Annotated in this window: 94 protein-coding genes and 1 pseudogene (2 of these 95 running past the window's edge); 42 read left to right on the top strand and 53 right to left on the bottom strand. The window is 68.5% G+C overall.

Annotation, left to right across the window (positions count from 1 at the left end; translation table 11 throughout):
* The 3 genes from cycA to AC1G9L_RS02555 form a co-directional block, all read right to left on the bottom strand.
* A protein-coding gene (cycA, locus tag AC1G9L_RS02565) for a D-serine/D-alanine/glycine transporter (RefSeq protein WP_019799334.1) crosses the window boundary here: on the bottom strand, positions 1 to 1188 show its 5' portion. The gene continues 183 nt to the left of window position 1, outside the view; only the first 1188 of its 1371 coding nucleotides appear in the window; the start codon lies at positions 1186 to 1188; its stop codon lies off the left edge, out of view.
* Positions 1189 to 1327: 139 nt separating this feature from the next.
* Positions 1328 to 1675, bottom strand: coding sequence for a hypothetical protein (locus tag AC1G9L_RS02560; RefSeq protein ID WP_019799969.1), 348 nt, complete (start codon positions 1673 to 1675; stop codon positions 1328 to 1330).
* Positions 1676 to 1860: 185 nt separating this feature from the next.
* Positions 1861 to 2736, bottom strand: coding sequence for a DMT family transporter (locus AC1G9L_RS02555; protein ID WP_481070992.1), 876 nt, complete (start codon positions 2734 to 2736; stop codon positions 1861 to 1863).
* Positions 2737 to 3028: 292 nt separating this feature from the next.
* Between AC1G9L_RS02555 and AC1G9L_RS02550 the strand changes: the two genes are divergently transcribed.
* The 3 genes from AC1G9L_RS02550 to AC1G9L_RS02540 all read left to right on the top strand — a co-directional run bounded on the left by AC1G9L_RS02550 (position 3029) and on the right by AC1G9L_RS02540 (position 6020).
* A complete protein-coding gene (locus tag AC1G9L_RS02550; RefSeq protein WP_481070217.1) occupies positions 3029 to 3718 on the top strand; it encodes a hypothetical protein in 690 nt (229 codons plus the stop codon).
* A 21-nt stretch (positions 3719 to 3739) separates the two neighbouring features.
* Positions 3740 to 4936 carry a peptidoglycan-binding protein gene (locus AC1G9L_RS02545; protein ID WP_019799972.1) on the top strand — a complete coding sequence of 399 codons (1197 nt, stop codon included), beginning with the start codon at positions 3740 to 3742 and terminating at the stop codon, positions 4934 to 4936.
* 247 nt (positions 4937 to 5183) lie between these two features.
* On the top strand, positions 5184 to 6020 hold the full coding sequence (locus tag AC1G9L_RS02540; RefSeq protein WP_019799973.1) for a methyltransferase: 837 nt from the start codon (positions 5184 to 5186) through the stop codon (positions 6018 to 6020).
* A 24-nt stretch (positions 6021 to 6044) separates the two neighbouring features.
* Here the strand turns inward: AC1G9L_RS02540 and AC1G9L_RS02535 are convergent, their stop codons facing one another.
* On the bottom strand, positions 6045 to 6938 hold the full coding sequence (locus AC1G9L_RS02535) for a LysR family transcriptional regulator (protein WP_481070216.1): 894 nt from the start codon (positions 6936 to 6938) through the stop codon (positions 6045 to 6047).
* Positions 6939 to 7022: 84 nt separating this feature from the next.
* On the opposite strand from AC1G9L_RS02535, the gene AC1G9L_RS02530 reads away from it, so the two are divergent.
* Both AC1G9L_RS02530 and AC1G9L_RS02525 read left to right on the top strand, forming a co-directional pair.
* A complete protein-coding gene (locus AC1G9L_RS02530) occupies positions 7023 to 7856 on the top strand; it encodes an NAD(P)H-dependent oxidoreductase (protein WP_019799321.1) in 834 nt (277 codons plus the stop codon).
* A 65-nt stretch (positions 7857 to 7921) separates the two neighbouring features.
* The gene (locus tag AC1G9L_RS02525; protein ID WP_019799322.1) at positions 7922 to 9013 is read left to right on the top strand and encodes a DUF1615 family protein; all 1092 of its coding nucleotides are present in this window, start codon (positions 7922 to 7924) and stop codon (positions 9011 to 9013) included.
* Positions 9014 to 9040: 27 nt separating this feature from the next.
* Here AC1G9L_RS02525 and AC1G9L_RS02520 read toward each other — a convergent pair whose 3' ends face one another.
* The 3 genes from AC1G9L_RS02520 to AC1G9L_RS02510 all read right to left on the bottom strand — a co-directional run bounded on the left by AC1G9L_RS02520 (position 9041) and on the right by AC1G9L_RS02510 (position 12112).
* Positions 9041 to 9373 (bottom strand): hypothetical protein, encoded by a 333-nt coding sequence (locus AC1G9L_RS02520; protein ID WP_481070215.1) that lies wholly within the window; start codon positions 9371 to 9373, stop codon positions 9041 to 9043.
* 105 nt (positions 9374 to 9478) lie between these two features.
* On the bottom strand, positions 9479 to 9799 hold the full coding sequence (locus AC1G9L_RS02515; RefSeq protein WP_019799324.1) for a DUF3817 domain-containing protein: 321 nt from the start codon (positions 9797 to 9799) through the stop codon (positions 9479 to 9481).
* Between the two features lie 225 nt (positions 9800 to 10024).
* Complete coding sequence (locus AC1G9L_RS02510; RefSeq protein WP_019799325.1) at positions 10025 to 12112, bottom strand: DUF4350 domain-containing protein; 2088 nt, start codon at positions 12110 to 12112, stop codon at positions 10025 to 10027.
* 333 nt (positions 12113 to 12445) lie between these two features.
* Between AC1G9L_RS02510 and AC1G9L_RS02505 the strand changes: the two are divergent.
* Positions 12446 to 13637, top strand: a pseudogene (locus tag AC1G9L_RS02505) (glycoside hydrolase family 30 beta sandwich domain-containing protein).
* A 133-nt stretch (positions 13638 to 13770) separates the two neighbouring features.
* Here AC1G9L_RS02505 and AC1G9L_RS02500 read toward each other — a convergent pair.
* The 4 genes from AC1G9L_RS02500 to AC1G9L_RS02485 all read right to left on the bottom strand — a co-directional run bounded on the left by AC1G9L_RS02500 (position 13771) and on the right by AC1G9L_RS02485 (position 17342).
* On the bottom strand, positions 13771 to 14595 hold the full coding sequence (locus tag AC1G9L_RS02500) for an alpha/beta fold hydrolase (RefSeq protein ID WP_481070214.1): 825 nt from the start codon (positions 14593 to 14595) through the stop codon (positions 13771 to 13773).
* A 101-nt stretch (positions 14596 to 14696) separates the two neighbouring features.
* Entirely contained in the window at positions 14697 to 16073 is a 1377-nt protein-coding gene (yjjJ, locus tag AC1G9L_RS02495) for a type II toxin-antitoxin system HipA family toxin YjjJ (protein ID WP_481070213.1), read from the bottom strand.
* 214 nt (positions 16074 to 16287) lie between these two features.
* The gene (locus AC1G9L_RS02490; RefSeq protein WP_104609599.1) at positions 16288 to 16923 is read right to left on the bottom strand and encodes a DUF2076 family protein; all 636 of its coding nucleotides are present in this window, start codon (positions 16921 to 16923) and stop codon (positions 16288 to 16290) included.
* A gap of 215 nt (positions 16924 to 17138) precedes the next feature.
* Positions 17139 to 17342, bottom strand: coding sequence for a hypothetical protein (locus AC1G9L_RS02485; RefSeq protein ID WP_017907992.1), 204 nt, complete (start codon positions 17340 to 17342; stop codon positions 17139 to 17141).
* A gap of 320 nt (positions 17343 to 17662) precedes the next feature.
* Here AC1G9L_RS02485 and AC1G9L_RS02480 point away from each other — a divergent pair, with 320 nt between their 5' ends.
* The gene (locus tag AC1G9L_RS02480) at positions 17663 to 18208 is read left to right on the top strand and encodes an RNA 2'-phosphotransferase (RefSeq protein ID WP_029561686.1); all 546 of its coding nucleotides are present in this window, start codon (positions 17663 to 17665) and stop codon (positions 18206 to 18208) included.
* Between the two features lie 114 nt (positions 18209 to 18322).
* Here AC1G9L_RS02480 and AC1G9L_RS02475 read toward each other — a convergent pair whose 3' ends face one another.
* From AC1G9L_RS02475 to AC1G9L_RS02450, 6 genes are all read right to left on the bottom strand, one after another.
* Positions 18323 to 19291 carry a polysaccharide deacetylase family protein gene (locus tag AC1G9L_RS02475; protein ID WP_019799101.1) on the bottom strand — a complete coding sequence of 323 codons (969 nt, stop codon included), beginning with the start codon at positions 19289 to 19291 and terminating at the stop codon, positions 18323 to 18325.
* A gap of 88 nt (positions 19292 to 19379) precedes the next feature.
* Entirely contained in the window at positions 19380 to 20279 is a 900-nt protein-coding gene (locus AC1G9L_RS02470; protein WP_019799100.1) for a hypothetical protein, read from the bottom strand.
* Positions 20280 to 20444: 165 nt separating this feature from the next.
* Positions 20445 to 21224 (bottom strand): SPFH domain-containing protein, encoded by a 780-nt coding sequence (locus AC1G9L_RS02465; protein WP_019797028.1) that lies wholly within the window; start codon positions 21222 to 21224, stop codon positions 20445 to 20447.
* Positions 21225 to 21347: 123 nt separating this feature from the next.
* Entirely contained in the window at positions 21348 to 21827 is a 480-nt protein-coding gene (locus AC1G9L_RS02460; protein WP_481070212.1) for a hypothetical protein, read from the bottom strand.
* Between the two features lie 90 nt (positions 21828 to 21917).
* The gene (locus AC1G9L_RS02455) at positions 21918 to 22571 is read right to left on the bottom strand and encodes a hypothetical protein (RefSeq protein ID WP_019799098.1); all 654 of its coding nucleotides are present in this window, start codon (positions 22569 to 22571) and stop codon (positions 21918 to 21920) included.
* A gap of 92 nt (positions 22572 to 22663) precedes the next feature.
* Positions 22664 to 23131: a hypothetical protein gene (locus AC1G9L_RS02450; protein WP_481070211.1), complete on the bottom strand. Its 468-nt coding sequence runs from the start codon at positions 23129 to 23131 to the stop codon at positions 22664 to 22666.
* Positions 23132 to 23346: 215 nt separating this feature from the next.
* On the opposite strand from AC1G9L_RS02450, the gene AC1G9L_RS02445 reads away from it, so the two are divergent.
* Both AC1G9L_RS02445 and AC1G9L_RS02440 read left to right on the top strand, forming a co-directional pair.
* Positions 23347 to 24162, top strand: coding sequence for a hypothetical protein (locus AC1G9L_RS02445; protein ID WP_481070210.1), 816 nt, complete (start codon positions 23347 to 23349; stop codon positions 24160 to 24162).
* Between the two features lie 21 nt (positions 24163 to 24183).
* Entirely contained in the window at positions 24184 to 26265 is a 2082-nt protein-coding gene (locus AC1G9L_RS02440; protein WP_481070209.1) for an XVIPCD domain-containing protein, read from the top strand.
* Positions 26266 to 26514: 249 nt separating this feature from the next.
* On the opposite strand, the gene AC1G9L_RS02435 is transcribed toward AC1G9L_RS02440, so the two are convergent.
* The 3 genes from AC1G9L_RS02435 to AC1G9L_RS02425 all read right to left on the bottom strand — a co-directional run bounded on the left by AC1G9L_RS02435 (position 26515) and on the right by AC1G9L_RS02425 (position 29858).
* Entirely contained in the window at positions 26515 to 27363 is an 849-nt protein-coding gene (locus AC1G9L_RS02435) for a hypothetical protein (protein WP_019799094.1), read from the bottom strand.
* Positions 27342 to 29078 carry a S41 family peptidase gene (locus AC1G9L_RS02430; RefSeq protein ID WP_019799093.1) on the bottom strand — a complete coding sequence of 579 codons (1737 nt, stop codon included), beginning with the start codon at positions 29076 to 29078 and terminating at the stop codon, positions 27342 to 27344. Before AC1G9L_RS02430 ends, AC1G9L_RS02435 begins: the two co-directional genes overlap by 22 nt.
* A 183-nt stretch (positions 29079 to 29261) precedes the next feature.
* The gene (locus AC1G9L_RS02425; RefSeq protein WP_019799092.1) at positions 29262 to 29858 is read right to left on the bottom strand and encodes an XAC0095 family protein; all 597 of its coding nucleotides are present in this window, start codon (positions 29856 to 29858) and stop codon (positions 29262 to 29264) included.
* Positions 29859 to 30231: 373 nt separating this feature from the next.
* On the opposite strand from AC1G9L_RS02425, the gene AC1G9L_RS02420 reads away from it, so the two are divergent.
* A complete protein-coding gene (locus AC1G9L_RS02420; protein ID WP_481070208.1) occupies positions 30232 to 30957 on the top strand; it encodes a hypothetical protein in 726 nt (241 codons plus the stop codon).
* A 7-nt stretch (positions 30958 to 30964) separates the two neighbouring features.
* On the opposite strand, the gene AC1G9L_RS02415 is transcribed toward AC1G9L_RS02420, so the two are convergent.
* The 6 genes from AC1G9L_RS02415 to aceE all read right to left on the bottom strand — a co-directional run bounded on the left by AC1G9L_RS02415 (position 30965) and on the right by aceE (position 39129).
* A complete protein-coding gene (locus AC1G9L_RS02415; protein WP_019799275.1) occupies positions 30965 to 31474 on the bottom strand; it encodes a hypothetical protein in 510 nt (169 codons plus the stop codon).
* Positions 31475 to 31600: 126 nt separating this feature from the next.
* Positions 31601 to 32350: a DUF5131 family protein gene (locus AC1G9L_RS02410; RefSeq protein ID WP_019799276.1), complete on the bottom strand. Its 750-nt coding sequence runs from the start codon at positions 32348 to 32350 to the stop codon at positions 31601 to 31603.
* A gap of 8 nt (positions 32351 to 32358) precedes the next feature.
* A complete protein-coding gene (gene tcmP, locus AC1G9L_RS02405) occupies positions 32359 to 33180 on the bottom strand; it encodes a three-Cys-motif partner protein TcmP (RefSeq protein ID WP_319019892.1) in 822 nt (273 codons plus the stop codon).
* Between the two features lie 258 nt (positions 33181 to 33438).
* Positions 33439 to 34644 (bottom strand): hypothetical protein, encoded by a 1206-nt coding sequence (locus AC1G9L_RS02400; RefSeq protein WP_481070207.1) that lies wholly within the window; start codon positions 34642 to 34644, stop codon positions 33439 to 33441.
* On the bottom strand, positions 34641 to 35909 hold the full coding sequence (locus AC1G9L_RS02395; RefSeq protein ID WP_267082157.1) for a hypothetical protein: 1269 nt from the start codon (positions 35907 to 35909) through the stop codon (positions 34641 to 34643). The genes AC1G9L_RS02400 and AC1G9L_RS02395 overlap by 4 nt, the downstream gene beginning before the upstream one ends.
* A gap of 529 nt (positions 35910 to 36438) precedes the next feature.
* Entirely contained in the window at positions 36439 to 39129 is a 2691-nt protein-coding gene (aceE, locus tag AC1G9L_RS02390) for a pyruvate dehydrogenase (acetyl-transferring), homodimeric type (protein ID WP_019799277.1), read from the bottom strand.
* Between the two features lie 216 nt (positions 39130 to 39345).
* Here aceE and AC1G9L_RS02385 point away from each other — a divergent pair, with 216 nt between their 5' ends.
* From AC1G9L_RS02385 to AC1G9L_RS02365, 5 genes are all read left to right on the top strand, one after another.
* Complete coding sequence (locus AC1G9L_RS02385; protein ID WP_481070990.1) at positions 39346 to 41322, top strand: SpoIIE family protein phosphatase; 1977 nt, start codon at positions 39346 to 39348, stop codon at positions 41320 to 41322.
* Entirely contained in the window at positions 41319 to 41759 is a 441-nt protein-coding gene (locus tag AC1G9L_RS02380; RefSeq protein WP_019801581.1) for an ATP-binding protein, read from the top strand. Before AC1G9L_RS02385 ends, AC1G9L_RS02380 begins: the two co-directional genes overlap by 4 nt.
* Complete coding sequence (locus AC1G9L_RS02375; RefSeq protein ID WP_019801582.1) at positions 41756 to 42142, top strand: anti-sigma factor antagonist; 387 nt, start codon at positions 41756 to 41758, stop codon at positions 42140 to 42142. Before AC1G9L_RS02380 ends, AC1G9L_RS02375 begins: the two co-directional genes overlap by 4 nt.
* A 418-nt stretch (positions 42143 to 42560) precedes the next feature.
* Positions 42561 to 43106, top strand: a complete 546-nt coding sequence (locus AC1G9L_RS02370; protein ID WP_481070206.1) for a PadR family transcriptional regulator — start codon at positions 42561 to 42563, stop codon at positions 43104 to 43106.
* 85 nt (positions 43107 to 43191) lie between these two features.
* Positions 43192 to 43986 (top strand): siderophore-interacting protein, encoded by a 795-nt coding sequence (locus AC1G9L_RS02365; protein WP_019800746.1) that lies wholly within the window; start codon positions 43192 to 43194, stop codon positions 43984 to 43986.
* 344 nt (positions 43987 to 44330) lie between these two features.
* Here the strand turns inward: AC1G9L_RS02365 and AC1G9L_RS02360 are convergent, their stop codons facing one another.
* Both AC1G9L_RS02360 and AC1G9L_RS02355 read right to left on the bottom strand, forming a co-directional pair.
* Positions 44331 to 44969 carry a YceI family protein gene (locus tag AC1G9L_RS02360; protein ID WP_010343091.1) on the bottom strand — a complete coding sequence of 213 codons (639 nt, stop codon included), beginning with the start codon at positions 44967 to 44969 and terminating at the stop codon, positions 44331 to 44333.
* An 83-nt stretch (positions 44970 to 45052) separates the two neighbouring features.
* Positions 45053 to 45643, bottom strand: a complete 591-nt coding sequence (locus AC1G9L_RS02355) for a malonic semialdehyde reductase (RefSeq protein ID WP_010343089.1) — start codon at positions 45641 to 45643, stop codon at positions 45053 to 45055.
* A 126-nt stretch (positions 45644 to 45769) separates the two neighbouring features.
* Between AC1G9L_RS02355 and AC1G9L_RS02350 the strand changes: the two genes are divergently transcribed.
* Complete coding sequence (locus tag AC1G9L_RS02350) at positions 45770 to 46741, top strand: mitochondrial fission ELM1 family protein (protein WP_481070205.1); 972 nt, start codon at positions 45770 to 45772, stop codon at positions 46739 to 46741.
* A gap of 75 nt (positions 46742 to 46816) precedes the next feature.
* On the opposite strand, the gene AC1G9L_RS02345 is transcribed toward AC1G9L_RS02350, so the two are convergent.
* The gene (locus AC1G9L_RS02345; protein WP_481070204.1) at positions 46817 to 48691 is read right to left on the bottom strand and encodes a S53 family peptidase; all 1875 of its coding nucleotides are present in this window, start codon (positions 48689 to 48691) and stop codon (positions 46817 to 46819) included.
* Between the two features lie 1054 nt (positions 48692 to 49745).
* Between AC1G9L_RS02345 and AC1G9L_RS02340 the strand changes: the two genes are divergently transcribed.
* From AC1G9L_RS02340 to AC1G9L_RS02325, 4 genes are all read left to right on the top strand, one after another.
* Positions 49746 to 52043 carry a TonB-dependent receptor domain-containing protein gene (locus AC1G9L_RS02340; protein ID WP_019799595.1) on the top strand — a complete coding sequence of 766 codons (2298 nt, stop codon included), beginning with the start codon at positions 49746 to 49748 and terminating at the stop codon, positions 52041 to 52043.
* An 80-nt stretch (positions 52044 to 52123) separates the two neighbouring features.
* Complete coding sequence (locus tag AC1G9L_RS02335; RefSeq protein ID WP_019799594.1) at positions 52124 to 53194, top strand: glycerophosphodiester phosphodiesterase family protein; 1071 nt, start codon at positions 52124 to 52126, stop codon at positions 53192 to 53194.
* 419 nt (positions 53195 to 53613) lie between these two features.
* Entirely contained in the window at positions 53614 to 54171 is a 558-nt protein-coding gene (locus AC1G9L_RS02330) for a queuosine precursor transporter (protein WP_019799593.1), read from the top strand.
* Positions 54172 to 54277: 106 nt separating this feature from the next.
* On the top strand, positions 54278 to 54805 hold the full coding sequence (locus AC1G9L_RS02325) for a hypothetical protein (RefSeq protein ID WP_481070203.1): 528 nt from the start codon (positions 54278 to 54280) through the stop codon (positions 54803 to 54805).
* A gap of 127 nt (positions 54806 to 54932) precedes the next feature.
* Here AC1G9L_RS02325 and glnE read toward each other — a convergent pair whose 3' ends face one another.
* Complete coding sequence (gene glnE / locus AC1G9L_RS02320) at positions 54933 to 57773, bottom strand: bifunctional [glutamate--ammonia ligase]-adenylyl-L-tyrosine phosphorylase/[glutamate--ammonia-ligase] adenylyltransferase (RefSeq protein ID WP_481070202.1); 2841 nt, start codon at positions 57771 to 57773, stop codon at positions 54933 to 54935.
* Positions 57774 to 58324: 551 nt separating this feature from the next.
* Here glnE and proP point away from each other — a divergent pair.
* Positions 58325 to 59806 carry a glycine betaine/L-proline transporter ProP gene (gene proP / locus AC1G9L_RS02315; RefSeq protein ID WP_481070201.1) on the top strand — a complete coding sequence of 494 codons (1482 nt, stop codon included), beginning with the start codon at positions 58325 to 58327 and terminating at the stop codon, positions 59804 to 59806.
* A 413-nt stretch (positions 59807 to 60219) separates the two neighbouring features.
* On the opposite strand, the gene AC1G9L_RS02310 is transcribed toward proP, so the two are convergent.
* Complete coding sequence (locus AC1G9L_RS02310; protein WP_481070988.1) at positions 60220 to 62412, bottom strand: AsmA family protein; 2193 nt, start codon at positions 62410 to 62412, stop codon at positions 60220 to 60222.
* Positions 62413 to 62783: 371 nt separating this feature from the next.
* On the opposite strand from AC1G9L_RS02310, the gene AC1G9L_RS02305 reads away from it, so the two are divergent.
* Both AC1G9L_RS02305 and AC1G9L_RS02300 read left to right on the top strand, forming a co-directional pair.
* Positions 62784 to 64304, top strand: coding sequence for a succinate CoA transferase (locus AC1G9L_RS02305; protein WP_019800042.1), 1521 nt, complete (start codon positions 62784 to 62786; stop codon positions 64302 to 64304).
* Positions 64305 to 64333: 29 nt separating this feature from the next.
* On the top strand, positions 64334 to 65497 hold the full coding sequence (locus tag AC1G9L_RS02300; RefSeq protein WP_019800041.1) for an AAA family ATPase: 1164 nt from the start codon (positions 64334 to 64336) through the stop codon (positions 65495 to 65497).
* Between the two features lie 396 nt (positions 65498 to 65893).
* Here AC1G9L_RS02300 and AC1G9L_RS02295 read toward each other — a convergent pair whose 3' ends face one another.
* From AC1G9L_RS02295 to AC1G9L_RS02255, 9 genes are all read right to left on the bottom strand, one after another.
* Positions 65894 to 66208 carry a GIY-YIG nuclease family protein gene (locus AC1G9L_RS02295; protein WP_481070200.1) on the bottom strand — a complete coding sequence of 105 codons (315 nt, stop codon included), beginning with the start codon at positions 66206 to 66208 and terminating at the stop codon, positions 65894 to 65896.
* Positions 66209 to 66554: 346 nt separating this feature from the next.
* The gene (locus AC1G9L_RS02290) at positions 66555 to 67628 is read right to left on the bottom strand and encodes a 3-deoxy-7-phosphoheptulonate synthase (RefSeq protein WP_010343076.1); all 1074 of its coding nucleotides are present in this window, start codon (positions 67626 to 67628) and stop codon (positions 66555 to 66557) included.
* A 664-nt stretch (positions 67629 to 68292) separates the two neighbouring features.
* Positions 68293 to 71181, bottom strand: coding sequence for a TonB-dependent receptor plug domain-containing protein (locus tag AC1G9L_RS02285; RefSeq protein WP_481070199.1), 2889 nt, complete (start codon positions 71179 to 71181; stop codon positions 68293 to 68295).
* A 248-nt stretch (positions 71182 to 71429) separates the two neighbouring features.
* A complete protein-coding gene (locus AC1G9L_RS02280; RefSeq protein WP_019799740.1) occupies positions 71430 to 72806 on the bottom strand; it encodes a hypothetical protein in 1377 nt (458 codons plus the stop codon).
* A gap of 84 nt (positions 72807 to 72890) precedes the next feature.
* A complete protein-coding gene (locus AC1G9L_RS02275; protein ID WP_481070198.1) occupies positions 72891 to 75701 on the bottom strand; it encodes a TonB-dependent receptor domain-containing protein in 2811 nt (936 codons plus the stop codon).
* Between the two features lie 335 nt (positions 75702 to 76036).
* A complete protein-coding gene (locus AC1G9L_RS02270; protein WP_481070197.1) occupies positions 76037 to 77077 on the bottom strand; it encodes a FecR family protein in 1041 nt (346 codons plus the stop codon).
* Complete coding sequence (locus tag AC1G9L_RS02265; RefSeq protein WP_481070196.1) at positions 77074 to 77628, bottom strand: RNA polymerase sigma factor; 555 nt, start codon at positions 77626 to 77628, stop codon at positions 77074 to 77076. The genes AC1G9L_RS02270 and AC1G9L_RS02265 overlap by 4 nt, the downstream gene beginning before the upstream one ends.
* Before the next feature lie 169 nt (positions 77629 to 77797).
* Positions 77798 to 79444 (bottom strand): chaperonin GroEL, encoded by a 1647-nt coding sequence (gene groL, locus AC1G9L_RS02260; RefSeq protein ID WP_010340980.1) that lies wholly within the window; start codon positions 79442 to 79444, stop codon positions 77798 to 77800.
* Between the two features lie 136 nt (positions 79445 to 79580).
* Positions 79581 to 79868: a co-chaperone GroES gene (locus AC1G9L_RS02255; RefSeq protein WP_019799992.1), complete on the bottom strand. Its 288-nt coding sequence runs from the start codon at positions 79866 to 79868 to the stop codon at positions 79581 to 79583.
* A 279-nt stretch (positions 79869 to 80147) separates the two neighbouring features.
* Between AC1G9L_RS02255 and AC1G9L_RS02250 the strand changes: the two genes are divergently transcribed.
* The 4 genes from AC1G9L_RS02250 to AC1G9L_RS02235 all read left to right on the top strand — a co-directional run bounded on the left by AC1G9L_RS02250 (position 80148) and on the right by AC1G9L_RS02235 (position 85266).
* Positions 80148 to 81923, top strand: coding sequence for an endonuclease (locus tag AC1G9L_RS02250; protein ID WP_019799993.1), 1776 nt, complete (start codon positions 80148 to 80150; stop codon positions 81921 to 81923).
* Between the two features lie 127 nt (positions 81924 to 82050).
* A complete protein-coding gene (gene cutA / locus AC1G9L_RS02245; RefSeq protein WP_019799994.1) occupies positions 82051 to 82383 on the top strand; it encodes a divalent cation tolerance protein CutA in 333 nt (110 codons plus the stop codon).
* Positions 82384 to 82387: 4 nt separating this feature from the next.
* A complete protein-coding gene (locus AC1G9L_RS02240) occupies positions 82388 to 84676 on the top strand; it encodes a protein-disulfide reductase DsbD family protein (RefSeq protein ID WP_481070195.1) in 2289 nt (762 codons plus the stop codon).
* Positions 84673 to 85266 (top strand): TlpA disulfide reductase family protein, encoded by a 594-nt coding sequence (locus AC1G9L_RS02235; RefSeq protein WP_481070194.1) that lies wholly within the window; start codon positions 84673 to 84675, stop codon positions 85264 to 85266. Before AC1G9L_RS02240 ends, AC1G9L_RS02235 begins: the two co-directional genes overlap by 4 nt.
* A 131-nt stretch (positions 85267 to 85397) precedes the next feature.
* Here the strand turns inward: AC1G9L_RS02235 and AC1G9L_RS02230 are convergent, their stop codons facing one another.
* Both AC1G9L_RS02230 and AC1G9L_RS02225 read right to left on the bottom strand, forming a co-directional pair.
* Complete coding sequence (locus AC1G9L_RS02230; protein ID WP_481070193.1) at positions 85398 to 86798, bottom strand: FAD/NAD(P)-binding protein; 1401 nt, start codon at positions 86796 to 86798, stop codon at positions 85398 to 85400.
* A 183-nt stretch (positions 86799 to 86981) separates the two neighbouring features.
* Positions 86982 to 88937 carry a glycoside hydrolase family 84 protein gene (locus tag AC1G9L_RS02225; RefSeq protein WP_481070192.1) on the bottom strand — a complete coding sequence of 652 codons (1956 nt, stop codon included), beginning with the start codon at positions 88935 to 88937 and terminating at the stop codon, positions 86982 to 86984.
* 311 nt (positions 88938 to 89248) lie between these two features.
* On the opposite strand from AC1G9L_RS02225, the gene aroQ reads away from it, so the two are divergent.
* The 4 genes from aroQ (at position 89249) to accC (ending at position 92088) form a co-directional block, all read left to right on the top strand.
* Positions 89249 to 89695 (top strand): type II 3-dehydroquinate dehydratase, encoded by a 447-nt coding sequence (aroQ, locus tag AC1G9L_RS02220; protein ID WP_019801847.1) that lies wholly within the window; start codon positions 89249 to 89251, stop codon positions 89693 to 89695.
* Positions 89696 to 89788: 93 nt separating this feature from the next.
* Complete coding sequence (accB, locus tag AC1G9L_RS02215) at positions 89789 to 90271, top strand: acetyl-CoA carboxylase biotin carboxyl carrier protein (protein ID WP_148827977.1); 483 nt, start codon at positions 89789 to 89791, stop codon at positions 90269 to 90271.
* A 17-nt stretch (positions 90272 to 90288) separates the two neighbouring features.
* Positions 90289 to 90666, top strand: a complete 378-nt coding sequence (locus tag AC1G9L_RS02210) for a four helix bundle protein (RefSeq protein WP_019800329.1) — start codon at positions 90289 to 90291, stop codon at positions 90664 to 90666.
* Between the two features lie 54 nt (positions 90667 to 90720).
* The gene (gene accC / locus AC1G9L_RS02205; protein WP_019800330.1) at positions 90721 to 92088 is read left to right on the top strand and encodes an acetyl-CoA carboxylase biotin carboxylase subunit; all 1368 of its coding nucleotides are present in this window, start codon (positions 90721 to 90723) and stop codon (positions 92086 to 92088) included.
* Between the two features lie 255 nt (positions 92089 to 92343).
* Here the strand turns inward: accC and AC1G9L_RS02200 are convergent, their stop codons facing one another.
* Together AC1G9L_RS02200 and AC1G9L_RS02195 are read right to left on the bottom strand one after the other, a co-directional pair.
* Positions 92344 to 92700 (bottom strand): hypothetical protein, encoded by a 357-nt coding sequence (locus AC1G9L_RS02200; protein ID WP_019800331.1) that lies wholly within the window; start codon positions 92698 to 92700, stop codon positions 92344 to 92346.
* Entirely contained in the window at positions 92697 to 93623 is a 927-nt protein-coding gene (locus AC1G9L_RS02195) for a hypothetical protein (protein WP_481070191.1), read from the bottom strand. Before AC1G9L_RS02195 ends, AC1G9L_RS02200 begins: the two co-directional genes overlap by 4 nt.
* A 424-nt stretch (positions 93624 to 94047) precedes the next feature.
* Here AC1G9L_RS02195 and prmA point away from each other — a divergent pair, with 424 nt between their 5' ends.
* The 4 genes from prmA to fis all read left to right on the top strand — a co-directional run bounded on the left by prmA (position 94048) and on the right by fis (position 96989).
* Positions 94048 to 94968, top strand: coding sequence for a 50S ribosomal protein L11 methyltransferase (gene prmA / locus AC1G9L_RS02190; RefSeq protein WP_481070190.1), 921 nt, complete (start codon positions 94048 to 94050; stop codon positions 94966 to 94968).
* A 182-nt stretch (positions 94969 to 95150) separates the two neighbouring features.
* A complete protein-coding gene (locus tag AC1G9L_RS02185) occupies positions 95151 to 95528 on the top strand; it encodes a helix-turn-helix domain-containing protein (protein ID WP_019800993.1) in 378 nt (125 codons plus the stop codon).
* A gap of 208 nt (positions 95529 to 95736) precedes the next feature.
* A complete protein-coding gene (locus AC1G9L_RS02180) occupies positions 95737 to 96600 on the top strand; it encodes a DUF3426 domain-containing protein (protein ID WP_481070189.1) in 864 nt (287 codons plus the stop codon).
* Positions 96601 to 96716: 116 nt separating this feature from the next.
* Positions 96717 to 96989 carry a DNA-binding transcriptional regulator Fis gene (fis, locus tag AC1G9L_RS02175; RefSeq protein WP_010343856.1) on the top strand — a complete coding sequence of 91 codons (273 nt, stop codon included), beginning with the start codon at positions 96717 to 96719 and terminating at the stop codon, positions 96987 to 96989.
* Positions 96990 to 97440: 451 nt separating this feature from the next.
* Here the strand turns inward: fis and AC1G9L_RS02170 are convergent, their stop codons facing one another.
* From AC1G9L_RS02170 to AC1G9L_RS02135, 8 genes are all read right to left on the bottom strand, one after another.
* Positions 97441 to 98415: a phosphatidate cytidylyltransferase gene (locus tag AC1G9L_RS02170; RefSeq protein ID WP_010343857.1), complete on the bottom strand. Its 975-nt coding sequence runs from the start codon at positions 98413 to 98415 to the stop codon at positions 97441 to 97443.
* Positions 98412 to 99044, bottom strand: coding sequence for a lysophospholipid acyltransferase family protein (locus tag AC1G9L_RS02165; RefSeq protein ID WP_010343858.1), 633 nt, complete (start codon positions 99042 to 99044; stop codon positions 98412 to 98414). Before AC1G9L_RS02165 ends, AC1G9L_RS02170 begins: the two co-directional genes overlap by 4 nt.
* Positions 99041 to 99694, bottom strand: coding sequence for a CDP-alcohol phosphatidyltransferase family protein (locus AC1G9L_RS02160; RefSeq protein ID WP_481070188.1), 654 nt, complete (start codon positions 99692 to 99694; stop codon positions 99041 to 99043). Before AC1G9L_RS02160 ends, AC1G9L_RS02165 begins: the two co-directional genes overlap by 4 nt.
* Entirely contained in the window at positions 99694 to 101163 is a 1470-nt protein-coding gene (locus AC1G9L_RS02155; RefSeq protein WP_481070187.1) for a TIGR04222 domain-containing membrane protein, read from the bottom strand. Before AC1G9L_RS02155 ends, AC1G9L_RS02160 begins: the two co-directional genes overlap by 1 nt.
* Positions 101160 to 101609 carry a hypothetical protein gene (locus tag AC1G9L_RS02150; RefSeq protein ID WP_481070186.1) on the bottom strand — a complete coding sequence of 150 codons (450 nt, stop codon included), beginning with the start codon at positions 101607 to 101609 and terminating at the stop codon, positions 101160 to 101162. The genes AC1G9L_RS02155 and AC1G9L_RS02150 overlap by 4 nt, the downstream gene beginning before the upstream one ends.
* The gene (locus AC1G9L_RS02145; RefSeq protein WP_481070185.1) at positions 101606 to 102943 is read right to left on the bottom strand and encodes a phosphatase PAP2/dual specificity phosphatase family protein; all 1338 of its coding nucleotides are present in this window, start codon (positions 102941 to 102943) and stop codon (positions 101606 to 101608) included. Before AC1G9L_RS02145 ends, AC1G9L_RS02150 begins: the two co-directional genes overlap by 4 nt.
* Positions 102940 to 104694 (bottom strand): bifunctional alpha/beta hydrolase/class I SAM-dependent methyltransferase, encoded by a 1755-nt coding sequence (locus AC1G9L_RS02140; RefSeq protein WP_481070184.1) that lies wholly within the window; start codon positions 104692 to 104694, stop codon positions 102940 to 102942. The genes AC1G9L_RS02145 and AC1G9L_RS02140 overlap by 4 nt, the downstream gene beginning before the upstream one ends.
* Positions 104695 to 104759: 65 nt before the next feature.
* Entirely contained in the window at positions 104760 to 105374 is a 615-nt protein-coding gene (locus tag AC1G9L_RS02135; protein WP_019800833.1) for a CDP-alcohol phosphatidyltransferase family protein, read from the bottom strand.
* Between the two features lie 245 nt (positions 105375 to 105619).
* Between AC1G9L_RS02135 and purH the strand changes: the two genes are divergently transcribed.
* The 5 genes from purH to yccS all read left to right on the top strand — a co-directional run bounded on the left by purH (position 105620) and on the right by yccS (position 112623).
* The gene (gene purH, locus AC1G9L_RS02130) at positions 105620 to 107203 is read left to right on the top strand and encodes a bifunctional phosphoribosylaminoimidazolecarboxamide formyltransferase/IMP cyclohydrolase (RefSeq protein ID WP_019800760.1); all 1584 of its coding nucleotides are present in this window, start codon (positions 105620 to 105622) and stop codon (positions 107201 to 107203) included.
* Positions 107204 to 107220: 17 nt separating this feature from the next.
* Positions 107221 to 108072 carry a hypothetical protein gene (locus AC1G9L_RS02125; RefSeq protein WP_481070183.1) on the top strand — a complete coding sequence of 284 codons (852 nt, stop codon included), beginning with the start codon at positions 107221 to 107223 and terminating at the stop codon, positions 108070 to 108072.
* Positions 108073 to 108127: 55 nt separating this feature from the next.
* On the top strand, positions 108128 to 109417 hold the full coding sequence (gene purD / locus AC1G9L_RS02120) for a phosphoribosylamine--glycine ligase (RefSeq protein ID WP_481070182.1): 1290 nt from the start codon (positions 108128 to 108130) through the stop codon (positions 109415 to 109417).
* Between the two features lie 252 nt (positions 109418 to 109669).
* A complete protein-coding gene (locus tag AC1G9L_RS02115; protein WP_019801452.1) occupies positions 109670 to 110347 on the top strand; it encodes a uracil-DNA glycosylase family protein in 678 nt (225 codons plus the stop codon).
* Positions 110348 to 110400: 53 nt separating this feature from the next.
* A complete protein-coding gene (gene yccS, locus AC1G9L_RS02110; RefSeq protein WP_481070181.1) occupies positions 110401 to 112623 on the top strand; it encodes a YccS family putative transporter in 2223 nt (740 codons plus the stop codon).
* Here yccS and AC1G9L_RS02105 read toward each other — a convergent pair.
* Complete coding sequence (locus tag AC1G9L_RS02105) at positions 112568 to 113779, bottom strand: MFS transporter (RefSeq protein ID WP_019801925.1); 1212 nt, start codon at positions 113777 to 113779, stop codon at positions 112568 to 112570. The genes yccS and AC1G9L_RS02105 overlap by 56 nt on opposite strands.
* 143 nt (positions 113780 to 113922) lie before the next feature.
* Here AC1G9L_RS02105 and AC1G9L_RS02100 point away from each other — a divergent pair, with 143 nt between their 5' ends.
* Both AC1G9L_RS02100 and AC1G9L_RS02095 read left to right on the top strand, forming a co-directional pair.
* The gene (locus AC1G9L_RS02100; RefSeq protein ID WP_019801926.1) at positions 113923 to 114849 is read left to right on the top strand and encodes a hypothetical protein; all 927 of its coding nucleotides are present in this window, start codon (positions 113923 to 113925) and stop codon (positions 114847 to 114849) included.
* 88 nt (positions 114850 to 114937) lie between these two features.
* Positions 114938 to 115343: the 5' end (the start) of a LysR family transcriptional regulator gene (locus AC1G9L_RS02095; RefSeq protein WP_371180963.1), read on the top strand. Its footprint extends 539 nt past the window's final position; the window shows 406 of its 945 coding nt (coding positions 1–406); the start codon lies at positions 114938 to 114940; the stop codon falls past the right edge of the window.

Raw genomic sequence — 115343 nt, 5'->3', positions numbered from 1 at the left:
CAGTTGCGGGCGCTTGCGCCGGTAGGCGATGTAGGCGCACAGGATCAGCGACCAGACGAACATGAACAGCACCGCGGCCAGGGTGGTGACCAGGGTGAAGGCGGTGACCAGGTTCGGGATCAGGTACATCAGCACGGTGCCGCCGAGCAGGCAGGCGCAGGAGAACAGCAGCCCGCGCGCCGGCACCGCCGCGCGCGAGAGCCGGGCGAAGCCGCGCGGCGCGTGGCGCTCCTCGGCCAGGCCGTAGAGCATGCGGCTGGTGGAGAAGATGCCGCTGTTGGCCGAGGACGTGGCCGAGGTCAGCACCACGAAGTTGATCAGGCTGGCCGCGGCCGGCACGCCGGCCAGCACGAACAGCTCCACGAACGGGCTCTTGCCCGGCACCACCTCGCGCCACGGCGTCACCGCCATGATCGCCACCAGCGCCAGCACGTAGAACACCAGGATGCGCACCGGGATCGAGTTGATCGCCTTGGGCAGGTTGCTGCGCGGGTCGGCGGTCTCGGCGGCGGTGGTGCCGACCAGTTCGATGCCGACGAAGGCGAACACCGCGATCTGGAACCCGGCGAAGAACCCGCCCAGCCCCATCGGGAACATGCCGCCGTCGTTCCACAGGTTGGCCAGCGAGGCCACGTGCCCGGACGGCGACTGGAAGCCCCAGGCGACCAGGCCGGCGCCGGTGAGGATCAGCGCGCAGATGGCGATGATCTTGATGAGCGCGAACCAGAATTCCATTTCGCCGAACAGCTTCACCGTCACCAGGTTCAGCCCCAGCAGCAACAGCACGCACAGCATCGCCGGGATCCACGGCGCCAGCGTCGGGAACCAGAACTGCGCGTAGGCGGCGATCGCGATCACGTCGGCGATGGCGGTGATGATCCAGCAGAACCAGTAGGTCCAGCCGCAGAAGAAGCCGGCCCAGGGCCCCAGCAGGTCGGTGGAGAAGTCGATGAACGACTTGTACTCCAGGTTCGACAGCAGCAGCTCGCCCATCGCGCGCATCACGAAGAACAGCATCACGCCGATGATCAGGTACACGAACAGGATCGATGGCCCGGCCAGGCTGATGGTCTTGCCCGAGCCCATGAACAGGCCGGTGCCGATCGCCCCGCCGATTGCGATCAGCTGCAGGTGGCGGTTGGAGAGGCTGCGCTGCAGGTGGTCGGGCTGGGCGGACGGATCGGTCATGGGCACAGGCCATCGCGGGGGATTAGCCTGCAAACATAGAAGATGGCGGCAGCGCGCGCCAGCCGCGCGTGCGCCGGGTGGCGCCCGCGGCGACGCGGACGGCGCCGCATGCCGTCCGCGCCGCCGCGAGTGCCGTCGCTCAGGCCAGCGCGCCGCCCTGCCCGATCGCCACGAAGCTGAAGTCGCGGTCGGACTGGTTGCCGCCGCCATCGCCGGTCTTCAGCAGCACCTGGCCCGCATCCAGGCGGATGATCACCGCGTTGTCGCAGGTACTGCCGTCGCCCGGATAGATCTGGGTGACCGAGACCCCATCCAGCGCCTGGAACGGCGGCTGGAAGCTCACCAGGTAATGCCCGGTGCTGACGTGCGCCACCGTATACCCCGCGCCGTTGCGGACCGCACCGTCCGCGCCGACCACGCCTGCCACCACCCGCACGCCCGCATGGGTGGCGGCGTCGCGCAATTGTTCCATCGCATTGTTGATCATGCCGTTCTCCGATCTTGATAAGGAAAGTCCGATGGCGCGGCGACCGCTGCACTCCATCGCGGCCACGCGCCGCTGCCCTGCCTCGTCCATGAGCCGGCAGCATCGCCGCGCTGGGTGCGCGGCCGTATCGGCGATGTCCTGATCGGCGCCGGTGCGGCGACCGAGATCGGCTCAGGCGGCCGCGCTCATACCAATTTGGTGCGCCGCCACCACCGCGTGACCTTCTCTTCGCGCACCAGGGTGAACAGCCCGGCGCCCAGGATCAGCGCGATGCCCACCGCCATCGGCCAGTCCAGGTGATCGTGGAACAGCCAGTAGCCGAAGCCGATTGCCCACAGCATCTGGCTGTACTGGGTCGGCGCCACCGCGCTGATCGGCGCCGACCGCGAGGCGTACATCATGAAGATCGCGGCCAGGCCGGCGAGCAGGCCGTAGCCGGCCAGCAGGATCCACTGCTGCCAGGTCGGCCAGACGAAGGTCGGCAGCATCAGCAGGCCGCCCATCAGCAGCGGGCCTAGCACGCCGGCGCCGTACAGGGTCAGGCGCTTCTCGCCGGGCCCGGCCATGCGCAGGCTGATCACCGACACCGCCCCGACCAGGCCGCAGACGATCGCCGCGACATGGCCCTGGCCCAGGTGCCGGAACCCCGGCCGCAGCACCACCAGCACCCCGATGAAGCCGACGATCACCGCCATCCAGCGCCGCCAGCGCACCTCCTCCTTGAGCAGCAGCACCGACAGCACGGTGACGAAGATCGGCATCAGGAAGATCAGCGCGAACGCCTCGGCCATCGGCAGCAGGGTGAACGCAGTGACCGCGGACAGATTGCCGGCCGCGCCGGTGAACGCGCGCAACAACCAGATACTGGGCCGCTGCGCCACCACCACCTCGCGCCAGCGATCGCCCGGCTTCTTCAGGAACGGCAGCGCCGCAAGCATCAGCAGCGCCCCGAAGAACACCACCTCGTAGGCCGGCAGCGACCCCTCCAGCCCCTTCACGAAGGCATCGCTGATCGAATAGGCGGCGTAACAGGCGAAACCGAGCAGCACACCCTTGAGCATCATGAGCCTCTTGCGATCGAACGGCGCCCCATACCGGGCACGCGGGAACTGGCGACCATTATGCGGGGGGAACGGAAGCAGCGACCGCGCGAACTGTCCAGGACACGACAAATTCTTAAGCAATGCGTTGCTATAAGCCTCAGCGCAACCAAGGGTGCGCCCGCGGTTGCATCCAGGGAGCGGGAGTTGCCTCCGTGTCAGGACGACGCGAACCCAAGACCGCCTCGCCGGCCTCCCTGCTGCCTTGAACCCGATCGCAACGCGTCCGTTGCATGCAGCCAGAGACCGCCCGATGCCATCACTGCCACGTTGTCTGCCTTTCCTCCTTGCGGCAAGCCTGATCGGCTGCCAGCCGGCCGCGCAAACCACACCGGCCGACAACGGCGGCACGGACTCGCCCTCCCCTGCTCCAACGACCGACAAGGCGTCCGCTTCGCCGGCGGCGTCGCTTTCAGGGGAGGCATCCCTGCAACCCTTGCTCAAGCCGGGAGACCAGATCCTCGCCTTCAAACAGCACGACCTGACCGGCAACGGCGGGACCGATGCCGTGGCCATCGTCCGCCACGCCAATGCCGATGCGTCAGGCAACACTTGCGAGCTGTTGGTCCTGCAACAGGCGAATGCGGCATGGAGCGTGGCCGACCGTAGCCCGCAAGCGGTCGACTGCCTCTACAACGATGTGGCGCGCAACGCGAAGCGCCTGGACGACAACCTGAGCCTGAAGACGCAGGAAATCGTCTACGTCAACCAGCAGGCGCGCAGCAATGTCACCTACACGCTGAAGTACGACTCGGCCAAGAAAGCCTGGTATCTGGCGGAAGCGAGCAGCACGGCACCTGCAGAGAATCCGCAGAGCGGCGCGATGGAGGTCTTCCGGGGAACCGCCAGTTATCCGGCGGACTTCGCATGGACCCCGATTTCGCAGATCGACCCAGAAAAGCTGCAGGACGCCATGGACAAGCACCGCGCCGTCGTCCAGTAATCCGATTCCAAGGAGAGAACCATGCCCCGTTTCAACGAAAGCTCGGCATTGCTGCTCAAGACTGCGGTCGATTCCGGCATCACCTCGCCGACGGAACTGGCCAACCTGATGGGAAACGCCGCCGTCGAGACCGGCCACTTTCGCCGCATGCACGAGAACCTGGGCTATACCTCGGCCGACAGCGTGATCGCCGCGGTCTCCTCGGCCGATGACCGCTTCACCCGCAAGCAGGTGGAGGACGCCGTCGCCAGCCGCGATCCGCAGCGCATTGCCACCGTGATGTACGAAAACCGCGCCGATCTCGGCAATACCGAACCCGGCGACGGCTGGCGGTTTCATGGCCGCGGCTATCTGCAGTACACCGGCCGCGACAACTACGAGCGCTACGGCCAGCGCTTCAATGTCGATCTCGCCAACAACCCGGACCTGGCGGCCGAACCGCAGACGGCGGCCAATCTCGCGGTGGCCTATTGGCGGGATCGCGTACCGGAGAACCTGCGCGACAACGCCCGTGCAGCGGGCCGCATCATCAATGGTGGCGACAACGGTGCCAACGAACGCGTGCAGGCCGCGAACCAATGGGCCGAGACCATCACGCCAGAGCTGGTCGCCGACATCCGGAGTGGCAAGGTCTCGCTGCAGCAGCTGGCCAGCATGGGTGGAGATGAGCGCAACCAGCAAACCCGGGCACTGCAGGAACAGTTGGCTGAACTGGGCTACCGGGGCGCGGACGGCAAGCCGTTGAAGCCGGATGGCGACTTCGGACGCAATACGCGCCATGCCCTGAAAGAGTTCCAGCGCGCGCATGGCCTGGATGACGATGCCGTCGTCGGACGCGACACACGGGCAGCTCTGGCGGAGGCCAAGCGCTCGCCCCTGCTCTCCGAAGCCACGCATGCCGACCATCCGTTCTTCGACGCGTTGCGCGAACGCATGCCCGGCGCCACCGACGCGCAAGTCGCGCACACCGTGCAAGCGGCCAAGGCCGAGGGCATCCAGGGCCCGCAGCAACTGCAGACGGTCACGGTACAGGACAAGGTCGTATTCGTCGCCGGCATCACGCCAGGATTTCGTGCGCGTGTCGATCTGGACCAGGCGCCGACGCTGCAGGAAAGCACCCGCCAGGTGGATGCGCAGAATCAGCAGCGCGATCAAGCATTGCAGCAGCCGGCCCCACAGCAGGAACCTGCGCAGGCACGCGGTGGCATGGCGCATTGAACGAAGCTGCCTCGCTGCTCGCGCAGCGCGCGGCACCACGGTCCCGATGGGATGTGCACCGGGGAGCAAAGCGCTTCTGCCGGAGTAGCGCGTTGGTCCGGTGCCGCAATCCTGCCGATACGTTTCGCACGTAGCGATGTCACATGCCGCGCTTGCCCGTCGCAGTCACCCCCTCTCGGCGCCGCGTCGGTTACGATGCGCTCCCGCATCCGAGCCCCGCGCCGCGCCCTGCCGCCGGCAGATCCCCGTGACCCGCTATTCCGGCCCCCTGCTCACCCGTCCGCTCGCCACCGCATTGCTTGCCGCGCGCGATGCCGGCGCCGCCACCTGGTCCGGCTCGCTCGACCTGGAGCGCAGCCACGGCCAGGCGCTGCTTGGCGCTGAAGGCTGGCAATGGCAGGGGCACGACTATCCCTATCCGGGCAAGCTCAAGGACCGCACGCTCTACTATTGGGACGGCGAGGACTTCGCCGCGGTGTCGCGCTTCGGCGGTGCGTTGATCAAGCTGGTGCCGACCGAGTGGGGCGCGCCGACCTTCGAGATCGACGGCATCAAGATGCTGCCCAGCGCGCAGCTGTCGCCGTTCGAGGACGCGCGGCGCAAGGTGGCGCTGGTGGAACCGCGCGGCAAGCAGGTGCTGGATACCTGCGGCGGCCTCGGCTATTTCGCCGCCTGCGCGCTGGAGGCCGGCGTGGCGCGCCTGCACTCGTTCGAGAAGAACGCCGACGTGCTGTGGCTGCGCACGCTCAATCCGTGGTCGCCGGATCCGGCCGCCAGCGACGGTCGCCTGCAGCTGACCCATGGCGATGTCGGCGCGGCCATCGGCAGCATCGCCGATGCGTCGATGGACGCGATCCTGCACGACCCGCCACGTTTCGGCATCGCCGGGGAGCTCTACGCGCAAACCTTCTACGACCAGCTCGCGCGGGTTCTGCGCCGCGGCGGCCGGCTGTTCCACTACACCGGCACGCCGAACAAGCTCACCAGCGGCCGCGACGTGCCGCGCGAAGTGGCCAAGCGCCTGGAGAAGGCCGGTTTCGCCGCGCACCTGGCGCTGGACGGGGTGCTGGCCACGCGCCGCTGAGGCGGCAGCGCGCCCAACGCGATATCAGATCGACGCGAGAATGTGCTCGCGCAACCAGCGGTGCGCCGGATCGCGGTGCACGCGCTCGTGCCAGAGCATGGCCATCTCGTAGCCGGGCAGTTCCAGCGGCGGCGCGCACACCCGCAGGCCGGGCTGGTCGCGCACCAGGCGCTCGGGCAGCATCGCCACCAGGTCGCTGCGCTGGAGCGCGGCAACCACGAACTGGAAGTGCGGCACCGACAGCACCACCCGGCGCTGCAGGCCATGCGCGCGCAGCGCGGCATCGGTGACGCCGCTGAAGCCGCCGCCATCGGGCGAGACGATGGCATGCTCGAGTGCGCAGAACTGGGCCAGGCTCGGTCGACGTCGTAACCGCGGATGGCCGGCCCGACCGACCAGCACGTAGTGTTCGGCGAACAGCGTGCGCCGGCGCAGGCCGGGCGGCGCGTCGGCGACGGTGTGCAGGGCCAGGTCGATCTGGCCCTGTTCGGCCTGCTGCGGGATCGTCGGCGGCGCCAACTGCAATACCGCCAACGTTGTCCCCGGCGCCACCCGGCGCAAGGCGTCGATCGCCGGCAGCAGCACGGTGGACGCACCGTAGTCGCTGGCCGCCACCCGCCACAGCGTCTGCGCGCGCGCCGGATCGAACGGCGCGACCGGCGCCACCGCCTGTTGCAGCGCCTGCAAGGCCTCGCGCAACGGGGCGCGCAGCGCTTCGGCGCGGGCGGTGGGGCGCATGCCGCGCGGCCACGGCAGCAGCAACGGATCGCCCAGCGCCTCGCGCAACTTGGCCAGGTGCACGCTGACCGACGGCTGCGACAGATGCAGGCGCGCCGCGGCGCGGGTCACGTTGTGCGTGTCGAGCAGCGTGTCCAGGGTCAGCAGCAGATTGAGGTCCAGGCGCCGCAGATCAACCATGGCAATAGCGACTATCAAGGTAATTCATTTCCACTATAGCGAAGCGCGGCCTAGCGTGGAGACCTTCCCTCACCGAGAACCCGCATGAACGTGCTGCTGGTCTATGCCCACCCCGAACCCGCCTCGCTCAATGGCGCCCTCAAGCAGGTGGCGGTCCAACGCTTGCAGGCCGCCGACCATCGCGTCCAGGTCTCGGATCTATACGCAATGGACTGGAAAACCACCGTCGACGCGCAGGACAGCCTGGACGGTGCCGCGGACGCGCGCTTCGATCCTTCGCGCGACTCGCAGCGCGCCTTTGCCAGCGGCCGCCAGCGCGCGGACATCGCCGCCGAGCAGGACAAGCTGCGTTGGGCCGATGCGCTGCTGCTGCAGTTCCCGCTGTGGTGGTTCTCGATGCCGGCCATCCTCAAGGGCTGGGTGGACCGGGTGTATGCCTGCGGCTTCGCCTACGGCGTCGGCGAACACTCCGACACGCACTGGGGCGACCGCTACGGCGAAGGCACGCTGGCCGGCAAGCGCGCGATGCTGATCGTCACCGCCGGCGGCTGGGAATCGCACTACGCACCGCGCGGCATCAACGGGCCGATCGACGACCTGCTGTTCCCGATCCAGCACGGCATCCTGCATTACCCCGGGTTCGAGGTGCTGCCGCCGTTCGTGGTGTACCGCAGCGGACGCATGGATGCGGTGCGTTTCGCGCAGACCAGCGCGGCGCTCGGCGAACGCCTGGACACGCTGTTCAGCACCACGCCGATCGCGTTCCGCAAGCAGAATGCAGGCGACTACGCGATTCCGGCACTGACGCTGCGAGATGAGTTCGCACCCGGCCGCAGCGGCTTCAGCATCCATATGCTCGACGCGGACACGCAAGCGGCGGCGACCTCCGACAGCACAGCGTCGACGCCGACGACGTAGGCGCGGTGCCGACAGCGCACCTGTAGGATGCAGGCGACCGCCACTCCGTTGGAGCCGCCGCGCCGATGTCCACCGCCGTCTTCGTCCGCCTTGTTGCCGTGTGCAGCGCCGTCTTGCTCGGCGCCTGCGCCACGCAGGCGCCGCGCGTGCCCGAGCGCACGCCCAGCGAGGTCAAGGCCGACATCGCCCGTCGCATCCCGGCGACGGTACCCGATCGCCGCGGCTGGGCCGACGATGTCTACGTGGCCCTGGCTTCGCAGCGTCTGGGCACCAATGCCGAGAACATCTGTGCGGTCCTGGCGGTGATCGAACAGGAATCGACCTACCAGACCAATCCGCCAGTGCCGGGGCTGGGCAAGATCGCCCGGGCGGAACTGCAACGGCGCGCGGCGGCGGTGCATGTGCCGGCGTTCGCGCTGGATGCAGCGCTGCAATTACGCGGGCCGGATGGACGCAGCTATGCCGAGCGTCTGGCCGCCGCACGCACCGAGCAGGATCTCAGCACCATCTTCGAGGACATCGCCGGCAGTGTGCCGCTGGGCCAGCGCCTGTTCGGCGATCTCAACCCGGTGCACACCGCCGGGTCGATGCAGGTGAGCATCGCCTTCGCGCAGGCGCATATCGATGGCTATCCGTATCCGCTGGGCGACGGCGTGCGCCACGCGGTGTTCAGCCGCCGCGGCGGCATCTGGTTCGGCACCCGCCACCTGCTCGGCTACCCGAACGCGGCGGCGATGCTATACCGCTTCGCCGACTTCAATGCCGGCTGGTACGCCAGCCGCAATGCCGCGTTCCAGGCTGCGCTGGCGCGCGCCAGCGGCATCTCGCTCGCCCTCGATGGCGATCTGCTGACGCCAGGCGCCGAGCTCGACGCCCCCGGCGCCACCGAGCGCGCCGCACGCAGCCTGAGCACGCAACTGGGCATGGATGCGCGCACCATCCGCCGCGAACTGCAGCGCGGCAGCGAGGCGGATTTCGCCGACAGCGCGCTGTATCGCCAGGTGTTCGCCCTGGCAGACCGCGATGCCGGCAAGCCACTGCCACGCGCGGTGCTGCCGGGCATCGCCCTGGAAAGCCCGAAGATCACCCGCAAGCTCACCACCGCCTGGTTCGCGCAGCGCGTGACCGAGCGTTGGCAGCGTTGCCTGGCCAAGTGACGGCCGCGGCGATCCGCCGACCCGATGCTATGTCGGCTTGCGCAGCGCCATCATCGACCAGCCAAGGGCGACGGCAAGCGCCAGCAACACGAGGCTGAGCACGCCATCCCAGGCGATCGAGAACCAGTAGTGCCCCGGATCGGTCTGCAGCAGGTAGATCCGTGGCGGGCCGACTCTCGATACGCCGATGTACACGCCGCTCAGCAGCGCCTTCGCCAGCAGGTACAGCTTCACCACGGCGCTCGCGCCGATGATCGCGGCCATCAGCATCGACACCGGCCGTTCCAGACGCGCGACCAGTCGTTGCAAGCGCGTGGGTGTCGGCATTGGCGGGGGCGGTCGTCGTTTGCGTTTGCCCATGGCCTCCTCGCCTGCACTGGGGGCTGCATTCTAGAGCGCTGCCGGAGAATGCCGGCACAACGCGCCGCAGCGCACACCGCGACGTGCCTGCGCCGAAGCGCGGCACTAGGCAGCTGTGCGCTGCCCTGCCGCGCCGAGCAGGCCGATGCGGCGGAACCACAGTTCCAGCGGCACCGTGACCAGCGGCGGCAACGCCGCCAGCAGGCTCAGCGCCCATGCCCACCAGGGCCAACGCAACCGCAGCGCCGCAATCAGGCTGACGACCACGTACAGCAGGAACGCCAAACCATGCAGGCGGCCGAACAGCCACACACCCAGTTCGGTGGTCTGGGTGCCGTACTTGAGCAGCATGCCGAGCAACAGGCCGGCCCAGGTCAGGCCTTCGAACACGGCGGCAGCGGCGAACAGCCGGCCCACCGGCGACAACGGAGCAGAAGCAGAAGAAGACAAGGACACACGCGACTCCAGTGAGGGAACGACGCCGCGACGCGATGGCGGCGGCGACGCCCGCTGGCACCTGCATTGTAGAGCGTGTCCTTACGCGTGGCGCACAGGCGCGACGCGGGCACAGCGAGCGCGGCACAGGTAGACCCATCGCACCGATCCGTCATCGCGTGGCCGGCAGTGCGCCGCAGCGCACCGCGGCAGTCCTCAGCGGCGCTGTTCCAGCACCGCCACGTCGTCCGGCGCCAGCTGCACCGTGTCGTTGCTCGGCGCCGGCCCCAGCAGCGCGCGCATCGACGCCGGCAGCCGCACGGTGTGCGCGGTGGCGCCGTGGTTGATCAGCACCACGATGCGAAGCGCGCCATCGCTGCGCACGCCCACTTCCACATCTTCCGGCACGTCGGCCAGCGGCGCCTGCACCCCGGCGTCGCGCAACCAGTCACCGGTGAGGCGATCCAGCGTGGCGTCGTCGAACCAGCCACCGACATAGCTGATGCGGCCCTTGCCGACGCGCCGGGTCAGCAGCGCCGGCGTGCCATCCAGCCAGCCGTTGGCCGCGCCGTAGCGCAGCGGTGCGGTGGTGTCGGCGGCAGTGGCCTGCAACTGTTCGGCCCAGATTTTGGCGCTGCCGTCGGCGCCCGCACCGGCCAGCGGGATCGGCTTGTCCAGCGCATAGAACTGCTCCACGCGCCCACCGAGCAACGCCGCCAGCGGACCGGGCTGGCGCTGCGGATGCAGGCCGTTGTCGATGTTCTTCATGCCGCTGCGCGGCCCCAGCACCAGATGCCCGCCGTGTTCGACATAGGCCTTCAGCCGCTGCGCCTGTTCCTCGGTCAGCACGTTCAGCGCCGGCGCCACCACCAGCTTGTAGCGCTCCAGCGGCGCCATCGCCGAGACCACATCGACCACCTGCGCCTGCTGCCGCAGCGGCCGGTAGAAGCTCTTCATCTGCACGACCGGATCGAAGTCGGCCGCGTGCTTCTGGAAGCCGATCGCCCAGCGGCTGTCGAAGTCGTTGATCAGCGCCACCTGCGCCTGCGGCGTGGTGGCGGCCAGGGCCGGACCGGCCTTGGCGAACTCCGCGCCGACCTGCTGGATCTCCGCATACACCGGCACCGGTGTGCCGTCGGCGCCGACCAGGGTGCCGTGGTATTCCTCCTGCCCGTTGGGCGCGGCGCGCCACTGCCAGTACGAGACCGCATCGGCGCCATGCGCCACCGCCTGCCACGCCATCGCCCGCACCTGGCCCTTGCGCAGCGCCACGTTGGTCGCGCGCCAGTTGACGAAGCCCGGCTGGGTCTCCATCACCCAGTAGTTGCGCTGCTTGTAGCCGCGGGTCAGATCGTGGCGCGCCGCATTGTCCACCCAGTCGTAGCGCTCGCCGGCGACGTAGTCGTCCCAGGCGGCGATGTCGAGCACGTCGTGCACGGTGTAGGCGTCGAAACCGGCGAACCAGCCCATGGTGTTGGTGGTGATGAACTGGCGCGGATCGGCATGCGGGCGGATCGCGTCGATCTGGTTGCGCGAATAGTCGGCCCACGTGTCGCTGACGAAGCGCTTCCACTCCAGGAGCAGCGCCGGATTCTCCTCGTCGTCGCGCACCGGGATCTGCGCGAAGTCGTTGTAGGTCTGGCTCCAGTAGGCGGTGGCCCAGCGCTGGTTGAGCGCCTCAATGCTGCCGTACTTGCGCTGCAGCCAGGCGTGGAACTGCGCCTTGGCCTCGGGATCGAACGAGGACTGCGCGTACTCGTTGTCCAGCTGCCAGCCGACCACGTGCGGGTTGTGCCCATAGCGCTGCGCCATCTGCTCGGCGATGGCATGCGCGAAGCGCCGGTAGCGGGTGCTGGCGAAGGAGAACTGCTGGCGGTTGCCGTGCTCGTCGCGCACCCCGTCCTGGCTGACCCGCAAGGTGTCCGGATAGGCCTGGGTCAACCAGGCCGGCGGCGCCGCGGTCGGCGTGCCCAGCACCACCACCATGCCGTGGCGCGCGGCCGCGGCGATGGCGCGATCCATCCAGGCGAAGTCGTACTGCCCCTCGCGCGGCTCCATTCGGCTCCAGGCGAACTCGCCGATGCGCACCACGCGCACGTGCGCCGCCTGCATCAGCGCCAGATCGTGCTCCCACTGTGCCTCCGGCCACTGCTCCGGATACCAGGCCACGCCCAGCAACAACGGCGCGACGTCGCGATAGCGGGTGGCCTGCGCCTGCGCCAGCATCGGCAGGCAGAGCAGGATCGACAGCATCGCAGCGAACAGGGCAACGCCGCAGCGTTGCGGAACACGGAACAGTGGCATGCGCAACACCTTCGCAAGAGGAAACGCTGGCACGCCCCCTGCGCTGTGCCAGCGCCTGCATTGTGCGCAGTTTTGCCATGCGCGCACTTGTGCATCTTGCGGCGTTTGCACGCGCAACTGCGCACAATCCGCACGCCGTACCTCACGCCGCAGCCGGTTGGTGCACCGCGCTGCACGCATCATGCAGCGCGACGCATACGCTGATGTGGATTGAGGAGACGTTAGCGCTTGGGGTGCGCCGCCGGTCTCACTTGCCGGCTTTGGACGACCGCGACATTGAAATGGTCATCTGCGCTGGCTAGCGTCACGCCTCCCCCAACCGCTGGAACCACCATGAAGACCCCTCGTTTGCTCGGCACCTTGCTCGCCGCAGCCGCCACGTTGTTCTCGGCCGGCACCGCCCTGGCGCAGACCGTCACCGTGACCCCAAGCGAGGTCCACCAGACCATCCAGGGCTTCGGCGGCATGAACGGCGCCGGCTGGATCGCCGACCTCACCCCGGCCCAGGTCGACCTGGCGTTCGGCAGCGACACGGGGCAGATCGGCCTGTCGATCATGCGCATGCGCGTCGATCCGTCCAGCTCCGGCTGGAGCCAGCAGGTGCCCTCGGCGGTGCGGGCCCGCGCGCACGGCGCGGTGCTGCTGGCCACGCCGTGGTCGGCGCCGGCCTACATGAAGTCCAACAACAGCCTCAACAACGGCGGCAAGCTGTTGTCGCAGTACTACGACGCGTACGCCAAGCACCTGCTGGACTTCACCGCCTACATGGATAGCAAGGGCGCACCGATCTACGCCCTGTCGCTGCAGAACGAGCCGGACTGGCATCCGGATTACGAGTCGGGCGACTGGAACGGTACCGACTTCCTCAACTTCATCAGTTCGCAGGGCGCGAAGTTCGGCAAGTTCAAGCTGCTCGCGGCCGAGTCGCTGGGCTTCAATACCGCGCTGACCGACCCGGTGCTCAACAGCAGCGCCGCCCAGTACCTGTCGATCATCGGCGGCCACCTGTATGGCGTGCAGCAAGGGCAAGCAGCTGTGGATGACCGAGCACTACACCGACAACACCGACGGCAACGCTTGGCCGTCGGCGCTCGGTGTGGGCAGCGAACTGCATAACAGCATGCTCGCCAACTACAGCGGCTACATCTGGTGGTACATCCGCCGCAGCTACGGGCTGATCGCCGAGAACGGCATCGTGAGCAAGCGCGGTTATGTGATGTCGCAGTTCGCGCGGTTCGTGCGTCCGGGCTCGGTGCGCATCGGCGCCACGACCGCGCCGTATAGCGATGTCGCCGTCAGCGCCTACAAAACCCCGAGCGGCAAGCTGGTCCTGGTGGCGGTCAACACCGGCACCCAGCATCGGCAGCTCACCGTGCGCGTGCCCACCGGCAGCGCCACCGCGTTCACCAAGTACAGCACCTCGTCCACCCTCAACGTCGGCTACGGCGGCAAGTACAGCGTCGCCTCGGGCCAGACCGTGGTCTATATCGACCCGCAGAGCGTGTCGACGCTGGTCGGCGAGTGATCGTCGTGATGGTTGAGTTGGTCGGATCGATCCGCGGCAGCCGAGCGCTGCCGCGGGTTGGTTTTACCTGCTGCCTGGTTGTGCCGTCGCGGCACCGCGCCTTGCGCGTCGGCGCCGCGATACGGGCCAGCGATCAGCCCAGCTTGGCCAGGAACCCCAGCAGCGCCTGATTGAACTCCTCGGCATGGCTGGTGTTGCAGCCATGCGGCGCATCCTTCAGCAGCACCACGTCGCTGCCGGCGATGGCGCGATGGGTGCGCTGGCCCGAGCCCTCGTACGGCACGGTCGCGTCGGAGTCGCCGTGCAGCACCAGCGTCGGCACGTCGACCTTCTTGAGATCCTCGCGGAAATCGGTGGTGCCGAATGCCTGCATGCAGCCTAGCGCCGCAGTCTGGTCGCTCTGCAGGCACAGCGCGATCGCTTCCTGGCGCTGCGCCTCGCTCACCTTCAGCGTGCCGTGGGCGCTGAAGAAGCCACGGGTAAAGTCGTCGAAGAAGGTCTCTCGCGAGGCCTTCAGCCCCTGCTCCATCTCCTGCGCCTGTTCCTTGCTCAGCGGCCCTTCCGGGTTGTCCTCGGTCTTGAGCATGTACGGCGGCACCGCGGAGGCGAACACCACGCCGGCCAGCGCCTCGGTGCCATGCCGCGCGACGTAGCGCGCCACCTCGCCACCGCCCATCGAGAACCCGACCAGCACCGCGTCGCGCAGCTGCTTGTCCTCGATGATGCCGGCCAGGTCGTCGGCCAGGGTGTCGTACTCGTAGCCGTCGGCCGGCTTCTCGGAACGGCCGAAGCCGCGGCGATCGTAGGCGATGACCCGGTAGCCCGCCTGCTGCAGCGGACCGACCTGGTCCTTCCACGCCTCGGCCGACAGCGGCCAGCCATGGATCAGGATCACCGGACGACCGGCACCGCCGGTATCTTCGACATGCAGACGGACACGTGTGCTGGTGGTAGCCATGGGCAGGACCTCGTGGTGGGGAGTCGCGGCAGCTTCTCCCGCTCCATGTCCTGCCCGCGTGAGCGCCGTGTGTCGGGTCGTTTAACGCGGTGCGAAAGCGCTCAACCGATCCGCGACATGGCGCGGGTCAACTGCGCCAGCGCGTCCCGCGCAATGCTGTGGAAGGCCGCGGACATGTGCACGTCCTCGATGACGCGCTCCCAGAACGTCACCGCCATGCCGGCCGCTGCGCGCCAGTCGTCGCGCTGGTCCGGTGTCGGCAACGGCACCACATAGGCGCGCTCTACCACCTCGCCGCTGGCCGCAGGACGGAACGCCATCGGCAACATGTCGTAGATCGGTGCCAAGGCCAGCGGCAAGACATCGCCCAGCATCAGGCCCGCGTTGCCCAGATGCATGTCGTTGTTGCCGATCAGTGCGCCGAACCAGCCGCACACACGCAGGCGCTGCGCATCTGCGTCGCTCAGCCAGCCTTCGCGCTGCAGTTGCGGTGCGAACGACCACCAGTCGATGCGCCCATGGCCGAAGTAGGCCGCATCCACCGCGGCCAACGAGACGAAGCCGCGCCGTCCCAGCGCAGGCGTGCGGTCGAATCGCGTGGACTGCAGGAACACGCGACCGTCGCTCTCGAGCAGTTCGCTCTCGGCGGCGGCGATACCGTGCGCACGCAGGATGTCGCTGGCCAGGTGTTCACACCGCAGCAGGTCGCTCCAACGCTGCGCGGCCGGCGTGCCGGCACGCTCGCTGAACTTGACGATGACTGCGGTGTAGCCGCCTTCCGTGTGCAGGATTGCGGTGAACTTCGGTTGTTCGCCTCCTGCCGACGAGCCCACCGCCTCGCCACGCAAGACGGCGTTGGCGCGCTGCGGATAATGCTGGGATCGCTGCGCCTTCTCCAGCGCATCAGCCGGCTGCAGGGCGGCCTGTTGCGCACGCTGCAAGGCGAACTCGCCCAGGACCAGGTCGCCGGGCTGATCTTCGCCATGCCGCAGCAACGACAGGACGACATCGTCAGGCTGCCAGCGCTGCAGATCCTGCGGCGCGCCGATGTCTTCGGCGACGCGCCGTGCGAAGGCACGGCCGAGGAAGCCTTGCGGGCGCTGATCGTCCAGGAACCACGGCAGCCCAGGGAACACGCCATCGGCGAATTCACCATGCATCAGGACCGGTCGCGCGTTCTGCGGAACGAACAGAAATCCATCGCCGTGCATGGCATGGAGATCGCCAAGCGTCTCGGCGCGCCCGTCAGGACGCAGACGGAACAGCGGCCAGCGCCGACCTGCCCGGCCCAGCGTGCGGCTGAGCGCATAGCGCGTGGCACGTGCCTTGCCGATTCGTAGCACCTGATCGCCGGCGGCGCTGAGCAGACGCGAGACCGTCGACTGGCTGACACCGAGCGCCGCTGCAATACGAGGTGCCGTCGCCATCCCCTCATGGCGCAGAATGGCAATCAGATCGCGTAGCCGGGCCTCGCTCATTCCCGGATTGAATAGATTTATGAATAGATAGTCAAGAGAACTAGACTTTTAAGCACCTGTATTACTTAACAAATGCCCAGATACCAGCCCTCTTGTGACTGCTTCCTTGAATAGATACCTGAAGCGATGGATGGCCAGCCTGCCGAACCTAAGGCAAGCGCCCTGGTGGGCGCTCGCCTGACGGCACGATCCGGCAGAAGCGCAAGCGACGAGGCTACGTCCAATTGTCGTTGCCGAAGTCGCCGTCGTCCTGGAAGTCCTGGCCCATGTCCTGCTGGGGCGTGTCGTCGTAGTAGTTGTTGGTGATGTTCTCGACCACCGTCTCCTGCGGCGCGCCGCCGCCGAACAGGCCGCCGCCGTGGTGGCCGCCCAGCAGGCTTTCCACGCCCTCGAACAGGAACATGCCGCCGGCCACGCCGGCCGCCGTGGTGGCCGCGGTGCTGAGGAAGCTGGGGCCACGCGCGGCGGCCGGTGCCGGCGTCGGCTCCGCGGCCGCAGCGCCACCACCGAACCAGCGCTCGCGCCAGCCGGGCGCACCGGCGCCCGCGACGCCTGTGGCGGCGGGCGCCGGGGGCAACGGCGGCGGCGCCGCATTGAAGCCCTGGCCCAGGAAGCTGGCCGGCGGCGGTGGCGGAGCGGCCTGCTGCTGCAACTGCGCGATCTGCGCCTTGGCGGCCTCCAGCGCGTGCTCCAGCAGCAAGGTGCGCTGCACCAACAGATACGCGGCATCGGGTTGATCGGCCAGGCGCGCGTGGATCAGCGCGTCGGCCTGCGGATCTTTGGCCACCCCGCCGGCGCTGCGCAGGCGCGCCAGGAAGTCTTCGAGAAGCTGCTGTTCTTGCGGAGTCATACCCGTACCTGGATGCGATGACCGGCCCAGTGCCGGCACGGCACGGTATGGGCATGGCCCGGCGCAGGCCAAGGGTGCGTCCGAGCTCCGGTGTATCGGCATTCATCAATCACGCGCGCCAGGACAACCAGAACGGCGGCCGCACTGGCGAACTCCGACATTCTTCCGACAACGCGCGCCAGGTACGCCCCCCACTCCAAGCGCAGACGCCCTGATTATTCCTCGTCGATGTCCGAACTGGAGGAGGACGTCGCATGCGGCAGCCGCGCCGCCCACATGTTGTCGACCAGGTTCGGGTACGGGCGGCCATTCTCCTCGGCACGCTGCTTCGCCGCTTCCTTCTGCGACGGCGACAGCGGCTGGCTGCGCTGACCGCGCGGATTCGGCTTCTTCCAAGGAGGCGTCTTGGACGAGGGCATGGGCGTCACGGTGAGCGGAGAGGAACCATCGTGATCCGGCCATGCGTGCGTGCAGGGTGAAGGTGCCAGCGGTCGGCTGTGCCGACACTTAGCCGTTCAACATCTTGCCGGCGGAGGTGCGGCACTCCCCCCTTCGTCATTACATCAAACTCGCCAGACACCGGCTTGCTTGGCGATCCTCGCACTCCACGACGCGTAAGATTGCACCGCGCCAACTCGAGCCCACACTGCATCACCTCCACCATTGCCAGCCAACTGAGCGGAAGCCAGTATCGGCGTCGCCGAGCGATGGTTGGAATTGTTTACCCACCGGAATGTATATGAGCAAGCAACACACAGACATCAGCAAGTTCCTCAGCTTTGTGCTTCGCCACGAGCCACAGGCCGCTGGCATTACCCTCGACAGCGAAGGCTGGGCGGAGGTCGATGCGTTGATCGCAGGTGCTGCGCAAAGCGGCAGGACGCTCGACGCAGACCTCATTCGTGCCGTGGTGGACAGCAGCGACAAAAAACGTTTTGCGCTCTCGGAAGATGGCAGGCGCATCCGTGCCGTACAGGGCCATTCGACCGATAGCGTCGCCATCCAGTACGACGCCAAGGTGCCGCCGGAGTTCCTCTACCACGGCACCGCCACACGGTTTCTGGACGCGATCCTGGCCGAGGGCTTACGCGCGGGCCAACGGCATCATGTGCATCTGTCGCAAGACATCGCGACCGCGACCGCGGTCGGGCAACGTCATGGCAAGCCGGTTGTCCTGAAAGTCGAAGCCCTGCGAATGCACCAGCAGGGCTTTGCCTTCTTTCAGGCGGACAATGGCGTCTGGCTCACCCAGGCAGTTCCGAGCAGCTTTCTTTCGGAAATCTAGTTCCTGTGGCTATCTCGCTTGGACCCCCATACCGCGTGTGCGATTGGGCAGCGACATCCAGGGACTCATAATCCTTTGCTCCGATTTGGCGGGCGTTACGAGAAGATCCCTGCATTACTCCGAATTCACCCCCGCTAGCGCGAACACCCAGCGCGGCACCACCGGTTCGCCGGCATAGAAATCCTTGGGCTTGTCCTCGGCCATCGCCCAGCGGTGCAGCCAGCTGATCCCGCCAGGGCCGGTGTAGCCCTCGGCGTGGGTATAGGCGGGATCGCGCAATGCCTCCTCCAGGCCGATGAAGGCGTAGCCGCGGCGGCGCGTGGCCGCGACCAGCTCGGGGAAAGCAGCGGCGTTGAGTGCGTTGGCGTGCATCAGCCACACCTGCGGGATGCGGCGGCCGAACAGGGCCTGCGATTCGTGCTCGAAGAAATCCAGCTTGTTGAGCATGTACGGCACGTAGCCCTTGCGCAGGCGCAGCAGCATGGCGTCGCGCGCCGGGCCTGCCGGCTCGTCCAACACATGCGCGTAGGCGAACGCCCACACCCACTCGCCGCTGTCCACCGTAACCGGCGCGATGCGGTAGCCATGCGCTGCCAGGAACGCGTTGACCGCCTCGCGGTCGGCAACGCTGCGGCCGGTCGCCAGGTAGGGATGACGGAACCACTGCAGCGACTGGCCACGCTCCGTGAGCAACGGCCGCAAGGTGCGCTCGCCGCGCACGATCGCGTCCTCGTACGCCGGCACGCCGACCTGGTGCAGGTTCACGTGGCCGTAAGTGTGGTTGCCCAGCGCATAGCCGGCACCCAGCCAGTCGCGCAGCATCGCCACGCGTTGCGGCTGCACCTGGCCGTCCTGCTCCAGCTTGTCTTCGTTGACGAAGCCAACAATGGGTACCTGCGCCTGCCGCAGCGAGGCCATCAATTGCGCATGCAGTGCCGGCAATTGCGCCGGCGGTGTCTGCTCGATCCGCTGCCACGGCAGATCGTCGATGGTCACCGCGATGCGGCGCGTGTCGTCCTGGGCCTGGGCGAGTGCAGCAATGCACAGCAGGGCAGGCAGCAACAGGCAGCGAAGCAGTTTCATTGAACGTCCCTGAGATTGGGTGGTCAGTCTATACGGATGGCAGCCGCATCCGGCGTGGCACCTGTACTACACGCGACATCCGGCCCGCTCAATACTTCAGCGCATCCGCCGTCGGTGCCAGCGGCGCGAAGCGCGCGTCGCTGAAGTCATGCAGCAACTGGAAGGCCTGCTCACCCCGCTGCGCCACTTCGCGGAAGTCGCTCTTGCGCAGGCGATAGAGCCTGCCCTCGCGCGCGAACACCATGTCGCCACCGTCCCAGTCGGCCCAGTCGCTGCCCGGCAAATCGACCAGCACGGTGCCGTCGCGGTCCAGCACCCGATGATCCTGGCCATACCAGGCATGGTTTTCCTGGCCGACCGCATGCAGCAGCGACTGCAGGCGGCGGCCATTGGCGCCGAGCTTCTCGCGCACGCGCGGGCGGCTGAAGCGGAACAATGCGTCGCTGCGCAGTCCGCCACGTTCGCCCTCGCCGTCATCGCGCAACTGCCAACCATCGCGTTCGCGCAACACGCCGTCGATCGGCTCGTCCTCGCCGGCGCCCGACGACTTGCCGAACGGACGCACCTGCAGATCGTGCGGCAACTGGAAGCCGGTCGGCATCGGAAAAGGATCCCGCCCCTCGCGTGGCCGGTGGTTCAACAACAAGGTCCGATCGTCCTCGAACATCCCGCCGCCGCCCCAGCAGTCACCCTTCGGCCACAGCGACAGTGCGGTGAAGAACGGCGGCCGCGACAGCGCGGTCCAGGTGCCGAAGTCGCCGCGCTGCTTGGAGGCGAAGTACACCAGCAGCCGCCCCGACGGCGACAGATCGCAGCGCCGTTCGTAGATGCGCCCCTTGAACCACTGGCCGTGCACGAAGGTGTCGTCGCGCAGATCCCAGTGGATCAGTTGCACCTGCTTGCTCGGCCCGCGACGGAAGATCACACCGATGCGGGCGTCTCGCGCCAGCAGGGCGAACAGGCGCGTCGCCGGCGGGCGCTGCGACATTGAAGATTGTGCGGGCTCCATCTGCGGATCTCCTCGCAGGACAGGGCTGTCACAGTGGCAGACCCGCGGCACGGCGACAACCGCCGCCGGCACGCCGCATTCGCGACGCCACCACCGATGTCCGCAAAACGGCGGGCCACCCGGGCCCGCCTCTACCACTTCGCGCTACTTGGCGATCACCGACGTCCCCGACGGCACCATGTAGCAGGCCTGCGCCTTGGCACAGGCCTCGGCGTTGATCTCGGCGATCTGGCTGGCCAGGTACTGCTCCGGGGTCAGGCCCATGCGGTTGCGGTAGGCATTGTCCGCATCGGCCTTGGCCACCTGCTCCTGCTCGCGCTGGCGCTCGGCGGTGGTGGCTTCCACCAGGGTCTTGACCCGCTGCTGCTGCGCGGCGGTCAGGTTCATCTGCTGCAGCACGTCCGGGTTGGGGCGGGCGCGGCCGAGGGTGATGTTCTGGATCTGGATCGGCAGGCCCTGCTCCTTGACCAGAGCGCGCACGTTCTCGGTGACCGAGTCGTCGATCTTCCGCGCCGTATCCGGGTCGCTCATCATCCGCGTCATGTCGTAGCGCTTGACCTGGTCGCGCACGATCGCTGCGTACTGGCTGGCGACGTTGTTCTTGAACCAGTCCTGACCGAAGCCGGACAGCAACCGCGCCGGCGCGGTGATGCGGTATTGGATCTGCGTGGAGAAGTCCAACAGGATGTTGTCGCTGGACGAGAAGTCGTCAAACGCCACCTGCACCGTCTGCGGCGTGGTGTCCACGTACACCGCCGAGGTCGTCATCCACGTGTAGGTGCGGCCGGGATCGCGCACGTCGTCGAGGCGGATGCCGCCCTTGCCGAACAGCAGCGGCTTGTCCACCAGCACCGCCTGCTGCCCCGGATCGGGCGAGACCACGGTACAGCCGCACAGCAAGGCCGCCACGGCGGCGGCCAGCAGGAAATGTTTCATCGATGTCCCCCTGAAGAGACGGCGCCGCGCGCCGTCGTGTGCGGGGGATGCTAGCGCATCATGGGGGACGAGGCATCTGCTTGGGCATGGGCAGATAGGCCGTCCCTGGACCTACATAAGATTCGAATAGTCGCCGATCTGGTTGCAAACCTCTTTCGGCGGATTGCCCAACTTCACTACCCGGCGTTTGCGGGCATCCGTCTCTGCCTTGGGAGACACGATGCGGTACAGCAGGTAAAGACCATCCGTGGTTCTCCATAGGCCGAAGCTCGAGAGGTCCGAGAACTGGTAAGTCCCACCGTTCGACCGGCGAGCGGTGAAGGCGCACTCTGCGTAGCTCCCCCACCCGCAGCGAGCGTCCAGCGTCTGAAGTCCGGCGCTTCCGTCCAGATCGAAATGATAGGTACGGCCTGCATCACTTTCTACGACCATCGGGGTGATCTGTTTTACACCCACCGACGCTCCATCAGTCCAATCGCTGGCTTGGCTGCAAACGAGGTCGCCCCGATCTACTCCGACGGCGCGGGCAGCAGAAACATTCATACCCCCACCCAGGAAGGCCGCGATCAGCCACCATCGCACTTCTGTCATTCTTGCCGCCTTAGTCGATCTGTCATCTGTGAAATTGCCCTTCCAACTAGCCAAAGTCTGACCTGCTGTGACCCATCGCCGGACGCGCTCCTATTTCGCTTTCCCCGTGAATGCAATCAACAGTTCCGATCCGGCTTCCTCCAAGGCACCGACGTTACCCTCGAAGCGGACGGACACCCGGTATTGGCCGGGCGGCGTATCCCGGATAAAAGCCATGTCCAATTCGCGGTAGGTGACATTCGGAGCAATCAACCCCGCGGCTTCCATCGTTGTGACGTCCGCATCTGCCGCGAAGATAAGTGGCACATGCCCATCGCTGTCCAACGCCACGACTCGATACTCGGTACGCCCTATTTCTTCGCTCCGCTGCAATACCACCGGCTGCTCGCCTGCGCCTGTCAATCGATAGAGGTGCAACTGAACGGTCACGCCGGCATCGCGTAGGCGATCGACCTTGGCCGCTGCAGCCTCCCCATCTGCAGCAGCGACCCGCAATCCGATGAAGATCGGCGGCTCAGGATCATCCTCCTGGGGAGGAACAGCGAAATCGAGCGTGATGGCATCAGACAGGAGTTGCGGACTGAGCTTCCTGACCAGCGGCACGGTCGTCCTCGCTACAGGCGACTCCTTGCGATGGAGCCCCTGGCTGGACGCCACTGATTGAGCCGATTCGGGCTGGCATGCTGTCAGTTGCAACGTTGCGGCGATGAAGACAATGCAAAGCGCCTGCTTCGATTTCGCCATGAAATCACCTCAATGCTTATGCCATAGAAGCGCCGAATTGCATTCTCGCGCTAGCGCTCAGGAACGCTGATTGCTTCGGGCGCAAGGAATTGTCAGGGCCGGTCGAGCCCATCGTCTTGATCCATGCATTCTTGATCGAAAGGCAGATCCTTCCCTGCGACACTCGGATGAAGCGCAACGTCGCGCCGATAACCGGAACCATACTTTTGATAGCGAACAAGCAGTCCATTTTGTAGCCGGAACCGATCTTCTGGTCCTGAGAACGCGGGGCATGCGGCGTAGCTTTTTCCTCCATCTTCACTGCAATAGCGGATATACAACGTGCCCCCGCGTACTTCCCCCTGCAATTGCCCGTCATGGCCGTGCGCGTTGGTTCCCTCGCTCCAATCTCCGGTGACGTGATCGCCATGCTGCTGCAGATGCAGGCCCAGATAATGGCCCAAGTCGCATCTCTTGGCGTAACCCCACTCGCCGGAGAATGTGGTGGACTTGCTTGCGTAAGCGGAACCCGCACACGAGGTCATCAACCCCATCGCCACAACTCGCACGACCAGCGACAAGCGCCACCCGCATCGGTGCTGCCTCATCATCGGTAACCCCTTGTACATGGCCTGCAGCTCGTAGGCAGGGAAGATAGCAATCGGTTTCCCTGCGCTCCACCGACCTCCCACCAGATATCCACCCGCAGGCGAGCCTGTGCAGGGGCACACCGACTTGACGCGTAGCCGCATCGCGCGTTAAAGAGCAGCAGAGAAGACAGGATCGGCGAAAGGATATGGCGAAAACACTTCCTCTGAAGATGACCTGGCTGGTCTGCGCTGCGATCGCCACGCTGTGCACAGCCGCCTGTTCGGCACAACCACCGGACGCTGCCCCGAAGCCGGGAGCGCGCAAGGAACAGCCTGCCTTGGCGGCGCCGCATGTTGTGTCCGACAGCACTCCTCCGCCGGGCGAGTACATCACCGACAAGGGATGGGGTCGCCTGCTGATCAAGCAGCAAAACGGCACATTGACCTTCTCCCTGGAAAGCACCACGGGGGAAGACGTGTGCGAGCTGCATGGCGCGATAGAGGGACACACCGGCGTCGCCAAGGGGAACAAGGGCCAACCCACCTGCCAGGTGAAGTTCGCCAGTACGCCGCAGGGCATTGACGTAGCGGCTGCCACGCCCGCCGAATGCAAGACATTCTGCGGCTACAACGGGGATTTCGAGGCGCCCTACCTGCGGGTCAAGGATGGCTGTGGCCGGGACGCGCTGGACCGCACACGGACGACCTTCAAGCGTCTCTATGATGCGAAAGACTACAAGGCGGCGCTCGCTACCTTGTCGCCAGTCGTGCCTAGTTGCCTGCCGACGCTGGAATGGGAAGACGAAGGCGCCATTCGTAACGATCTGGCCATCACCCAATACAAAAATGGCATGTATGCGCAGTGCCTTTCCACACTCGACAAGTATGCGGAGGACGCTGCCAAGGACGACGACGCGGCCGTGGAAGGATGGACGCCAATGCTGGCGGACCGCTACCTGGCGATCGTGCGCGCAGCGAGAACCAACATCGGCCTGTGCCGCAAAGGCGCAACGAAGAAGTAGCCCCCAACGCGAGGGAGTGTCATGGCAGAAGGGAATGAGGGCACCACGCCGCCACCGGCGACCACACTGACGGATTCGGAGCTGCGCGCACTGGCCTACTTTGGCGTGGGCATTGGATCAGAAGGAGGCGACAGCGGGAAGAACGTCTCCTATCAACTCTCCTTCGCCGGCAATGTTCGCAATGGGGTGATGACCCCAGTGGGAAACAGCGGCTATTCCATCGGCACCTTGCAGACGGATTTGGGCCAGCATCCCGAGGTAGCTGCTTCTCTGGTGGAGGCGTATCAGACCTGGGCGGGCAGAGCCCATCCGGACTGGGTGCTCACCGAAGCGCAGCAAACCCAAACAGCCAGCGACCTCGGTCGCAACGGGCGCACGATCACAGCCCAGCAAGGTCGGGCCTTGGACGCGACCGTCAAATCGCACCTGGATACCTTCCTCACTTCGGATGCGGGCCTCACCTACGTCCACGAGCGTGACACTGCCCAGGTCAACTTGTTGATGCGGCCCGGTAGCGGGGTCAACCAGCTCCAAGAGACAGCGCTCTACCAAGGCGCGACACTGGACGAGCAGGCCAAACTGGCCACCATCGTGCTGAAGCTGGAGAACCAAGGCGGGGAGCGCTACTACCCGAGGATCATCGACGGCATCAGCAAAGGAACGATCACCAGCGCGGAAGACGCCCAAACTGTCGTCAACGGATTTCTGCCCAATCGTGGTGGGCGAAGCCGAACCGAACCCGACTATATCGAGACCGGCGCTGCGCACGCCCTTGAAGCGACAGATGTCTTCAACGCCTTGCGCAATGCGGACGCGCGCAGCCCGCTACATCAACCATGGCAGAACGTATTGGCCAATCCACTGGTCAACCCCACGCAGACAGGGCAGGACGCGGCAAGGCCGAATCTCAGCGCGGAATACACGACGGTCAAGAATCTGTTCCTGCAGAAGAGCAATGCCCCTGCGCTGATCGAAGCATTGAACCAGGGCGGAGCCTACGGCTACAACGTCCCTGATCGTCAGGGGCGTCCCCGGCCGCAGTCCACCAGCCTGTATGCCTCGGGCGACGACTTCGTCGTGATGGACGGGAACGGAGCGGGGAAGGCCTACATCGGCGGCGCTTGGAGCGACGTGAATCGCGCCGACCTCACGCGCGTCAATAACCACGACGGCACCGTCGATCTGAACATCAGCCGCGGCGGCACTACCGATCGGCTGCTCCACCTGGATCCGAATGCACCGGTCTTGCGTCCGCCGCAACCAGTAACCGACCCGGTCGATCAGACACCCCCCACACCTATGCAGCAGGCACCGCTCCCCGGGACCGGAGAGCGCGGCGGCCAACGACAAGGCGCCATTGAATCCAACCCAACGCCACTATTGCCGACAGACCTGCGCGATCCCGCGCATCCCGGAAACGCTGCATTTCAGCGCACCCTCGGCGAAGTCCACCGCATGGAGGATGGGCAAGGCATTCCGCATGGACCGCACAGCGAGAAGGTAGCCGCTGCACTGATGGTAGAAGCGGAGCGAAGCAAGCAAGGCATCACCAATGTCGAGATGCGGGCCGATGGCCAGGTTCAGGGTGTCGCGCGCTACAACGCCTTCGAATCCGAAAAGCGTGTGAACGTGGATCCGCAAAGCGCTCAATCGGGAACCATGGAGACCTACGCTGCGCAGTGGTCCCAGGCGCGCTCAGCCCATTACGCCAGCAACGCACCAGCAGCGGAGCGAGTACCCGAACAAAGCCAGGCATTGGCCCTGCTCCCACCCGAGGATCGGCAGATGTTTGACAAGATCCGCGGCGCGACGCCCGGCCATCTCTCGGACGATGTGGTGGCAAAGGCGTTGTATGCAGCGAAGCAGGATGGCATCGCGGACGCGTCCAAGATTGATAGTGTGCACATGCTGGGAGACCGTCTTGTGGTGAGCGGGACGACGCCCGGCTTCCGTGGCGTGGTGGATGTTTCACAACCAACGCCGCCGCTGCAGGAAACCGCGCATCAAACATTGGCACTCAACCAACAACAGGCGATCGCGCAGCAACAGGATGAGACTCAACGGCAGCAGCGGGCGCAGGACACAGCTACCAGAACGGTGTGAGCGGCATACGCTGAGCGCGGTCGCATCGTCGGTAAAGCTCCAATTGCACTGGCGTCCTCTGTAGGCGGCACAGCCGCGGGACCGCCTGGAAACTTGTTCTTCGTGTCCGCGCTCAAACCGGTTCGCATAGTGACGGCCACTCGATTCTGCATGGCCGAACGGCTGGATGACACCCCTGACCAACGCACAAACATTTGAATACGTCGCAGGAGCTACAAGCGACCACAGTATGGCGACTCCACTGCCGCCTCAGCGAAGAGCTTTCAGGCAGAACTGCTGCATCGCGTTGCCTTCTTGCGATGCTTTGGTCACCGCACCATTGCGCAAGAACGGCATCAAATCTCTCGTCACCGAAAGACCCACGGCATTGGATGCCGCGACGCTTTCCGAGACACCTTTGACGTGAGGAGCGAGGGCAATCGAAGGTAGATCCTCGCTCCTCACCCATCCCAGTGCCTGCAGTTGCGCGCATGCACCCATCGTGTAAGCCAGGCGTTCTTCCTTTTGCATCTCGGACGTCGTGCCGCTGAGGCCACGCAGCAGGTGGAATGTTTCGTGGGCCGTCGTGGAGACGACGTTCGCGGCAACCAGATCGCGTTCCTTGTCCAGGGCGAATGCATAGCGCGCGCTAGCCCTTGCCGCCGTTGCCAGCGACGACGTGCGGGCAATGATTTGCCGATCTGGACTGATCAGATCCACAGTCAGCTCCAACTTCACGTCGGGTAAGGTGGACGCGGCGACAGCGTACTGTAGTGATGCCAGCACCGCGGCACAGGCGGGCGCAGCATAGGGCTCTGCACTCTCCTGTCGTCGCAAGGCGACGTGTAGCGCTCCGCTGCGACACTCGTCAGTGACACTGAACTTTTCGGCCGCGCGTGCGCTACCAGGAAACACGCTCACGGTTCTGACGACGAACACCGGCCCGATCTTGGTCACCGCCGTGGCGTGCGCGCCCTCTTTGGCAATCAGGTTGGCAGGTGGCACCTCGATCGAGGCGCAGGCTGGCAACAGCAAAAGCGCCATCGCCAGTGCGATGGCGCAGACGTGCCACCGCACCGCACGCACGGCATCCCGTGTCAGCGTGAGGTCGATGGCCACAACTGGCCCAGCGCCGCCACCGCGCGTTCGAGCACAGGGTCCTTGCCGTCGCGTAGGTCGGTGCGGGTCGGTGCGGCCACAATGTCCGGCAGCACGCCGACGCCGACGAAGTCGGTGCCGTCGGGGTAGCTGTCGCGTTTGACGCAGATCCGCGCCGAGCCGCCGCCGGGCAGGGCCAGCAGCAACGGCTGGCCGGTGCTCCCGCCGGTCGCCTGCCCCAGCAATGGGCCGCGCCGCATCAGCCGGAACACCGCCGCCGTGTCCTCGCCAGCGGAGAACGTCCCCGCGTCCACCAGCATCGCCACTGGGCCGGAATAGGCGTTCGGTTCGGGTGCCACCGGCTCTGTCTGCACCGGCCGCCACTCGATCAGCCTGGCCCCGCGTGCCTGCGCCAGCGACGAGCCGTTGTCGCGCTCGGCCGAGCGTAGCGATGGCAACGGCGCCGCGGCGACGTAGCGCAGAATCTGCAAGCCGAACCACGTGTTGCCGCCACCATTGCCGCGCAGGTCCAGGACCAGTCCGCGCGCGGCACGCACGCGTGGCAGTGCCTGCTTGAGCGCCTGCAGGCTGGCATCGTTCTCCAACTGCGGCACACGCAGCACCGCCACGCCATCGCGGCGAATGCGCAGCAGCGGCGCCTCCGGCACCTTCATCGTGGTATAGCCGCTGCGCGCGGCACGCACCTCGCTGCGGTGCCCGTCGGCGTGCTCCACCGATAGCCGCACCGGGGTGGCGGCATCGCCGGCCAGCAAGGCGTAGGTATACATACGCAGCTGCAAGTTTTGGGGGGTGGAACTGCTGAGCTGCGGACGCACCACCCGCTGCGCGTAGTGCACCACCGGCTCGCCGTCGATCGCAAGGATGCGGTCGCCGCGTGCCACCCCTTGGCGGCGCAGCGCGACATCACTGACCGAGGTCACCACCACCTCCCCGTCCAGCCAGGCCGTCCGCAGCCCGGGACGGGCATACCAATGGTCCTCCAGTTCCTTGGGCGGAAAGATCCCGGTGTGTCCGTCGTGCAACTGCGCCAGGAACCGCGCCAGCACACGGTAGTAGGTGTCGGTATCCGCCGCGCGCTGGACCAGCGGCAGCGTCTCCAGGTACAGGCGGTCCCAGTCCAGGTCGGGCACGTGGTCGAACCAGACGAAGCGATCGCGCGCGGCCATCCACACCTGCGACAACCCGGCCACGCGCTGGGCTTCGGTCAGCTGCACGGCGTAAGGCACCACGATCGAAGGCGCCGTGGCATCGCGCACCGCCAGCGCTTCGTGGCGCCGGACCTCGGCCAGGCGCGGATCGTCCAGCAACGCCGCCGTCGCCGGGTCCTTGTCCACCACGAAGTCGATCAGCCCCTCATGCCAGGACATCGCGTCCAGGGCGCGCCAGGCCGCCATCGCCGCGTCGCGGTCGCCGAGCCACACCTGCACCCGCACCAGATCGCCCAGCAGGTTCAGGCGGCGGAAGCGCAGCGTCTTGCCGCCCTCGGCGAGCGCTGCAACCGTCGGATCGTCCAGATACTGCAATCCCTGCTGCAGGGCATCGCGTGCCTGCAGCAGGTCCTCACGCGTGCTCTTGGCACCGTGCTCGCTGAGCTGACTGGCCCGGTCGCGGAAAGCGGTGGCCCGTGCATAGGCCTGATCGGCCGGCGTTTCCGCCGCCCCCACCGACGGCAACAGCAGCAACCACAACAGCGCACCCCATCCGTAGCTTCGCATCGCACCCTCGCGCTCGAGCGTTTGAATCGTAGGACGCAGTATCAGACATCTGCTGCACGCGAGCATCTGGACGGCGCCGGGCGGCTGCGGTGACCAGTCGGTGTGCGGTGGCCATGGGCCGTACCCTGCGCTCGCCCGGGCCGCCGTCACGGGCCGGCGCGCTGTGCCCCAGTGCTACCAGGCTCAATGAAGCCAGCCACAGTCTGCAGCCGAAGCAGTCGGCTCCAGCGCATAGACTGCCCGCTCCTCGCGCACCGCGTTGGATGCAACGTCGTGTAGCGGCTGGCGTTCGATTTTCTCCACCAGCGCACGCATTGCGTTCGCTGCCTCGCAGAGCGCCTCGCCCGCTTGCGGCAGCGCTTGGCCGGCATGCTCGCTGCCGTCGGCAGCCGTCAGAACCTGGGCATGGGCCAAGACGGTACCGGCCAGCAGCGAGAGGTGGTGGAGTTGTTCCAGCGTGACTCGGAACGCAGCGCCGCCGGTGTCAGACCCGAGCGCGGCAGCGGCATGCCGAGCGTATTGCACGGTGTCGGTCCGTTGCGCGGGATAGGACAGCGCGCCCAGCACCAGATCCACTTGCTCGGCCAACAGTTCCAGACAGAGCGCCAGCTCGCCCATGCGCACCTTGGGTTCGGCGGCGCGCTCCTCGGCCTGCGTGCGTGGCTGTGCCAGCCGGACCAGGAAGCGCACGTGATCGCGCAGCTTCGCCAGCCTGAACTGGCTGTCCTCCGGCAGGAAATAGCCGGGCATGTCGTCGTCGTCCAAACGGTCGTGCGCCATCGTTGCCTCCTCGTTCCATGAAGGGGTCCGGCCGCCACGCATGGCGGACGGGAAGTCGGGAGGTTCGAAACCGTACATAGTCGGCGGGCGTATTTCCCCGAAGGGTATTGTATTAGCCGCCCTCCCGACGCAGGCATCGCGTCGGCTTGCGCCCGAGCTTCGGGCACAAAAAACCCACCGGTTTGTCGGAGGTGGGTACCGCTATGTACGGAGTTTCGACGCTCCTTGAAGAGGAGAGTGCTACTGCACGCCATGGCGTGTCAATAGCGATTTGTAGACCATGCATTGGGCAATCGGATTGCTCTAGCGCGATGTCAGTGGCTACGGAATACTTGCTGCAGACAGCCTCAGCTGGACGCTCGAAGGTAGAGACATGGCGAACGCAATGGAAGAAGTGCCCGCTACGCCTGCCAGGCATTCCGAAGATCGTGCGGCAGCCAACGCGCTCAGCTTTCCTTGGCTCGCCGCGGTGATGAACCACTACTCGCAAGTGACCGAGCAGAACCGCGCTGGCCCAGTGGAGCGGTGGAGTTTCATCATTGGCTTGTTGGGCGCGGGGTTTGGCATGTTGTTCGGCACTGTGCTGGATGGCAAGGCCGGGTTGGTGTGTGCGGCAGTGGGAGTCTCCATCGAACTTATTGGCTTTGCAGTAGCCGCCATTTTGCAGGTCAAACGTGAGCTACCGGGCGTTAGACAACCCTACGCGACTCATGCAGAGCAGATGGAGCAGGAGTTTTTCCAGTACCAAGACATCGTCACGGCACTACGCGCGTTTCCGCTTGAGCAGCGCCGCCAACGCGAAACCTTCATGCGTGACCGCCGGACGAACATGCATGAGCGGCTGGGCTTGTTCACCGGCGGAATGGAGAAGCTCGGGATCATGCCGGTGCTGCTCGCCCTCTATCTGCAGTTCAAGGACTGGCACTGGGGCGACTGGAGCGTCCTGAGCAAGATCACGATCATGCAGAGCGTTCTCGCGTTCCTGCTGCTGTTCGCTTACGCGCTTTCCTGGCATCTGATCCGATTGCGCGTTCGCGTGCAGACATACGAGCAACTGCTTGCTGAAGCGAACCGGCAAGACACTGCCGCAAGTGGTTGAGCACGCGTCACCGCGTAAAGAACCACTCCGTGAACTCCTCGGCGACGTCGGGCGTGAGCTCGAGGACGGCCTCCGCGACCGCGTGCTGCCCCTTCGCCACGGCGACGGCCGCTAGAGCGCAGGCAAGAAAGTCCGGGTCCCAAGCGCGAGAGGAAGTAGCCGCGACCAGTGAGGGGAGTTGAGCGAGGGAGTGAAGGTAAGCAGCCCGAAGATCCTCGGGGATCTCGGTCTGGCTTTTCGCGCGACAGATCTCGACCCAGGCAGGGAACTGGAAGTATCCGTAATCCGCCTTGTCAGGTGCCCATGCCAATGCATGGACGACATGCGGGACGGCCGCGAAGGAAGCCGAATAGACGTCGCCTTGATGCGCAAGCGCGCTCCACAAGGTGAACCATGGCTCCGATCCATCCACGGATGAGGGCACCGTTTGTAGCTGACTCAACAACGCGGGGATGTCGCTCGCCGGGCCATACGCGTGCTGCAGCTCGCACCAGCGCGGATTTTCGAGACTGAGCAAAAGTGCTCCTCCAGTACTCAATTAACTAAGCTTTGAAGAAGTTTAGAACAGTAGCGAAAAGTGCACTTTGAGCCCTTTTTATACACAAACAAGGTGCCGACCCAATTGCCCCCCCTTTCCAAGCCGTTACATGGCCGGCGCGCTGGCTGGCATCTGGTCCCAGCGACGACCATCAAGCTCGCGGCCGTTGGCCTTCTTTGACCGCCGCACGCCGTCGGCTCCATGAGCACCCCACTGCTTGAAAAAGAAGCTAACGCCCGCTGCCCTGCACTGCTCACGGATGTTCCGCGCCCATTCCAGACGCATTGGCCTAGCGCCATGACCCGACTCGCCGCCAACGATGACCCATGCGATGCCAGTCAAGTCCAATTCTCCCAAGTCCTCCAGCAGTGGCTCGGCCGACAGGAACCGCGTCGAAGCAGGGACATTGCGCAGATGATTGATACGCGGGACACCATGGCGGCGGTTCTCAACCGAAGTACCCAGCCAAATGTGCGCAGGCAACGCTCTGCCCTGCAGGTACTCCGCCATGCGCTCCGGCCGTTTGGTCAGCACTTGAAACGTATGCCAGTCAGCAACGGACATCGTGGTGAACACATGGTCGATGAAGGCATCCGGCACTTTCGGGTGGAAAAGGTCACTCATCGAGTTTACAAAGTAGACTGTGGGCTTCTTCCGCTCCAAGGGCTCCGACAGCTTCTCCGTCCGAAGCCGAATTTTTTTGAATCCGTGCTCGTAGCCTGGTACGCCCATCGCCTGTAAGCGCCGAGCCATAACCTCCGCATAGCAGTGCTTGCACCCGGCAGACACCTTAGTGCACCCAATAATTGGGTTCCAAGTCGCCTCAGTCCATTCAATTCGCGAGCCGGACGCCATAGGTCACCTCAGAAACCAAAATCGTTCTGCACCATGCCACCGCGCAGGGTGCTCCAAATGTTCGCACCCAATGGGTGTTTGCTTGCCAGCACTAGCCGATAGATCTCGCGCTGACCAGTGTTGCGGATAGCTTTCGCATGCGGTGACACATGGTAACCAACACCACGTATCAGCGACACCCAATGCTCAAAGAATCGCTGACGGATTACGCTCTTACCGTGGCTTCCAAGGCACACATCCCGCCAGCCGGGCGCCACTTTATCGAAGCTAGGCCACAGGTCCGCACGACTGACCAGATTCCGTGTCATGTCAAGCGAGGCAAAGTGGATCATCAGATCAATCCGCCCGAGCCGCGACAACGATTGGATCACCGAGAACGGCAACGCGTGCAGAGCATACGGATCCAGGTATGCCAGGTGTAAGCCCTTCCGCGGCAACTTAGACGCGATCCGTTGCACTACCTCTTCCGCGGTCCCAACATGTTCGTCGACGGGTGTGGAATACAACACTCCGAGACGCGCCTTGCATGCGGAAACGTTTGCCGACGACACATCGCCGATGAAGATCCGACTGAACGGAAACGCACAGCGGCCCTGCACTGACGCTTCCATTGCAGCCAGTGTGCCACCAGGAACCACAGCATCTCCTGGACCTCTTATCCGAGAGCGGCCGGGACCGCAATACAGATCCAGCAGACACGGCTCTCCCCGCATTTTTCCGCGTGCCATCCGGGATGCACGGACGTATCCTTGCAGGAGTTCGTGTTTGTCTTTGACCCACGATCCCACTACTTCCTGCGGATATCCATCCTTGCCCGATTCGTACTCCATCTAGCACCCCCAATCTTATCCCGTCTACATCCTGACTGCCTACAATTAGGCATACACCCAGCAACTACACATTCCTTCGGCGCCATTCGGCCGCACCTGCTTCCTCAGTGACGGCTAGACCAAAAATAAGGCACTTTCACGCCGTAAGCACAGATGCTGGATGCCTGATAAACCTACCGAAACTGCCCAATCTCGGGGACAGCAATTGTCGCCCCCTACAAGGGTAAACTCGGAGCATATAGATCAAATTCTGCCCCGTCACTTATCTGGTTTAGCAGGAGACCCTACATCCGGATGCTGCACGACATCTTCGTCTTTTACAAACAGCCTAGGCTGCCCCTTGGACGCCAGAGAATTATTTGACGCAAGCTCAGCGTCTCCACTCGCAAAAATATTATTCTGGAGAGATCGGATCCGAGAGAACACAGCTCGATCAACATCAGAGTAATCGAGCAGCGCACCGAGCATCGATTTAGCAGACACGCCAAGCCCATCAAAACCAATAAAATCTGGAGAATAGCAAGCCGCCTCGAACTCCTTAGCCACCGCAAAAAGTTGATCACTTTTGATCAATCGCGTAGCTTGATCTGCGATAACTTCTGCAGGAATCTTATCCAGATCGGATTTGAGAGATCTCTCCACGGCTTGAGCAGCCGCATGACCACCAGGGCTGTATTTAGCTATCAGGGCAAGCGCTAAATGGAGACTGTTTTTTCCCTCTTCAGAAGCAAGCGCTCCCATCCTAATTGCGTTCATTACCATTGTACGACGCTCTTCAAGCGGCTTCAGTGCACTTTGAACGCTTACATAGTCAAGGCTTACACAAAGCACAGATGCAGCCAAATATGCTAGCCGCACGGCTAAACATGCCTGCTCAGAATCTGGCCTTGACTTTACAGCAAGGTCTGCCAAATTCGAAAAAGCCTCCAATGATCTTACAGACGACTTATCTCCGAACCCCTCTGCCAGTGCAGATAAGATGTCTGATCTAGCATCTTGCAAACGCCTCGTCATGGCTGAGGCCTCAACAACTCTTATCTTCTCCAGCAATTGCTCATCAGAAAGTCGAAAAACATCATTTAATGACTGGCTATCCTGTATCCGCTGGATGTCATTCCCATCAATAAGATGCAGATCAAGGTGCCTCGCGAGGCGCTGCAATGCTGGGCGCTTATCCGTTGTTGCAATGTAAGCCCCATCTACGGTGAGTGCTCTCGCAAGCCCGGCAGTCCAAAGAATTCGCTCTACAGCTTTTGGTCGCTGCTTGTACTTAATGTCGCAAATTTGTACTCGCCGCGAGGATCCAGTTGGCCTCTCATAAAGCCAAAGATCGACGTCCGTAGCATCATCTTCTGCAAGTCTAAATGGCACTCCTCGAACCACGTAGAAACCAGATTTCAAGAAATAATTCCGAAGCACCTCTTCAAGAACCGCCCCTTTATTGCCCTTATTTTTTGCATTCATCGTAATGCCCTGCCCCCGCGCACCGCCTCTAGAACGTCACGAGTCTTTTGCCTACTCATCCCATTCTGCCGTTTTCGCACCGATATTCTGCTATCTTCCGGACCAACATAGGAAGACATAGGCGCACTCGCCAATTCAGCGATTGCCACTTCATTTGCGTTCCCTTGGGTCAACACTTGCAGAGCAAGCTCTCCGACTTCACGCTTTATAAGCTTAAGATAAAATCGCCCGGGCCTCGATGAATCTTGCCTTGTTTTTACCACACGAGCGATTTCCAACACGCGATAATCTTCACCAATAGATGTCGTAGGGCCAACCTCAAATCCAGCAATAAGCTTACGTAGGAGAGCGGGCAACGCCTGGATACGCCCCTGTCCAGCTTGGCGAGATGTCATACCATACACCAATGCAGCGACCAATGATTTTGCCATATCGAAGCAATCATCGATCAAAGGATCAACAAACTTATGAAAAGATGATGGCGAAGTAACATATATGTGGCTACCCTCTTCGTTATTAACCTCATTTAGATCAAACAGCCCTGCCGCGATGATTTTCTCAAAAAGAGCTCGCCCAAGAACTTGCTCAACCTCCTTGACGCCAAGGCAGCCCACCGCTTGTAGTTTCGCCTGCACTTCGCCGAGCAGACGCTGTTCACCTTGACTAAGAGAGCCTAGTACGCGCGCGGCCTTCTCGACCGACCCACGCCTAAACAAATTTCCATTAAAAAGCAATGTATCATTCCTATCGCCTTCGTGGTCGACGAAGCCTATATCCATTGCGCGGTTAATGAAATCAGAAACCTGGGCACTACTTAGCCGATGGACATCACCGATCTTTTCCTCAATTTCGTTTCTCCTAACCGGAGATTCCGAGGCCATCTCTGCCAAGGCGATCGCGGCGTCTTCATATACAGACGGATCCGCCGCTTTATATATCTCCGCTGCATGCCCCAAAGCAGCTCTCGTCGTAATACCAAACATAACCACGGAATTTTCGGTGCGCTGAAGAAGCTTCTTTCGCTCTAAAAGATCAAGCAAACCGGCTAACTCATGTCGTGGATTCAATCCAGATGCGGTTGCAATGCCTTTAACTTCTGACATAGGAATTTCCGCATCTTCCGCCTGACTAAATTTAGCCAAGAGCGTAGAAGCCTTTGCGGCCTCGTCGATAGCAGGAAATTCCGCCGCGCCGTTTGCATCAAGCACCAACTTCCTTCCATGGTGCACAATCCAAGCACCAGTTGTTTCCTTATCTTTGAGCATCTAGCTCTCCTTGAGATAGCTCAGTTCAAAAATATAAATCAACCCAACTAGATTTCCTTCTATCCAATAAAGCCCAGGCTGACTTCACTTTTCCGCACTAAGATTACTACTTGATCGTCCAAACAATATTCTTGCCAGCAACCTTTTTCCTTTGGCAGCGCCGCAATCGCGCTGCGCAGCGCGATCCGAAGACGACGGATAGCCAATAACTATTCGCCTCTTCAGACTTACACGCTTAAGGATTATTTGCACAGAATCCACTGATGGTGACATGAGTCACATCATTACTCTGCCTGCAGGCCACTGTCACGCGGCCACGGTAGACAAGATGATGGAATGATATTTTCCGCGACTACTGCCAACTTGCCTGCCAACCTCTGTCCCTGAGTTTGTTGCAGCAAGTTGCGAATTTTCTTGGCATGTTCGCGATCCTTGCGAACGCAGGCCGTCCAGCGGAAGAGCGATCTCTTCCGCTGCGGCGCGCGCTCCCGCGTGGCGGGAGAGCGGCAGATACTACTACTTGGGTCGATTAAACCCCAACCGGATTAGCCTTCTCCGGATCGATCTTGTACTGCTTGATCGCCCGAGCCACATCCTTCCCGGTCATCTTCCCATCCTTCGCCAACGCCGCAATGGCGGCATGCGCGATGTAGTACCGATCGACCTCGAAGAACCGGCGCAGGTTGGCGCGGGTATCCGAACGACCGAAGCCGTCCGTACCGAGTACCGTATACCCCATCGGCACGAAGGCGCGGATCTGGTCGGCGAAGGCGCGCACGTAGTCGGTGGCGGCGATGGCCGGGCCCTGGCGGCCTTCCAGCAGCTGGGTGACGAACGGCTTGCGCTGTTCGCCTTCCGGGTGCAGGCGGTTCCAGCGCTCGGCGTCGAAGCCGTCGCGGCGCAGTTCGTTGAAGCTGGGGCAGGACCAGATGTCGGCGGTGACGCCGAAGTCCTTGTCCAGTAGTTCCGCTGCGGCGATGGCTTCGCGCAGGATGGTGCCCGAACCCAGCAGCTGCACGCGCAGTTCGCCCTTCTTGGGCTTGCCGGCGTCCTTGAGCAGGTACATGCCCTTGATGATGCCGTCTTCCGCGCCCGCCGGCATTTCCGGGTGGGCGTAGTTCTCGTTCATCAGGGTGATGTAGTAGTACTCGTCCACCTGCTCCTGCATCATCCGCTGGATGCCGTACTGCATGACCACGGTGACTTCGTAGCCGAAGGTGGGGTCGTAGCTGCGCACGTTGGGGATGGAGCCGGCGATGACCTGGCTGAAGCCGTCTTCGTGCTGCAGGCCTTCACCGTTCAGGGTGGTGCGGCCGGCGGTGCCGCCGAGCAGGAAGCCGCGGGTGCGCATGTCCGCCGCCTGCCAGGCGATGTCGCCCACGCGCTGGAAGCCGAACATGGAGTAGTAGATGTAGAACGGCAGCATCGGCACGTTGCTGACCGAGTAGCTGGTGCCAGCGGCCATCCACGAGGAGATCGCGCCCGGCTCGCTGATGCCCTGCTGCAGCACCTGGCCGGACTGGTCCTCGCGGTAGAACATCAGCTGGTCGGCGTCCACCGGCTTGTACTTCTGGCCGAACGGGGCGTAGATGCCGATCTGCCGGAACATGCCTTCCATGCCGAAGGTGCGGGCTTCGTCGGCCACGATCGGCACGATGCGCGGGCCCAGTTCCTTGTCGCGCAGGGCGATGTTGAGGCTCTGCACGAAGGCCATGGTGGTGGAGTAGGTGCGCTCGCCACTGTCCTTGAGCAGGCGCTCGAACTTGTCCAGGCCCGGGGCCGGGATGGACAGGTCGGCCTTGCGGCGGCGCTGCGGCAGGTAGCCGCCCATCGCGGCGCGACGCTCCTGCAGGTACTGCACTTCCGGCGAGTCCGGGCCGGGGTGGTAGAACGGCACCTGCTCGGCATCGGCCAGCTGCTTGTCGCTGAGCGGGATGTTGAAGCGGTCGCGGAACGCGCGCACGGCGTCGTCGTCCAGCTTCTTGGTCTGGTGGGTGGGGTTCAGCGCCTCGCCGGCCGAGCCCATGCCGTAGCCCTTGACGGTCTTGGCCAGGATCACGGTGGGCATGCCCTTGGTGTTCACCGCCTGGTGGTAGGCGGCGTAGACCTTGTGCGGATCGTGGCCGCCGCGGTTCAGGCGCCAGATGTCGTCGTCGGACAGGCCGGCGACCATGGCCGCGGTCTCCGGGTACTTGCCGAAGAAGTTGGCGCGGGTATAGGCGCCGCCGAAGGCCTTGCAGTTCTGGTACTCGCCGTCGACGGTTTCCATCATCAGCTTCTTGAGGACGCCGTTGGTGTCCTTGGCCAGCAGGGCGTCCCAGTAGCCGCCCCACAGCAGCTTGATGACGTTCCAGCCGCCGCCGCGGAACACGCCTTCCAGCTCCTGGATGATCTTGCCGTTGCCGCGCACCGGGCCGTCCAGACGCTGCAGGTTGCAGTTGACCACGAAGATCAGGTTGTCCAGGCCTTCGCGGCCGGCCAGGGCGATGGCGCCCAGGGTCTCGGGCTCGTCGCTCTCGCCGTCGCCGATGAAGCACCACACCTTGCGGTCGGACTTCTCGATCAGGCCGCGGTGCTCCAGGTACTTCATGAACTGCGCCTGGTAGATGGCGCTGAGCGGGCCCAGGCCCATCGACACGGTGGGGGTCTGCCAGAAGTCCGGCATCAGCCACGGGTGCGGATAGGAGGAGATGCCCTGCCCGTCCACTTCCATGCGGAAGTTGTTGAGCTGGTCTTCGCTGATGCGGCCTTCCAGGAAGGCGCGGGCGTAGATGCCGGGGGAGCTGTGGCCCTGGATGTACAGCAGGTCGCCGGGGTGCTTGTCCGAGGGCGCGCGCCAGAAGTGGTTGAAGCCCACGTCGTACAGGGTGGCGCTGGAGGCGAAGGAGGCGATGTGGCCGCCCAGGTCGCCCGGCTTGCGGTTGGCGCGGACCACGGTGGCCATGGCGTTCCAGCGGATGATCGAGCGGATCTTCCACTCGATGGCCGCATCGCCCGGGCTCTTGGCCTCGTTGGCGGGGGCGATGGTGTTGACGTACTCGGTGGTCGGCGAGAACGGCAGGTAGGCGCCGGAACGACGGGTCAGCTCGACCATGTCCTCCAGCAGCTGATGCGCGCGCTCGGGGCCTGCGACATCGATGACGGCCTTGAGCGATTCGATCCACTCCTGGGTCTCAGTGGGGTTCGGATCGTTCTGCAGCACCTCGTTCAACCAGTTCATAACGCTCCCGTAGGTCGCACGCACGCGCGCGATGGCATGTGTTTTCTCGAAGCCTGCAAGTGTAGCGCAACCGCCTCGCAGGACCTCGTACGCCAGCGTATGGAACGGACTGTCACATTGGCCCGGGACACGCGGCGGGACAGCCGCCGCGGCCGCTGCGCCGGGCGGCCGCGGCTGCGCTTATGATCGGGCTCCAGGCCCCCGTGGAGCGCCGCCATCGCCCTTGCCTCGTCAGCGCAGGACGCCTCCGCGGTCGCCTGGCGGCACAGCCTGCGCACGCGCCTGCTGCTGTGGGGCAGCCTGCTGCAGGTGGCGCTGCTGCTGGGCCTGGCCCTGCTGTTCTACGTGGGCGCGCGCGAGGTGATGGTGCGCAACGCCCGCGAGGAGGTGGCCGGGCTGACCCAGCAGACCGCGCGCAGCCTGGACGCCACGCTGGGTTCGGTGCAGGTGAGCGGGCGCACCCTGGCCGCCGCCGCGGCAGGGCTGGGCCGGCAACCGTTCAACCTGCGCAACCTGCTGCAGGCCACGCTGCAGGGCGACCCGGACATCGCCGGCGCCCTGCTGGTGATCGAGCCCGGCGCACTGAAGGACGACGGCCGCGGTTTCGCCTGGCACCTGCGGCGCACCGCTACCGGGGTGCTGGAGCAGCCGGTGGAGGCGCTGGGCTTCGACGCGCGCAGCATGCCCTGGTACCGGCGCACCCTGGCCGCGCCGGCGCCGTGGTGGTCCGAGCCGTACAGCGATGCCGGCAGCGGCGGTGCCTTCCTCACTACCTACAACCTGCCGCTGCGCCTGCCCGGCGACGGGCCGCAGGCGCCGGCGATCGGCATGGTGAGCGTGGACGTGCCGCTGCAGCGCCTGCAGGCCATCGTCGCCGAGCTGCCGGCCAACAGCGGGCTGCAGCCGATGCTGTTGTCGCCGGACGGGCTGTTCGTGCTGCATCCGGACCCGGCGCTGCGCTTCCGCCGCACCCTGGAGGCGCACGTGGCACGGGCGCGGCCGGACCTGTCGCCGCTGGCGCAGGCGGCCGACACCCACACCGCGGTGCGCTTCGAGCACACCGCGCCGGACGGCACCCGTTACCTCACCCAGAGCGCGGCGGTGGGCGACACCGGCTGGACCTTCGCGCTGAGCGTGTCGGAGGACTACATCCTGGCCGGGCTGGACCGCATCGTGCTGTGGGGCGCGCTGGCCGGTGCCGCCGCGCTGGCGCTGTGGCTGTGGCTGCTGCACCGCTACACGGTGCGACTGGTGCGGCCGATCGAGGATCTGACCGACTCGGCGCTGCACTTCAGCCAGGGCGCGTTCGACTACCCGCTGCGGCATGTGCAGCGCGCGGACGAAGTGGGGGTGATGGCGCGCGCCTTCGACAGCGCGCGCGGGTCGATCAAGCGCCAACTGGAGGAGATCGCCACGCTGGCGCAGGCGCGGCAACGCATGCAGAGCGAGCTGTCGATCGCGCGCGACATCCAGCAGGCGATGCTGCCGGGCGGGCGCACCTTCGACAGCGCCCACAAGCACTTGGAGACCTATGCGCTGCTGGAACCGGCGGAGATGGTGGGCGGCGATTTCTACCAGTTCTTCGAGACCGAGCCGGGGCTGCTGTGGTTCGTGGTCGGCGACGTGTCCGACAAGGGCGTGCCGGCGGCGCTGTTCATGGCGCGGGCGATGACGGTGCTGGAGATCGCCGCGCGCCGGCACACGCGCCCGGACGCGATCCTGATCGCGGCCTCGCAGCGACTGGTGGAAGGCAATGAGCCGTGCATGTTCGCCACCGTGCTGTGCGGGCTGATCGACGTGCACAGCGGCGATTACTGGCTGTCCAGCGCCGGCCACGAGCCGCCGCTGCTGCTCGACGCCGACGGCCGCGCAGAGCTGCTGCCGCTGGAATCCGGCCCGCCGTTGGGGCTGGAACCGCAATCGCGCTACCCGGTGGTGCATGGGCGCCTGGCCGCCGGCGCCACCCTGCTCAGCTACACCGACGGCATCACCGAGGCGATGGATGCGCAGGACCGGCCCTATGGCGAGGCGCGGCTGCTGGCGGCGCTGCAGCCCGGCGCCGACGCGCAGGCGCAGTGCGCCGCGGTACTGGCCGACGTGCAGGCATTCACCGCACCGGCACCGCAGTCCGACGACATTACGCTCCTGGCGATCCGGCTGCGCCAGGATCCGGCACGGGAGGCGACGCGATGATGCTGCGATGGCAGATGGAACCGGCAATCGACGCACTGGCGCAGTTGAGCGACAGCGTGGAGGCGGCGCTGCGGCGCCACGGCGTGAGCGGCGAGCAGGTCAGCCGCACCCGGCTGATCGTCGAGGAACTGGCCTGCAACACCCTGGAACACGGCCACCTGCGCCGCGCCCCGCTGCCGGTGGACGTGATCGTGCACCTGCAGCCCGACGCGCTGGTGCTGGAGTTCCACGACAGCGGCCCGGCCTTCGACCCGCGCGATGCGCCGGTGCCGGACCTGGACGCGGACATCACCGAACGCCCGATCGGCGGCCTCGGCCTGCACCTGGTGCAGCAACTGGCCGACCGCCTGGACTACCGCCACGACGCCGGCCGTAATGTGGTGCGCATCGTGTTGCTGCAACCTGCCGATCCCCCTCTTCAGGAGTCGCCCGCATGACCACGTTGAGCCTGCAGATCGACCCGGCGCAGGACAAGCGCCAACGCCTCACCCTGAGCGGGCGGCTGGACACGCACACCTACCAAGCCCTCGACGAGGCGCTGGCGCCGCTGCTGGCCACGCCGATCACCACGTTGGTGCTGGACCTGTCGCACCTGGACTACATCAGCAGCGCCGGCATCCGCTCGATCTTCAAGGCGCGCAAGGTGCTGGCCGCGCGCGAGGGGCGGGTGCTGGTGGTCAATCCGCAACCGCAGATCCGCAAGGTGTTCGACGTGGTCAAGGCGGTGCCATTGAACGAGATCTTCACCTCGGTGCAGGAACTGGACGAGTACCTGGACGAGATGCAGCGGCGGGTGTTGGAGCAGGAACAGGGCGGATAAGCCTGCGTCGCCGTGCGCCCAACCCGCCGCGCCGTTCGCGTTCCCGTAGGAGCGGCTTCAGCCGCGACAGGCGTCACCGATAACGCCCGTCGCGGCTGAAGCCGCTCCTACAGGGATGCGCTGGGCATCCTTGTGGGAGGGACTTCAGTCCCGACGACGGAGGGTGTCAGTCAGCGTACGGCTTCGCGCGTCGCGGCTGCATGGCAGTTGATTCCCACACGGGCCACCCTGGCCGATGCAACCCGGACAGCTCACGCCCGCAGAACTCCAACGCGCACCGAACGCACGCGCAGGACGCAAACGCGCGCTGTCGCCCTGACTGAACCAAACCCACCGCGCTCCAGCGCCCACCCTGTCTGGCGCTTGCCGACCACACAACTTCGATATATCGTTTCCGCACCAGATTCGACATATCGAAATGCCACGACCCCACGCCCCCGGCCCGCACCCCGCGCACCGCCTGTTCGAAGACGAGCGGGCCGGGCGCGGCCGTGGCGCGCGCGGACCGCGCCCGCTCGGCCACGGCGACCTGCGGCTGTTGCTGCTGGCGATGATCGAGACCCAGCCACGCCACGGCTACGAGCTGATCCGCGCGGTCGCCGAGCTGTTCCATGGCCTGTACACGCCCAGCGCCGGCACGGTCTACCCAACCCTGGCGCAGCTGGAAGCGCAGGGCCTGGTGCAGGCCGATGCCGACGCCACCCGCAAGCGCTATGCGATCACCGCGGCCGGCCAGGCCTTCGTGCGCGCCGAGCGCGCGCAGGTGGAGGCGGCGCTGCAGCGCACCCACCACAGTGCGCGGGCGCTGGTGCGCGCCAACGTGCCCGCCCCCGTGCGCGAGGCGATGCATCGCATCAAGCACGGCCTGCTGGCGCGGCACGGGCGCTGGGACCCGGACGAGATCGAACGCGTCGCCGCGCTGTTGCATGCCGCCGCCGATGGCATGGATGGCAGCGCCTACTGATTCCCTTCCAGCCAGCGCGCGGGTGCTTGTGAGGTTTCGCCCCGCGTCGCCCGCCAATCCCCTCCCCCACTTTCCGAGGATTCCCATGGCGACCCACGAACACCGCCTGCTGCGCCACCCGCTGCGCCTGCGTCATCTGCAGGTGCTGCGCACGCAACCGCTGACCCCGCACATGCGCCGCATCGTCGTCGGCGGCCCCGAACTGGACGGCTTCGTCAGCGCGGGGCCGGACGACCACGTCAAGCTGTTCTTCCCCAATCCCGAGGGCGCGTTCGTGCTGCCGACGATGACCGAGCACGGCCCGGTGTATCCGGCCGACGCGCTGCCCTCGCCCGCCCGCGACTACACCCCGCGCCACTACGACGCCGACGCCCAGGAACTGACCCTGGACTTCGTGCTGCACGGCGACGGCCCGGCCTGCCGCTGGGCGGCGCAGGCCGACCCGGGCGATGCGCTGGTGGTCGGCGGGCCGCGCGGCTCGTTCGTCGCTGCCGACGATTTCGACGCCTATGTGCTGATCGGCGACGAAACCGCACTGCCGGCGATCGGCCGCTGGCTGGAAACCCTGCCGGCCGACGCGGAAGTGGACGCGCTGATCGAGATTCCCGGCTACGCCGACCGGCAGACGCTGGATTGCGACGCCGAGTTGCGCGTCACCTGGCTGGAGCGCAATGGCGTGGACGCACGCAGCAGCCAGCTGCTGGAAGGCGCGCTGCGCGACTTCGATCCGCCCGATGGCGATGCGTTCTACTGGATCGCCTGCGAATCGGCACGCGCGCGGATGATGCGCAAGTTCGTCGAAGGCCACCTGGGCGTACCCAAGGAGTGGATTCGCGCGACCGGGTATTGGAAGGCGGGTGGGGACGCGGTCGAAGACTAAGCGCGTTTCATAACGGCAGGAAGCACACGCGTAGGAGCGTCGGCGCCAGATCACGGCAACGCGACGCAACAGCCCCTCTCCCACCGGGAGAGGGGTTGGGGTGAGGGTAAGGACGCGCGCCTGGCGCTTCAGGCGCATGCAGCTTCGCCCAGGCCATCACGGTAAGGCCATCGCGGCTGAAGCCGCTCCTACGTGCACCATTCGGCCCTGGTGGGGTCGCCGCGCGCAGTTTCATTGCACGGCACACAGCGAGTCCGAAAACGCAAACGCCCGCCGAATGGCGGGCGTTTGCGTTGCGGCGAACGACGGCGCACGAAGCGCCGTCGCCGCGGCGGCACGCAGGCTTACTTGGCCGCGTTCAAGGTCGCTTCGGTGGTGATGCGGATCTTCACCTCGTCGCTGACGTTCGGCACATAGGCGCCCAGGCCGAAGTCGCTGCGCTTGATCGTGGTGGTGGCGTCGAAACCCAGCGCCGGCACTTTCTTCATCGGGTGCGGACCGGCACCGTTGAGGGTCACCGCCAGCACCACCGGCTTGGTCGTGCCCTTGATGGTCAGGTCGCCGGCAACGGTCAGTTTGTTGCCGCCGGCCGAGGTCACCTTGGTGCTCTTGAAGGTGGCGGTCGGGAACTTGGCGGCGTCGAAGAAGTCGCCGCTCTTCAGGTGCTCGTCGAACTTGGCGGTGAAGCTGTTGAGACCGGACAGCGGCAGGGTCACGTTGACGCTGGACTTGCTCACGTCCTGCGCGTTGTAGACCAGGGTGCCGTCAACGTCGCCGAAGTGCGCGGACGGGTTGGAGAAGCCGAAGTGGCTCCACTGCACCAGCACGTCGGTGTGGGCCGGGTCGAGGGTGTAGGTGCCGGAGACGCCCTTGGCAGCGGCAGCGGCGGCGGCCGGCGCGGCGAAGGCGCTGGTGGCGGGCTGGGCGACGACGACGGCCAGGGCCATGGCGAGCGGGAGCAGCAGTTTGCGGGTCTTGGTCATGGTGGAACTCCTTGGAAGGGTAATGGGACGAAACTGCGGCAGGCGCGGGCCTGCGGTGGGACAGGGAAACGGAACGCGCGCGCTCACTCGATGCGCGCGGCCTCGTCGAAACTCAGCCGCGGCAGGCGCGGGAACAGGCCGCTGGGGTCGCCGTAGCCGAGATTGACCAGGAAGTTGGATTTGATCGCAGTGCCTGCGAAGAACGCGGCATCGACCTTGGCGTTGTCGAAGCCGGACATGGGACCGGCATCCAGGCCCAGCGCACGCGCGGCCAGGATCAGGTAGGCGCCCTGCAGCGAGCCGTTGCGGAACGCGCCTTCGCTGCGGCCTTCGCGCGGGCCGTCGAACCAGCTCTTGGCGTCGGTGTGCGGGAACAGATACGGCAGCTTCTCGTGGAAGTCTTCGTCGTGGGCGACGATCACCGTAACCGGCGCGGCCAGGGTCTTGGCCAGGTTGCCTTCGGACAGCGCCGGCTTGAGCTTTTCCTTGGCCTGCGGCGAGGTGACGAAGACGAAGCGCGCCGGGCTGCCGTTGGCCGCGGTCGGCCCCCACTTCACCAGGTCGTAGAGGGCGCGCAGGGTGGCTTCGTCGACCGGCTTGTCCAGGAACGCGTTCTGGGTGCGCGCGGTGCGGAACAACTGGTCGAGGGCGGCGTCGTGCAAGGCGTCGGACATGGAGGAAGTTCCTTGATCGAGGGAAGCGCCAGGATGCCGGTGGGGCCGTCCCGATGCGAGGCGGCCAGTGTAGAGTGGCGCGATTGTCGCAACACCCGGCCGCGATGCAACGGATTACTACCAAACGTGAAACGATCGGACGCGACCTGGGCGATTAGCGATGGCCGCGCCGGCAACGCCCGCCAGGCCGAGGCGCTGGCCGCCGCGTTGGCGCTTCCGACCGCGGCACCGATCCAGGCGCAGGTGTTGCAGCCGCACATGCCGTGGCGCTGGTTGGCGCCTCGCATGCTGCCAAGCGCGCAGCATGCGTACGGTGCGACGTTCGCCGCAGCATGGCGGCAACCGCCGCCGCTCGCCGTGGGCTGCGGCCGCCAGGCGGCGCTGGCGACGCGGCTGCTGCGCGCGCGCGGCAGCAAGGTGGTGCAGATCCTGGATCCGCGGCTGGATCCGCGGCACTGGGACATCGTGGTGGTGCCGGAACACGATCGCCTGCGCGGCCCCAACGTGCTGACCCTGCTCGGCAGCCTGCATCCGATCGACGACGCCTGGCTGGCCGCAGGACGCGCCGCGTTTCCTGCGCTGGGCGCATTGCCTTCGCCGCGCATCGGTTTGTTGGTGGGTGGCCCGTCCGGGCTGGCACCGTGGAGCGAAGCGCAGGCACACACCGCCTTCGCCGACATCGCCGCGCAGTTGCGCACGCATGGCGGCAGCATTCTCGCCAGCGCATCGCGTCGCACGCCGCCCGCGGTGGCCGCGGCCTTGCGCCGTACGTTCGCCGACGTACCGGGCATGGTGTGGTGCGGCGCGGACGATGGCGCCAATCCCTACGCCGGCCTGCTCGGCTGGGCCGAGCGCCTCGCCTGCACGCCGGATTCGGTGAACCTGCTCTCGGAAGCCTGCGCCACGCGCGTGCCGGTGCAGGTGCTGATACCGGAGACGGCGCGCGACCGCGCCCTGGCGTTCCATCGCGCCTTGCAGGCGCGCGGGCGGCTGCTCCCGGCAGAGAATGCCGGTGACGCACCCGCCACCGGCATTGAACCGCTGCGCGAAACCGCGCGGGTGGCCGCGCTGATCCGCAACTGCCTGGCGCTGGCCTGATCGGCCGCCGCGCCGGCGTCGCTGCCACGACGCCGGCACGGCAACCGGGCCCAACGCTTTACATCACGCTGTGCGTCAGGGATTGCTCGGCGAGCGCGGCACGCCGGCCGGCGCCGCATCCAGCGCGCCGATCAGCAACCGCACCACCGGCGTGCCCACGCCGACCGTGTAGTTGTACTTGCCCTTGATCGGCTGGTTGTTGTCGACCACGCCGTTGTAGCCGGGGATGCCGCGATGCAGCGCCTCCGGGCCATTGGCGGCCAGGCGATACAGGTAGTCGTTGAGATTGCCCTGGCGGCCCTGCTTCTCCACCAGCAGCGCGACCGCGCTGGCGAACTCCGGTGCGGCGACGCTGGTGCCGATCACCGCCGAGAGGTTGCCCTTGAAGTAGGTGGCCACCGAGCTATCGCCGTCGCGGCAGGGCTGGGTCGCGATCGCCGGGCAGCCGCCGACCAGCATGCCGATGTCCGGCAGCGCGCGCATGGACGTGCGCGTGCCGCCGAGCGCGCGCAACTGGTAGGCCGGACGCTGGAACAGCGTGCTGACGCCGCCGCCGGCGCCCCAGTAGCCGCCGGCCAGGTTCGCGCCGATGCCGTAGTAGTCGGCGGTCTCCAGCGGATCGCCGTAGGCGCTTTCGCTCTTGTAGCCCGACTCCAGGCTGCCCTTCTTGTAAGCGGTGAGCAGGTTGCCGCCGCCGACCGCGGTCACGTTCGGGCTGGCCGCCGGGTGTTCGACACCGGGAATGAAGTGGCCGTCCTTGCCGTCGACCAGGTACTGCGTGTCGGCGCAGCCCAGGCCGGCGTTGTCGCCGCTGGAGGCGACGAAGGTGATGCCCTGCGCATTGCCCTGCTTGAACACCGCTTCGTAGGGACGCAGCAGCGGGGTGAAATCCTTGCCGCCGTTGTAGGCCGCGGTGTAGTACAGCTCGCAGACGCCGAACGAGGCGCTGACCACGTCGGCCTGATTGTCCTGCACGATCTGCCGGTAGCCGGCCAGCACGGAGGCGTCGCTCAGGTCGGGGATCACGTACAGCAGCACGTGCGCACCGGGCGCGCCGCCGAGCGCCATCTGCACATCGAGCGCGGCCTCGCCGCCCGCGGCGTCGTTGCCGTCCTGCAGGCCCGGCTTGGCGCCGGCCACGTAGTGGCGCGCGTACAGGGCCGGGTCGGCGTGGTTGGCGGCGTAGCGGCTGAAGTTCTCGTGGTCGAACATCGCCTTGATGTCCGAGTCCAGCACGTCGCTGCTGATCAGGATGGCGATGGTGCTGCCGGTGCCATCGAGCCGGCGTTGCCCGCCCGCCGCGCCGGTGGTGGCCTGGTAGGACGGATAGCCGTAGGCCTGCTTGAGGTCGTTGTACCAGTAGGTGGTACCGCCGGCGCCGTAGCGGTTGGATGGATTCTTGACGGCCGACCGCTGCCAGTTGACGTGCATCGCCGGCGCGCCGCGGGTCAGGCCGGTCACCGTCGCCCCGGTGTCGCGCAGCGCGGCCGGCAACTGCAACGGCGCGGCCGCGGCGAGGCGGGCCTGGGTCCCCTGCTGCACCTCGGCGGTCAACGGCACCGCGAACAGCCGCTCGACGTTGTCCGCGCTCGCGCTGACATGCAGGGTGGCGCCCTGCTCGACGACGTTCATGTGCGCGGCCTGCAACGCGGCGCGTACCTGCGCGATCTGCGCCGGTGCCGGCGCGAAGCGGCGCTGGAACTCGGCCGGCGTCAGCCAGTGGTGGTACTGCGGCGAGACCGGATCCTGGATGTCGGCCAGCAGGGCGTCCAACCCGGCCTGGTCGCGCAACGGCAGGTGCACGTAGAAGGTGACCGGCGCGCTGCGCAGGGTGGCGGTCATCGCCGCGATGGAGGCGTCGGGCGCAGCATTAGCGGTGCCGAGCGCGCACAGCAGGGAAGCGGACAACACGGCAGCCAGCAACGGCCGACGGCGGATGCGATCAAGCATGGGCGTCTCTCCGGGGGTAGAGCGAGTGGGACGAGGCCGTGGCGGCCTCGCGGTGGGAAATCGATGGCCCCTCTTCCCTCGGGAGAGAGGTTGGAGTGCGGGTGTGAAGCGCGAAGTGCGTGTGTGGTTCGTTGCTGCGAGGCTGCGCCCGGACCCTCATCCGCCCCTGCGGGGCACCTTCTCCCGAGGGGAGAAGGGAGAAGCCGTACCGGGAGAGGGGTTGGGGTGAGGGTACGGCGCGCGAAGCGCATGCGTGATGCATTGCTGGCGAGGGTGCGCCCAACCCTCATCCGCCCCTGCGGGGCACCTTCTCCCGGGGGGAGAAGGGAGAAGCCGTGGCTCCTCTCCCACCGGGAGAGGGGTTGGGATGAGGGTACGGCGCGCGAGGCGCACGCGTGGTTTGTGCTGCGAGGCTTCGCCCGTACCCTCATCCGCCCCTGCGGGGCACCTTCTCCCGAGGGGAGAAGGGAGAAGCCGTGGCCCCTCTCCCGCCGGGAGAGGGGTTGGGGTGAGGGTACGGCGCGCGAAGCGCCCGCGCTGCCATCTCCATGCAAGGACCCAGCGCGGCACGAAGACGGCGATCCGATCGATGCGAGTGCACTGTGCTTCCTGCTCATGTCTGCACGCATCGGCATGCCACCGGGCCTGGACGAGGCGTGATGATTGAGGAGGATTGCGCCACAAAACCTTGACGGCGCGCGCCGTTTTTTACTTTGTAAACAGGCCATTTCAGCGCGTTGCCGACACATGCGCGTACATGTGTTCTCTACCCGCGATTCGTGGCACTTGATGTCACGGTGTAATGCTTTGATGTCGATGCACTCGCATGTGGCCGCCGCGATGACGGAGCCGATCGCGCGGCCGTCGACGCACCACCAGTACTCCCAATCACGGTGGCGCTCGTCCATGCCGCGCATGACCACCACTACACATCTGCACCCGCGCCACGACGCACGCCACCGTGCCGTTGCATGACAAACGCAACGCCACTGACGCCAACCTGCAACGTCGCTGTCGCATCGTCTGCGCACTTCCTTTACGAATCCTCCCGCGCATGCCTCTCCATTCCCTGCTGAGCACGGCGATCCTCGCCGCCCTGTTGTCGCCCTTCGCCGCCATCGCCGCAGAACCCGCCGCCGATGGCGCCGCGGCCGACGTGCAGCAACTCGATGCGGTGTCGGTGATCGGCCAGGGCGAAACCCGCCAGGTGCAGCGCATCACCAGCCAGGACGTGGCGGTGCTGCCGCCGGGCACCAGCATCCAGAAGCTGCTCAACCGCATTCCCGGCGTCAACGTGCAGTCCAACGACGCCTTCGGCGCCAACGAGGAATCGCAGACCATCAGCCTGCGCGGCTTCAACGGCGTGCGCCTGGGCTACACCCTCGACGGCCTGCCGCTGGGCGACAACGCCTACGGCAACTACAACGGCCTCAACATCAGTCGCGCGCTGATCGCCGAGAACTTCGGCGGCGTGGAGCTGGCCTCGGGCATCGGCAGCCTGGGCACCGCCTCCACCAGCAACCTCGGCGGCACGGTGCAGTACTACTCCGACGATCCGTCCACCGAAGTCGGCGTGCGCCTGGCGCAGACCGTCGGTTCGGACAACAACCGCCGCACCTTCCTGCGCCTGGATACCGGGGAGCACAACGGCTTCTCCGCCTATCTGTCCGGCATCTACGCCGACGCCGACATGTGGGCCAAGCCGGAATCGCCGACCCACACCGCACAGTTCAACGGCAAGGGCGTGTACCAGTTCGAGGGCGGCAAGATCACCGCCTTCGTCGACACCTCGCGCACCTCGCAGGCCGACTACGCCTACCTGTCCAAGAACGGCCTGCACCGCGGCCTGGGCTGGGACTGGAACCTGTACGCGCCGGACTGGCAGCGCGCGCTGGCCGCGGCCTACTGCGCGCCGGCCACGCGCAACCCCAGCCGCTGCGGCTACAGCGGCGGCGTGGACAACATCGACGACGCCTACTACCAGAGCCGCGCGCTGCGCAACGACGACCTGTATTACCTGGCCGGCGACTTCCAGCCGTCCGACGCGGTGAGCGTGCACACCCAGGTCTACCACCACGAGAACGAAGGCCAGGGCCACTGGTGGTCGCCGGGCCAGCCGTCCTACCCGGGCACGCCGCAGGCGCTGCCGATCTCGATCCGCAGCACCAACTACACCATCAACCGCACCGGCGGCATCGCCTCGCTGGGCTGGGACATCGGCCCGCACCACCTGGAAGCGGGCGTGTGGTACGAGCGCAACAAGCACCACGTGGAGCGCAACTTCTACTGGATCGACGGCCCGATCGACGACGACCTCTTCCTCAGCAACCCGAACCGCCGGCTGTTCTCGCAGGACTACGTCATCACCACCAAGCAGGCCTATGTGCAGGGCACCTTCAAGTTGCTCGACGAGCGCCTGACCCTGGACATCGGCGCCAAGAGCCCGCACACCACGATGACCGCGCGCGAGACGCCCGGGATTGCGGTGGAGTCGCCGGTGGCCAACGGCGAACTGAAGGCCAGCAAGGCGCTGCTGCCGCAGGCCGGCCTGAGCTACCGCCTGGCCGAGGGCCAGGAAGTGTTCGCCTCCTACGCCGAGAACATCGCCGCGTTCCAGGGCGGCGGCGCCGGCGGCCCGCTGCTGGTGACCCAGGCTTCGTTCGATGCCAGCGTCGGTGCGTTGCAGCCGGAGAAGTCCAAGACCTTCGAAGCCGGCTACCGCCTGGTGCGCGACCAGTTCGAGGCCTCGCTGGTCGGCTACGACGTGACCTTCGACAACCGCCTGCTGTCGCTCAACCCGTGCCCGAGCATCCAGCAGGGCACCACCCCGGCGTGCACCACGCGCTTCTTCAACGTTGGTTCGGTGAGCAGCCGCGGCGGCGAGCTGACCTTCATCTGGAAGCCGACCGCGCACCTGCAGTGGTACAACTCGGCCTCGATCAACCGCTCCACCTACGACGACAACTACGTGCAGAACGGCGCGGTCATCCCCACCGCCGGCAAGTACACCGTGGACACGCCCAAGCGCATGTTCGCCAGCGAGCTCAGCTGGACCTGGAACGGCTGGAACGCCAACCTGCGCGGCAAGTACACCGGCCAGCGCTACTACACCTACACCAACGACCAGGGCTTCGGCGGCTACACCTCCTTCGATGCCGGCGCCGGCTACGATTTCGGGGCGGTGTCGTTCCTGCGGGACCTGAAGCTGTCGTTGAACGTCACCAACCTCACCGACAAGCGCTACGCCTCCAACCTCACCGCCTTCAGCAACAGCGACCCCAACGGCCGCTCGCTGGCCTTCCACGCCAGCGCGCCGCGGCAGGCGTTCCTGACCCTGGACGCGCGCTTCTGAGCGCGTCCATCCTGTTCGCCCACCGCCAAACCGGAACGCATGCGATGATCCGATCCACCTCCTGGTTGTTGGGATGCGCGATGGCCGTGTTGGCGATCACCGCGGCGGCCGCACCGGCCGCCGCTCCGGACGAGCACAAGCCGCTGGTGATCGGCCACCGCGGCGCCAGCGCGCTGCGCCCCGAACACACCCTGGCGTCCTACGCCAAGGCCATCGCCGACGGCGCCGATTTCATCGAGCCGGACCTGGTCTCGACCAAGGACGGGGTGCTGGTGGCGCGCCACGAGAACGAGATCGGCGGCACCACCGACGTGGCCGCGCATCCGGAGTTCGCCGCGCGCAAGACCGTCAAGCAGATCGATGGGCAGCGCGTGGAAGGCTGGTTCACCGAAGACTTCACCCTGGCCGAGCTGAAGACCCTGCGCGCGCGCGAGCGCCTGCCGCAACTGCGCGGCACCGCCTTCGACGGGCAGTTCCAGGTGCCGACCATGGACGAGATCATCGACTTCACCGCGGCCGAGTCGGCCACGCGCGGGCGGCCGATCGGGCTGATTCCCGAGATCAAGCACGGCACCTACTTCCGCGGGCTCGGCCTGGCGATGGAAGACAAGCTGGTGGCCACCCTCGACGCGCACGCCTACACGCGCAAGGCGCCGGTGGTGATCCAGTCGTTCGAGATCGGCAACCTGGAATATCTGCACGGCAAGTTGGGCAGCACCCATCCGAACGTGCGCCTGGTGCAGCTGCTGGGCGATCCCAAGGACCGCCCGGGCGACCAGTTGCGCGACGGCCCGACCTACGCGCAGATGGGCAGCGCGCAGGGCCTGCGCGCGATCGCCAAGTACGCGCAACTGGTCAGCCCCAATCTGCGCGCGATCGTGCCGGTGAGCGCCGACGGCGCCCTGGCCGCGCCCACGTCGTTCGTTGCCGATGCGCATGCGGCGGGCCTGCAGGTGATTCCGTACACGTTCCGGCCCGAGAACTATTTCCTGCCCAAGCAGCTTCAGGACGCGCGCGGCCCGGCTGCGGTGAATGCGGCCGGCAGCATCACCGAAATGCGCGCACTGCTCGACGCCGGCATCGATGGCTTCTTCACCGACGACCCGGCCGTGGGCCGTGCGGCGGTGGATGGGATGGCGCTGCCGCGGTGAAGCCGAGAATGGGGAATGGGGAATCGCAAAAGCGGTCCCCAGCGGAGTTTCATTTGTAGGAGCGGCTTCAGCCGCGATGGAGCCGGGATTGGATAATAGGGAATGGGGAATCGCAAAAGCGGTCCCAAGCGCGGAGTTTCATTTGTAGGAGCGGCTTCAGCCGCGATGCGTGGAGCTCGGAAGCACAGTGTGAAGCGGACGCTTCATCGGGTCGGGACTGAAGTCCCTCCCACAGTGCAGCCCTCCGACAATGTCGGTACCGCAAGGGCGGGAGCGGCTTCAGCCGCGACAGGACGTTTCCGATCTCGCGTGGTCGCGGCTGAAGCCGCTCCTACGAAGAGCGGGTCCGCGTCCGCGGCATTGGTCATCGCGCGTCCGGGCCGCGATAATGCGCGCCCGCCGCCCCTGCCCCGATCGCCGTGCCGTCCGTTGCCGCTCCCTCGCCCACTTTCGCCGCGCTGACCCCGCGCGCGCTGCTGCTGTCCGTGCTGGCGATGGGCGCGGTGGTGCTGCTGTCGAACGTGCTGGTGCAGTTCCCGATCAACGATTGGTTGACCTGGGGCGCCTTCAGCTATCCGCTGGCGTTCCTGGTCAGCAACCTGATCAACCGCCGCTTCGGCCCGCGCGCGGCGCGGCGGGTGGCCTGGTGCGGGTTCGCGCTGGCGGTGCTGCTGTCGATCTGGATCGCCACCCCGCGCATCGCCGCGGCCTCGTGCCTGGCCTTCATCGCCGCGCAACTGCTGGACATCACCGTGTTCGACCGGCTGCGCCGCGGCCGCTGGTGGCGCGCGCCGATCGTCGCCACCACCTGCAGCGCGACGCTGGACACCACGATCTTCTGGTCAATCGCCTTCGCCGGCTCGACGCTGCCGTGGCTGAGCTGGGCTGCCGGCGACCTGGCGGTGAAGCTGGGCATCGGCGTGTGCCTGCTGGCGCCGTTCCGTGCGCTGCTGTGGCGGATGGCGCCGGCGCGCTAGCGGCGGACAGGCGGGCGGCGCCGGCTTCACAAACGACTGCGGCCAACGTTGAATGGTGATCGGCGGCGCGCCTCCCGTGCGCCGCGCCTGCGACGAGACCACGCCCATGCCGCACGACGTCACTCCCGCCCTCGCGCTGAGCGCGCTCAACGCCACTTTGGCGCAACTGCAGCCGGCCGGTACGGCGCTGGCCACGCTGACCACGCCCACGGTGTCCTGCCCGGAGTGGTCCTGCAACACCTTCGCCCCGCTGATGCTGGAGATGGTGCTGCTGCGTCGTGACCGGCCCCTGCGCACCCGGCTGTACCTGGCGGACGCGGCGCTGCCGACCTTCGGCGACGGCGACTTCGTCAACCTCGTGCTGCTGGGCGATCCGTCGCAGTTGATCCACAACTTCAACATCCTGGTGGCCGGCGAGCGGGTTTACCTGTTCCAGGCCTACCTCGAGCAGGTCGTGGACGTGGTGCGGGTGTTCGAGTCAGTGACCTTCCATGCGCTGTGGCACGACCTGTGCGCCGGCCGCGCCGGCCTATGGAAGCGCGCCTACCAGGGGCTGTTCGGGGTGGATCCCGACCAGGTGGTGGACACTGATCCCGACGCGGTCTGGTTCCAGACTCAGTACGTCAGCGTGTAGCAATCGCGCCACCGCGGCACGGAACGGCGTGCCGGTGCCCATCGCCGCGGCCAGGCGGCGTGTTTGCGTAACAGCACGGCGGCATGCCCAGGCCCTCCGGCCGATTGCAGCCAGCGCCGACAGCGCGCTAGTGCGCCGCGTCGCCGTCCGCACGGCCATCGACGAACACCAGGTCCAGGGCAACCGCGGCAGCGCGAATCGCCGCACGCGCCGCGGCGATGTCGGCGGTGGGTGCGGTCAGGCGCGGACGCCGGTCCAGCGTGCAGGCCAGGCCCGCTTCCACCAGCGTCGCGTGGGCGGCATGCAGGCGCTCGGCGATGGATGGCAACAGCCAGCCGCTGTGCGCCAGCGCGTCGAGCAGGGCCGGCGTGTCGCGCGGCACCAACAGCGCCGGCTGCTGCGCGGCGCCGAGCAGCACGCCGGCCTGCACCAGGAATTCCAGGTCGACCAGGCCGCCAGCGCCCTGCTTGAGATCGAAACGCGCCGCATCGCTGCGGTCCAGTTCGGCGCGCATGCGCGCACGCATCTTGCGCACTTCCTCGCGCAGTACTGCGGCCTCGCGCGGGCGCGCCAGGGTCTGCGCGCGCACCTGCTCGAACTGCTGCAGCAGCGACGCATCGCCGGCCACGCCGCGGGCGCGCACCAGCGCCTGGTGTTCCCAGGTCCAGGCGCGCTCGCGCTGGTACTCCCGGTAGCTGGCCAGCGACGACACCAGCGCGCCCTTGCCGCCGTCCGGGCGCAGGCGCACGTCGATGTCGTACAGGCGGCCGCCGCCGGTGACCGCGCCGAGCAACGCGATCACCTTCTGCGCCAGCCGCGCGAACCAGCGCCCGCTCTCCAGCGGCCGCGGTCCGGCCGACGCTTCGACGCCCGGCGGGTGGTCGTACAGGAACACCAGGTCCAGGTCCGAGCCGATGCCCAGTTCCACGCCGCCCAGGCTGCCGTAACCAACGATGGCGAAACTGCCGCCGGGCACCTCGCCGTGCGCGGCGACCAGATCGGCACGCGCCAGGCGCAGCACGGTCACCACCACCGCCTCGGCCAGCTGCGCGAGCTGGCGCGCGCTGTCGAGCGCGGGCTGGCGCCGGTCCAGCGTGGCCAGGGCGATGCGGAAACTCAGCGCCTGGCGCGCTTCGTTGAGGCCACGCAGGGCCGCTTCCGGATCGTCGCCGGCGGTGGCGACCGCGGCATCGCACAGCCGCTGCATCGCCGCCAGGTCCGGCATCGGGCCATCGACGCGGCTGTCGAGCAGTTCGTCCAGCAGCAGCGGGTGTGCGGCCAGCCGTTCGGACAGGAAGGCGCTGCGCGCCAGCACGTCGACCAGCCGCGCCAGCGCGCTGGGTTGCTCGTCGAGCAGGGCCAGGTAGCTGGCCCGGCGCAGGATCGCCTGCAGCAGGCCGAGTACCCGGTGCAACGCGGCATCGGCCTGCGCCGAGCGCGCCGCGGCATGCAGCAGCGCCGGCAGCACCCGGTCCAGGCGCGCACGCGCGGCATCGGACAAGGTGCGCACGCCCAGCGACTGCACGAAACCGCGCAAGGCCTGGTCGGCGCCGTCGGCATCGGCGAAGCCGGCGGCGCGCAACACCTGCGCCTGGCCGGCGTCGGGCAGGCCGCGCCAATAGTCGGCCAGCGCATCGGGCGCCAGCGTGCGCTCGCGCGGCGCCAGCAGTTCGGCGAACTCGGCGGCGACGCGATCGCGCTGCACCTGCAGCGCTGCGTGCAGCGCGGCCCAGTCGGCATAGCCGAGGCCGAAGGCGATGCGCGCGCGATCCAGCGGATCCTCCGGCAACGCGTGGGTCTGCGCGTCGCGCAGCATCTGCAGGCGGTTCTCCACCTGGCGCAGGAAGCGATACGCCTGCGCCAGCGCCGCGCCATCCTCGGCGGCGACCTGGCCGGCGGCGACCAGCGCGTGCAGCGCCGGCAACAGGCGGCGTTCGCGCAGTGCGGGTTCGCGGCCGCCGCGGATCAACTGCAGCGACTGCACCAGGAACTCGATCTCGCGGATGCCACCGGCGCCGCGCTTGATGTCGTCCAGGCGGTCGTGGCGCGCGACTTCGGCGGTGATCGCCGCCTTCATCTCGCGCAGGCCGTCCAGCGCGGTGTAGTCGAGATAGCGCCGGTACACGAACGGGCGCAGCGCCTGCAGCCATTCCTCGCCGGCAGCGATGTCGCCGGCCACCGCGCGCGCCTTGAGCCAGGCGTAGCGTTCCCAGTCGCGGCCTTCGCGCTGGAAGTACTGGTCCATGCCGGCGAACGACAGCGCCACCCGGCCGGCCGTGCCGAACGGACGCAGGCGCAGATCCACGCGGTGCACGAAGCCGTCGGCGGTGGTCTCGTCGAGCAGCCGCGCCAGGCGCTGGCCGAGCCGCGCGAAGTATTCCTCTGCGGCCAGCGCGCGCGCGCCGTCGGACTCGCCGCCCTGCGGGTAGGCGTAGACCAGGTCCACGTCGGAAGAGAAATTCAGTTCGCCGCCGCCGAGCTTGCCCAGGCCGAACACCACCAGCCACTGCACGCTGCCGTCGGCGGCGCGGACCACGCCATGGCGCGTCGCGAACTCGCCCTCCAGCGCCTGCAGCGCCAGCGCCAGGCAGTCCTCGGCCAGCTGCGTGCTGCCGGCCAGGGTCGCATCGACCTCGTCCAGGCCCAGCACGTCGCGCCACACCAGCCGCGCCGAGGCGGCCGCGCGGTAGCGGCGCAACTGCGTCGGCCACGCCGCCGGTTGCGCCGGATCCAGTTGCGGCAGCGGCAACGGCGGCGGATCCGGCTGCGCCAGGTGCGCGAGCAGCGACGGCTGCCGGCACAGCGTGTCGAGCAGGAAATCGCTGGCCAGCAGCGCGCGCGCCAGCGCGTCCTCGAAACCGGGATGAGACGGCCAGGGCTGCGCGGCCACGGCCTGGCGCAAGCGTGCCATGCTGCGCGCGAGCGTGGGCTGCAGGGCGGCGGGAACGGCGAAGGAAGCGTTGGACATCGGGCGATTCTGGCATCCTGGGCGTTCGGGCACATCCAACACAGCAAGAATCGCCTGTGCGTTGTAGGAGCGGCTTCAGCCGCGACGGGCATTCCCGGGAACGCCCCATCGCGGCTGAAGCCGCTCCTACAGTTGCCTCTGACATCGCCCTGCAAACGCTCGGCATCGCGCCCCATTGCAACTGCGATCCGCTAGACGCGACACGTCGCCATCCGCCTGCATGCCGTCGCAAACACCACGACGTATGGGCCATGCTTTGCCGCACATCGCCGCAATACGCAGCGTTTCACGCCACGTTCGCCGCGTTTCGCGGACCATGCCGCCCGGCCGAATCGGGCGATGGTGTATCATGCTCCCCTCGACGGAGCCTCGCGTGATCCCGCGCCGCCCGCTCCGTCTCTTCGATCTCGCAGCGCCGTGGTGTCGACGCGGCCATCCGGGATCGTGCCCCCGCAGACCAGTGCGGCGCCTCTTGCGCCATTCCGTCCTGCTTTGCCCTGCCATGTGCGGGCCGGGGGCCATCACCTCACCGTTTCAGGACAGGAGAAGACATGTCGGAGTTCCACGCCCATTTCGGATGGTTCAAGCGCCGCCGCCAACTGCAGGTGGAAGAAGTCACGGTCGTCGACAAACCCATGCTCAAGCGGGCGGTCGGCGCGGCGGCGCTGGGCAACGCGATGGAATGGTTCGACTTCGGCGTGTACGGCTACCTGGCCGTGACCCTGGGCCACGTGTTCTTTCCCAGCACCAACCCGACCGCGCAGCTGATCGCCACGTTCGCGACCTTCACCGTGGCGTTCCTGGTGCGTCCGCTGGGCGGGCTGGTGTTCGGTCCGCTGGGCGACCGCTACGGACGGCAGAAGGTGCTGGCCGCGACCATGATCCTGATGGCGCTGGGCACGTTCTCGATCGGCCTGATCCCCTCCTACGAGCGCATCGGTATCTGGGCGCCGATCCTGTTGCTGGTGGCGCGGCTGGTGCAGGGCTTTTCCACCGGCGGCGAATACGGCGGCGCGGCGACCTTCATCGCCGAGTACTCCACCGATCGCAACCGCGGCTTCATGAGCAGCTGGCTGGAGTTCGGCACGCTGGGCGGCTACATCGCCGGCGCCGCCACGGTGACCGCGCTGCACTTTGCGCTGAGCGATGCGCAGATGCACGACTGGGGCTGGCGCGTGCCGTTCCTGATCGCCGGCCCGCTGGGCCTGCTCGGCCTGTACATGCGCATGAAGCTGGAGGAAACCCCGGCGTTCCAGGCCTATGCCGAAGAGGCGGAAAAGCGCGAGCACGATGCGCCAGGCTTGGGTGCGCTGTTCCGCGTCCACTGGCCGCAGCTGCTCAAGTGCGTGGGCCTGGTGCTGGTGTTCAACGTCACCGACTATATGCTGCTGACCTACATGCCCAGCTACCTCAGCGTCACCATGGGCTATGCCGAGAGCAAGGGCCTGCTGCTGATCATCATCGTGATGCTGGTGATGATGCCGCTCAACGTGCTCGGCGGGTTGTTCAGCGATCGCCTGGGCCGCAAGCCGATGGTGATCGGCGCCTGCATCGCGCTGCTGGTGCTGGCGGTGCCGTGCCTGCGGCTGGTCGGCACCGGCAACGACTGGCTGATCTTCCTCGGCCTGATGCTGCTGGGCGTGGCGCTGGTGTGCTTCACCAGCTCGATGCCGTCCACCTTGCCGGCGCTGTTCTACACCCCGGTGCGCTACAGCGCGCTGTCGATCGCCTTCAACGTGTCGGTGTCGCTGTTCGGCGGCACCACGCCGCTGGTCACCGCGTGGCTGGTCGAACGCACCGGCGATCCGCTGGTGCCGGCCTACTACCTGATGGGGGCGGCGGTGGTCGGCATCGCGACCATGGTCTTCGTGCGCGAAACCGCCGGCCTGCCGCTGCGCGGTTCGCCGCCGGCGGTGGCCAGCGAAGCCGAGGCGCATGCGCTGCTGCGCAGCGACGAGCCGCTGACCGTGGACCCGACCCGCCCCGAACTGCCGCCGTCGCCGCACGCGACGTCGCAGGCGATGCCGACCTGACCCGAGCGCCGGCTGCGCGCGCTGCGGCGCAGACATCCCGGAACGCGATCCGGCAATGTCGCCGTCACGGATGCGTGTTATCGATACCTCACGTCAGGCCATCGCATAGCCCGCAGCGGCAGGCCCGGAAACGGGCAATAAAAAAGCCCGCTGGCAGCGAACTGCTAGCGGGCCTTGCTCCCTCCCCCACGTCGGGATGCAGGGCGATCTTGGGCGCTTTTTTGAGACATTGCACGCTGCAGTGCAAAACGATACTGGGCGGTACATTCTGCGGCGTTGAGGGAATGGGGAAACGGGAACAGGGAAGGGGAAAGCGGGCGGACGTGCACCCTGCGCGTGCCTGCACATTTCCAGCGCCGCGATGCATTGCCTCGCCCTTGCCTACGCAAGAGCACGACGCGTTCGTCATCGCGTCAGGGCGATGCCGCCGGTGCCGGGGCCTCCGGCAGCCACGCCGGTTGCCGGTCGTACCATTCGCGCGCGCCCAGCAGATGCCATTGCCGCTGTTCGCCGCGCAGCGCCACGCCCACGCCGAGCACGCCCCAGCGCGCATACAGATCGCCCTGGGTGCCGGCATCGCCGACGCGCAGGCGAGCGCGCAAGGCCACGCGTTCGTTTTCTGCCGCGACCCGATCCAGCCACAGCGCGTCCTTGCGCCAGCGCAGTTGTCCGCTGGCCTGCAATTGTCCGGCGTCGGCCAACTTCAGCAACCACGCCGGCGCATCGCTGTGCTGCGCGAACACCGCCAGCACCGGGCCGGCGTCGCGCATCTGCATCTGTACCTGCGCATCGGCCTGCACCGGCGCCGCGGCGGCGATGCGCCCCTGCGGGATCCGTAGCGTCGCCCACCAGTCGCCCTGCCTGGGCTGGGTGCCGTAGCGCACGCCCTGCAGGCGCAGCGTGCTGCCGCTCAGATCGAAGCGCCGGTCCTGCAGCTCGGCGCGCCGCAGCCGCGCGTCCAGGTCGAGATTGCCAGCCAGTTCCAGGCCCGCGGTCTGCAGCCGCGCCTGGCGGCCGAGCACACGCACGGTGCCCTGGCCGACCTGGCCGGACGCGTCCAGCTGCAGGTCGCCGCTGAGCCGGCCATCGCCGCCGAGCACGCGCACCTGCGCCGCCGGCAGATAGCGGTTGTAAGCGCGCAGGTCCGGCACGCGCGCGTCGGCAAAGCGCAGCCGCGCCTGCAACGAATCGTGCAGGGTGGCCAGCGCGCCATCGCCCTGCAGATTCAGTTGCAGGTTCTCGCCTTCGACGAAGCTGGCCTTGGGCTCGGCCAGCGGCGCCAGCGCGAAGCGACGCATGCGCACGTCCAGTTGCGTGCGCGGCCGGTCGGCCGTGCCGACGATGCGCCCGGCCGCCTGCGCCTTGCCGCTCAGGCGTACGCGCATGATCTCCGCCACCGCCTGCACGTCGGGCACGTCGAGGCGGCTGCCCGGCTGCAACGCGCCCTGCCGCAACTGCAGATCGGCGGCGACGTCGCCGCCGCCGTCGAGCTGGAACCACGGCTTGCGCACCAGCAGGTCGCTGATCCAGTTCAACGATTCGAAATGCCAGCGTCCCTGCACGCGGCCGGAGGTGCGCGGCAGCAGCGCCGCCGGGTCGTCGAACGGCACCTGGCGTCCGGCGATGCGCAGGTCGGCATCGAGCATGCTGCGCGGATCGACCTGGCCGGGCAGGCGCGCACGCGCGCGGATGTCCTCGCCTTCCACGTCCAGCAACAGCGTCAGCACGCCGCGATCGGTGGCGCCGACGCCGGCATGCAGCGGCACCCGCCAGTTGAGCGTGCTGCCGGGCTGCAGCGCGCCGCGCAGCAGGTGCAGATTGGCCTGCACGTGGCCCAGACCGGGTTCGGTGCTCAGCTTGGTGGTGTCGCCGGCGGTGTCGATGCGCAGGGCCACGCTGCGTCCGTGCACGCGCAGCGCCAGGTCGGTGATGCCCAGCTTGCGCAACCCCGGCGCCTGCGCGCGGTAGTGGCGCGGGAACGAGAAGCGCGCGTCCAGCGTGGCCTGGTCGGCGATCTGGCGCTTGCCGTAGCGCACGCTGACGTCCTCGAACACGATCTGCGAGCGGAACAGTTCCGAGGGACCGCCACGCAACTGCTTGAGGAAGCCGACGGTGCCGTGGCCCTTGCCCTCGACCGCAAAATCGCCGAAGCGTGCGCGGCGCAGCGTGCCGCTGTGGATCGCGTCGAAGCGCAGCGTCCAGCCCTGGTCGCTGGGCGGCGGTGGCGGGATCATCTCCTCGACGCGGTCCATCTCGCCGATCACGTTCACCGCTTCCATCCACGGCAGACGCACTTCGCGGTGCAGCAGCGGCAGCAGCGCGATGCGCGCGCTGGCGCGGTCGGCGCGCACCTGCCAGACATTGCGCTGCACGTGACCGCGCATGCGCACGTTCCAGGCGGTGATGAAGCCGGGCAATACGGTGATCGCCGGCCCGGTGTGCATGCGGAACTTCTCCGGCTTGCGGTTGGTGGCCAGGTCGAACAGCGGCGTGTTGAGGAATACATTGCCGGCCAGCAGATACAGCAGGTAGGCGATCAGCAGGCCGCGCAGGAGCAGGCGCCAGCCGCGCGGCAGACGCCGGTAGCGTGCGTGGACGGCGGTCAGCGGGCGGGCGGAGAGCGGCACCGCGGCACTATCGCCGCGGCGCGGCGTGGAGCGCGTGAAAGCGACGGTGGCATACACCCGGCGTTGCGCTGGCTGCATGCGCGCTGCGTCCCTCCATCGCAAACGAGACCCCACCAGGAGAACGGAGAAACCAGCGCCCCTCTCCCACCGGGAGAGAGGTTGGGGTGAAGGTCCGGCGCGCGAAGCGCCGCACACATCGCAAACACCGTGGCGTATTTCCTCATCGTTGCGTCCGTGGCGCCCGCATGCGCCGCCGCGCGGCAGGCGCAGAAAGTGGGGACGCACTCCAGCGCGGGCATCGGCCCGATCCGCGATAATTGTTGCCCCCTCTCCCACGCCCTGGTCGCCGCATGTCCGCCGAACGCATCCTCCATCCCCGCCTGCGCGAGCGCATCGTCAGCGCCGAGGCCGCGGCGGCGTTGATCCAGCCCGGCGAGACGGTGGCGATGAGCGGCTTCACCGGCTCCGGCTATCCCAAGGCGGTGCCGATGGCGCTGGCGCAGCGCATCGAGGCGGCGCACCTGCAGGGCCAGTCGTTCAAGATCCAGCTGCTGACCGGCGCCTCCACCGCGCCGGAACTGGACGGCGCGCTGGCCAAGGCCGACGGCATCGCCCTGCGCATGCCGTTCCAGTCCGACCCGGACGCGCGCCAGCGCATCAACGCCGGCACGCTGGACTACATCGACATCCACCTCAGCCACGTCGCCCAGCACGTGTGGTTCGGTTTCTATGGGCAGATCGACACCGCGGTGGTGGAAGTGGCCGGCATCCGCGAGGACGGCAGCCTGATCCCGTCGACCTCGGTCGGCAACAACAAGACCTGGCTGGACCTGGCGAAGAAGGTGATCGTCGAGGTCAACGACTGGCAGCCGGCCGGCATCGACGGCATGCACGACGTGTACTACGGCACGGCGTTGCCACCACACCGCAAGCCGATCCCGTTGCTGCATGCCGACGACCGCATCGGCGAGCCGTCGCTGCGCTGCGACCCGGACAAGATCGTGGCGGTGGTGCGCACCCACGGCCCCGACCGCAACAGCCCGTTCACCCCGGCCGACGCCACCAGCCGGCGCATCGCCGAGCACCTGATCGCGTTCTTCCAGCATGAGGTCGGCAAGGGCCGGCTGCCGCCGAACCTGCTGCCGCTGCAGTCCGGCGTGGGCAACATTCCCAACGCGGTGCTGGCCGGCCTGGCCAGCAGCGGCTTCCGCGATCTCAGCGCGTTCACTGAGGTGATCCAGGACGGCATGCTCGACCTGTTGCGCAGCGGCGTGTTGAAGGTCGCCTCGTGCACCGGCTTCGCGCTGAGCCCGGAAGCCAACGAGGAGTTCAAGCGCAATATCGACTTCTATCGCGAGCGCATCATCCTGCGCACGCAGGAGATCTCCAACCATCCGGAACTGGTGCGGCGGCTGGGCTGCATCGGCATGAACGGCATGATCGAGGCCGACCTGTACGGCAACGTCAATTCCACCCACGTGATGGGCAGCCGCATCATGAACGGCATCGGCGGTTCCGGTGACTTCGCGCGCAACGGCTTCCTGTCGATCTTCCTCAGCCCGAGCACGGCGAAGAACGGCAGCATTTCCTCGATCGTGCCGATGGTCAGCCACGTCGATCACACCGAGCACGACGTCTCCATCATCGTCACCGAGCATGGCCTGGCCGACCTGCGCGGCCTGCCGCCGCGGCAGCGCGCGCAACAGTTGCTCGCGCACTGCGTGGATCCGAGCTACCGCGCGCAGTTGCAGGACTATTTCGACCGCGCCCTGCATGCCAGCTACGGCAAGCACACCCCGCACCTGCTGCCCGAGGCGCTGTCCTGGCACCAGCGCTGGCTGGATACCGGCACCATGCGCGCCGGCGGCTGAGCGGCTCCGGCAGCGGGTATGCTGCGCCGATGCTGACCACCCTGGCGGTTTCCTCCTATCGTTCCCTGCGCGAGCTGGTGCTGCCGCTGGCGGGGCTGACCCTGATCACCGGCGCCAACGGCAGCGGCAAGTCCAACGTCTACCGGGCGCTGCGCCTGCTCGCCGACACCGCCCAGGGCGGGGTGATCGCCGCACTGGCCCGCGAGGGCGGCTTGCCGTCGGCGTTGTGGGCCGGCCCGGAGACGCTGAGCCGCGTGGTCCGGCGCGGCGAGCATCCGGTCGAGGGCACGGTGCGGCAGCAGGCCGTCGGCCTGAAATTGGGCTACGCCAGCGACGCGTTCGGCTATGCCATCGACCTGGGCCTGCCGATGCCGTCGGCGTCGGCCTTCGGGCTGGATCCGCAGATCAAGCGCGAATGCATCTGGGCCGGCCCCTGGCTGCGCCCGTCCAACCTGCTGGTGGACCGCAACGGGCCGGCGGTGCGCCTGCGGACCCAGGACGACGGCTGGACCGATGCCGGCGCCGGCATCGCCAGTTTCGACAGCGTGCTGGCGCAGTTCTCCGATCCGCGCGCTGCACCGGAGATGCATGAGGTCCGCGAGAACATCCGCCGCTGGCGCTTCTACGACCACTTCCGCACCGATGCCGCGGCACCGGCTCGCATGGCGCAGATCGGCACGCACACGCCGGTGCTGAGCAACGACGGCGCCGACCTCGCCGCGGCCCTGCAGACCATCCTGGAGATCGGCGATGCCGACGGCCTGCATGCGGCGGTGGACGATGCCTTCCCCGGCGCGCGGTTGACGATCGAGGTGCATGCCGGGCGCTTCGATTTGGCGATGCACCAGCATGGCCTGCTGCGGCCGCTATTGGCGGCCGAGCTGTCCGATGGCACCTTGCGCTACCTGCTGTGGATCGCCGCCCTGCTGAGCCCGCGCCCGCCGGAACTGCTGGTGCTCAACGAACCGGAAGCGAGCCTGCATCCAGACCTGCTGCCGGCGCTGGCGCGGCTGATCGGCAGCGCCGCGCGGCAGGCGCAGATCATCGTGGTCTCGCATGCCAGCCGGCTGATCGCGGCGCTGGAGCAGCAGCCCGATTGCCTGCACCATCTGCTGATCAAGGAGCACGGCCAGACCGACGTCGCCGGCCTGCGCGCGTTGGATCGGCCGGCGTGGCATTGGCCCAGCCGCTGAGGCGGGGTGTGCATCGGGTGTGTCTGCTGCGTACAGCGGCATGCCCCATGGGGCGGTTGTCGCGTCGTTCGGGTTCGTCGCGTCGGGACTGAAGTCCCTCCCACAGTGCAGCCCTCTCGCATCCAGAATCCGCGCGAATGTGCGACACCGTCGTAGGAACGGCTTCAGCCGCGACGGGCTTCCCATGGTCGCGTTTGAAAGCGCTCCTACAACGGCTGGCAGTGGTCCTGTTTGGGGGCTCGCCGAGCAGTTGCGGGACAGCGCGTCGGGACTGAAGTCCCTCCCACAGTGCAGTCCTCTTGCATCCGAGATGCGCGCGAATTGCGGCATCGTCGTAGGAGCGGCTTCAGCCGCGACGGGCTTTACCGGTTACGCCTGTCGCGGCTGAAGCCGCTCCTACAACACCGCTGCGGATTCGGCTGTCGTTTGCAGGTTGTCGGCGCCAGGTGCGGAGTCGGGCACGGCGAGGAACGCCAGCTTGCGACCGCGCGGCAAGCGCTTGAGTACGTATTCGGCGCGCGAGGCGGCGGCGCGGTCGGGGTAGGCGCGACTGGCCAGCAGCCGTACCGGCGGGTTGGCGCGGGTGTACTTGGCGCCGGCGCCGCGCAGGTGCGCCTGGAAGCGCGCCTGCAGGTCCGGGGTGATGCCGGCGTAGTAGCTGCCGTTGCGGCATTCGAGCAGGTACAGGAACCAGGGCGGGTCGGCGGCCATGCAGGCATTATCGACACGGTCGCCGGTTTCGCCAGCAGGCGATCGCCGCTGCGTTTCCATCGGCGGCAAATTGCAACGAACGCAGGCTCCGGCGCACCACTTCGACCTCCCGCGCTGAACCGGCGACAACAGGTTTTAACGCCCCTCCAACACCTTGCCAGCCGCTGCCACACACCGGCATACGGTGGTCACCGGATGGGCGGATAACGTCATCACCGGCACGCAGCCGTCGATACCGAAGCTCTCTCCCTTCGCATTCGGCGGCGCGTCCGGCCCCTCTTCCGGGCCTCCCCCGCCCCCCACGCACGCAGCCGGTCAGGCTGCGTGCGTTTTTCCCACTACCAGATCAGGCCGCCTGCGCCACGCGCGCCTGGCGCCGCGCGCGCACCGCCTGCGCCAGCCGCTCGAGCACCTGCACCGAGGTGTCCCAGTCGATGCAGCCGTCGGTGATGCTCTGGCCGTAGACCAGCGGCTGGCCCGCGACCAGCTCCTGGCGGCCACCACGCAGGTGGCTCTCGACCATCGCGCCGACGATGCGGGACTGCCCGGCCTCGAGCTGGCGGGCGATGTCCTCGATCACCTTGGGCTGGTTGTCCGGGTTCTTGCCGCTGTTGGCATGGCTGGCGTCGACCATCAGCCGCGCCGGCAGGCCGGCCTTCTCCAGCACCTGCGCCGCCGCGGCGACGCTGTCGGCGTCGTAGTTGGGCTGGGTGCCGCCGCGCAGGATCACGTGGCAGTCCGGGTTGCCGGCGGTGGCCGCCACGGCGGTCTGCCCGTCCTTGGTCACCGCCAGGAAATGGTGCGGATGCGAGGCCGCGCCGACCGCATCGACCGCGATCTTGACGTCGCCGCTGGTGCCGTTCTTGAAGCCCACCGGGCACGACAGGCCCGAGGCCATCTCGCGGTGCACCTGGCTCTCGGTGGTGCGCGCGCCGATCGCGCCCCAGGCCACCAGGTCGGCGATGTACTGCGGCGAGATGATGTCGAGGAACTCCACGCCGGCCGGCAGGCCGAGGCGGTTGATGTCGCGCAGCAGGCCGCGCGCCAGGCGCAGACCCTTGTTGATGTCGAAGCTGCCGTCGAGGTTGGGATCGTTGATCAGGCCCTTCCAGCCGACCGTGGTGCGCGGCTTTTCGAAGTACACCCGCATCACGATCTCCAGCGCATCGCCGTAGGTCTCGCGCAGCGGGCGCAGGCGCTGCGCGTACTCCATCGCCGCGACCGGGTCGTGGATCGAGCAGGGGCCGATCACCACCGCCAGGCGGTCGTCGCGGCCGTGCAGGATCTCGTGCAGCGCCGCGCGCGCGGCAGTGACGGTCTGCGAGGCCTCCTCGTCGCAGGGCAGCAGCGCCTGCAGCTGGGAGGGCGGAGTCAGCGGTTCGATCTTGCGGATGCGCAGATCGTCGGTGTGCGGTGCCATGTGCGTGTCTCGTCGGGGGGCTGGGTGGGGGCCAGATCCGGCGGCATGAAAAAAGCCGCCAGGTTCGCTGGCGGCTTTCGGGATTGCGGCTGAAGTTTCCTTCAGGGTGAACGCGATCCTTCCTCCGCCAGCGGCATCGGAAAACCGTAATACCAAAAGTAAAAGCTGCGGCAGGACGCGTTCATGGGACGTAGTGATAGCACAGGGTTTGCGGCAGCGCCACAGTTGCATCAGCAACTTGTGGAGCCGGGAAGGAGAACCGGGAATGGGGAATCGGAAAAGCGGTTCAACGCGGCGGTAGGGCCATGATGTCGCCGTCATCGCGTAGGAGCCTTTGACGCGTGGGTTCTCACGTAGCGCTGCGCGCTCCGGACCTTCACCCCAACCCCTCTACCGCAGGGAGAGGGGCTAGTGCACTTCCCTTCTCCCACCGGGAGAAGGTGCCCCGAAGGGGCGGATGAGGGTACGGCAGCAAGCGATCCAATCTCCATAAGCACACGCCTATGCGTTCTTGCGTGGCGCTGCGCGCTCCGGACCCTCACCCCAACCCCTCTCCCGGTGGGAGAGGGGCTAAAGCGCGTTCCTGTCGCATGTTGCGTAGCGCCGCGCCGAATTCAGCGCTACCAAAACCAATCCCGAATCCCCACCCCCCATTCCCGGCCCCTCAGAAATCCAGCACATATTCCATCGCCACCTCGCGCCCGATCGCGTCGTACAGGGTGGTGTTGTAGAACTGGTAGCCGTAGTAGCGCTCCTTGTTGTCGTAGCCGACGGTGTTGAGCACGTTGTTGATGTACAGGTTGACCTTCATCTTCGGGGCGATGCGGTAGCCGGCGGTGAGGTTCCAGTACAGCGCCGGGCCGACGCGGCCGAAGTAGCGCGTAGTGCTTTCGCCGAAATGGCGGTTGCCGCTGTCGGTGACGCGGCAGGCGTCGGAGGGGCTGGGCTGGTAGCCGTCGTCGAAGCGGGTGCAGGTGCCCCAGTTCACCGCCTGGGTGGAGCCGAAGCGCTTGGCGTACACGGTCAGGTCCAGCGGGCCGCCATTCTCCCAGTGCACGCTGCCGCGCAGCTTGCTGCGGATCTTCTGGTCGCGCAGGTTCTTGTCGTCGTCGGTGCGGTAGGTCTGCTCGTGGTAGCCGATCAGGTTGTTGTAATCCAGGGCGAAGCTGAAGTTGCCCCAGCGCGCGGTGTTGAGCCGGTACTTCAGCGAGGCATCGACGCCGGACACGTGCATCTGCGCGATGTTGATCGGTCCCTGCTCGATGCCGGTGACGCGGCCGTCGGCATCGCGCGACACGCGCGAGAGGATGCGCGCGCAGTATTCGGCGCCGCCGGGATTGACCCACACGCCGCCGGCGGTGGTCAGGCCGGTGCGGCAGCCGGCTTCGGCGCTGAGCACTTCGTCGCGGTTGAGATCCTTGATCATGTCCTGCAGCCGGATCTTGTAGTAGTCCGCGGTCAGCGACAGACCCTCGGCGATGTCCCAGACGAAGCCGGCGGTGACCGAGCGGCCGTGCTCCGATTCCAGGTCCGGGGTGCCGCGGCGGTTGACCTGCATCAGATAGAACACGTCGCTGTTCTCGGCGCTGCAGCCGCCGGTGAGGTAGTAGCCCTTCTGGATGCAGCGGTACTGGTCGATCACGGTCTGCTGGGTGGAGCTGGGCTCGCCGAGCACGTAGTGCATGTCAGGAGCACGGAAACTGGTGGCGACGCTGCCGCGCAACAGCAGCGTGCTCAGCGGCCGCCACTCCAGGCCGGCGCTCCAGGTGGTGTCGCGCTGGGTGCCGATCGCCGCGCCGAGGTCGCTGCCGTAGGCGCGGTAGTCGCCGTAGCGGTCGTGACGCGCGGCCAGGCTGGCGTTGAGCGTGGACAGCAGCGGCACGTCGAACTCGATGCCGCCGGAGTAGCGCAGGCGCTCGCCGCCGCCGTAATCGACCACGTCCAGCGGATAGCAGGTGTTGGCGCAGGGATCGGGCGACAGCCGGTAACCCTGCTTGGCCACTTCGCCGACCGCGGCGAACTTGATCGGCCCGGCCCAGCCCTGCAGCAGCTCGCCGGTGATGTTGGCGCTGGCCTGGTTGACCCAGGAATCGGCGCGGTTGTGCGCCTTCACCGCCAGGTCGTTGTACTGCGCGCCGGTCAGCGGCTGGTACCAGCGTTCCTCGTTGAGATCGTAGATCGGCGTGCCGTCGGCGGTGCTGCCCAGTTGCGGGCCGAGGAAGTAGGCCGTGGCCTTCTGCGTGTCCACGGTGCGCACGTATTCGTCCACGGTGTAGCGCGCGCGCCCCACCGCCACTTCCCAGTCGAAGCGATCGGCGAGGCGGCCCTTGAGGCCGGCGCTCAGGTCCCAGGACAGTTCCCTGGTGGTGTTGGCCAGGTTCTTCCAGCCGCCGGACTCGAAGCGGGTGAGCTGGCGGATCGCGTACAGGTCGCGGTCGCTGCCGGTGTCGTGGAACGGGCCGAGGTAGACGTAGGGCGGGTCGTAGGTCCAGTAGCCGACGCTCTTGGTCGTGGACAGCGTGCTCCAGGCCTGCACGCCGTTGTCGAAGTCGAAGGTGCCGTACAGATACGCCGAGCCGCTGTCGCCGCCGCTGGCGGCCAGCCAGTCGGCGTAGTCGTGGGCCATGCCGCAATAGCCGCCGAGGTTGCGCACGGTATCGCTGTTGTAGTCGTAGCTCAGCCGCTGCGCATCGATGAACTGGCCGCCGAAGCGTGCGCAGGTGCCGCTGGGCGGCGCCAGGCGCGTGTTGTTGCCGGCGTCGACCAGGCTCAGCCCGGTGAACGGATTGAAGCCGTACTTGCGCGCCTGCGCGGTCCAGTTGCTGTAGGACTCGTCGTCCTGGTCGTCCATCTTCGGCCGCTCGCCGACCGAGAGCGGATCGCGCCGGGTCCACTGCAGCGCGTAGGTCAGGTTCCACTTGTCGCCGCTGCGCCCGCCGACCCAGGACAGGTCGACCACGTCGCGCCCGCCGGCGGTGGCGGTGCCGCCGCGCAGGCGCACCTGGTTGCCTTCGTAGCCCTGCTTGAGGATCACGTTGATGACGCCGGCGACCGCATCCGAGCCGTAGATGGCCGAGGCGCCGCCGGTGAGGATCTCGATGCGTTCCACCGCCGCGGAGGGGATGTTGGCGTAGTTGGCGAAGTTGCTCTCGCCGGCGTAGGGCTGCGGATAGTCGGCGACGCGGTGGCCGTTGACCAGCAGCAGCGTGCGCCCGGGACCGAGGTCGCGCAGGCTCACCGGCGAGGCATTGGGCGTGTGCGAGCCGTATTTGGTGTCGGCCTCCACGCTGCCTTGCTGGTTGAGCGTGCTGAGCACGTCGTAGACGGTGAGGAAGCCTTCCTGCTGGATCTGCTGCGCACTGATCGTCAGCACCGGTTCGGCGCCCTCCACTTCCGAGCGCTTGATCCGCGAGCCGGTGACCACGACCTGGCCCAGGTCGGTGGCGGCGGCCTTGGGCGCGGCGGTGTCGGCATCCTGCGCGTGCGCCTCGCTGGCGCCGTACAGCGCCAGCACGATGCCGAACGCGAGGGTGGTGAGTGGTCGACGTGGCATGGGTGTCCTCTGCAGCGGATGGAAGCGACGCCGTGCACGCACGACGTCCGGCGTCCCCTTCGCTGCGCCGCGCCCACGACCGTGCGCGCATGCCGCAGGCACACGCCACCCTGCGCCGGTCGCGACGCACAGAAGAAGACGAACATGCGGGCGTGCAGATCCCCCTGGACGCCCGTGCGTCCTAACCTGCATGGCGCCGACACCCGCTGTCAACACGCCGCAACGCATCGCGCGTAGACGCTTGTCGGTTATGCGCGATTCGCCGCATCGCGCGCGGAATCGTGCCGCATCGCCGCGGCAGAGGCGCGGCGGCCCGCTCCGGCGGGCGATGGCTCCTCCGTGGCATGGCGCCCGCTGGCATACGGACCATGCACGGCCAGCACCGTATCCGACTCGTCGCTGTTGTCGGTGACCACGATCCGGTACTGCGCACCACCCGGCGCGACCCGCACCACCACGTGGCCATTGGTGCTGGTCATCTCGCGGATGCGCTTGTTGGCGACGATATTCTCCGGCTTCATCGCGGTGGCGTAGATGTCGCGCGGGCCCGGGTACAGGCGTTCGCTGAGCATGTTCTCCAGCGGCGACACCGATGGGTGCGCCGAGTCGTTGGTGAGGATGACGAACGCACGCGGGCGCAATGCGCGCACGCAGGCCGGGCCCATCGCATCGGCATAGGCGTGATGGTTGGCCACCGCCACGTCGACCGCACCGGTCACCTGCGCCACCGGCGTTTCCACGTCGCGCCAGGGGTCCTCGTCGTAGTAGTTGATGCTGTTGGAGAGATCGCCGCCGCTGTAGTAGGTGAACGCGCCGTAGTGCAGGCGCAGCGCCGCCGAGCATTGGTTCTCCGTCGGCACGGCGCCAGGCGGGAACAGGGCGCGCGTGCGCTCGCCATCGCCGGTCCACACCTCGCCGTTGACCACCAGGTTGCGGATGGCGAAGCCCGGATAGGCCGCGGCGTCGCGCCGCAACCGCAGTTGGTCGACGGCACCGGCACGGAAGCGCTCGACCTGCGCGCCGCGGGCGCGCTCCTGCTGGATGAAGGCGCGGTAGTTACGCTGGTTGGGATCGTCCAGCGCTTGCGGAAACGCATAGTCCGGGTAGCCGCGATCCAGGTAGCGGCGGATCGGCAACAGTTGCGCCACGTCGGTCACGCCAGTCAGGGCGTAGTGCCCACCCGGCGCCAGCGGCGTGTCCGGCAGGCATTCGCCCATATGGTCGCGGTGGAAGTGGGTGAGGATGAACTCGTCGAGTTCGTGCCGCCCCGCCTGGGCCAGATGCCGGCGCGCGTAGCGGCCGACCCACTCGCCCGCACGCCGGCTGCTGTTGGGCAGTTCGTCGATCAGGTATTTGTCCAGGCCGTCGATGGCGCCGGCGTCGATCATCATCGCGGTGCCGTCGGGGCAGACGATCAGGGTGGCGTTGCCGCGGCCGGTGCCGATGTGGTGGATGTCGAGCATGCCGGGAACCCAGCCGCTGAGCGGTTCGCGGATGCGATCGACAGAGGCGGAAGGCGTGGCGGCGGCGCGCTGCGCCCAGCCGGGGAGCGGCAACATGCCGGCGGCGAGCGCCGTGCCGAGGCCGCCGAGGAAGCGGCGGCGGGTGAAATGCGGAAGCGTCATCGAAGGATCCTGGCGATCAACGGAACATGCGCACGTGGCATCGCCGCGCGCTGGCGGCGACCCACGTTCGACTCAGGGCGTGTGTCACCACGCCCATTGCAGCGAGGCGACGTAGCTGCGGCCGAAGATCGGCCGGCCCACGGTCGCGTCCGCCTGCACCAGGTCGCCGGACACGCCCGGCGCGCGCGCATTGCCTTCGGTGAGGCCGTGCGCATCGGTGACGTTGGTGCACAGCAGTTGCGCACTGAGGTTGGCGTCGAGCTGCAGATGCAGTCCCAGGTCCAGGATGCGATAGGCCGGCAGCAGGCTGGCGTTGGTGAAGTCCTGGAAGCGCCGGCCGATGCCGAACCAGGTGGCGTAGGCGCGCGCATCCACCCCGCCGACCTGGAAGCGGTAGCTCGGTTGCAGCGACCAGCTGTACTTGGGCACGCGCGGAATCTCGTTGTCGACCAGCGCGGCACCGGACAGGCCGCTGAAGGTGTCGGCGCCGCTGATGCGCGGATCCTGCAGGGTCACCGAGCCGGTCAGCTCGAACCCGCCCAATGGCCGCCACGTGCCCTCGAACTCCACGCCCTTGGTGCGCGTGTCGATCAGCAGCGGCACGTTGACCAGCAGGCCGTTGGCGTTGGCGACATAAGTGCTCGAATTGAGTTTCCTGAAATCGCTGTAGAAGCCGATCAGCACCAGTTCCAGCGGCCGCGTGGCGTACTTCACGCCGAGCTCGGCCTGGCGGATCGGGGTCACCGGGGTGGCGCTGCCGTCGGGCATGCGCCCACCGACGCCGTTGACCACGTTGCCCCATTGCTCGCTCAGCCGCGGGAAACTGAAGCTCTCGGTATAGCGCGCGAAGACATTGACCGGTTCGGCGAGCTTGTACGAGGCGCCCAGCGTCCACGAGGTGCCGGCCATGTCCTTGCTGTAGGGCACGCTGCCGACCAGGCCGGTGACGGTGCGCGCGGCCAGCGGACCTGTGGTGGCGATGGTCTGGGTGCCGATCACGCCGCGGTTGCCCTCTTCGCGGCGCCACACCCGGCGCACGCCGGCATCCACTTCCAGCGCGTCGTTGAGCTTCCAGGTATCGGCGGCATACAGCGCGGTGGCGGTGCCGTGGCTATCGCCGATCAGGTCGCCGCTGCCGTAGCTGGTGAAGCCGTTCTCGGTGACGTTGCCGAGCACCTGCCCGGCCGCGTTCAGGGCCTGGATGTCGAGCGCGTCGGGATTGCTCTTGACGTCGGTCAGCAGCGCATTGCCGATCTGCTGCTGGCGCAGGGTGAAGTGGCTGAAACTCAGGCCCATCGACACGTCGTGGCTGCTGCCGCCGGACATCTCGAACAGCCGTCCCAGGCGCAGGTCGTTGACGAAGTCGCTGTAGTGGGTCTGCGTGCTCGACCAGGTGTTGATCATGGTCAGGCCGGCGGTGGAGGCCGGATCGAATGGGGTGTTGGTGCCGGCCAGCACGTAACGCAGCGAGGCGGTGCCCGGGAACGCGGCGCGCGCGGCGGCCAGGCGGCTGCTGAGCACGCTGGCCGCGTCCACCGGAGACCCGTTGAACAGCGCATTGAAGCCCACGTCGCCATCGACGTAGCGCGCCTTGTCGCTGAGCCGCCAGCCGTTGGCGAACTCGGTGTCGCCGCCCACGGTCAGGGTGCGGGTGACCGGATGCACGCCATCGGCCAGGTCGCGCGTCTCCACGCGGTTGCCGCCGTTGCCGTCCAGCGTGCGGATGCGCACGTTGCGGAAGCTGTCGCTGACCAGCGTGCCGGTGGACGGGTCGATCAGGTCGGCGAGCGAGTCGCCATTGCGCGGGTCCGCCAGCGGGATCGCGCTGTAGAACACGCCGCGGTCGTTGAGGTATTTGAAGTCGGCGAAGAGCTTGCCGAAATCGAACTTGTAGGTGCCGCCGACCTTGAGTTGGCCGCCCTGGTTGCCGTTGCCGAAGCCCGGGTCGCGCAGGCCGTCGCTCTGCCGGTAGAAGCCGCTGATGGCATAGAGCAGATTGTCGTTGCCCTGCACCGGCCCGGACGCGGTGGCATCCATGCGCGCCAGCGCGTTCGCCCCGCCGGTCAGCTTGACCGCGCCCTTGGCGGTGTCGGTGCCGTGGTTGGTGATGAAGTTGAGCACGCCGCCAGAGGCGTTGTTGCTGTAGATCGGCGCGGTGCCGCCGCGCACGATCTCCGCATCCTGGGTGCCCAGGTCCAGCCGATACACTTCGTCGATCTGCAACTGGCGCTCGTAGTTGGACTCGAACAGCGGCAGGCCGTCCTCGAGCACGTCGAGCAGGCGGAAGCCCGACCACGGCAGGCCGCGGATCACAACGTTCTCGCCGCCGGCTTCGCCACCGGAATTCTCCACGGTGACACCGGGCACCGAGCGCAGCATGTCGACCATGCTGCGCGGCGCCTGCCCGGCGATCGTCTCTGCGCTGACCGTGGAGATCGCGTACGGGGCGAGGAATTTCGGTCCCTGGGTGGCGGTGCCGGTCACCACGATCCGGTCCAGGTCGATGGCACCGGCGGCGGCCGGAGAGGCGGCGGCGCTGGTGGCGGGTACCGGGGCCGCCTGTACGATCACCGTGTCGCCGTCCAGGCGGAAGCCCAGATCGGTGCCTCGCAGCAGGCCGCTCAGCGCCTGCCGTGGATCGCCGGCGACGCTGCCACCAGGGCTGCGCTTGTCGCGCAGCAGCGCCGGATCGGCGATCACCTGCAGGCCGGTAGCACGTGAGAACGCGGTCAGGGTCGCGCCGAGGTCGCCCGGTGGCAGGGTCGCGGCGGCCGGCGTCGCGGCAGCGGCCGACGGTGCGATGGCGGGCAGCGCCACCAGCGCCGCCAGGGCAGCGGCCAGCGCGGTGGCGCGCGGAGAACGGAGGGCACAACGGAAGGAGCGGCGGGGCGGCATGAGCAAGGTCGTCATCGGGTCGCCAACGTGGCGTGGCAAAGGACAAAGACGCCGCAACGCGCCGATCCCGACAGCGAATTGCATGAATTTTTTGTGACGCGCCCTGAGCGTGCGGACATCGGGCCGGCGATTCCGCCACGCCCGCGTCGTCGCGCGGCGGTTCGTCTCACCGCCGTCGCGGATGTGCGAGCGGCGTATGCCCGCGCTACGTTGCCGTGGCACGGCGCCCTGCCCAGACGGGGCCGCCCGACGGCAGCGGTCATACACGCCGCGTGCCCCACTCGCGCAAGCAAGGCCGGGCAGCAGCGGCGGTCGCTGCCCGACAGCGACCGCGGCTAGCGCGCGGCAGCGCGTTCCACGCGGATGCCGTCGGCGCGCCGCTGCACCTGCAGCGGATACAGGTGCGCCAGGTGCGCCAGGGTCTGCTCCGGTTGGTCCAGGCGGAAGCGCCCGGACACCTGCAGTGCCCCCAGCGCCGGGTCGGCGAGTGTGATCGGCCGCGGCGAACGCCGGTTGAATCGGTCCACCAACCGCGACAGCGGGATGCCGGCGGTCTGCAGCCAGCCCTCGCGCCAATCGTCGGCCTGCGGATCGAAACGCGCGAGCGCACCCAGGCCGGCGCCGGCGGTCTCGATGCGCATGCCCGCCGCCAGGACCTGGCGGGCGGCGCCATTGACGATCTCCACCCGCCCCGAATACACCGACAACTCGCTGGTGGCACCGTCGCGCGCCAGGTTGAACACGGTGCCCAGCACCTGCACCCGTGCCGGGCCCAGGCGCACCTGGAACGGGCGCTGCGGATCGTGCGCAACGTCGAAGAACACTTCGCCGGCCTCCAGCGCCACCTCGCGGCGTTGCGCGCGCAGTTGCACGCGGACCCGACTGGCGCCGTTGAGGGTGAGCACGCTGCCATCGTCCAGGCGCAGCACCCGGGTCTGTCCGGGCGCAGTGGCAGCCACGATCGGCCCCGGGTCCGGGCGCAGCCGTGGCCACAGCAGCACGGCCAGCATCGCCAGGCCGGCGGCCAGCGCCGCCGCCAGCGGCCGCCAGCCGCGGCGCGGACGTCGTGCGCCGCCTGCCGGCGCGATGGCTCCGGCGACGGCGGACGCGGCCGGCTCGTGGACGGCAACGGCAGCCACCCCGGTCGCCTGCGCTGGCGCCGCGGCCTGCACGTCGTAGGCGGCCAGCGCCTCCAGCAGCGCCGCATCGTGGGCCAGCACCCACAGCGCATCGAAAGCAGCGCGATGCGCCGGATCGGCAGCCAGCCAAGCGGCCAGCCCGGGCGGATCGCCGCCCGTCGTAGCCAGCGCGCGCGCCACCCAGTCGGCCGCGGCGTCCTGCACCGCGTCGTCGGCGGTGTTGCTGTCCGGCCTCATGCCGCGTCCTCCGGGCCACGTCGGCGCGGCGTGGTGGCAGGCGGCGGCACCGCGTCGCCGCGCGCCACCGTTTCCTGCAGCCAGCGCAGGCCACGGCTGACGTGCTTCTCCACCGCCGCCTCGCTCAGCCCCAGCGCCTCGCCGATCTCGCGGTAGCTCTGCCCGCGCAGGCGGCTGCGCACGAACACCTCGCGGCGCAGCGGCGGCATGCCCTGCAGCGCGCGGGCAAAGGTCTCCACGCGTTGCCGCTGCATCGCCGCTTCCTCCACGCCCGGCGCCGGGCTGGGCACCTCGTCGTCGATCGGCTCGGTGCGCTGGCGCTGGCGGCGGCGCAAGTGGTCGTTGAGCAGGTTCAGCGCGATCGCGCGGGCCAGCGCGGCCAGGTCGGTGACCGCGTGGTCGCGCGCGTACACGACCACGCGCAGGAGGGTCTCCTGCACCAGGTCCTCGGCCAGCGACCAGTCGCCGGTACGGCGGAACAGGAAGCGCTGCAAGGCCGGCCGGTGCTGGTCCAGCCGATGCGGATCGAGTTGGCAGACCGGGGCGACCATAACCGCTCGCAGAGGCTGGGCGAGCGCAGCTTATAGCGCATCGGGGTTCCGCCACGATGACCGTCACGCGGTGCGGCAGGCCGCCATGCCGCCGGCACAAAAAAAGAGCCCCGCATCACTGCGGGGCTCCTTTCGACTGCGTGGAACAGGTCGGCCGAAGCCGGCTGGATCAGAAATCCATGCCGCCCATGCCGCCCATGCCGCCGCCCATGCCGCCCGGGGCAGCCGGCTCTTCCTTCTTCGGGGCCTCGGCCACCATCGCTTCGGTGGTGATCATCAGGCCGGCGATCGAGGCGGCGTTCTGCAGCGCCGAACGGGTCACCTTGGTCGGATCCAGGATGCCGAACTCGACCATGTCGCCGAACTCGCCGTTGGCGGCGTTGTAGCCGAAGTTGCCGCTGCCTTCCTTGACCTTGTTGAGGATCACGGACGGCTCTTCGCCGGCGTTGGTGACGATCTCGCGCAGCGGCGCTTCCATCGCGCGCAGCGCGATCTGGATGCCGTGGGTCTGATCTTCATTGGCGCCCTTCAGCTCGCCGATCGCGCTCAGCGCGCGCACCAGCGCCACGCCGCCGCCCGGGACCACGCCTTCTTCCACCGCCGCACGGGTCGCGTGCAGGGCGTCTTCGACGCGCGCCTTCTTTTCCTTCATCTCGATCTCGGTGGAGGCACCGACCTTGATCACCGCCACGCCGCCGGCCAGCTTGGCCACGCGTTCCTGCAGCTTCTCGCGGTCGTAGTCCGAGGAGGTCTCCTCGATCTGCGCCTTGATCTGCTTGATGCGCGACTCGATCGCCGAGGTGTCGCCGGCGCCGTCGATGATGGTGGTGTTCTCCTTGGAGACCTGCACCTTCTTGGCGCGGCCCAGGTCCTTGATGGTCGCCTTCTCCAGCGCCAGGCCCACTTCCTCGGAGATCACGGTGCCGCCGGTCAGCACGGCCATGTCTTCCAGCATCGCCTTGCGACGGTCGCCGAAGCCCGGTGCCTTGACCGCCACGACCTTGACGATGCCGCGGATGGTGTTGACCACCAGGGTCGCCAGCGCCTCGCCTTCCACTTCCTCGGCGACGATCAGCAGCGGCTTGCCGGCCTTGGCCACGCCTTCCAGCACCGGCAGCAGGTCACGCACGTTGGAGATCTTCTTGTCGTGCAGCAGCACGAACGGGTCGTCCAGGTCGGCCTGCTGGCTCTGCTGGTTGTTGATGAAGTACGGCGACAGGTAGCCGCGGTCGAACTGCATGCCCTCGACCACGTCCAGCTCGTTCTCCAGGCCCGAGCCTTCCTCGACCGTGATCACGCCTTCCTTGCCGACCTTCTTCATCGCGTCGGCGATGATGTTGCCGATCGACTCGTCGGAGTTGGCGGAGATGGTGCCGACCTGGGCAATGGCCTTGTCGTCGGCGGTGGGCTTGCTGATCTTCTTCAGCTCGGCCACGGCGGCCACCACGGCCTTGTCGATGCCGCGCTTGAGGTCCATCGGGTTCATACCGGCGGCGACCGCCTTGGAACCTTCGCGAATCAGCGCCTGCGCCAGCACGGTGGCGGTGGTGGTGCCGTCGCCGGCGTTGTCGGAGGTCTTGGAGGCGACTTCCTTCACCATCTGCGCGCCCATGTTCTCGAACTTGTCGGCCAGTTCGATTTCCTTGGCGACGGAGACGCCGTCCTTGGTGATGGTCGGGGCGCCGAAGCTCTTCTCGAGCACGACGTTGCGGCCCTTCGGGCCCAGGGTGGCCTTGACGGCATTGGCGAGGATGTTGACGCCGCGCACCATGCGCGAACGGGCGTCTTCACCGAAACGGATATCTTTGGCAGCCATGTGTGTTGCTCCGGGATTCGTGATTGGGGATTAGGGATTCGCTAAAGCGGAATTCGGGCGGAGATGTCGGGTCGCGCGGCGCCTGGCGCCTTTGCCAATCCCGAATCCCGATTCCCGAATCCCGCGATCGGCGGCTTCAGCCGACGATCGCCAGCACGTCGTCTTCGCGCAGCACCTTGTACTCGACGCCTTCGGCCTTGTAGCTGGAACCGGCGTACTGGCCGTAGATGACCTTGTCGCCGACCTTCAGCGCCGGGGCGCGCACGCTGCCGTTGTCCAGCGGCTTGCCGGCGCCGACGGCCACGACTTCACCCTTGGTGGACTTTTCCTTGGCCGAATCCGGGATCACGATGCCGCCGGCGGAGATTTCGTCGGCTTCGATCGGCATGACTACGACGCGGTCGTGAAGCGGCTTGATGCTCATTGAGTGAGACCTCTTAAGTGATTGATTGGTCTAGGAAAGGCCGGCGATGTTAGCACTCGCACATGACGACTGCCAGCAACGCTCGCGAAAAAACCCGGTAGCGCCGGGATGCGCCTGATGTGGTGCCGTGACGGGGGCTTTCAAGGGCCAGGGGCAAAAAATTTTTGCCGAAGACGTGCGTTGCATGCCAAGCAGTGACCGAATCCCGTCACAGTGTCACAGAGTCGGGCTAGGCTGGGCGGACCCAGGGGGGGGATCCATCACCAAAAGGAGTTGTCGATGAAGCCATCCGCCGTTGCGCTGCCGCTGGCCTGCCTGCTCGCCCTTGCCGGGCCGGCCCAGGCCGCCGTGTTCATCAACGAATTGCATTACGACGATGCCACCGCCGCCGGCGACACCGGCGAAGGCGTGGAGATCGTCGCCACCGCCGGGGAGAGCCTGAGCGGCTACCGCGTCTACCTGTACAACGGCAGCAACCCCGGCTCGGCCACCGTCTACGCCAACAGCGCGGTGCCGGCCGGCAACCTGGTCAGCTGCGGCGGGCAGGTGCGCATCGCCACCGTCAGCTATGCCAGCAACGGCATCCAGAACGGGCCCAACGACGGCCTGGCGCTGGTCGACGGCAACGGCCAGGTGGTGCAGTTCCTCAGCTACGAGGGCGCCATCACCGGCGGCGGCGGCCCCGCCGCGGGCATGACCAGCCAGAACCTGCCGGTCAGCGAGAGCAACAGCACCCCGGCCGGCACCTCGCTGCAGCTGCGCGGCAACGGCAGCGCCGCGGCCGATTTCAGCTGGAGCGACAGCGCCGCCAGCACCTTCGGCGCCTGCAACAACGGCCAGACCTTCGCCGGCGGCGGCGGCAGCAACGCCGCGCCGACGGTGACCGCCACCACCCCGACCCAGGGCGCCACCGACTTCCCCGCCGCCGGCGACCTGGCGGTGACCTTCAGCGAGGCGGTGAGCCTGGCCAGCGGCGCGTTCGGCCTGAGCTGCCAGCAGTCCGGCAGCGTGGCGCTGACCTATCCCAGCAGCGGCACCCAGTTCGCGCTGTCCACCAACACCGCGCTGAAGGCCGGCGAGAGCTGCACCCTGAGCATCGCCGCCGCACGCGTCAGCGATGCCGACGGCGCGCACCCGGCGCAGGACCGCAGCGTGGCCTTCACCGTGGCCAGCGGCTCGGGCGGCGGCAGCGGCGCCGGCACCTACTATTCGCACGTCAACACCTCCAGCCCCAGCCAGCTGCGCTGCTCGCTGCACGAGACGATCAAGGGCCACACCGTCTACCCGTACAGCAGCAGTTCCGGCACCGACACCTGGGCCATCCTGGAGATCGCCGACGAGGATCCCAACAACAGCCAGCGCGTCCTCGACGCCTACCGCAACCGCAGCTACGCCAAGGGCACCGACCGTGCCGGCAGCGGCAGCGGCCTGACCTACAACCGCGAGCACAGCTGGCCGAACTCGCTGGGCTTCGGCACCGCCACCGGCAACAAGGGCCTGCCCTACGCGCCGTACACCGACACCCACATGCTGTACCTGACCGACGCCACCTGGAACGCCGACCGCGGCAACAAGCCCTACGCCAAGTGCGACAGCAACTGCGGCGAGCGCGCCACCGAGGCCAACGCCGGCTTCGGCGGCGGCAGCGGCCGCTACCCGGGCAATTCCAACTGGGTGCGCACCCCGGACGGCAACAGCGGCACCTTCGAGGTGTGGGACCACCGCAAGGGCGACATGGCGCGTGCGGTGATGTACATGGCGATCCGCTATGAAGGCGGGGTCGACGCCAAGACCGGGCAGTCCGAGCCGGACCTGGAGCTGACCGACGACCGCAGCAAGATCGTCAAGACCTCGTCCTCGCCGGCCTACATGGGCCTGCTGTCGACGCTGATCGCGTGGAGCCAGCAGGACCCGCCGGACGATGCCGAGCGCGCCCGCAACGAGGTGATCTACAGCTTCCAGGGCAACCGCAACCCGTTCATCGACCACCCGGAGTGGGCGACCTCGTCGCTGTTCACTTCCGCCAAGCCCGCCAGTTGCCAGTTGGTCAACTGAGCCGTGTCACCTCGCCCGCTGCGGCTGCAGCGGGCGGGGATTAGGGATTAGGGATTGGGGATTCGCGGCGGCCGGCCACGGACCGGCGCCGCCAAAGCGCGGCCGGCATCCCTATACTGTCGGCCGCATGTCCGCGCCCGCCCTCCGCTTGCTGCTCAGCACCTGCCCCGACCCGGCCAGCGCCGCGCGGATCGCCCAGGCGCTGGTCGACGAGCGCCTGGCCGCCTGCGTCAGCCGCCTGCCCGGCGTGCAGTCCACCTACCGCTGGCAAGGCGAGGTGGAACATGGCGAGGAAGTGCTGCTGCTGATCAAGACCGCCGCCGACCGCCTGTCCGCCCTGCGGCAGCGGCTGTGCGCGTTGCACCCCTACGAGGTCCCCGAACTGGTCGAACTCGAGGTGACCGGCGGCCTGCCGGCCTACCTGCAATGGGTGCATGCCGAAACCCGTGAGGAACCCTAAGCCGATGACCCTGCTGCACCGCCTCGCCGCCCTGTGCCTGCTGGCCGTGGCCGCCTTCCCCGCCCTGGCGATCAGCGAAAAGGACTTGCTGCCGGTGGACCAGGCCTTCGCGCTCAGCGCGCAGGCGCCCGAACGCGGCCGCATCGCGCTGCACTGGGACATCGCCAAGGGCTACTACCTGTACCGGCACCGCATCGCGGTGAAGGTGATCGGCGGCTTCAAGCCCAACCCGACCCCGCAGTTGCCGGCCGGCCACAAGAAGACCGACCCGTACTTCGGCGAGGTGGAGACCTACCGCGACGCCTTGAACGCGGTGCAGAGCGGCATCGCCGACCCCGGCACCGACCGCGTGCAGGTCGAGGTGCGCTACCAGGGCTGCGCCGATGCCGGCGTGTGCTACCCGCCGCAGAAGCGCCTGCTCGAAGTGACCCTGCCGGCCGCCACGGCCGCCGCCGATGCCGCGCCGGCCCCGGCGGCGACGGGCGGGCTGCCCGGCAGCGGCCCGGGCGCGGGCAATGCGGCCAAGCCGCTGTTCGGTCCCGGCCCTGGCGCCGCTGCGGTGCAGGGTCTGCCGCTACCGTCGGACCAGGCGTTCCATTTCGAAGCCATCGCCAACGACGGCAATACGCTGTTGCTGCGCTTCACCCCGGCACCCGGCTACTACCTCTACCGCGACCGCACCGCGCTGGCGCTGGAAGGCGCGCCCGGCATCCGCACCGGCATGCCGCGCTGGCCGAACGGCAGCTCGCACCAGGACGAACACTTCGGCAAGGTGGTGGTGTACTTCGACCAGACCGAGGTCACCGTGCCGCTGCAGCGCCAGCGCGCCGATGCCGCCGCCGCGACCCTGGTGGCGACGTTCCAGGGCTGCCAGACCGACGGCATCTGCTACCCGCCGATGACCCGGCGGGTGAAGCTGGCGCTGCCCAAAGGCATCGTCACCCCGGCCGACCAGGCCGAGGTCAGCCCGCTGCTGGTGACGCCGCTGGACAGCCGCCAGGCCGACGCCAACGATGCGGCCGCGGCCACGGCCGCCGATGCCCCGCCGGCGACGCCGGACGCCTCGGCGCACAACGCCGCGCGCAGCGCCGCACCGCCGCCGGCCACGCAGAACCTGCTGTGGATCCTGCTGCTGGCGCTCGGCGGCGGGCTGCTGCTGAACCTGCTGCCGTGCGTGCTGCCGATCCTGTCGCTGAAGGTGCTGGGCCTGGCGCAGAGCGGCGAGAGCCGCGGCCGCGCCCGCAGCCATGCGCTGTGGTACACGCTGGGCGTGCTCGCCTCCTTCGCCGTGATCGGCGGCATCGCCGTGGCCGCGCGGCTGCTGTGGGGCTTCCAGCTGCAGCGTCCGGGCTTCGTCGCGGTGCTGGTGTACCTGATGTTCGTGGTCGGGCTGAGCCTGTCGGGCGTGTTCACCCTCAGCGCCAACCTCGGTGGCGTCGGCCAGTCGCTGTCCACGCGCAGCGGCCCGGTCGGCGACTTCTTCACCGGCGTGCTGGCCTGCGTGGTGTCCAGCGCCTGCATCGGCCCGTTCATGGGCCCGGCGCTGGGCTATGCGCTGACCGCGCCGGCGGCGGCGGCGATGCTGGTGTTCCTGACCCTGGGCCTGGGCCTGGCGCTGCCGTTCCTGCTGATCGGCTTCGTGCCGTCGCTGGCCAGGCGCCTGCCCAAGCCGGGCGCGTGGATGGAGACGCTCAAGCAGGTGCTGGCGTTCCCGATGTACCTGAGCGCGATCTGGCTGCTGTGGGTGCTGGGCAAGCAGCGCGGCGTGGACGCGGTGGCACTGCTGCTGATCGGCGCCACCCTGCTGGCGCTGGGCCTGTGGTGGTTCGAGCGCGCGCGCTGGCGCGACCACAAGACCGGCATGCGCCTGGCCGCCGTGCTGCTGCTGGCCGCCCTGCTGCCGGCCTGGGGCGTGACCCGGCTGCCGCCGCCCAGCACCAGCGTCGAGCGCAACACCGTGGCCTATTCGCCGCAGATGCTCGACCGCCTGCGCACCGACAACCGCGTGGTGTTCGTCAACATGACCGCCGACTGGTGCGTCACCTGCAAGGCCAACGAGCGCAACGTGTTCGACAGCGACGCGTTCCGCGACACCATCAAGCGGGTGGACGCGGTGTACATGAAGGGCGACTGGACCAACGAGGATCCGCGCATCAGCGCCTTCCTCGCCGAGCACAAGGCGGTGGGCGTGCCGCTGTACGTGGTCTATGGCCCCGGCGCGCCGCCGACGGTGCTGCCGCCGGTGCTGAGCCAGGCGGTGGTCGAGGACGCCCTGCTGCGCGCGGCGCGATGACCCCCGCCAGCGCGCGCCTGCTGGCGGTCGCCGCGGTGGCGGCGGTGCTCGGCGTGGCGGCGGCGCACTGGTGGGAACGGCGGACGCCGCCGATGGCCCCGGCAACGTCCGCCCCGGCCAGCGGCCATGCGGCCGCGCCGCCGGTCGCCGCGGCGCGCCCGGGCGACCTGGCCCCGGCACTGCGCCTGCCCACGCTCGACGGCGGCCATTTGACCCTGGCCCAGTTCCGTGGCCGGCCGCTGCTGGTCAACGTGTGGGCGAGTTGGTGCGAACCGTGCGTGCTCGAGATGCCGGAACTGGACCGGCTGGCGCGCGCGCAGCCGGCCGACGGCCTGCAGGTGCTGGGCATCGCCCTGGACCGCGCCGAGGACGTGCGCGCCTTCCTGCAGCAGGTGCCGATCGGCTACCCGATCGCGCTGGAGACGCCTGGCCCGGCCGACGCCAGCGTGCGCCTGGGCGACACCCAGGGCCTGCTGCCGTACAGCGTGCTGATCGACGCCGACGGCCGCATCGTCAGGCAGAAGCTCGGGCCGTTCGCCCCGGGCGAAGTCGAGGGCTGGGTGGGCGGCGGCGCGCAGCCGATGCATTAGTCGGCAGAGCACTGGACGCACTCGCGTAGGAGCGGCTTCAGCCGCGACCGGGCTTTACCGGTAACGCTTGGTCGCGGCTGAAGCCGCTCCTACGCCAGCAGCGCGGGCAACGCGCGCGTGCGGATCCAGCACTAGAACGCCAGCCGCTGCGGCGCATCGCCATTGGCGCCAGCATCGGCGGTCCGCGCCTGCGCCAGCGTCGCCAGCTCCTCGGCCAGGCGCTGCGCGGCGGCGCGCAGCTCCGGCACCGCGGTGATCTCCCATAGCCCACCGCGCAACAGCGGTCCCAAGCAGTACAGCCCGGCGACCGGCTGGCCGCCGGCGTCGCGCACCCGCAGCCGCGGATCGACGACCACCCCCAGGCCCAGCGGATCGGCCTGCAGCAGGCCCGCCTCGCGCAGCGCCGCAACCAGCGGATGGCTGGTGCGGGCGACGTCGGTATCCAGCCCGGTGGCGCGGATCAGCACGTCGAACTGTTCGGTGCGCGCGCCGCGGTCGGCGCGGTCGCGGATCACCGCCTCCACCGCGTCCTCGCCCAGGCGCGCGCGCAGCAGGCGCCCGGCGCGGGTCCGCAACTGGCCCTGCTGCTGCATCTGCGCCAGCGCGGTGGCTGCGGCGGGCGCCAGGCGGTGCCGCGCCACCTCCCAGTACGGCCGCAGGTGGCGCAGGAAACGCGCGCGTGCCGCCGGCGCCAGGCCGCTCCAGAACGGCTGCAGGTGCGGACGCAGCGCATCCACCACGCAGCGCCAGTCCTCCACCACCGTGGTCAGTTGCCGCAGGCTGCGCACCAGGCCGCGCAGGTCGTGGCCACGCAGTGCCTGCACCACGCTGGGCGGCAGGCTCACCGGCGCGCCCGGCTGCGGCAGATGCGCCTGCGGCGCCAGGCCACGCCGCGACAGGGCGGTGATCGCGCCGCGGTGGCCGCGCCGGCGCAGGGTCAGGGCCACGTCGGCCATGGTCAGGCCAGTGCCGACCAGCAACAGCCGCGCCTGCGGCGGCACCGTGTCGAGCACGCCGTCCTGCCACGGCCAGCCGATGTAGCGCCGGTGCACCGCCAGGCGCGGGCCCACGCCCGGCAGCGCCGCCGGCGGCAGTGCGCCGATCGCCAGCACCACCACGTCGCTGACGAAATCCTCGCCATTGGCCAGGAACACGCGGAAGCCCTGCGGATCGCGCTCCAGCGCCACCGCCTCCTGCGCCAGCGGCACCACCTCGGTGGCCGAGTCGGCCAGGGCGGCCGCCAGGTGCTGCTCCAGGTACTGGCCGTACTGCAGCCGCGGCAGGAACGCCATGCCCTGCGCGGCATCCAGATGCAGCGCCGCGGCGAACCCGCCCGGGTCCTGCGGATCCACGCCCAGGTCCTTGGCGCGCACATTCAACAGGTGCTCCGGCCGCGCCGCGCCGTAGGCGACGCCGCGGCCGAAGGTGTCGGCCATGCCGACCAGGGTGATGCGGCTGGCGGTGCCCTGGCGGGCCAGCGCCGCGGCCAGCACGTTGCCGCAGAATCCTGCGCCGATGATCGCAATTCGCATGGCACGCACCTTGGCCGCTCGGGGTGTCCTTTGTGCCCCGGATGCGGCGCGCGGGTGTAAATCGCCGGTTAATGCGTGCGCTGCGCGGCATGGCGATCGGGCATCAGCACATGGGCGATGCCCATGAGCGAACCGGGACACCGGCGCGCGGACCGCGCCGATCCGCCGCGGCTCGCGGTCTCGCTAGCGTGCCGGCGGGCGTTCCACCAGGCCGGGCGCATCGGCGATGAAGGTATCCAGCACGCCGTCGGCGACCTTGACCGGGCCGCCGAAGCGGGTCGCGCCGGGAATGGAGGGAATCGCCGCCGCCTGGGCGGCGAGCTGCCTGGCCGCGGCGAAGGCCTGCCCGGCCGCCGGATCGCCGGCCAGCGCCTGGTTCAGCCCGTCCACGCTCAGGCGCAGCGCGCGGCCCCACAGCACGGTCGCGTCCAGCCATGGTGCCGCCTCGGCCACGAACGCGCCGGTAGTGGTGCCGGCACGGATGCGCTGCGGTGCCGCGGCCAACTCGTCGGCGGCATGCCCGAGTGCAGTCAACGCCGCGCTGCGGGCCGCCGGATCGCCATCGGCCAACGCATCGCGGGTCGCATCGATCAACGCCTTGAGCCGCGGCGCCTGCGGCTGCCAGGGCAGATGGCCGAAGGTCGGTGCCAGGTGCTGGGTGTCGAAGAAGGTCAGCAGCGCGTCGGCCACTTGCGCATCGCCGCCGGCCAGGTCGCGCGCGGCCGCGCGCCAGGTGCGCGGCGCGTCGTAGCCGCGGTCGTTCCAGGCGAAGGCCAGCAGCCCGGCCACCGCCGGCCGGCTGGCCACTTCCTGGTTCATCGGGTTGGACACGATGCCGCTCAGCTCCGCCGACAGCCCGGCCTGGCGGCGGTCGTACGGCGCCAGCAGCAGGCGCCCGGCGGTCTCGGCGAAGTCGTTGACCGGATAGTTGTCCCACAGCAGGGTCTTGCGCCCGAACGCCTTGGTCGCGTTCTTTGCATCGCTCACCGAGATCGACGCCGGCACCACGTCGGTGCCGGTCCACTGCACCACCACGCGCGGATCCAGCGCCTTGCGCAGCGTCGCCTTGTACGGCGATTCGGTGACGTTGTAGTACTCGGTCGGCACCATGATCAGCGCGCCGCGGCCGGCCGCGGCGATGTTCACCTGCACCGCGTTGAGCAGTTGCGCCTGTGCAGTGGCCGCGGCCTGCTCGCCGGCCGGGCCGAACGCGGTGGCGTCGCCGGGGCAGTTCCACTTGGTGTATTCGATGTCGTCGAAGGCGATGTAGAAGCTGCGCACGCCGCGCGCGCGCAGCGCGGCGAACTTGCGCCGGATCGCCTGCAGGTCGGCCGCATCGCTGTAGCAGATCGACGGCCCCGGCGAGAGCGCGTAGACGAAGTTGATGTGCTCGCGGTTGGCGACCGCGGCCAGCTTGCCCAGCGCCGCCAGGGTGTCCGCCGGGTACGGCGCGCGCCAGCGGTCGCGCGCGAAGGCGTCGTCCTTGGGGCTGTAGATGTAGGTGTTGGCCTTGAACCGCGCCAGGAACGCCAGGTGCGCAGCGCGTTCGGCCATGCTCCAGGGCTTGCCGTAAAAGCCCTCGATCGTGCCGCGGACCGGCATCGCCGGCGCGTCGGTCACCGCCACCGAGGCGATGCGCCCGTGCGCGACCAGTTGCCGGAAGGTCTGCGCCGCGTGGTACAGGCCGGCGCCGTCGCGGCCGGCCAGCACGATCCGCGTGCCACCGCCGCTGGCCACGCTACCCAGCGCATAGCCTTCCGCGCGTTCCGGCACGTCCAGGTCGACGGCGGCCAGCGCATCGCGCACCGGCGCCGCGTCGACGGTGCCGAGCACCACCGACACCGCCTGCGGGTCGTGCGGCAACGTACTGGCGCGGCGGATGCGGGAAACGCCGGCCTCGCGCAACACCGCACGCACCAGCGCGTCGGTGGCCGGGTCAGCCTTGCCGGCCTGCACCAGCACCACCGACGGCCCCAGCGGCAGTTCCGGCCCGAGCAGACGCAGCGCGGTGGGCGCCGGGTACACCGCCGGCAGGGTCGCCGGCGCCGCCGCCAGCGCGGGCGCGGTCGCCCCGGCCAGCAGCGCGAACGCCAGGATGTGGCGGCCAAGGCCGCAACGGCCAATACGCTCGATTCGCATGCGCCTACCCTCGACTGGTATTTCAGTGATTTTGAAATGGTATATACCACTTCCACCGGCGCGTCGACGCGCGGCGGCGATGGCGCTGCAATGTGGCCGTCCCATGCTGCAGCGACACTTGCATGGTCCGCGCAAGATGCGACATAACCGCAGGCAGTGGCGCGGCCCGTTGCCCGCCCGCCATGCCTGCGCTGACGCGACGCAGACCGGCGAAAAATCAAACATTTGTTTAAAACACCCGCAACTTCGCCGAACTGGACAGCAATGCCGGCTTCGCGCAGACTGCCGCCCTTTCCGCTGCTTTGTTCCCGATGGCGCGACTGCTGCTGCTGCATGGCCCCAACCTCAACCTGCTCGGCACCCGCGAGCCGGGCGTGTACGGCCATGCCACCCTGGCGCAGATCGATGCCGCACTGCTGGCCCAGGCCAGCGCCGCCGGTCACGCGCTGGAGAGCCTGCAGTCCAACGCCGAGCACGTGCTGGTGGACCGGGTACAGGCCGCGCGCGGCGACGGCACCGCCTTCATCCTGATCAACCCGGCCGCGTTCACCCATACCTCGGTGGCGCTGCGCGACGCGCTGGCGGCGGTGGCGATCCCGTTCATCGAGATCCACCTGTCCAACCCGCACAGCCGCGAGCCGTTCCGCCACCACAGCTATTTCAGCGACCACGCGGTCGGCGTGGTCTGCGGCTTCGGCGCCGACAGCTACCGCTATGCGATGGACGCGGCGCTGACCCGGCTGGGAGCGGCCGCATGAGTCGCGCCCACGCCGGACCGGCACCGCGTACCCCCGTCTGAGTCCCCGGGCCGCGCGCCCGGTCTTTTTCAAAAGTCACCTCACGAGGCCGTTATGGATCTCCGCAAAATCAAGAAACTGATCGACCTGCTGGAAGAATCGAATCTCGCCGAGATCGAGATCAAGGAAGGCGAGGAAAGCGTGCGCCTGGCGCGTACGCCCAAGGGCATGACCGCCAGCGCGCCGCAATACGTGGCTGCCGCCCCCGCGGCCGCGCCGGCCGCCGCCGCGCCGATGCCGATGAGCTCGCCCACCGAGGCTTCCACCGGCGGCAGCGCCAAGCCCGGCAACGCCCTGCCCGAGGGCCACGTGCTGCGCGCACCGATGGTCGGCACCTTCTACACCTCGCCGGCCCCGGACAAGCCGGCCTTCGTCAGCGTCGGCCAGGCGGTCAAGGCCGGCGAGACCCTGGCGATCATCGAGGCGATGAAGATGTTCAACCCGATCGAAGCCGACGTCTCCGGCACCATCGTCGCGATCCTGGGCGAAAGCGGCCAGCCGGTGGAGTTCGACCAGCCTTTGTTTGTGATCGGCTGAGACGCCGGGAATCGGGAATGGAGAATGGGGAATCGTCAAAGCGGCCGCACGAGCGGCTCGACGTCTGGCGCGACTCCATGGATCTGGTGGAAAGCATCTACCGCCTCTCCGAAGCGTTTCCGGCAACGGAACGCTTTGGACTGACGGCGCAACTGCGCCGTGCAGCGGTCAGCATCCCCGCCAACATCGCCGAAGGCGCGGCACGCCGCTCCACTCCCGAATACCTGCGTTTTCTGTCGATCGCACGTGGCTCGCTGTCCGAGGCCAGCACGCACCTGCAGATCGCGCGCCGGCTCGACTACACCTCCGACATCGCGGCACTCGACGGATTGATCGATACGATCTTCGCCAAACTGACCGCATTGATGAATGTTCTGAGCAAGCGCGGAGATTGACGATGCACGCCGTCCTCCATTCCCGATTCTCCATTCCCAATTCCCGGCCTTCCCATGCTCGATAAAGTCGTCATCGCCAATCGCGGCGAAATCGCGCTGCGCATCCTGCGCGCGTGCCATACGCTCGGCATCCGCACGGTCGCGGTGCATTCCACCGTGGACCGCAACCTCAAGCACGTGGCCATGGCCGACGAGTCGGTGTGCATCGGCCCGGCGCCCTCCTCGGAGAGCTACCTCAACATCCCGGCGCTGATCGCCGCGGCCGAGGTCACCGACGCCCAGGCCATCCACCCCGGCTACGGCTTCCTGTCGGAGAACGCCGACTTCGCCGAGCGCGTGGAGCAGTCCGGCTTCATCTTCATCGGGCCCAAGGCCGACACCATCCGCCTGATGGGCGACAAGGTCGAGGCGATCCGCGCGATGAAGGCCGCCGGCGTGCCGTGCGTGCCCGGCTCGGGCGGCCCGCTGGGCGAGGACATCGTCGCCAACACCAAGATCGCCCGCGAGATCGGCTACCCGGTGATCATCAAGGCCGCCGGCGGCGGCGGCGGCCGCGGCATGCGCGTGGTGCATTCGGAGGCCGCGCTGAAGGCCGCGATCGAGACCACCAAGTCCGAGGCCAAGGCCGCCTTCAGCAACGACCAGGTGTACATGGAGAAGTTCCTGGAGAATCCGCGCCACGTGGAGATCCAGGTGCTGGCCGACGGCCAGGGCGGCGCCATCCACCTGGGCGAGCGCGACTGCTCGATGCAGCGCCGCCACCAGAAGGTGGTGGAGGAAGCGCCGGCGCCGGGCATCACCGAGGAACTGCGCAACGAGATCGGCAAGGTCTGCGTGGACGCCTGCATCCGCATCGGCTACCGCGGCGCCGGCACCTTCGAGTTCCTGTTCGAGAACGGGCGCTTCTACTTCATCGAAATGAACACGCGCATCCAGGTGGAGCACCCGGTCACCGAGCGCATCACCGGCATCGACCTGGTCTGCGAGCAGCTGCGCATCGCCGCCGGGCACAAGCTCAGCATCAAGCAGAAGGACATCGTCCTGCGCGGCCATGCGATCGAGTGCCGCATCAACGCCGAGGACCCGGAAACCTTCATACCCAACCCGGGCCTGATCACCGGCTTCCATCCGCCCGGCGGCCCCGGCGTGCGCGTGGACACGCACATCTACAGCGGCTACAAGGTGCCGCCGAACTACGACTCGATGATCGGCAAGCTGATCGTGCACGGCCCCGACCGCGAGACCGCGATCGCGCGCATGCGCGTGGCGCTGAGCGAGATGGTGGTGGACGGCATCAAGACCAACATCCCGCTGCAGCAGCGGATCATGCGCGACAAGGGCTTCCAGGCCGGCGGCCAGAACATCCACTACCTGGAAAAGCGCCTGGCCGAACGCAAGAACAAGTCGATTGCGTTGGTTTGACAGCCGGAAATGGGGAAACGGGAATCGGGAATCGGCAGTGCCGGCTCCCGATTTCGACGGAGAAGGCCGCGACCTCACGAGCGCGCTCGCCTAAGCACCACAGGATCGGGGCGGAACGAATAGACCCCGGGAGCGAATGGCCTCGATACAGCGCGTCGGCGCCCGTCGCCGACATCGTTGCTACAACCATCGCGCAGCAATGAGGGGCCGGGAAGCCGCTCTTGCGATTCCCCATTCCCGACTCCCCATTCCCAGCTACTTCCCCTGCTGCGTCCCCGCCACCGGCTCCGCGCCCAGGCTCGAGGTCGGGCTGACGATCATCACCGTCTCGGTGGAGCCATCCGGCCAGACGATCTGGAAGGTGCTGCCCGGGGCCAGGGTGGAGAACGGCATGCCGCTGTTGGCGCGGTAGATCGCCGCGACCTGCGCGGCGCCGGCGCGGCGCACGTCCGGCGTGGAGTGCGCCGTGGTCAGCTCGACCTTGGACAGGCCGCGGTAGCGCTGCTCGGCGGTGTCGATCAACAGCAGGCCCGCCGCCGCCGCCGAGTAGGCGACGAAGGCCAGGACCCAGAACCAGAACTTGGCGCCATGCAGCCATCGCCGGTAATTCATGAGCCTGCTCCCGTGCTGTCCACCAGTCGATTGACCATGTCGTTCATCGTGTCCGTGCCTTGCCGCGGCACCGCGGCGTCGTAAACAAAACTGCTGAAGTCCTGGGTGGGGTCGCGCGAGCAGATCCCGCCGTTGGCGCAATAGCGGGTCATCAGCTCGCTGTCCGGGCCGCAATCCAATCCCAGCCTGCAGGCGGCCAACTGCCAGGCCAATTCGGAAAACTGGGTGCCGGCCACGCTGCCGCCCAGGCTGTCGTCGCCGCTGGCGGCCAGGCCCATCGCCGGCGCCAGCGCCACGTAGGCATCGGGATCGCCGGAGGCGCGCACCCGCGCGACCAGGTCGCGCTTGTACTCGGCGCCGGCATGCAGCGGCTGGCCCAGCGCCAGCAGCGCCGCTTCGGCAGCCAGGTTGCCGCCACGCGCGGCCTGCACGCGCTGGGCCACGATGGCCTGGCGGGTCAGGCCATCGTCGGGCGCGAAGCCGGCGCAGCGGCGGCCGACGCGGGCACGGGCCTGCACCATCTGCGCCGAGGTCGGCAGGCGCGCATCGGCGATCGCGCGGGTGTCGGCGCCGTAGCCGACCGGGTCCATCGCATAGCCGGCGCAGTAGTCGTAGATGCGGCTGAGCCGCCAGGACGCCTCGGGGTCGCCGTGCGCGGCGGCGATCGACAGCTGCTGCGCGGCGCGGTAGAGATCGGCGCCGTGTTCGCCATCTGCATCCCCACGCGGGCGCATCGGCGTCGACGTCGGTATCGGCAGGGGAGTCGGCGCGGCGGACGCAGGGGCGGCGCCGGCCGCCACCGCGGTCGTTGCCGCGGGCACCGCCGGTGCCGCCGGCAGCGACAGCGCGCGATAGGCAACCACGCCCAGCAACAGCGCGGCGGGCGCCAGCAACAGCCAGGTTGGACGGGACACGACGGGCATGCGCGAGAGAGCCGGACAACGGGCAGAAACGCAGCCGGGCCCCCTGTCGCCCCGCCGCTGCGAGCCGGCAGTCTACCCCAGGCCACGGCGGCGGCATGCGCCAAATGCATGCCGCGATCCCGGCGCATGGACGTGCGGACCGGCGGCACGGACGAACGGCACGACGCCACGGGCGCGCGGTGCAGATCGCAGTGTCGGTGCTGGCCCGGCAGCGTCCAGACGCATTGCTGGCCTTTTCGGCCCGGCGCGGCCAGCGAGACGCCGCGTACCGCCGTCGCGTGTCGCGTTCAGAACGGCGCCGGCTGGACGTGGTTCGCAACCGGCCGAAATGCGTGCCGTACCCCGCTCCGCCGCAAGTCGGGCTCCAGCGCGACGCCCGCCGCCCGTCTAAGATGCGCGCTTCCCCTTCTTGCCCCACCGACCGATGCCGTTCCTCGAACTGACCCTGCGCTGCACCGACGCCACCCAGCCCCGCTACGAGACCGCGCTGGAGGATGTCGGCGCGCTGGCGGTGACCCTGCTCGATGCCGATGCCGACACCAGCAACGAACGCGCGATCCTGGAACCGGGCGTGGGCGAGACCCCGTTGTGGGGCACGCTGGTGCTGAGCGCGCTGTTCCCCGAGGACCAGGACGCGCTGGTGCTGCTGGCTGCGCTGGAGGCGTTCGATCCCGGGCTGGACTGGGCCCAGGTCACCTTCCGCAAGGTCGACGACCAGGACTGGGAACGGGCCTGGCTGGACCAGTTCCAGCCGATGCGCTTCGGCGCGCGCACCTTCATCGTGCCGTGGAACCACGACCTGCCCGAGGACGCCCGCGGCGCCGATGCCGCGGTGGTGCGCCTGGACCCGGGCCTGGCGTTCGGCTCCGGCACCCACCCGACCACCGCGCTGTGCCTGCGCTGGCTGGACGCGCTGGCCGCCGACGGCGTGCTGGCGCAGGCGCGCGTGCTGGATTTCGGCTGCGGCTCGGGGATCCTGGCACTGGCCGCGCTGAAGCTGGGCGCCGCCGCCGCGGTGGGCGTGGACAACGACCCGCAGGCGCTGCTGGCCAGCCACGACAACGCCGAACGCAACGACGTGGGCGAGCGCCTGGCGGTATACCTGCCGGCCGACGAACCGGCCGCGACCTATCCGGTGGTGGTGGCCAACATCCTGGCCTCGGCGCTGGACGCGCTGGCACCGACCCTGGCCGCGCGCGTGGCGCCGGGCGGTCGCATCGCCCTGTCCGGCATCCTGCACGGACAGGAGCAGGAACTGCTGCAGCGCTACGCGCCGTGGTTCGCGCAGCTGTGTACCGAGCAGGACGGCGACTGGATGCGCATCGACGGCGTGCGCCGCGACTGAATCGGGGCGCGAACGCGCACAGCGGCGCCGAAGCGCGGCATTCGCCACGCCAGGCATGGCCCGCACCCGGGCCGGCCCAGTGAAGCGAAGACAGTATCGCTAACATTCATTCCCTGGACAGCGCCACGAACCAACCGTAGCGGCCGGCGCGGCTATATCTCGCCTCCCCTGCGGAGGTGCGTGTGAACAGCAAGCTGTACGAACGGGTGCGCGAAGCGCGCAAGCTCACCGGCCTCACCCAGGAGGCCCTGGCGCTGGACCTGGGCGTGACCCGGAGCGCCGTGGCGCAGTGGGAAATGGCCGAAGGCACGGCGCCAGCGCTGGAGCACCTGATCGCCCTGGCCCGCCGCAGCGGGCTGCACTTCGAATACCTGGCCACAGGCCGCGGCGAGCGCGTGTTCGGCGAACCGATGACAGCCGATGCCGCCGCCATCGGCGAACTGCCCAGCCAGTACCAGTTCACCGACCAGCAACTGCGCTTGCTGGAGCGCTTCGAAGGCCTGAGCCCGCGCCAGCGCGCCGGCCTGCTCGACCTGCTCGACCCCCGCAGGTCGCGCTGAGCGCGATGCGGCGGGTTGCTTGAGTTGGGAATCGGGAATCGGGAATCGGGAATCGAATTCAGGTTCTCGGCCCCTGATCGCGCGTTGGCCGATCGGCGCGTCTGTCTGACGCCTGCAAGGCCGCAGTCTAGCCGCCAGCGCGCTGCAAATCCCGCCGGCGCGTGCTGAACATGCTTGAATAAGGGTCTCGCCGTCGTCGTCCGCGCGCATGCCCGATCGCACTCCGCCTCGCCCCAGCCTCGCCACCTTGCTGCGCCAGTCCGATCCGTCCGCCACGCCGGACGAGACCCCGGGTGCGCCAGCGGCGGACCAGGCGGCGTCGGCAGGCGCGGCGCCGCCGACCGACACCACACACCCCACGGCGCCGAGCGTCTCGCCAACGTTTGCGAACGCAACGTCGGTCGAGACCGAGAGCGAGGCCGACACATTCCACGCGCCCAGTCAGACGCATGACCTGGACGCGCCGCTGGCAGCGTCGGCGCCGGACCCGACACCGGGACTGGCGCCAGCCACACCTGCGGCAGTCGCGACCGCCGCCACCGCGCCGGCATCCGCCGCCGCCCCGAGCTTCCTGCACGGGCCGGGCGCACGGCGCCCGGTGCTGCGCGCCGCGCCGTGGCAGTGGATCGCGCTGGCCGGGCTGGGCCTGCTGCTGGCGCTGCAGATCCTCATCGCCGATCGCCAGCGGCTGGGCGCCGACCCGCGCTGGCGGCCGTGGGTGGCCGGGGTCTGCCAGGTTCTGCGCTGCAGCGTGCCGGCCTGGCGCGAGCCGGCCGCCTTCACCATGCTCAGCCGCGAGGTGCGGCCGCTGCCCGGCCATGCCGGCACCCTGCAGGTGCAGGCGACCTTCCGCAACGACGCGCGCTGGGCGCAGGCCTGGCCGCTGCTGCAGCTGTCGCTGGCCGACGCCGACGGCCGCACCATCGGCAGCCGCGTGCTGCGCCCGCAGGAATACCTGGGCCGCGCGCGTCCGGACAGCGTCACGCTGGCACCGGGACAGAGCGCGCAAATCGCCTTCCAGGTGCGCGAACCGGCGGCCGAGACCGCGGCATTCAGTTTCGACTTCCACTGAGAACGCTGCGTTCGGGCACTGCGCCATGGCAGCGGCGCAGGCCACGCGCTAGACTCGTCCCCCCGCGCCGGCGCTCCTGCCGTCCGGCGCCGCTGTCATCCGGGGATCCGTCGAACTTGAACGCCGCCACCACTCGTCCTGACTCCAGTCGCGGCGCGCCGAAGCCGCCGCTGCGCGAACACGTGGCGCAATCGGTCCGCCGCTACCTGCGCGACCTCGACGGCTGCGATGCCGACGACGTGTACGAGATCGTGCTGCGCGAGATGGAGATCCCGTTGTTCGTGGAAGTGCTCAACCACTGCGAAGGTAACCAGAGCCGCGCCGCCGCGTTGCTGGGCATCCACCGCGCCACCCTGCGCAAGAAGCTCAAGGAATACGGGCTGGCGTGAGTGAGGCGGGGATTAGGGATTGGGGATTGGGGATGACCAGCCTGCGGCTGGTGAAAGGCCGGGAATCGGGAATCGGGCGTGCTGTCCTGCATGACTTGACTGTCAAGCAATCCGATACGCAGCGTGTGGCGCCTGCACATCGCCCTCGTAGGAGCGGCTTCAGCCGCGACGCCTGAAACCCACCCAGGCGATAGCAAACGCACTACCGCAGCGAAGAAAACACCGAACGCCGAACCGCGCGCCTTGCCATTGTGGGAGGGGCTTCAGCCCCGACGCGACATCGTCTGAAGATGCGGGTGCGGAAGCCATGCTGTCTTCCTGCGCGATCGGCAGCGATGCGCTCTCGGTAGAGCATCGCGGCTGAAGCCGCTCCTACGCCCGCACAGGCGCACACGCGCAGCCCGCGGCGCTCCAACCAATCCCCAATCCCACCATCCCCACTCCCAGCCCCTCACACCCACCCATAGCGGATCAGGTGGAAGAACACCGGCGCCGCGAAGCACACCGAATCCAGTCGGTCCAGCACGCCGCCGTGGCCTTCGATCATGTGACCCCAGTCCTTGATGCCGCGGTCGCGCTTGATCGCCGACATCACCAGGCCACCGAAGAAGCCCATCAGATTCGCCACCAGCGCCAGCGCGAATGCCTGCAGCGGCGAGAACGGGGTGATCCACCACAGTGCCGCGCCGAGCAGGCTCGCGGAGAGGATGCCGCCGACGAAGCCTTCCACGGTCTTGGACGGCGACAGCTTCGGCGCGATCAGGTGCCGGCCCAGCAGCTTGCCCCACACGTACTGCAGCACGTCGGAGGACTGCACCACGATCACCAGGAACGCGAACAGCAACAGGTTGCGGTCCTCGTAGCCGGGGATGCGCAGGTTCAGCAGCGCCGGCACGTGCGAGATGCAGAACACGCAGATCATCAGCCCCCACTGCACCTTGGCGGTGCGCTCCAGGTAGCGCGTGGTGTCGCCGCCGATGGTCGCCAGGATCGGCAGCACCAGGAACGCGTAGACCGGGATCAGCAGCGTGTACAGGCCGTACCAGTCGCTCCACACCAGCCAGTACTGCCACGGCAGCACCACGTAGAACGCGGCCAGCAGCGCGTAGTAGTCGCCGCGCCGGGTCGGAGTGAGGGTGATGAACTCGCGCAGCGCGAACAGCGACACCAGCGCGAACAGCACGATCACGCCCAGCCGGCCGAAGGCGAACGCCAGCGCCACCACCCCGGCCATCACCCACCACGCGCGGATCCGCGCCACCAGGTTGTCCAGCACCGCGCTGGGTCGTCCGCGCGCGCGCCAGCGCAGGGTCTCGGCGATCAGCGTGGCCACCACCAGCACCGTGGCGATGCCCAGGAACAGCCACACCGTCTGTTGCCGCAGCGAGGATTGCTGCAGGTGTTCGCTCAGCGCGATCGGATTCATCGGGCCGCCTCCGCCTGCTCCGGCGCCAAGGCCAGCAAGGCCGCACGCGCACGATCGAGGAAGGCCTGCTTGTCCTCGCCGGCACCCAGCCGCAGCGGTTCGCCGAAGGTGGTGGTGCACAGCAACGGCAACGGCAGCCACTTGCCCTTGGGCATCACCCGCTTGAGGTTGTCGATCCACACCGGCACGAACTCCAGTTCCGGACGCTGCCGCGCCAGGTGATAGAGCCCGCTCTTGAACGGCAGCAGGCCGTCCTCGGTATTGCGCGTACCTTCCGGGAACAGGATCAGCGAGCCGCCAGCGTCGACCGCCTCGCACAGGCAGGCGATCGGATCGCGCTGGCGCTGCTGCGGGTCGCGCTCGATCAGCACGCCGTTGAACACCGCATGGATCAGGTAGCGGCGCAGCGCGTCGCGCTGCCAGTAGTCGGCTGCCGCCACCGGCCGCACCTCGCGCCGCAGCGGCGCCGGCAGCGACGACCAGATCAGCACGAAATCGCCGTGGCTGGCGTGGTTGCCGTAGTACACGCGGCGTTCGCTGGACGGCATGCAGCCGCGCCACAGCGCACGTGCGCCGGTGAGCAGGCGGATCGCGGCACTGCAGCCGCGGGCGATCAGGCGTTCGATCATTTCCACTCCAGTTCGCGCACGATGGCGCGCACGCGGATCACGATGGTCAGGGCGGCGGCGGCGATCAGCAACATCAGCGCCACGGCTAGGATCGTGCGGGCCAGCGCGACGTGTTGCAGCAGCAGCGCGGCCGCCGCCAGCAACGCGGCCAGCGACAGCCAATGCATGCGCTGCGCGCGCGCCATCGGCCCCTGCAGCGGTTCGCGCACCGCGCAGGCCAGGCCGAGCATGCGCACATAGGCAGTGCCCACGCACAGCAGGGCGGCGGCCCAGCCCAGTTCCGCACCGATGCCCAGCACCGGCTGCAGGCCGTAGCCCACGCCCAGGCACACCGCCACGTCCGACAGCCGGTCCGGCGCCTCGTTGTACACCGCGCCGGCACGGCCGATCATCTGCGCCTGCTGCGCCATCAGGCCGTCCAGGCGGTTGCACAGCAGCCGCGCCTGCAGCGCCAGCGCCGCCAGCACCAGCAGCGCGGCGGCGTTGGCCGGCGGCTCGCGCCAGGCCAGGGCGAACATCAGCGCCGCCAGCACCGCGCACGCCAGTCCGCTCCAGGACACGCCGTTGGGCGTGGCTCCGCGCGCGCGTAGCGCCAGCGCCAGCCGCACACGCCACTGCGCGCGCCGCGCCTGCCAGGTCGAACGCGCCATCAGTCGCCGCCTCCACAGCCGCCGCAGCCACCGCCGCCGCAACTGCTGCCGCCGTCGCTGCTGCCACCGTCGCCACCGCAGTTGCTGGCCGAACAGCTGCCGCCGCGGCCGTTGGCTGCGGGCGCACGCAAGGCGTGATAGTCGGCCCAGGGCGTGGTCATCAGCACGCTGGTCCCGGCCAGGGCCAGCGGCAGCGCCAGGTGCGAACCGGGCGCCAGCGAGGGCGCGGCGACGCCATCGCGCCAGGCCGCCTCGCGGTCGGCCAGCAAGGCATCGCCGGCGACGCTGCGCCGCGGCGGCGTGAGCAGGAAGCCGAGCGCAACGACGCTGACCACCACCATCGCCGCCACCAGGAAGCCGATCGGACGCTGCAACTGCAGGCCGATGCGCAACTTCATCACGCCCAGGGTCCACAGCGCCAGCAACGGCGCCGCGCCGAACAGGCGGGCGCACAGCGCCTGGCCGTGGCCCAGCCACAGCCCCTTGGCGACCAGCGCCCGGCGCAACGGCGCGGCATCGCGCTGCAGCGCGGCCAGCGCCTGCTGCAGCTGCGGGTGCGCGCGCACGATCGCCAGCGCGCGCTGCAGCGCCGGTGGTACCGCGACCGTGGTGGACTGCAGCCGCGCCTGGCGGCGCACGTGCGGCTCCGCGTGCAGGCGTACCGCGCCGGCCGCCAGCAACAGAGCCAGTTGCTGGTCGGCGACGCGCTCGCTGCCACCGGCCAGATAGGCCAGTTCGGTGGCATCGAGCGGCGTGTCGAGCGCGGCGTGGCGCAGTCCGCGCACGACCAGGCGCAGGCGCGCGCCCAGGCTCCAGGCCAGGCCGATGCCGGCCAGGAACAGCAGCAGGAACGGCGGTCCGGGCCAGTGCAGCGGCGACAGCGGACCGTGGCGTTGCCAGAGCACCGCAAACAGCAGGGCACCGCCCAGCATCCAGCTCCACACGGCGACGCCGGCACGCGCTGGCGCGCTGCGGCGCGCGCCGGTCAGGCGCGGGGCCGGCGCGGATGGCCGCGTGCCGGCCGGCGCCGGCCAGCATGCCGCCGGCGGCTCGCCGAAGTAGTGCCGGTACTGCGCCAGGGTGGCCGCGTACTGGGCCTGGAAGCGCGCAGCGTCGGCCGGGTCGCCGCGCCCGGGGTGGTGGTGCAGGGTGCGGCGCAGCACCTGCGGACAGAACCGCTGCCAGTACTCGCGGGTGTCGGTGAGATGCGCGTGCCAGGCCTGGTCGACCAGCGGACTTGGTGTGATCTCCTCGCCGGCGACGCAGGCCAGGAAGCAGAAGCGCCGGTATTCCTCGACCAGGTGCGCGGCCAGCGCCAGCGACACGCCGGCCTCCTCAGCGACGCGGCGCTCGAAGACCGGCAACGCCGCGTCGCCCTCGCCGAAGCCATCGGCCTGCAGGCGCTGCCACAGCGCCGCGTGATCGGAATCGACGCTGGCCGGCAACAGCGGCGTCGGCGTTCGCGTCATCGCAGCGCTTCCCAGCCGGCGGGCGCCGTGCACAGCGCCAGCAGCAGGGCCAGCCCTTGCATAGCGAAACACAGCAGCTGCCGCCGCAGCAGGCGGCGCATGCCCTGCCAGCGCGCCGGCCAGTCGCGCGGCGGCGGCAGCGTGCGCAACAGGCCCAGCCGCTGCAGGGCCGCATCCAGGTCGGCGCCGGCATGCTGCAAGTCAGGCTCGGCCAGCACTGCCTCAAGCAACGCCACGTCCAGGCCGACCCGCGCCGCCCAGTAGCGCTGCAGCAGGCCGGCCAAGGCGGCGACGCCGCAAAAGGACACGGCGAGGACGGCACCGGTGCCGGCATACCACGCCGCCAGCAGCACGCTGACCGCGAGCAGCAGCAGCGACAGCCGATCCAGTGGCGCGGCCTGGCGCAACACCGCCGCCATCGTGCGCAGTTCCAGCGGCGTGCTCATGCCGGCAGCTCCTGCGCCTGCAGCAGCGCCGGTGATGTGGTGCAGGCGGCGGCGATGGCGGCACGCTGCGCCGGTCCCAGCACGATCCGTGGCGCGTGCGCGCGCAACAGCGCCAGCGCCTCGTCCACGCTGGTGGCGCGGCCACTGCGCAGCAGCCAGGTGGCCACTGCTGCCGCGCTGCGCGAATAGCCCAGCGCGCAGCAGGCCAGGACGTGGCCGTGCATGCGTGCCGCTTCGATCGCGTCGGCAGCCGTGCGCAAGGCCGCGGCCGGCGGCGCCACCAGGTCCAGCATCGGCACCACGCGGTCGTGCGCCTGCGCCTCGCGCAACGACAGTTCCGCACTGACATCGATCACCACGGCGAAGCGTGCGCGCTCGCCACGGCCAGGTAGGCGCCCGAGCCAGACGCCGTCGACGATCGCGCGCGGCGCCGGATCGCGCCAGGTCCAGGCGCGCGAGTTGAGCCAGGCAGCAACCAGGTACGGCGCGTACAGCCAGCGCGCGGCCAGGCTCAGGCGGCCGTCGGCGCGCTTCTGCAGGCCGAGCGGGCCGAGCAACGCGTAGCTCAGCGCGACCAGCAGCAGCGACAGCGCCGGCCACAGCAGCCACCAGCCGGTGCCACCGAGCGAGCGCGCGGCAGCCACGCAGGCCGCGCTGCCGAGCAGGTACAGCGCGGCCAGGCGCCAGCGCCGCGGATCGCGCGCGGGCGCCGCGGCCCACCACGGCGCGGCGATGCGCTCCGGCCACAGCCACACGCACAGCCAGCCCGCGGCCAGGCCGGTGGGCACGTCGAGGAAGTGGTGCTGGTAGGTGGTCAGCACCGACAGCCCGATCAGCGCGAACCAGCCGTGCAGGGCCCACCGCGCCAGCCCGTGCAGGTGCTGCGCATAGCGCACCCACAGCACCACCAGCAGCACGATGTGCAGCGACGGCGCCTGATTGAACGGCTTGTCGAAGCCGAGCAGCACCGCGAACAGCCAGCCGAACACGCCCTCGGTCGGCGGCCGCTCGAAGCTGAAGCGCAGCGGCCACAGCAGGAAACAAGCCACCGCCAGCAGCTGCGCGGTGAGCAGGCGCCGTGCATGCGTGTCCAGTTCGGCGCGCGTGCGGCAGACGAAGAACGAGGCGGCGTAGAACAGGTCGATCGACCAGTACGGCACGATGGTCCACGGCCAGAATGGGATGTGGCTTTCCCAGGCGAACGGCAGCGACGGCACGTCGGCGCGGCGCGCGGCCAGGGTGTTGGTCAGGCCGTAGCTGAGGAAGAAGAACGGCCCCAGCAGCGCCAGCCAGGCCAGCGCACGCCGCCACGGCCACGCGGCCACCGCGCTCATGGCGCGATCCGCTGCGCCAGCGACACGGTGAAGATGCCCCAGTCGTCGATGCGCTGCTCCAGCTTGCGGAAGCCGGCCGTGCGCACCAGTTCGTCCATCTCCTGCTGGGTGCGCCGGCGCATCACCCAGGCCGCGCCACCGCAGTGGCTGGTCAGCGCGCGGGCGATGAACTCCAGCTGCGGATGCCAGGGCTGTCCGGTGTAGGCCAGGTAGCCGCCCGGCTCCACCGCCGCGGCCACGCCCTGCAGCGAGCGAAGCACCTGGTCGTTGTCCGGGAACAGCTCGTACAGGCCCGACACCACCGCCAGCGTCGGCCGCGGCTGCAGCGCGGCCAGCGCGTCGCGGTCGAAGGCATCGCCCTGTTCGAAGCGGGCGATGTCGGTGGCGCCGAGTGCGGCAATCAGCGCGCGGCCCTGCTCCACGTTCAACGGGCTGAAATCGCGCAGCAGGATCGCATCGGCGCGCTGGCTGCCGCCGGCCAGCGCTTCGAGCACGTAGCGGCCGTGGCCGGCGGCGATGTCCAGCGCGCGCACCGGCAGGCCCGCTGCGCGCAACCGCTGCATCGCCAGGCCCAGCAGTTCGTGCAGGTGCTGGCGGCGCACGCGGATGCCGCGCCAGCCGATCGCATCCAGGTAGTTGCGGTCGATCATCCGCCCCAGCGGGCCGTGCCCGGCGGCCTGGTCGCGGTAGATGTAGTCCAGCGTGCTGCCGGAATCGAAGCCGGTCTGCAGACCCAGGGCAATGCCTTCGGAGAGCCGCCCGCCCAGGCGCAGGCCAGCGCGCACGCCGCGCCAGCGCAGGTCGTGCAGGCTGTAGCGCTGCGGCGGCCAGGCCAGGCGCTCGGCTTCCTCGAAGGTCGGCCCGCGGCGGTGCGCCTGGCGCAGGCTGGGCAACGCCGGCGCCTCGGCGAAGCGCTCGCGCACGAAGCGGCGGATCTGCGCCAGCGCCGGTGCGCGGTCGCGCTCGCCCAGGGTGTCGTGGAAGAAACCGGGCAGCAGGTGGCGCTCCTTCACCGGCGAGGACAGGCGTTCGTAGAAGCGGTCCTGCGGCCCGCGGTGCACCACGAAATCACTGCCGGACACCAGCAACTGCACCGGCACGGTGATCGCCTGCGCGTCGCCGACTACGCGATCCGCCGCCGCGTACAGGCCCAGCAGCACGCGCACCGAGATCGGCCGGGTGATCAGCGGATCGTTGCGGTAGCTCTCGACCCGCGCCGGGTCGTGGGTCAGCCACTGCGGCTTGACGTAGCTGTTGACGAAGAAGTTGCCACGCAGCCTCTGCATCAGGGCCAGCCCGGGCCGCGCGAACGGCACGTACAGCTTGACCTTGAACGCCGGCGAGGCCAGCACCAGCGCGCGCAGCGGCGGCGCGTAGTCGTGCACCCAGGTGCTGGCAATCACCGCGCCCACGCTCTGCGCCACCACCACGATGTCCTGCACGGCGATGCCGTGGACCTCGCCGATATGCGCGACGAAGCGGTCCAGGTCGCGCACCAGCGCCGGGAAGCCGGGGGCATCGCCGCGCGCGCCGGGCGAGCGGCCGTTGCCGCGCGCATCCCAGGCGAACACCGTGCAGTCGTCCAGGCCCAGTTCCTCGGCCAGATGCATCACCCGCCCGGAATGCTCGTGGCCACGGTGCAGCAGCACCACCGCCCGCGGCGGCGTCGCCGGCGTCGTGGCCGGCCAATGCCGGTAGAACACTCGTGTGCCGTCGAAACTAGCGAATTCGCTTTCGTTGACCTGCCGCATCCGTTGCCGATTCCCTGTCTGCCATGAATCCATTGGGTTCCCGCGGCCACGATGGCCGCACCCGCTCAGTCGCGCGCGTCCGCTTCGCGCAGTCCGGCCGCGACGCGGCGCACCGTCGTCGACACGCACAGGAACGCCACCACCCCAGCGAAGCCATTGACGGCTGGTGCGCCGGGCAACCCGCAGGCCAGCAACACCCCCAGCACGCCGACGCAGAAGGCGCGATCGCTCTTGCCCATCGGCCCATCGTAACGGCGGCTGGCGCCAACCATCAGCCCCAGCACCCCGGCATACTCGGTCAGCGCCGCGGTCAGCACCATCAGCCATACCCAGCCGCCCATCACGCCCGGCACGCTCAGCAGGCTCAGGTACAGCGCCGCATCGGCGATCACGTCGCACAGTTCGTTGAGGTAAGCGCCCAGTCGCGACTGTTGGCCGAACTCGCGCGCCAGCATGCCGTCCACCGCGTTCAAGGCCATCCGCAGCAGCATCCACAGCGGCAGCAGCGCGTACCACAGCGGCTGCGCCGCGCCTTGCGTGTAGACCACCGCGGCGACCAGCAGCGACAGCAGCGCCGCGGCCGCCGTCACCTGGTTGGCGGTGACGCCAAGCCGGTCCAGCACGCGCACGCCCGGCCGCAGCAGGTCCTGGAAACGTCCTTTGAGGGCATAGATCGACACGCGCGTGGTCCTGACGGCGAGGGCGGGGCGGCGACAGCCTAATGCATCGCAGTGGCTGCGCGCGCGGCCGAAGGCACGGCGCAGGTGTTCTGCACGGTCCGCGCGCGGCGCCACGGCGGGGCGCGCGCACCGTGTGCCGGCGCTGCCGCGCACGCGATCCGCCGGCCCGTGGGCACGGCCGGCCGGGCGTCGGCGGGCCTCAGCGCCTACAATGGCGGCCCGTTCCGCTGCCCCCGCCCTGCCCCATGTCCTCCGATTTCCTGCCCGTGCGCCGGGCGCTGCTGTCCGTTTCCGACAAGACCGGCCTGATCGACCTGGCCCGCGCGCTGGCCGCGCGCAACGTCGAACTGCTGTCCACCGGCGGCACCGCCAAGGCCCTGCGCGAGGCCGGGCTCGCGGTGAAGGACGTGTCCGAACTGACCGGCTTCCCGGAAATGATGGACGGCCGGGTCAAGACCCTGCACCCGCTGGTGCACGGCGGCCTGCTCGGCCGCGCCGGCACCGACGATGCGGTGATGGCCGAACACGGCATCGCCGCGATCGACCTGCTGGTGCTCAACCTGTATCCGTTCGAGGCGGTCACCGCCAAGGCCGACTGCACGCTCGCCGACGCGGTGGAGAACATCGACATCGGCGGCCCGGCGATGCTGCGCTCGGCGGCCAAGAACTTCGCCCGCGTGGCCGTGGCCACCGACCCGGCGCAGTACCCCGAGCTGCTGGCCGAACTGGAGGCCAACGACGGCCGGCTGTCGGCGGCCAAGCGCTTCGCCCTGGCGGTGGCCGCGTTCAACCGCGTGGCCCAGTACGACGCGGCGATCAGCAACTACCTGTCCGCGGTCACCGCCAGCGACGCCGCCGTGCCCACGCGCAGTCCGTTCCCGGCGCAGATGAACTCCAGCTTCGTCAAGGTGATGGAACTGCGCTACGGCGAGAACCCGCACCAGCAGGCCGCGTTCTACCGCGACCTGCAGCCCACGCCCGGCACCCTGGCCACCTTCACCCAGCTGCAGGGCAAGGAGCTGTCCTACAACAACATCGCCGACAGCGATGCGGCCTGGGAATGCGTGCGCCAGTTCGACGCGCCGGCCTGCGTCATCGTCAAGCACGCCAATCCCTGCGGCGTGGCGGTCGGCGCCGGCTGCGGCGACGCCTACGAACTGGCCTACGCCACCGACCCGACCAGCGCCTTCGGCGGCATCATCGCCTTCAACCGGCGCCTGGATGCAGCCACCGCGCAGGCGATCCTGGACCGCCAGTTCGTCGAGGTGTTGATCGCCCCCGACTACGACGACGCCGCGCTGGAGTACGCCAAGAAGAAGGCCAACGTGCGCGTGCTGCGCATCCCCGCCGGCGACGGCGCCTACGGCATCGACAGCAAGCGCGTCGGCTCCGGCATCCTGCTGCAGACCAGCGACGCGCACGTGGTGCCGCGCGACGCGTTGAAGGTGGTGACCCGGCTGGCGCCGACCGAGGCGCAGTTCGACGACCTGCTGTTCGCGTGGAAGGTCGCCAAGTACGTCAAGTCCAACGCCATCGTCTACGCCAAGGACCACCGCACCATCGGCGTCGGCGCCGGACAGATGAGCCGGGTGTACTCGGCGCGCATCGCCGGGATCAAGGCCACCGACGCCGGCCTGGCCGTGGAAGGCTCGGTGATGGCCTCCGATGCGTTCTTCCCGTTCCGCGACGGCATCGACGCCGCCGCCGCGGTCGGCATCAAGGCGGTGATCCAGCCCGGCGGTTCGATGCGCGACGCCGAGGTCATCGCCGCGGCCGACGAGCATGGCATCGCTATGGTGTTCACCTGCGTGCGCCACTTCCGCCACTGAGGTCTGCAGCGATGCGCATGTCCGCTGTCGCGCCGCATCCGTTCTCCGTGCTGGCCCTGGCCGGCGTGCTCGTGCTCGGCGGCTGCAAGCCGGCCGCGACGCCCGCACCCAGCGCGGCACCTGCGCCCGCCAGCGCCGCAGCGCCGGCCCACGTCAGCCGCACCGCGCGGCTGCAGGCGTTCCTGCAGCAGCGCTACGGCAGCGCCGCCATGCTCGCCGGGCACTGGCCGGGACAGTGGACCCAGGATGGCGCGCGCCATGCGGTGGACTGGCAGGTCTGCGCCGAACAGCCGGTGGTCATCGGCGACGGCTGGCAGCAGTTGCTGGCGGTGTGCGGCGCGCTGCGCGATGCCGGCCATCCGGAGCCTGGCACCATCGACTTCTACGTGCTGCGTCCCGAGGGCCAGGGCTTCGCCGTCGCCGCCGAGCGCACCGGCGGCACTTACGGCAGCAACGGCCAGCCGGGCGAGGTCGGCATCGTCCGCGCCGGCAGCGATTTCTACGGGTTCCGCGTCGAGGACGGCTGGTTCGGCCAGGGCTACGCGCTGCAATCGCAAACGCTGATCCTGCCCGGCCCCAAGGGCCTGGTCGATGCCGGCAGCCTGCCCAGCCACATCGACAACGGTGCCGCCGCCGACTGCGACGCCGCAGATGCGGCTGCGGACTGCAAGGCCGGCCAGTTCGACCTCGACTTCGCCCTGCGCTTCGACGACCGCGACCCCGCCGCCCGCGTCTGGCCGCTGCTGATCGAGGAAACCGGCGTGGATTGTGGCCAGCGTCAGGTGCAGCGCGAACACCGCTTCGTGCTGGACACGAAGACCTGGACCTACCATTTCCCCGAAGCGCTGCAACGCGAAGGCTGCGCATGAGGCACGCGCGCCCGGTGCAGCCGTTCCCCTTTTCCCTGCAATCTGGAATTCCGCGATGAAACTGCTCGTCATCGGCTCCGGCGGCCGCGAACACGCCCTGGCCTGGAAGCTGGCCCAGTCCCCCCGTGTCGACGAAGTGCTGGTGGCGCCCGGCAATGCCGGCACCGCCGGCGAGGCCAAGTGCCGCAACGTACCGGTCAAGGTGAACGACCTCGACGGCCTGCTCGCGCTGGCCCAGGACGAAGGCGTGGCGCTGACCGTGGTCGGGCCGGAAGTGCCGCTGGTGCTGGGCGTGGTCGACCGCTTCCGCGCCGCAGGGCTGCGCATCTTCGGCCCCAGCGCCGCCGCCGCACAGTTGGAAGGCAGCAAGGCCTACGCCAAGGACTTCCTGCAGCGCCACGGCATTCCCACCGCGTTCTACGCCGTGCATACCGAGGTCGAGGCCGCATTGGCCTATGTCCGCGACAAGGGCGCGCCGATCGTGATCAAGGCCGACGGCCTGGCCGCCGGCAAGGGCGTGATCGTGGCGATGTCGCTGGACGAGGCCGAGGCCGCGGTGCGCGACATGCTCTCCGGCAACGCCTTCGGCGACGCCGGTGCGCGCGTGGTCATCGAGGAATTCCTCGACGGCGAGGAAGCCAGCTTCATCTCCATGGTCGACGGCCACACCGCGCTGCCGATGGCCACCAGCCAGGACCACAAGCGCGTCGGCGACGGCGACACCGGCCCCAACACCGGCGGCATGGGCGCGTACTCGCCGGCGCCGGTGGTGACGCCCGAGGTGCACGCGCGGGTGATGCGCGAGGTGGTGGAACCGACCGTGCGCGGCATGCGCGCCGACGGCGTGCCGTTCACCGGTTTCCTCTACGCCGGGCTGATGATCGACGCCAGCGGCGCACCCAAGGTGATCGAGTTCAACGTGCGTTTCGGCGACCCGGAAACGCAGCCGGTGATGCTGCGCCTGCAGTCGGACCTGCTCGACCTGCTCGACGCCGCGCTCGACGAACGCCTGCACGCGACGCAGGCGCAGTGGGATCCGCGCCCGTCGCTGGGTGTGGTGCTGGCGGCGGCGCCGTATCCGGAGACCCCGGTCACCGGCGAGCCGATCACCGGCCTGGACGCGGTGCCGGCCAACGCCAAGGTGTTCCATGCCGGCACCACGCTGGACGCGCAGGGCCGGGTGCTCAGCGCCGGCGGCCGCGTGCTGTGCGTGGCGGCGCTGGGCGAGAGCGTGGCGCAGGCGCAGCGCCATGCCTACGCCGGCGTGGCGCAGATCCACTGGGCCAGCGAATTCCACCGCCACGACATCGGCTGGCGCGCGATCGCGCGCGAGCAGGGGGCGTAGCGCGTCACCATGTGTAGGAGCGGCTTCAGCCGCGACGAGCGAAGCCCAAAGCACAGCTGACAACGTCGCGCGTCGGGACTGAAGTCCCTCCCACAAGGATGCCCAGCCCGCTCCCTGGAGGAGCGGATTGAGCCGCGACAGGGGCATGACCGGGAACGCCGGTCGCGGCTGAAGCCGCTCCTGCAAATGCGCCCACGCACTCTCCATCGCCCCTGCGCTAGCCTGGATCTTCTACCGGTTCGCGCACGCTCAATGGCCCTCTCCCCCGCCCTCCGCGCCCGCTTCCGCGCGCTCGCCGCGCAGACCGACGGCATCGACACCGCGGCCTATGCCGCCTGCGGCAAGGATCCGCTCGATCCCATCATCGGCCTGGGCCGCCGCGATGCGAAGGTGTGCATCCTCGGTCGCGACCCGGGCCGCAGCGAGGTGGAACATGGCCAACCCTTCGTCGGCAGCGGCGGCCAACTGGTGCGCAAGGCGCTGTACCGACACCTGCACCATGGCGAGGAGATGCCCGACTTCGCCGCCGGGCTCAAGGCCGGCCGCGTCGCGTTCTGGCTCAACACCGTGCCGTACAAGCCGGTGGGCAACAAGGCGTGGTCGATGCCGGTGAAGCGGCGCTTCCATCCGCTGATGCGGCGCCTGCTGCTCGAACAGTGGCGCGGCCGCGACATCCTCACCCTCGGCCGCGAGGCCTTCCTGTGGTTCGGCATCGACCAGCCGCGCGAGGTGCGCGCGGCGCTGGAGGCATTCTGGGTGCGCGAGGACCGCTTCCAGGCGCAGACCGAGGTGAAGTTGCGCAGCGAGGACGGCCGCCGCACCCTCCGCGTGACGCTGTACCCGCTGCCGCATCCCTCGCCGCTCAACCAGACCTGGTACAAACGCTTCCCGGCGCTGCTGGACACCCGCTTGCGGCAACTCGCGGTCTGAGCCGACCTTCTCAAGGGGGATCGCATACAGCGACGGTGCGCTATCGTGTCGCCGTGCCGACCCCCTCGATCGAAACCCGCCTCAGCCGCCTGTGGGCCCACGAAAAGGCAAGCTACGGGCTGCGCGTGTTCATCGCGCTGGCGGTGGCGATGGGCGTGTGCTGGCATCTGCAGCAACTGGAGGCGGTGCCGGCGATCTTCCTGGGCACCATCGCCAGCGCCATCGCCGAGACCGACGACAACTGGCTGGGTCGGATCAAGTCGGTGCTGCTGTCGCTGCTGTGTTTCGCCGCCGCCGCGGCCGCGGTGGTGCTGCTCTTCCCGTATCCGTGGCCGTTCGCGGCCGGCCTGGCGCTGTCCACCTTCGCCCTGACCCTGCTCGGCGCGCTCGGCGAACGCTATGCTTCGATCGCCCAGGCCACGGTGGCGCTGGCGATCTACGCGATGATCGGCCTGGACCACGGCAACCAGAACGGCCATGTCGGCGGCACGGCCTGGCACGGCGTGGCGCTGCTGTTGCTCGGCGCCAGTTGGTATGGCGTGCTGTCGGTGCTGTGGACGGTGCTGTTCGCCAACCGGCCGGTACGCGAGCGGCTGTCGCGGCTGTACCTGGAATTGGGCCGCTACCTGCGGTGCAAGGCGGCCCTGTTCGAGCCGGTGCGGCAAAGCGACCTGCACGCACGGCGGCTGGCGCTGGCCGAGCAGAACGCGCGGGTGGTGGCGGCGCTGAACGCGGCCAAGACCGCGATCATCAGCCGCTTCGGCCGCTCCGGCCGGCCCGGCGTGCAGTCGGGCCTGTATTTCCGCCTGTACTACATGGCGCAGGACTTCCACGAGCGCGCCAGTTCCTCGCACTACCCGTACGAGGCGCTGACCGACGCGTTCTTCCACAGCGACGTGCTGTACCGCTGCCAGCGCCTGCTGGCCCTGCAGGGCAAGGCCTGCGCGGCGCTGGGCGAGGCGATCCGGCTGCGGCAGCCGTTCGACTACGGCGAACAGACCCAGCAGGCCACCACCGACCTGCGCCAGTCGCTGGATTTCCTGCACGCCCGCGCCGATCCGCGGCAGGCGCGCCTGCTCGGCTCGCTGGAACTGCTGGTGACCAACCTGCACAGCATCGAGCGGCGCCTGGCCGAGGCCGCGCAATCGGATACCACCAGCGACACCCTCGATACCCGCCTGCGCGACTCCTCGCCGCACACCCTGCGCGAGATGCTGCGCCGCCTCGGCCAGCAGCTCACGCCCGGCTCGGTGCTGTTCCGGCACGGCCTGCGCATGGCCATCGCGCTGGTGCTGGGCTACGTGGTCATGCAGTCGATCCATGCCAGCAACGGCTACTGGATCCTGCTGACCACCGCTTTCGTGTGCCGCCCCAACTACGGCGCCACCCGCCTGCGCCTGGTCCAGCGCATGGCCGGGACGCTGATCGGCCTGGGCGCGGCCTGGGCGTTGATGCAGCTGTTCCCCGGCACCGAACTGCAACTGCTGTTCGCCCTGCTCGGCACGCTCGTGTTCTTCGTCACCCGCACCGACCGCTACATGCTCGCCACCGCAGCGATCACGGTGATGGCGCTGTTCTGCTTCAACCTGATCGGCGACGGCTTCATGCTGATCTGGCCGCGCCTGCTCGACACCCTGATCGGCTGCGCGATCGCCGCCGCCGCCTCGTTCCTGATCCTGCCGGACTGGCAGGGCCGTCGCCTCCACCAGGTGCTGGCGACGGTGCTGTCCAGCAGCGCGCGCTACCTGGCGCAGGTGCTGGAGCAGTACCGCAGCGGCATGCGCGACGACCTGCCCTACCGCATCGCCCGCCGCGACATGCACAACGCCGACGCCGCGCTGTCGGTGGCGCTGTCGAACATGCTGCGCGAACCCGGCCGCTACCGCCGCAACCTGGATGCTGGCTTCCGCTTCCTGGCCCTGTCCAACACCCTGCTCGGCTACCTGTCGGCGCTGGGCGCGCACCGCGCCGCGCTGGCTGGCGAGACCGATCCGGACATCGTCCGCGCCGGCGATTACCTGCCGCAGGCGCTGGGCGCGTTGGCCGACGCACTGGCCGAGCGACAGGCGCTACCGCCCGCCGACGAACCCGCCGAGATCGCCCTGGCCGAGGCGCTGGAGCGCGAGGACGGCATCGACGAGCCCAAGCGCCGGCTGGTGCGCAATCAGCTCGCGCTGACCCTGCGCCTGCTGCCCAAGCTGCGCGCCGCCGCGCAGGCGGTCAGCGCCGCACCGGTGCCGCCGGCGCCAGCGCTTGCCGCCCCGTCCGCACGCTGAGGCCCATCCACAGCAGCGCAGCCACCGCCAGCGCCGCACCACCGATCGCCACCCCGCGCCAGCCGGCGTAGGCATAGGCTGCGGTACCGAGGCTGGACCCGATCGCACCGCCGATGAAGTAGCAGGTGACGTAAGCCGAGGTGATGCGGTTGCGCGCGGCCGGATCCAGTTGGTAGATCACGCTCTGGTTGCCGATGTGCACGCCCTGCACCGCCACGTCCAGCAGCACCACCCCGGCGATCAGCAGCCACAGCGAGTGCGGCGCGCCGAGCAGCAGCAACCACGACAGCAACAGCATGATCAGGCCGCCCCAGCCGACCAGATGGCCGGCGCCACGGTCGGACAGCTTGCCGGACAGGTTGGCGGCAAACGCGCCGGCCGCACCGATCAACCCGAACAGGCCGATGGTCGCGGTGCCGTAGCGGTAGTCCGGGCCGGACAGCAGGAACGCCAGCGTGGTCCAGAACATGCTGAAACCGGCAAAGATCAGCCCACCCAGCACCGCCCGCGCGCGCAGCACCGGCTCGTCGCGCAGCAGCGCCAGCACCGAGCTGATCAGGTGCGGATAGGACAGCTGCGGGTTGCCCGGATGCCGCGGCAGACCGCGCCACAGCAGGCCCGACACCACCAGGATCAGCGCCGCCGCCATCCAGTACACGGTGTGCCAACCGCCGATCCCGGCCAGCAGGCCGGACACCGTGCGCGCCAGCAGGATGCCCAGCAGCAGCCCGCTCATCACTGTGCCGATCACCCGGCCGCGCTCGTGCGGCGCGGCCAGGGTCGCGGCGAACGGCACCAGAATCTGCGCCGCCACCGAACTCAGGCCGGTGATCAGCGTGCCCAGCAGCAGCAGCGCGAAGCTGTGCGCCATCGCGCTGACCAGCAGGCCGACCGCGCTGAGCGCATACAGGCCGACGATCAGGCGGCGGCGCTCGAAGCGGTCACCCAGCGGCACCAGGAACAGCAGGCCGGCGGAATAGGCCAACTGGGCGGTGGTGACCACCGCGCCGGCGTGGCGCACGTCGATGGCGAAGGTCTGCGCCAGCACCTCCAGCAGCGGTTGCGCGTAGTAGTTGCTGGCCACCGCCAGGCCGGTGGCGGTGGCCATCAGCAGCACCAGGCCGCGGCGTATCGGCGGATGCGAGGTCGTGTCCATGGAAGGGAACCGGATCGAAGAGAGGGGCGCAGTCTGTGGCGGCGGCAGCGATCGTTCAAACGCATTTTTTTCACCACTGCCATCTGCTTTTGAGATAGCGTGAGCGCGGCCCGCGGCACCGCAGCTTCCGAGGAACCCACCCCATGCCCAGCACCGACATCGCCGAGGCGCTGCACCGACACGGCTACGCCGTGGTCCGCGGCTTCCTGGGCGACGGCGACATTCCCGACGGCCTGCTGCGCTTCCTGGAAGGCGCCGAGAAGTTCCACGATGGCGTGATCGGCGACCTGCCGGCGGCGGACATGCAGCGGATCCAGGCGCGCATCGCCGCCACCGTGCCGGCGGTGGCCACGGCCATGGGCCTGGCGATCGCCGCCGACCGCTTCGGCTACTGCGCCATCCGCATCCGCGAAAGCCACGCCGCGCCGAGCCTGCGCCTGCCGTTCGACCCGCACCGCGACCCGAAGACCGCGCCGGGCGGCGCGCTCAACTGGCACCTGGACCACTTCAGCTATTTCCTGCACGCCGACCACCGCAACTACCTGATCTGCTACATGCCGGTGTTCAAGCCCGATGCCGGCCTGGCCAACGTGGCCATCGTCGCCGACGACGTGGTCGCGCGCCTGGATCCGCACCTGCACCAGCGCATCCAGGGCCGCGGCGCGCTGCGCTTCCGCTGCGTGGAGGCCGACACGCTGGACTGGTTCCGGCTGCGCTTTCCCGGCGAGGCCATCGCCATCGGCGACTGGTATGCGGTCGAGGACCTGCACGACGCCAGCCCCGGCTGGAAGATCGGCTTCGACCTGGAAGCGCACAAGGTGGTGCCGCCACTCGCCGTCGGCGACCTGCTGATCATGCGCGCCGACGTCATCCACCGCACCCACGACGCCGGCTGCGACCGCATCTCGGTGCGCTGCGACGCCCTGCCCGCGCAGGCGCCGCGGCTGGACACCCTGCGCGGCCTGCTCGGCATGACCCTGCGCTACCCGTTCATGAGCCGCAAGCGCCGCTACAACATCCGCCTGTGGCTGCGCCAGCAATGGCGCAGGCGGCTGGGGCGCCCGGCATGAGGCGCGCGCCGCGGCCACGGGCGACGCACGCCTGCGGCAGCCGTGCCGATCGGCTGCCACATCGGCGCGACGCAGGCCGGGTGCCATCATGCTGACCTTGCGCCAGCTCGAATTCGCCGTCGCCGTGGCCGAGGAAGGCAGCTTCACCGCCGCCGCACGCCGCTGCCACACCGTGCAATCGGCGCTGAGCCACCAGATCGCCAAGATCGAGCAGGCGCTGGGTGCGCGGCTGTTCGAGCGCGGTGCGCGCCACGTGCGCGCCACCGCCGCCGGCGAGGTGTTCCTGCACAACGCCCGCGCCACCCTGCGCGCCGCCGAACGCCTGCACGAGGAGATGGCGCAGACCCTGGGCACGGTGCGCGGCCGCCTGCAGATCGGGCAGATCTCCTCGTTGAACGCGGTGCAGGTGCCGGCGGCGCTGCGTCAGTTCCGCGAGGCGCACAGCGCGGTGGACGTGCACCTGCGCACCGGCATGAGCGATGCGCTGCTGCTGG

Source organism: Xanthomonas sp. NCPPB 1132 (assembly GCF_056629235.1).
Note: the sequence above shows the minus strand (reverse complement) of the source record. Positions and strands in the feature narration are given on the sequence as shown.

Excerpts from the sequence above, each read along its gene's own strand:
- AC1G9L_RS02295 (WP_481070200.1), bottom strand. The coding sequence starts at position 66,208 with ATGGCCGCCGACCCGCCCTGGTTCCTGTACCTGCTCGAATGCCGCAAC.
- prmA (WP_481070190.1), top strand. The coding sequence starts at position 94,048 with ATGCCGTTCCTCGAACTGACCCTGCGCTGCACCGACGCCACCCAGCCC.
- AC1G9L_RS02305 (WP_019800042.1), top strand. The coding sequence starts at position 62,784 with ATGTCCGCCGAACGCATCCTCCATCCCCGCCTGCGCGAGCGCATCGTC.
- AC1G9L_RS02150 (WP_481070186.1), bottom strand. The coding sequence starts at position 101,609 with ATGAGCACGCCGCTGGAACTGCGCACGATGGCGGCGGTGTTGCGCCAG.
- glnE (WP_481070202.1), bottom strand. The coding sequence starts at position 57,773 with ATGTCCAACGCTTCCTTCGCCGTTCCCGCCGCCCTGCAGCCCACGCTC.
- groL (WP_010340980.1), bottom strand. The coding sequence starts at position 79,444 with ATGGCTGCCAAAGATATCCGTTTCGGTGAAGACGCCCGTTCGCGCATG.
- AC1G9L_RS02235 (WP_481070194.1), top strand. The coding sequence starts at position 84,673 with ATGACCCCCGCCAGCGCGCGCCTGCTGGCGGTCGCCGCGGTGGCGGCG.
- AC1G9L_RS02550 (WP_481070217.1), top strand. The coding sequence starts at position 3,029 with ATGCCATCACTGCCACGTTGTCTGCCTTTCCTCCTTGCGGCAAGCCTG.
- accB (WP_148827977.1), top strand. The coding sequence starts at position 89,789 with ATGGATCTCCGCAAAATCAAGAAACTGATCGACCTGCTGGAAGAATCG.
- AC1G9L_RS02250 (WP_019799993.1), top strand. The coding sequence starts at position 80,148 with ATGAAGCCATCCGCCGTTGCGCTGCCGCTGGCCTGCCTGCTCGCCCTT.
- AC1G9L_RS02455 (WP_019799098.1), bottom strand. The coding sequence starts at position 22,571 with ATGGCGAAATCGAAGCAGGCGCTTTGCATTGTCTTCATCGCCGCAACG.
- AC1G9L_RS02525 (WP_019799322.1), top strand. The coding sequence starts at position 7,922 with ATGTCCACCGCCGTCTTCGTCCGCCTTGTTGCCGTGTGCAGCGCCGTC.
- AC1G9L_RS02195 (WP_481070191.1), bottom strand. The coding sequence starts at position 93,623 with ATGCCCGTCGTGTCCCGTCCAACCTGGCTGTTGCTGGCGCCCGCCGCG.
- AC1G9L_RS02210 (WP_019800329.1), top strand. The coding sequence starts at position 90,289 with ATGGAGAATGGGGAATCGTCAAAGCGGCCGCACGAGCGGCTCGACGTC.
- AC1G9L_RS02335 (WP_019799594.1), top strand. The coding sequence starts at position 52,124 with ATGGCCGTGTTGGCGATCACCGCGGCGGCCGCACCGGCCGCCGCTCCG.
- AC1G9L_RS02545 (WP_019799972.1), top strand. The coding sequence starts at position 3,740 with ATGCCCCGTTTCAACGAAAGCTCGGCATTGCTGCTCAAGACTGCGGTC.
- accC (WP_019800330.1), top strand. The coding sequence starts at position 90,721 with ATGCTCGATAAAGTCGTCATCGCCAATCGCGGCGAAATCGCGCTGCGC.
- AC1G9L_RS02240 (WP_481070195.1), top strand. The coding sequence starts at position 82,388 with ATGACCCTGCTGCACCGCCTCGCCGCCCTGTGCCTGCTGGCCGTGGCC.
- proP (WP_481070201.1), top strand. The coding sequence starts at position 58,325 with ATGTCGGAGTTCCACGCCCATTTCGGATGGTTCAAGCGCCGCCGCCAA.
- AC1G9L_RS02365 (WP_019800746.1), top strand. The coding sequence starts at position 43,192 with ATGGCGACCCACGAACACCGCCTGCTGCGCCACCCGCTGCGCCTGCGT.
- AC1G9L_RS02410 (WP_019799276.1), bottom strand. The coding sequence starts at position 32,350 with ATGGCGTCCGGCTCGCGAATTGAATGGACTGAGGCGACTTGGAACCCA.
- AC1G9L_RS02345 (WP_481070204.1), bottom strand. The coding sequence starts at position 48,691 with ATGCTTGATCGCATCCGCCGTCGGCCGTTGCTGGCTGCCGTGTTGTCC.
- AC1G9L_RS02255 (WP_019799992.1), bottom strand. The coding sequence starts at position 79,868 with ATGAGCATCAAGCCGCTTCACGACCGCGTCGTAGTCATGCCGATCGAA.
- AC1G9L_RS02430 (WP_019799093.1), bottom strand. The coding sequence starts at position 29,078 with ATGCGAAGCTACGGATGGGGTGCGCTGTTGTGGTTGCTGCTGTTGCCG.
- AC1G9L_RS02125 (WP_481070183.1), top strand. The coding sequence starts at position 107,221 with ATGTCCGCTGTCGCGCCGCATCCGTTCTCCGTGCTGGCCCTGGCCGGC.
- AC1G9L_RS02440 (WP_481070209.1), top strand. The coding sequence starts at position 24,184 with ATGGCAGAAGGGAATGAGGGCACCACGCCGCCACCGGCGACCACACTG.
- AC1G9L_RS02300 (WP_019800041.1), top strand. The coding sequence starts at position 64,334 with ATGCTGACCACCCTGGCGGTTTCCTCCTATCGTTCCCTGCGCGAGCTG.
- yjjJ (WP_481070213.1), bottom strand. The coding sequence starts at position 16,073 with ATGAGCGAGGCCCGGCTACGCGATCTGATTGCCATTCTGCGCCATGAG.
- AC1G9L_RS02360 (WP_010343091.1), bottom strand. The coding sequence starts at position 44,969 with ATGACCAAGACCCGCAAACTGCTGCTCCCGCTCGCCATGGCCCTGGCC.
- AC1G9L_RS02470 (WP_019799100.1), bottom strand. The coding sequence starts at position 20,279 with ATGTCGCAGCGCCCGCCGGCGACGCGCCTGTTCGCCCTGCTGGCGCGA.
- AC1G9L_RS02460 (WP_481070212.1), bottom strand. The coding sequence starts at position 21,827 with ATGACAGAAGTGCGATGGTGGCTGATCGCGGCCTTCCTGGGTGGGGGT.
- AC1G9L_RS02480 (WP_029561686.1), top strand. The coding sequence starts at position 17,663 with ATGAGCAAGCAACACACAGACATCAGCAAGTTCCTCAGCTTTGTGCTT.
- AC1G9L_RS02340 (WP_019799595.1), top strand. The coding sequence starts at position 49,746 with ATGCCTCTCCATTCCCTGCTGAGCACGGCGATCCTCGCCGCCCTGTTG.
- AC1G9L_RS02270 (WP_481070197.1), bottom strand. The coding sequence starts at position 77,077 with ATGAGGCCGGACAGCAACACCGCCGACGACGCGGTGCAGGACGCCGCG.
- AC1G9L_RS02400 (WP_481070207.1), bottom strand. The coding sequence starts at position 34,644 with ATGAATGCAAAAAATAAGGGCAATAAAGGGGCGGTTCTTGAAGAGGTG.
- AC1G9L_RS02500 (WP_481070214.1), bottom strand. The coding sequence starts at position 14,595 with ATGGCTACCACCAGCACACGTGTCCGTCTGCATGTCGAAGATACCGGC.
- AC1G9L_RS02520 (WP_481070215.1), bottom strand. The coding sequence starts at position 9,373 with ATGGGCAAACGCAAACGACGACCGCCCCCGCCAATGCCGACACCCACG.
- AC1G9L_RS02395 (WP_267082157.1), bottom strand. The coding sequence starts at position 35,909 with ATGCTCAAAGATAAGGAAACAACTGGTGCTTGGATTGTGCACCATGGA.
- aroQ (WP_019801847.1), top strand. The coding sequence starts at position 89,249 with ATGGCGCGACTGCTGCTGCTGCATGGCCCCAACCTCAACCTGCTCGGC.
- AC1G9L_RS02100 (WP_019801926.1), top strand. The coding sequence starts at position 113,923 with ATGCCCAGCACCGACATCGCCGAGGCGCTGCACCGACACGGCTACGCC.
- tcmP (WP_319019892.1), bottom strand. The coding sequence starts at position 33,180 with ATGGAGTACGAATCGGGCAAGGATGGATATCCGCAGGAAGTAGTGGGA.
- AC1G9L_RS02560 (WP_019799969.1), bottom strand. The coding sequence starts at position 1,675 with ATGATCAACAATGCGATGGAACAATTGCGCGACGCCGCCACCCATGCG.
- AC1G9L_RS02530 (WP_019799321.1), top strand. The coding sequence starts at position 7,023 with ATGAACGTGCTGCTGGTCTATGCCCACCCCGAACCCGCCTCGCTCAAT.
- AC1G9L_RS02275 (WP_481070198.1), bottom strand. The coding sequence starts at position 75,701 with ATGCCGCCCCGCCGCTCCTTCCGTTGTGCCCTCCGTTCTCCGCGCGCC.
- AC1G9L_RS02155 (WP_481070187.1), bottom strand. The coding sequence starts at position 101,163 with ATGACGCGAACGCCGACGCCGCTGTTGCCGGCCAGCGTCGATTCCGAT.
- AC1G9L_RS02145 (WP_481070185.1), bottom strand. The coding sequence starts at position 102,943 with ATGAGCGCGGTGGCCGCGTGGCCGTGGCGGCGTGCGCTGGCCTGGCTG.
- AC1G9L_RS02555 (WP_481070992.1), bottom strand. The coding sequence starts at position 2,736 with ATGCTCAAGGGTGTGCTGCTCGGTTTCGCCTGTTACGCCGCCTATTCG.
- AC1G9L_RS02140 (WP_481070184.1), bottom strand. The coding sequence starts at position 104,694 with ATGCGGCAGGTCAACGAAAGCGAATTCGCTAGTTTCGACGGCACACGA.
- AC1G9L_RS02380 (WP_019801581.1), top strand. The coding sequence starts at position 41,319 with ATGATGCTGCGATGGCAGATGGAACCGGCAATCGACGCACTGGCGCAG.
- AC1G9L_RS02510 (WP_019799325.1), bottom strand. The coding sequence starts at position 12,112 with ATGCCACTGTTCCGTGTTCCGCAACGCTGCGGCGTTGCCCTGTTCGCT.
- AC1G9L_RS02230 (WP_481070193.1), bottom strand. The coding sequence starts at position 86,798 with ATGCGAATTGCGATCATCGGCGCAGGATTCTGCGGCAACGTGCTGGCC.
- AC1G9L_RS02445 (WP_481070210.1), top strand. The coding sequence starts at position 23,347 with ATGGCGAAAACACTTCCTCTGAAGATGACCTGGCTGGTCTGCGCTGCG.
- AC1G9L_RS02475 (WP_019799101.1), bottom strand. The coding sequence starts at position 19,291 with ATGAAACTGCTTCGCTGCCTGTTGCTGCCTGCCCTGCTGTGCATTGCT.
- AC1G9L_RS02325 (WP_481070203.1), top strand. The coding sequence starts at position 54,278 with ATGCCGCACGACGTCACTCCCGCCCTCGCGCTGAGCGCGCTCAACGCC.
- AC1G9L_RS02285 (WP_481070199.1), bottom strand. The coding sequence starts at position 71,181 with ATGCCACGTCGACCACTCACCACCCTCGCGTTCGGCATCGTGCTGGCG.
- AC1G9L_RS02425 (WP_019799092.1), bottom strand. The coding sequence starts at position 29,858 with ATGGCGCACGACCGTTTGGACGACGACGACATGCCCGGCTATTTCCTG.
- AC1G9L_RS02105 (WP_019801925.1), bottom strand. The coding sequence starts at position 113,779 with ATGGACACGACCTCGCATCCGCCGATACGCCGCGGCCTGGTGCTGCTG.
- AC1G9L_RS02165 (WP_010343858.1), bottom strand. The coding sequence starts at position 99,044 with ATGATCGAACGCCTGATCGCCCGCGGCTGCAGTGCCGCGATCCGCCTG.
- AC1G9L_RS02170 (WP_010343857.1), bottom strand. The coding sequence starts at position 98,415 with ATGAATCCGATCGCGCTGAGCGAACACCTGCAGCAATCCTCGCTGCGG.
- AC1G9L_RS02355 (WP_010343089.1), bottom strand. The coding sequence starts at position 45,643 with ATGTCCGACGCCTTGCACGACGCCGCCCTCGACCAGTTGTTCCGCACC.
- AC1G9L_RS02375 (WP_019801582.1), top strand. The coding sequence starts at position 41,756 with ATGACCACGTTGAGCCTGCAGATCGACCCGGCGCAGGACAAGCGCCAA.
- AC1G9L_RS02180 (WP_481070189.1), top strand. The coding sequence starts at position 95,737 with ATGCCCGATCGCACTCCGCCTCGCCCCAGCCTCGCCACCTTGCTGCGC.
- aceE (WP_019799277.1), bottom strand. The coding sequence starts at position 39,129 with ATGAACTGGTTGAACGAGGTGCTGCAGAACGATCCGAACCCCACTGAG.
- AC1G9L_RS02225 (WP_481070192.1), bottom strand. The coding sequence starts at position 88,937 with ATGCGAATCGAGCGTATTGGCCGTTGCGGCCTTGGCCGCCACATCCTG.
- cutA (WP_019799994.1), top strand. The coding sequence starts at position 82,051 with ATGTCCGCGCCCGCCCTCCGCTTGCTGCTCAGCACCTGCCCCGACCCG.
- AC1G9L_RS02200 (WP_019800331.1), bottom strand. The coding sequence starts at position 92,700 with ATGAATTACCGGCGATGGCTGCATGGCGCCAAGTTCTGGTTCTGGGTC.
- AC1G9L_RS02490 (WP_104609599.1), bottom strand. The coding sequence starts at position 16,923 with ATGACTCCGCAAGAACAGCAGCTTCTCGAAGACTTCCTGGCGCGCCTG.
- AC1G9L_RS02485 (WP_017907992.1), bottom strand. The coding sequence starts at position 17,342 with ATGCCCTCGTCCAAGACGCCTCCTTGGAAGAAGCCGAATCCGCGCGGT.
- AC1G9L_RS02160 (WP_481070188.1), bottom strand. The coding sequence starts at position 99,694 with ATGGCGCGTTCGACCTGGCAGGCGCGGCGCGCGCAGTGGCGTGTGCGG.
- AC1G9L_RS02265 (WP_481070196.1), bottom strand. The coding sequence starts at position 77,628 with ATGGTCGCCCCGGTCTGCCAACTCGATCCGCATCGGCTGGACCAGCAC.
- AC1G9L_RS02290 (WP_010343076.1), bottom strand. The coding sequence starts at position 67,628 with ATGGCACCGCACACCGACGATCTGCGCATCCGCAAGATCGAACCGCTG.
- AC1G9L_RS02420 (WP_481070208.1), top strand. The coding sequence starts at position 30,232 with ATGGCGAACGCAATGGAAGAAGTGCCCGCTACGCCTGCCAGGCATTCC.
- AC1G9L_RS02115 (WP_019801452.1), top strand. The coding sequence starts at position 109,670 with ATGGCCCTCTCCCCCGCCCTCCGCGCCCGCTTCCGCGCGCTCGCCGCG.
- purH (WP_019800760.1), top strand. The coding sequence starts at position 105,620 with ATGTCCTCCGATTTCCTGCCCGTGCGCCGGGCGCTGCTGTCCGTTTCC.
- AC1G9L_RS02280 (WP_019799740.1), bottom strand. The coding sequence starts at position 72,806 with ATGACGCTTCCGCATTTCACCCGCCGCCGCTTCCTCGGCGGCCTCGGC.
- purD (WP_481070182.1), top strand. The coding sequence starts at position 108,128 with ATGAAACTGCTCGTCATCGGCTCCGGCGGCCGCGAACACGCCCTGGCC.
- AC1G9L_RS02370 (WP_481070206.1), top strand. The coding sequence starts at position 42,561 with ATGCCACGACCCCACGCCCCCGGCCCGCACCCCGCGCACCGCCTGTTC.
- AC1G9L_RS02535 (WP_481070216.1), bottom strand. The coding sequence starts at position 6,938 with ATGGTTGATCTGCGGCGCCTGGACCTCAATCTGCTGCTGACCCTGGAC.